At 66.8% G+C, this 115343-nt stretch carries 101 protein-coding genes, 2 tRNA genes and 1 riboswitch (1 of these 104 cut by a window edge); of the genes, 62 read left to right on the top strand and 41 right to left on the bottom strand.

Going from position 1 to position 115343, the window contains the following annotated elements; all coding sequences use genetic code 11:
* Positions 1-124 precede the first annotated feature (124 nt).
* From AC4EEV_RS04425 to AC4EEV_RS04410, 4 genes are all read left to right on the top strand, one after another.
* On the top strand, positions 125-1807 hold the full coding sequence (locus tag AC4EEV_RS04425) for a peptide ABC transporter substrate-binding protein (RefSeq protein WP_109863720.1): 1683 nt from the start codon (positions 125-127) through the stop codon (positions 1805-1807).
* 124 nt (positions 1808-1931) lie between these two features.
* A complete protein-coding gene (locus AC4EEV_RS04420) occupies positions 1932-2861 on the top strand; it encodes an ABC transporter permease (protein WP_109863721.1) in 930 nt (309 codons plus the stop codon).
* The gene (locus AC4EEV_RS04415) at positions 2851-3795 is read left to right on the top strand and encodes an ABC transporter permease (protein WP_109863722.1); all 945 of its coding nucleotides are present in this window, start codon (positions 2851-2853) and stop codon (positions 3793-3795) included. Before AC4EEV_RS04420 ends, AC4EEV_RS04415 begins: the two co-directional genes overlap by 11 nt.
* An 11-nt stretch (positions 3796-3806) precedes the next feature.
* The gene (locus tag AC4EEV_RS04410; protein WP_109863723.1) at positions 3807-5513 is read left to right on the top strand and encodes a dipeptide ABC transporter ATP-binding protein; all 1707 of its coding nucleotides are present in this window, start codon (positions 3807-3809) and stop codon (positions 5511-5513) included.
* Positions 5514-5571: 58 nt separating this feature from the next.
* Here AC4EEV_RS04410 and AC4EEV_RS04405 read toward each other — a convergent pair whose 3' ends face one another.
* Positions 5572-6456: an SGNH/GDSL hydrolase family protein gene (locus AC4EEV_RS04405; RefSeq protein WP_491330224.1), complete on the bottom strand. Its 885-nt coding sequence runs from the start codon at positions 6454-6456 to the stop codon at positions 5572-5574.
* 271 nt (positions 6457-6727) lie between these two features.
* Between AC4EEV_RS04405 and typA the strand changes: the two genes are divergently transcribed.
* On the top strand, positions 6728-8656 hold the full coding sequence (gene typA, locus AC4EEV_RS04400) for a translational GTPase TypA (protein WP_109863725.1): 1929 nt from the start codon (positions 6728-6730) through the stop codon (positions 8654-8656).
* 132 nt (positions 8657-8788) lie between these two features.
* Here the strand turns inward: typA and AC4EEV_RS04395 are convergent, their stop codons facing one another.
* A complete protein-coding gene (locus AC4EEV_RS04395; RefSeq protein ID WP_133831020.1) occupies positions 8789-9025 on the bottom strand; it encodes a putative acetyltransferase in 237 nt (78 codons plus the stop codon).
* A 136-nt stretch (positions 9026-9161) separates the two neighbouring features.
* Here AC4EEV_RS04395 and fdxA point away from each other — a divergent pair, with 136 nt between their 5' ends.
* From fdxA to AC4EEV_RS04380, 3 genes are all read left to right on the top strand, one after another.
* Positions 9162-9488 (top strand): ferredoxin, encoded by a 327-nt coding sequence (fdxA, locus tag AC4EEV_RS04390; protein WP_009356972.1) that lies wholly within the window; start codon positions 9162-9164, stop codon positions 9486-9488.
* Positions 9489-9502: 14 nt separating this feature from the next.
* Positions 9503-10654, top strand: a complete 1152-nt coding sequence (dapC, locus tag AC4EEV_RS04385) for a succinyldiaminopimelate transaminase (RefSeq protein WP_491330223.1) — start codon at positions 9503-9505, stop codon at positions 10652-10654.
* A 237-nt stretch (positions 10655-10891) separates the two neighbouring features.
* Positions 10892-12178 (top strand): citrate synthase, encoded by a 1287-nt coding sequence (locus tag AC4EEV_RS04380; RefSeq protein ID WP_018760317.1) that lies wholly within the window; start codon positions 10892-10894, stop codon positions 12176-12178.
* 76 nt (positions 12179-12254) lie between these two features.
* On the opposite strand, the gene galE is transcribed toward AC4EEV_RS04380, so the two are convergent.
* Positions 12255-13268, bottom strand: a complete 1014-nt coding sequence (gene galE, locus AC4EEV_RS04375; RefSeq protein WP_109863728.1) for a UDP-glucose 4-epimerase GalE — start codon at positions 13266-13268, stop codon at positions 12255-12257.
* 101 nt (positions 13269-13369) lie between these two features.
* On the opposite strand from galE, the gene AC4EEV_RS04370 reads away from it, so the two are divergent.
* Positions 13370-13975: a TetR/AcrR family transcriptional regulator gene (locus AC4EEV_RS04370; RefSeq protein ID WP_491330222.1), complete on the top strand. Its 606-nt coding sequence runs from the start codon at positions 13370-13372 to the stop codon at positions 13973-13975.
* A 116-nt stretch (positions 13976-14091) separates the two neighbouring features.
* Positions 14092-14703, top strand: coding sequence for a hypothetical protein (locus AC4EEV_RS04365; RefSeq protein WP_133831017.1), 612 nt, complete (start codon positions 14092-14094; stop codon positions 14701-14703).
* Positions 14704-14713: 10 nt separating this feature from the next.
* On the opposite strand, the gene AC4EEV_RS04360 is transcribed toward AC4EEV_RS04365, so the two are convergent.
* Positions 14714-15568, bottom strand: a complete 855-nt coding sequence (locus tag AC4EEV_RS04360; RefSeq protein WP_133831016.1) for a transglycosylase SLT domain-containing protein — start codon at positions 15566-15568, stop codon at positions 14714-14716.
* Positions 15569-15575: 7 nt separating this feature from the next.
* The gene (dapD, locus tag AC4EEV_RS04355; RefSeq protein WP_109863732.1) at positions 15576-16598 is read right to left on the bottom strand and encodes a 2,3,4,5-tetrahydropyridine-2,6-dicarboxylate N-succinyltransferase; all 1023 of its coding nucleotides are present in this window, start codon (positions 16596-16598) and stop codon (positions 15576-15578) included.
* A 51-nt stretch (positions 16599-16649) separates the two neighbouring features.
* On the opposite strand from dapD, the gene dapE reads away from it, so the two are divergent.
* A complete protein-coding gene (dapE, locus tag AC4EEV_RS04350) occupies positions 16650-17786 on the top strand; it encodes a succinyl-diaminopimelate desuccinylase (protein ID WP_491330221.1) in 1137 nt (378 codons plus the stop codon).
* A gap of 71 nt (positions 17787-17857) precedes the next feature.
* On the opposite strand, the gene AC4EEV_RS04345 is transcribed toward dapE, so the two are convergent.
* The 4 genes from AC4EEV_RS04345 to AC4EEV_RS04330 form a co-directional block, all read right to left on the bottom strand.
* Positions 17858-18709, bottom strand: a complete 852-nt coding sequence (locus AC4EEV_RS04345) for an amino acid ABC transporter permease (protein WP_018760310.1) — start codon at positions 18707-18709, stop codon at positions 17858-17860.
* Positions 18706-19356 carry an amino acid ABC transporter permease gene (locus tag AC4EEV_RS04340; RefSeq protein ID WP_018760309.1) on the bottom strand — a complete coding sequence of 217 codons (651 nt, stop codon included), beginning with the start codon at positions 19354-19356 and terminating at the stop codon, positions 18706-18708. Before AC4EEV_RS04340 ends, AC4EEV_RS04345 begins: the two co-directional genes overlap by 4 nt.
* An 84-nt stretch (positions 19357-19440) precedes the next feature.
* Positions 19441-20328 (bottom strand): glutamate ABC transporter substrate-binding protein, encoded by an 888-nt coding sequence (locus AC4EEV_RS04335; protein WP_018760308.1) that lies wholly within the window; start codon positions 20326-20328, stop codon positions 19441-19443.
* Between the two features lie 68 nt (positions 20329-20396).
* Positions 20397-21152 (bottom strand): amino acid ABC transporter ATP-binding protein, encoded by a 756-nt coding sequence (locus tag AC4EEV_RS04330; protein ID WP_026264268.1) that lies wholly within the window; start codon positions 21150-21152, stop codon positions 20397-20399.
* A gap of 104 nt (positions 21153-21256) precedes the next feature.
* Between AC4EEV_RS04330 and AC4EEV_RS04325 the strand changes: the two genes are divergently transcribed.
* From AC4EEV_RS04325 to AC4EEV_RS04310, 4 genes are all read left to right on the top strand, one after another.
* Positions 21257-22039 (top strand): LOG family protein, encoded by a 783-nt coding sequence (locus AC4EEV_RS04325; protein ID WP_018760306.1) that lies wholly within the window; start codon positions 21257-21259, stop codon positions 22037-22039.
* Positions 22040-22114: 75 nt separating this feature from the next.
* The gene (locus tag AC4EEV_RS04320; RefSeq protein WP_018760305.1) at positions 22115-22573 is read left to right on the top strand and encodes a DivIVA domain-containing protein; all 459 of its coding nucleotides are present in this window, start codon (positions 22115-22117) and stop codon (positions 22571-22573) included.
* Positions 22570-23826 (top strand): hypothetical protein, encoded by a 1257-nt coding sequence (locus AC4EEV_RS04315; RefSeq protein ID WP_018760304.1) that lies wholly within the window; start codon positions 22570-22572, stop codon positions 23824-23826. The genes AC4EEV_RS04320 and AC4EEV_RS04315 overlap by 4 nt, the downstream gene beginning before the upstream one ends.
* A 233-nt stretch (positions 23827-24059) precedes the next feature.
* Complete coding sequence (locus AC4EEV_RS04310; protein ID WP_009357720.1) at positions 24060-24227, top strand: DUF3117 domain-containing protein; 168 nt, start codon at positions 24060-24062, stop codon at positions 24225-24227.
* 54 nt (positions 24228-24281) lie between these two features.
* Here the strand turns inward: AC4EEV_RS04310 and AC4EEV_RS04305 are convergent, their stop codons facing one another.
* Positions 24282-24914 (bottom strand): O-methyltransferase, encoded by a 633-nt coding sequence (locus AC4EEV_RS04305; protein WP_018760302.1) that lies wholly within the window; start codon positions 24912-24914, stop codon positions 24282-24284.
* 229 nt (positions 24915-25143) lie between these two features.
* Here AC4EEV_RS04305 and sigE point away from each other — a divergent pair, with 229 nt between their 5' ends.
* The 3 genes from sigE to AC4EEV_RS04290 all read left to right on the top strand — a co-directional run bounded on the left by sigE (position 25144) and on the right by AC4EEV_RS04290 (position 27076).
* Positions 25144-25758, top strand: a complete 615-nt coding sequence (gene sigE, locus AC4EEV_RS04300) for an RNA polymerase sigma factor SigE (RefSeq protein ID WP_109863734.1) — start codon at positions 25144-25146, stop codon at positions 25756-25758.
* Positions 25759-25765: 7 nt separating this feature from the next.
* The gene (locus AC4EEV_RS04295) at positions 25766-26602 is read left to right on the top strand and encodes a hypothetical protein (protein ID WP_018760300.1); all 837 of its coding nucleotides are present in this window, start codon (positions 25766-25768) and stop codon (positions 26600-26602) included.
* Between the two features lie 69 nt (positions 26603-26671).
* Complete coding sequence (locus tag AC4EEV_RS04290) at positions 26672-27076, top strand: twin-arginine translocase TatA/TatE family subunit (RefSeq protein ID WP_018760299.1); 405 nt, start codon at positions 26672-26674, stop codon at positions 27074-27076.
* A gap of 8 nt (positions 27077-27084) precedes the next feature.
* On the opposite strand, the gene AC4EEV_RS04285 is transcribed toward AC4EEV_RS04290, so the two are convergent.
* The 3 genes from AC4EEV_RS04285 to AC4EEV_RS04275 all read right to left on the bottom strand — a co-directional run bounded on the left by AC4EEV_RS04285 (position 27085) and on the right by AC4EEV_RS04275 (position 30263).
* On the bottom strand, positions 27085-28230 hold the full coding sequence (locus AC4EEV_RS04285) for an Mrp/NBP35 family ATP-binding protein (protein WP_491330846.1): 1146 nt from the start codon (positions 28228-28230) through the stop codon (positions 27085-27087).
* Between the two features lie 67 nt (positions 28231-28297).
* Positions 28298-28996: a DUF1003 domain-containing protein gene (locus tag AC4EEV_RS04280; RefSeq protein WP_018760297.1), complete on the bottom strand. Its 699-nt coding sequence runs from the start codon at positions 28994-28996 to the stop codon at positions 28298-28300.
* Positions 28980-30263 (bottom strand): magnesium transporter MgtE N-terminal domain-containing protein, encoded by a 1284-nt coding sequence (locus AC4EEV_RS04275; protein WP_026264267.1) that lies wholly within the window; start codon positions 30261-30263, stop codon positions 28980-28982. The genes AC4EEV_RS04280 and AC4EEV_RS04275 overlap by 17 nt, the downstream gene beginning before the upstream one ends.
* 77 nt (positions 30264-30340) lie before the next feature.
* Here AC4EEV_RS04275 and AC4EEV_RS04270 point away from each other — a divergent pair, with 77 nt between their 5' ends.
* On the top strand, positions 30341-31309 hold the full coding sequence (locus AC4EEV_RS04270) for a YflT domain-containing protein (RefSeq protein ID WP_491330220.1): 969 nt from the start codon (positions 30341-30343) through the stop codon (positions 31307-31309).
* Positions 31310-31430: 121 nt separating this feature from the next.
* On the opposite strand, the gene AC4EEV_RS04265 is transcribed toward AC4EEV_RS04270, so the two are convergent.
* Positions 31431-33005 (bottom strand): aminopeptidase P family protein, encoded by a 1575-nt coding sequence (locus AC4EEV_RS04265; protein ID WP_491330219.1) that lies wholly within the window; start codon positions 33003-33005, stop codon positions 31431-31433.
* Between the two features lie 79 nt (positions 33006-33084).
* Here AC4EEV_RS04265 and AC4EEV_RS04260 point away from each other — a divergent pair, with 79 nt between their 5' ends.
* On the top strand, positions 33085-33933 hold the full coding sequence (locus AC4EEV_RS04260; RefSeq protein WP_018760293.1) for a PHP domain-containing protein: 849 nt from the start codon (positions 33085-33087) through the stop codon (positions 33931-33933).
* 13 nt (positions 33934-33946) lie between these two features.
* Here the strand turns inward: AC4EEV_RS04260 and AC4EEV_RS04255 are convergent, their stop codons facing one another.
* The 4 genes from AC4EEV_RS04255 to thiE form a co-directional block, all read right to left on the bottom strand.
* Positions 33947-34819: a DNA-methyltransferase gene (locus AC4EEV_RS04255; RefSeq protein ID WP_018760292.1), complete on the bottom strand. Its 873-nt coding sequence runs from the start codon at positions 34817-34819 to the stop codon at positions 33947-33949.
* A gap of 8 nt (positions 34820-34827) precedes the next feature.
* The gene (locus AC4EEV_RS04250; RefSeq protein ID WP_491330218.1) at positions 34828-36480 is read right to left on the bottom strand and encodes a DEAD/DEAH box helicase; all 1653 of its coding nucleotides are present in this window, start codon (positions 36478-36480) and stop codon (positions 34828-34830) included.
* 291 nt (positions 36481-36771) lie between these two features.
* Positions 36772-38283, bottom strand: coding sequence for an RNB domain-containing ribonuclease (locus tag AC4EEV_RS04245; RefSeq protein WP_491330217.1), 1512 nt, complete (start codon positions 38281-38283; stop codon positions 36772-36774).
* Between the two features lie 29 nt (positions 38284-38312).
* Entirely contained in the window at positions 38313-39005 is a 693-nt protein-coding gene (gene thiE / locus AC4EEV_RS04240; protein WP_491330216.1) for a thiamine phosphate synthase, read from the bottom strand.
* A gap of 27 nt (positions 39006-39032) precedes the next feature.
* A riboswitch (TPP riboswitch) is annotated at positions 39033-39151 on the top strand.
* Between thiE and thiO the strand changes: the two genes are divergently transcribed.
* From thiO to AC4EEV_RS04225, 3 genes are all read left to right on the top strand, one after another.
* A complete protein-coding gene (gene thiO / locus AC4EEV_RS04235) occupies positions 39147-40436 on the top strand; it encodes a glycine oxidase ThiO (protein WP_491330215.1) in 1290 nt (429 codons plus the stop codon). It overlaps the preceding riboswitch by 5 nt.
* A complete protein-coding gene (gene thiS, locus AC4EEV_RS04230) occupies positions 40433-40669 on the top strand; it encodes a sulfur carrier protein ThiS (protein WP_018760287.1) in 237 nt (78 codons plus the stop codon). The genes thiO and thiS overlap by 4 nt, the downstream gene beginning before the upstream one ends.
* A gap of 4 nt (positions 40670-40673) precedes the next feature.
* Positions 40674-41486, top strand: a complete 813-nt coding sequence (locus AC4EEV_RS04225; RefSeq protein WP_018760286.1) for a thiazole synthase — start codon at positions 40674-40676, stop codon at positions 41484-41486.
* A gap of 64 nt (positions 41487-41550) precedes the next feature.
* On the opposite strand, the gene AC4EEV_RS04220 is transcribed toward AC4EEV_RS04225, so the two are convergent.
* Genes AC4EEV_RS04220 through AC4EEV_RS04210 form a run of 3 tightly spaced genes read right to left on the bottom strand, consistent with a single transcriptional unit; the run spans position 41551 to position 42814 of the window.
* A complete protein-coding gene (locus AC4EEV_RS04220; RefSeq protein ID WP_018760285.1) occupies positions 41551-41853 on the bottom strand; it encodes a hypothetical protein in 303 nt (100 codons plus the stop codon).
* A gap of 26 nt (positions 41854-41879) precedes the next feature.
* Positions 41880-42104: a DUF3107 domain-containing protein gene (locus tag AC4EEV_RS04215; RefSeq protein ID WP_018760284.1), complete on the bottom strand. Its 225-nt coding sequence runs from the start codon at positions 42102-42104 to the stop codon at positions 41880-41882.
* Positions 42105-42148: 44 nt separating this feature from the next.
* Positions 42149-42814 carry a TetR/AcrR family transcriptional regulator gene (locus AC4EEV_RS04210; RefSeq protein ID WP_018760283.1) on the bottom strand — a complete coding sequence of 222 codons (666 nt, stop codon included), beginning with the start codon at positions 42812-42814 and terminating at the stop codon, positions 42149-42151.
* 84 nt (positions 42815-42898) lie between these two features.
* On the opposite strand from AC4EEV_RS04210, the gene moeB reads away from it, so the two are divergent.
* Positions 42899-44098, top strand: a complete 1200-nt coding sequence (gene moeB / locus AC4EEV_RS04205) for a molybdopterin-synthase adenylyltransferase MoeB (RefSeq protein ID WP_018760282.1) — start codon at positions 42899-42901, stop codon at positions 44096-44098.
* 184 nt (positions 44099-44282) lie between these two features.
* On the opposite strand, the gene AC4EEV_RS04200 is transcribed toward moeB, so the two are convergent.
* Entirely contained in the window at positions 44283-45608 is a 1326-nt protein-coding gene (locus AC4EEV_RS04200) for a glutamyl-tRNA reductase (RefSeq protein WP_109863744.1), read from the bottom strand.
* 159 nt (positions 45609-45767) lie between these two features.
* On the opposite strand from AC4EEV_RS04200, the gene hemE reads away from it, so the two are divergent.
* The 10 genes from hemE to hemL all read left to right on the top strand — a co-directional run bounded on the left by hemE (position 45768) and on the right by hemL (position 56688).
* Positions 45768-46862, top strand: a complete 1095-nt coding sequence (hemE, locus tag AC4EEV_RS04195) for a uroporphyrinogen decarboxylase (protein WP_133831002.1) — start codon at positions 45768-45770, stop codon at positions 46860-46862.
* A 3-nt stretch (positions 46863-46865) separates the two neighbouring features.
* A complete protein-coding gene (gene hemG / locus AC4EEV_RS04190; protein WP_018760279.1) occupies positions 46866-48314 on the top strand; it encodes a protoporphyrinogen oxidase in 1449 nt (482 codons plus the stop codon).
* Positions 48315-48452: 138 nt separating this feature from the next.
* Complete coding sequence (locus tag AC4EEV_RS04185) at positions 48453-49256, top strand: hypothetical protein (RefSeq protein ID WP_491330214.1); 804 nt, start codon at positions 48453-48455, stop codon at positions 49254-49256.
* A gap of 111 nt (positions 49257-49367) precedes the next feature.
* Positions 49368-50069, top strand: a complete 702-nt coding sequence (gene hemQ, locus AC4EEV_RS04180; protein WP_018760278.1) for a hydrogen peroxide-dependent heme synthase — start codon at positions 49368-49370, stop codon at positions 50067-50069.
* Positions 50066-51307 (top strand): ferrochelatase, encoded by a 1242-nt coding sequence (locus AC4EEV_RS04175; RefSeq protein WP_109863749.1) that lies wholly within the window; start codon positions 50066-50068, stop codon positions 51305-51307. The genes hemQ and AC4EEV_RS04175 overlap by 4 nt, the downstream gene beginning before the upstream one ends.
* Positions 51304-52302, top strand: coding sequence for a hydroxymethylbilane synthase (gene hemC, locus AC4EEV_RS04170; RefSeq protein ID WP_018760276.1), 999 nt, complete (start codon positions 51304-51306; stop codon positions 52300-52302). The genes AC4EEV_RS04175 and hemC overlap by 4 nt, the downstream gene beginning before the upstream one ends.
* 7 nt (positions 52303-52309) lie before the next feature.
* Positions 52310-53206 (top strand): uroporphyrinogen-III synthase, encoded by an 897-nt coding sequence (locus AC4EEV_RS04165; protein ID WP_491330213.1) that lies wholly within the window; start codon positions 52310-52312, stop codon positions 53204-53206.
* Between the two features lie 60 nt (positions 53207-53266).
* On the top strand, positions 53267-54250 hold the full coding sequence (gene hemB / locus AC4EEV_RS04160; RefSeq protein WP_133830998.1) for a porphobilinogen synthase: 984 nt from the start codon (positions 53267-53269) through the stop codon (positions 54248-54250).
* Positions 54247-55323, top strand: coding sequence for an LLM class flavin-dependent oxidoreductase (locus AC4EEV_RS04155; RefSeq protein ID WP_491330212.1), 1077 nt, complete (start codon positions 54247-54249; stop codon positions 55321-55323). Before hemB ends, AC4EEV_RS04155 begins: the two co-directional genes overlap by 4 nt.
* A gap of 33 nt (positions 55324-55356) precedes the next feature.
* Positions 55357-56688 (top strand): glutamate-1-semialdehyde 2,1-aminomutase, encoded by a 1332-nt coding sequence (gene hemL, locus AC4EEV_RS04150; protein ID WP_491330211.1) that lies wholly within the window; start codon positions 55357-55359, stop codon positions 56686-56688.
* 113 nt (positions 56689-56801) lie between these two features.
* Here hemL and AC4EEV_RS04145 read toward each other — a convergent pair whose 3' ends face one another.
* The 4 genes from AC4EEV_RS04145 to AC4EEV_RS04130 form a co-directional block, all read right to left on the bottom strand.
* A complete protein-coding gene (locus AC4EEV_RS04145; protein WP_491330210.1) occupies positions 56802-57539 on the bottom strand; it encodes an amino acid ABC transporter ATP-binding protein in 738 nt (245 codons plus the stop codon).
* Positions 57536-58300, bottom strand: coding sequence for an amino acid ABC transporter permease (locus AC4EEV_RS04140; protein WP_018760270.1), 765 nt, complete (start codon positions 58298-58300; stop codon positions 57536-57538). The genes AC4EEV_RS04145 and AC4EEV_RS04140 overlap by 4 nt, the downstream gene beginning before the upstream one ends.
* Positions 58301-58312: 12 nt before the next feature.
* Positions 58313-59260 carry an ABC transporter substrate-binding protein gene (locus AC4EEV_RS04135; protein WP_491330209.1) on the bottom strand — a complete coding sequence of 316 codons (948 nt, stop codon included), beginning with the start codon at positions 59258-59260 and terminating at the stop codon, positions 58313-58315.
* A gap of 331 nt (positions 59261-59591) precedes the next feature.
* Positions 59592-60302 (bottom strand): 3'-5' exonuclease, encoded by a 711-nt coding sequence (locus AC4EEV_RS04130; RefSeq protein WP_109863755.1) that lies wholly within the window; start codon positions 60300-60302, stop codon positions 59592-59594.
* 63 nt (positions 60303-60365) lie between these two features.
* Here AC4EEV_RS04130 and AC4EEV_RS04125 point away from each other — a divergent pair, with 63 nt between their 5' ends.
* From AC4EEV_RS04125 to AC4EEV_RS04115, 3 genes are read left to right on the top strand one after another with little or no spacing between them, the layout of a single operon-like run.
* Complete coding sequence (locus AC4EEV_RS04125) at positions 60366-60782, top strand: MGMT family protein (RefSeq protein ID WP_109863756.1); 417 nt, start codon at positions 60366-60368, stop codon at positions 60780-60782.
* Positions 60783-60808: 26 nt separating this feature from the next.
* Entirely contained in the window at positions 60809-64108 is a 3300-nt protein-coding gene (locus AC4EEV_RS04120) for an ATP-dependent helicase (protein ID WP_491330845.1), read from the top strand.
* A gap of 8 nt (positions 64109-64116) precedes the next feature.
* A complete protein-coding gene (locus AC4EEV_RS04115; RefSeq protein WP_491330844.1) occupies positions 64117-67632 on the top strand; it encodes an ATP-dependent helicase in 3516 nt (1171 codons plus the stop codon).
* A 46-nt stretch (positions 67633-67678) separates the two neighbouring features.
* On the opposite strand, the gene AC4EEV_RS04110 is transcribed toward AC4EEV_RS04115, so the two are convergent.
* Entirely contained in the window at positions 67679-68911 is a 1233-nt protein-coding gene (locus AC4EEV_RS04110; RefSeq protein WP_491330208.1) for a macrolide 2'-phosphotransferase, read from the bottom strand.
* 143 nt (positions 68912-69054) lie between these two features.
* On the opposite strand from AC4EEV_RS04110, the gene nudC reads away from it, so the two are divergent.
* The 3 genes from nudC to AC4EEV_RS04095 are packed head-to-tail and all read left to right on the top strand — an operon-like array spanning position 69055 to position 72915.
* Positions 69055-70077, top strand: coding sequence for an NAD(+) diphosphatase (gene nudC / locus AC4EEV_RS04105; RefSeq protein ID WP_109863759.1), 1023 nt, complete (start codon positions 69055-69057; stop codon positions 70075-70077).
* Positions 70078-70132: 55 nt separating this feature from the next.
* Entirely contained in the window at positions 70133-72268 is a 2136-nt protein-coding gene (locus tag AC4EEV_RS04100) for an ATP-dependent helicase (protein ID WP_491330207.1), read from the top strand.
* On the top strand, positions 72265-72915 hold the full coding sequence (locus tag AC4EEV_RS04095; RefSeq protein ID WP_491330206.1) for a M48 family metallopeptidase: 651 nt from the start codon (positions 72265-72267) through the stop codon (positions 72913-72915). The genes AC4EEV_RS04100 and AC4EEV_RS04095 overlap by 4 nt, the downstream gene beginning before the upstream one ends.
* Before the next feature lie 119 nt (positions 72916-73034).
* Here the strand turns inward: AC4EEV_RS04095 and AC4EEV_RS04090 are convergent, their stop codons facing one another.
* Complete coding sequence (locus AC4EEV_RS04090; RefSeq protein ID WP_491330205.1) at positions 73035-74477, bottom strand: zinc-dependent metalloprotease; 1443 nt, start codon at positions 74475-74477, stop codon at positions 73035-73037.
* Between the two features lie 136 nt (positions 74478-74613).
* Here AC4EEV_RS04090 and AC4EEV_RS04085 point away from each other — a divergent pair, with 136 nt between their 5' ends.
* The 5 genes from AC4EEV_RS04085 to AC4EEV_RS04065 all read left to right on the top strand — a co-directional run bounded on the left by AC4EEV_RS04085 (position 74614) and on the right by AC4EEV_RS04065 (position 80442).
* Positions 74614-75816, top strand: coding sequence for a YlbL family protein (locus AC4EEV_RS04085; protein WP_491330204.1), 1203 nt, complete (start codon positions 74614-74616; stop codon positions 75814-75816).
* Between the two features lie 165 nt (positions 75817-75981).
* A complete protein-coding gene (locus tag AC4EEV_RS04080; RefSeq protein ID WP_491330203.1) occupies positions 75982-78960 on the top strand; it encodes a UPF0182 family membrane protein in 2979 nt (992 codons plus the stop codon).
* A gap of 120 nt (positions 78961-79080) precedes the next feature.
* Positions 79081-79154 (top strand) — tRNA-Met (locus AC4EEV_RS04075).
* 145 nt (positions 79155-79299) lie between these two features.
* A tRNA-Met gene (locus AC4EEV_RS04070) sits at positions 79300-79373 on the top strand.
* 136 nt (positions 79374-79509) lie between these two features.
* Complete coding sequence (locus AC4EEV_RS04065; RefSeq protein WP_018760257.1) at positions 79510-80442, top strand: cytochrome b/b6 domain-containing protein; 933 nt, start codon at positions 79510-79512, stop codon at positions 80440-80442.
* On the opposite strand, the gene AC4EEV_RS04060 is transcribed toward AC4EEV_RS04065, so the two are convergent.
* The 3 genes from AC4EEV_RS04060 to AC4EEV_RS04050 form a co-directional block, all read right to left on the bottom strand.
* Positions 80432-81871 (bottom strand): cryptochrome/photolyase family protein, encoded by a 1440-nt coding sequence (locus tag AC4EEV_RS04060; protein ID WP_491330202.1) that lies wholly within the window; start codon positions 81869-81871, stop codon positions 80432-80434. The genes AC4EEV_RS04065 and AC4EEV_RS04060 overlap by 11 nt on opposite strands.
* Positions 81872-81959: 88 nt before the next feature.
* A complete protein-coding gene (locus tag AC4EEV_RS04055; protein WP_018760255.1) occupies positions 81960-82748 on the bottom strand; it encodes a PspA/IM30 family protein in 789 nt (262 codons plus the stop codon).
* A gap of 108 nt (positions 82749-82856) precedes the next feature.
* Complete coding sequence (locus AC4EEV_RS04050; protein ID WP_491330201.1) at positions 82857-84917, bottom strand: TPM domain-containing protein; 2061 nt, start codon at positions 84915-84917, stop codon at positions 82857-82859.
* 282 nt (positions 84918-85199) lie between these two features.
* On the opposite strand from AC4EEV_RS04050, the gene AC4EEV_RS04045 reads away from it, so the two are divergent.
* The 4 genes from AC4EEV_RS04045 (at position 85200) to AC4EEV_RS04030 (ending at position 89562) form a co-directional block, all read left to right on the top strand.
* Positions 85200-86801 (top strand): S1C family serine protease, encoded by a 1602-nt coding sequence (locus tag AC4EEV_RS04045; RefSeq protein WP_109863767.1) that lies wholly within the window; start codon positions 85200-85202, stop codon positions 86799-86801.
* A gap of 225 nt (positions 86802-87026) precedes the next feature.
* Entirely contained in the window at positions 87027-87818 is a 792-nt protein-coding gene (locus tag AC4EEV_RS04040; RefSeq protein ID WP_018760252.1) for an electron transfer flavoprotein subunit beta/FixA family protein, read from the top strand.
* Positions 87819-87830: 12 nt separating this feature from the next.
* Entirely contained in the window at positions 87831-88778 is a 948-nt protein-coding gene (locus AC4EEV_RS04035; protein ID WP_491330200.1) for an electron transfer flavoprotein subunit alpha/FixB family protein, read from the top strand.
* 4 nt (positions 88779-88782) lie between these two features.
* Positions 88783-89562 (top strand): PIG-L deacetylase family protein, encoded by a 780-nt coding sequence (locus AC4EEV_RS04030; protein ID WP_026264262.1) that lies wholly within the window; start codon positions 88783-88785, stop codon positions 89560-89562.
* A 67-nt stretch (positions 89563-89629) separates the two neighbouring features.
* Here the strand turns inward: AC4EEV_RS04030 and AC4EEV_RS04025 are convergent, their stop codons facing one another.
* From AC4EEV_RS04025 to AC4EEV_RS04010, 4 genes are all read right to left on the bottom strand, one after another.
* Positions 89630-90469 carry an anti-sigma factor gene (locus AC4EEV_RS04025; RefSeq protein WP_018760249.1) on the bottom strand — a complete coding sequence of 280 codons (840 nt, stop codon included), beginning with the start codon at positions 90467-90469 and terminating at the stop codon, positions 89630-89632.
* A gap of 10 nt (positions 90470-90479) precedes the next feature.
* On the bottom strand, positions 90480-91088 hold the full coding sequence (locus AC4EEV_RS04020) for a sigma-70 family RNA polymerase sigma factor (protein WP_109863770.1): 609 nt from the start codon (positions 91086-91088) through the stop codon (positions 90480-90482).
* Positions 91089-91296: 208 nt separating this feature from the next.
* A complete protein-coding gene (locus AC4EEV_RS04015) occupies positions 91297-91764 on the bottom strand; it encodes a tRNA (cytidine(34)-2'-O)-methyltransferase (protein WP_018760247.1) in 468 nt (155 codons plus the stop codon).
* A gap of 23 nt (positions 91765-91787) precedes the next feature.
* Positions 91788-92723 (bottom strand): J domain-containing protein, encoded by a 936-nt coding sequence (locus AC4EEV_RS04010; RefSeq protein WP_491330199.1) that lies wholly within the window; start codon positions 92721-92723, stop codon positions 91788-91790.
* A gap of 177 nt (positions 92724-92900) precedes the next feature.
* Between AC4EEV_RS04010 and AC4EEV_RS04005 the strand changes: the two genes are divergently transcribed.
* The 9 genes from AC4EEV_RS04005 to AC4EEV_RS03965 all read left to right on the top strand — a co-directional run bounded on the left by AC4EEV_RS04005 (position 92901) and on the right by AC4EEV_RS03965 (position 103633).
* Complete coding sequence (locus AC4EEV_RS04005) at positions 92901-93584, top strand: hypothetical protein (RefSeq protein ID WP_491330843.1); 684 nt, start codon at positions 92901-92903, stop codon at positions 93582-93584.
* A gap of 117 nt (positions 93585-93701) precedes the next feature.
* Entirely contained in the window at positions 93702-94931 is a 1230-nt protein-coding gene (locus tag AC4EEV_RS04000) for a cysteine desulfurase family protein (RefSeq protein WP_285319983.1), read from the top strand.
* A 162-nt stretch (positions 94932-95093) separates the two neighbouring features.
* The gene (gene mnmA, locus AC4EEV_RS03995) at positions 95094-96227 is read left to right on the top strand and encodes a tRNA 2-thiouridine(34) synthase MnmA (RefSeq protein WP_491330198.1); all 1134 of its coding nucleotides are present in this window, start codon (positions 95094-95096) and stop codon (positions 96225-96227) included.
* Positions 96228-96479: 252 nt separating this feature from the next.
* Positions 96480-98114 carry an ABC transporter substrate-binding protein gene (locus tag AC4EEV_RS03990; RefSeq protein ID WP_491330197.1) on the top strand — a complete coding sequence of 545 codons (1635 nt, stop codon included), beginning with the start codon at positions 96480-96482 and terminating at the stop codon, positions 98112-98114.
* Positions 98115-98241: 127 nt separating this feature from the next.
* Positions 98242-99333 carry an ABC transporter permease gene (locus tag AC4EEV_RS03985; RefSeq protein WP_026264261.1) on the top strand — a complete coding sequence of 364 codons (1092 nt, stop codon included), beginning with the start codon at positions 98242-98244 and terminating at the stop codon, positions 99331-99333.
* A 1-nt stretch (position 99334) separates the two neighbouring features.
* Entirely contained in the window at positions 99335-100348 is a 1014-nt protein-coding gene (locus AC4EEV_RS03980; RefSeq protein ID WP_018760240.1) for an ABC transporter permease, read from the top strand.
* The gene (locus AC4EEV_RS03975) at positions 100345-102060 is read left to right on the top strand and encodes an ABC transporter ATP-binding protein (RefSeq protein ID WP_491330196.1); all 1716 of its coding nucleotides are present in this window, start codon (positions 100345-100347) and stop codon (positions 102058-102060) included. The genes AC4EEV_RS03980 and AC4EEV_RS03975 overlap by 4 nt, the downstream gene beginning before the upstream one ends.
* Before the next feature lie 110 nt (positions 102061-102170).
* Positions 102171-102569 (top strand): chorismate mutase, encoded by a 399-nt coding sequence (locus AC4EEV_RS03970; RefSeq protein ID WP_018760238.1) that lies wholly within the window; start codon positions 102171-102173, stop codon positions 102567-102569.
* A 44-nt stretch (positions 102570-102613) separates the two neighbouring features.
* Positions 102614-103633 (top strand): uroporphyrinogen decarboxylase/cobalamine-independent methonine synthase family protein, encoded by a 1020-nt coding sequence (locus AC4EEV_RS03965; protein WP_043423675.1) that lies wholly within the window; start codon positions 102614-102616, stop codon positions 103631-103633.
* A 3-nt stretch (positions 103634-103636) separates the two neighbouring features.
* Here AC4EEV_RS03965 and AC4EEV_RS03960 read toward each other — a convergent pair whose 3' ends face one another.
* Genes AC4EEV_RS03960 through AC4EEV_RS03935 form a run of 6 tightly spaced genes read right to left on the bottom strand, consistent with a single transcriptional unit; the run spans position 103637 to position 109627 of the window.
* Entirely contained in the window at positions 103637-104350 is a 714-nt protein-coding gene (locus AC4EEV_RS03960; protein ID WP_018760236.1) for a DUF4166 domain-containing protein, read from the bottom strand.
* Between the two features lie 41 nt (positions 104351-104391).
* Entirely contained in the window at positions 104392-105684 is a 1293-nt protein-coding gene (locus AC4EEV_RS03955; RefSeq protein ID WP_018760235.1) for a DUF58 domain-containing protein, read from the bottom strand.
* Entirely contained in the window at positions 105684-106697 is a 1014-nt protein-coding gene (locus tag AC4EEV_RS03950) for an AAA family ATPase (RefSeq protein WP_285319977.1), read from the bottom strand. Before AC4EEV_RS03950 ends, AC4EEV_RS03955 begins: the two co-directional genes overlap by 1 nt.
* Entirely contained in the window at positions 106694-107905 is a 1212-nt protein-coding gene (locus AC4EEV_RS03945; RefSeq protein WP_491330195.1) for a DUF4350 domain-containing protein, read from the bottom strand. The genes AC4EEV_RS03950 and AC4EEV_RS03945 overlap by 4 nt, the downstream gene beginning before the upstream one ends.
* Positions 107902-108546 carry a DUF4129 domain-containing protein gene (locus tag AC4EEV_RS03940; RefSeq protein ID WP_491330194.1) on the bottom strand — a complete coding sequence of 215 codons (645 nt, stop codon included), beginning with the start codon at positions 108544-108546 and terminating at the stop codon, positions 107902-107904. Before AC4EEV_RS03940 ends, AC4EEV_RS03945 begins: the two co-directional genes overlap by 4 nt.
* Positions 108536-109627 (bottom strand): DUF7847 domain-containing protein, encoded by a 1092-nt coding sequence (locus AC4EEV_RS03935; RefSeq protein ID WP_491330193.1) that lies wholly within the window; start codon positions 109625-109627, stop codon positions 108536-108538. The genes AC4EEV_RS03940 and AC4EEV_RS03935 overlap by 11 nt, the downstream gene beginning before the upstream one ends.
* A 527-nt stretch (positions 109628-110154) precedes the next feature.
* Here AC4EEV_RS03935 and mtrA point away from each other — a divergent pair.
* The 4 genes from mtrA to AC4EEV_RS03915 all read left to right on the top strand — a co-directional run.
* Entirely contained in the window at positions 110155-110829 is a 675-nt protein-coding gene (mtrA, locus tag AC4EEV_RS03930; protein ID WP_018760230.1) for an MtrAB system response regulator MtrA, read from the top strand.
* A 139-nt stretch (positions 110830-110968) separates the two neighbouring features.
* Complete coding sequence (gene mtrB / locus AC4EEV_RS03925; RefSeq protein WP_196803307.1) at positions 110969-112741, top strand: MtrAB system histidine kinase MtrB; 1773 nt, start codon at positions 110969-110971, stop codon at positions 112739-112741.
* Positions 112738-114453, top strand: coding sequence for an LpqB family beta-propeller domain-containing protein (locus AC4EEV_RS03920; RefSeq protein WP_285319974.1), 1716 nt, complete (start codon positions 112738-112740; stop codon positions 114451-114453). The genes mtrB and AC4EEV_RS03920 overlap by 4 nt, the downstream gene beginning before the upstream one ends.
* 210 nt (positions 114454-114663) lie before the next feature.
* Positions 114664-115343 carry the 5' portion of a ComF family protein gene (locus tag AC4EEV_RS03915; RefSeq protein ID WP_133830975.1) on the top strand. Its footprint extends 112 nt past the window's final position, so only the first 680 of its 792 coding nucleotides appear in the window; it begins with the start codon at positions 114664-114666; the stop codon falls past the right edge of the window.

Raw genomic sequence — 115343 nt, 5'->3', positions numbered from 1 at the left:
CGGACTTCGTGCGGTTAGGCTAACCCGTATATGTAGGTTTCGTCACAGCACTCAGCTGTGTCCAGCCTGCGGGGAAGCACAAGATTTCCCCAATATCTCTCTCCCACAACTCATAGGAGGCGGAATGCGTTTTACGCGCACTTCCAAAGCACTGGGCATCGTGGCAATCGCCGCGCTTGCCCTGACCGGGTGCGGCGGCGGCGGCAGCACTGGCGGGTCCAGCACTGCTGCCGGCGATCCGAACAAGGTCATCACCGCGTACAGCAATGAGCCACAAAACCCGTTGCTGCCGGCGAACACCAATGAGGTCTACGGCGGCCGCGTCGTAAACCTGCTTTTCGAAGGCCTTCGCAGCTACGACGCCAACGGCAAGGCCGTAAACGCACTGGCCGATTCCATCGAGTCGTCCGACGCGCAGAACTGGACCATCAAGGTCAAGCAGGGCGCGAAGTTCACCAACGGGGAAGCCATCACGGCCAAGACCTTCGTTGACTCCTGGAACTTCGCCGCGAACTCCAAGAACCTGCAGAACAACGGCTTCTTCTTCGAGTCCATCGCCGGCTACGAAGACGTCTCGGCCGTGAACTCGGTGAAGGGTGCCGACGGCAAGACCACCACCACCCCGGCTCCCAAGGCCGACACGATGTCCGGACTGCAGGCAACCGATGATTCCACCATCACGGTCAAGCTCGCCCAGCCTGAGGCCGACTGGTCCCTGCGCCTTGGCTACTCCGCCTTCTACCCGCTTCCTTCCGCTGCTCTGGCTGACCCCAAGACCTTCGGTGAAAACCCGGTAGGCAACGGTCCCTACAAGTTCGAAAAGCAGGGTTCCTGGGTCCACGACCAGTCCATCACCCTGGTGAAGAACGCCGACTACAAGGGCACCCGCGAAGCCAAGAACGGCGGCGTGACCTTCAAGTTCTACACCGATCCGGGCCCCGCATACACGGACCTGCAGTCGGACAACCTGGACATCACTGACGTCCTGCCGTCCAACGCGCTGAAGACCTACGTCAACGACTTCCCGGACCGCAACGCCACCAAGGCTGTTGCCACCGACTCCACCCTGAACATCCCGGGTTACAACCCGAACTTCCAGGGTGAAGCCGGCAAGCTGCGCCGCCAGGCTCTGTCCTACGCCATCAACCGCGAGGAAATCGCCAAGGTTGTCTTCAACGGCACCCGCACCCCGGCCAAGGCCTTCGCTCCGCCGGTCATCGACGGCTTCAAGGAAGGCCTCAAGGGCAGCGAAGTCCTGAAGTTCGATCCCGCCAAGGCCAAGGACCTGTGGGCCCAGGCCGACAAGATCCAGCCGTACGACGCTTCCAAGCCGCTCCAGATTGCCTCCAACACCGACGGTGGCAACAAGGAATGGATCGACGCTGTTGCCAACGGCTTCAAGAACAACCTCGGCATCCAGGCTGAAATCCAGCCGTTCGCGAAGTTCGCCGAGGTCCTCAACCTGCGCAAGTCCCAGCAGCTGCCGGGCCTGACCCGCGCAGGCTGGCAGGGTGACTACCCGTCGCTCTACAACTTCCTGGGACCGGTATGGGCCACGGGCGCTTCCTCCAACTACGAGAAGTACTCCAACCCGGAGTTCGACAAGCTGCTGAAGGAAGGCCTGGCAGCCAAGAGCACGGACGAGGCCAACGCCAAGTTCAACCAGGCCCAGGAGGTCCTGTTCCAGGACCTGCCCGGCCTGCCGCTCTGGGACCAGGCACGCCCGATCGTGTGGAGCAACAACATTGTGAAGGCCGAGACCGGCTGGAACGGTGAAATCCTCTACTACGGCATTACCGCCAAGTAGGCCCAGATCTAACTTGCCGAAGGCTGATGGGGGTTCCGGTTACGTCCGGGCCCCCATTGGCTTGCAAGCGGCAGGAAGGCATTCATGAACGCGTTTTCCCCCCTACCGGAAGGCAGGTGATCCTGTGATCCGGTTTATCCTGCGCCGACTCCTGCAGGTGATCCCTGTGTTCCTCGGCACGACCCTCCTGGTGTACTACATGGTGTTCGCCCTGCCCGGCGACCCCATCGCCGCACTCTTCGGCGACCGCCAGCCCCCGCAGGCAGTCATTGACACCCTGCGCAGCCAGTACAACCTGGACCAGCCCTTCTGGGTCCAGTACGGCTTGTTCCTCAAGAACCTCTTCACCTTCAACCTGGGCAACGACTTCACCGGCCAGCCCATCGCGGCCAGCCTTGCCCGGGTCTTCCCCGTGACGGCCATGCTGGCCGTCGAGGCGTTGGCAATCCAGGCAATCTTTGGCGTCGCTTTCGGCGTATTCGCGGGCCTGCGCCGCGGCGGCTGGTTCGACTCCACGGTCCTGGTAGCTTCGCTGGTGGTTATCGCCGTTCCCACGTTTGTGCTGGGCTTCGTCTTCCAGCTCGTCTTTGGCGTGCAGCTCGGCTGGGCGAAACCCACTGTGGGCGCCAACGCCGACTGGGTCACCCTGCTGCTGCCGGCCGTGGTCCTGGGGCTCGTCTCCTTTGCCTACGTCCTCCGGCTGACGCGTGCGTCCGTGAGCGAAAACATGAACGCCGACTACGTGCGGACCGCCACCGCCAAGGGGCTCTCGCGCCCCCGGGTGGTCCTGGCGCACATCCTGCGCAACTCGCTCATTCCGGTGGTGACCTACCTCGGCGCCAACCTTGGCGGCCTGATGGGCGGTGCCATCGTGACCGAGGGCATCTTCAACGTTCCCGGCGTAGGCAACAAGCTCTACCAGGCAGTCCTCCGTAGCGAAGGCCCCACCATCGTCTCCATCGTCAGCGTGCTGGTGCTGGTGTTCGTGGTGGCCAACCTGCTTGTCGATCTCCTGTACGCCTGGCTTGACCCGAGGATCCGCTATGACCAGTAAAAATGACCACTTTGTGGCCCCCATCGACGAGACCCCGCTGCAGGCAACGGATGCCGTCAAGACTGACCAGGCCCCACTCAGCCTGTGGGCAGACGCCTGGCGCAAGCTCCGCCGTCGTCCGCTGTTCATCATCTCGGCATTGTTGATCCTTGCCTTGGTCGTGATTGCGCTGTTCCCCGGCCTGTTCACCTCCACGCCCCCCAACGACGGCTGCGAACTTGGCAACTCCGAAGGCGGCCCCACCGCGGGGCACCCGTTCGGCTTCACGTTCCAGGGCTGCGACGTCTACTCCAGGGTCATCCACGGCACGCAAGCCTCGCTTTCCGTGGGCCTGCTCTCGGTGCTCTGCGTCCTGGTCATCGGCGTGACCCTCGGCGCCCTCGCCGGCTACTACGGTGGCTGGATCGACGCCGTGCTGGCACGCCTGGGCGACATCTTCTTCGCCCTGCCGCTGGTCCTGGGTGCGCTGGTCATCACGCAGCTTCCCTTGTTCCGCGAGAACAAGAGCGTGTGGACCGTAGTGTTCGTCATATCGCTGCTCGCGTGGCCGCAGATGGCCCGTATTACCCGCGGCGCGGTGATTGAGGTACGCAACGCGGACTTCGTTACGGCGGCACGGGCGTTGGGTGTTTCCAAGTTCGGGGCACTGATCCGCCACGTCCTGCCGAACGCCCTTGCACCGATCATCGTCCTTGCAACGCTTGAACTGGGCGTGTTCATCGTGGCGGAAGCCACCCTGTCCTTCCTGGGCATCGGCCTGCCGCAGAGCATCATGTCCTGGGGCAACGACATTGCCGGTGCGCAGGCATCGATCAGGACCCGGCCGGAAATCATGCTGTACCCGGCCGCGGCGCTGTCCATCACGGTGCTGAGCTTCATCATGCTGGGTGACGCCGTGCGCGACGCCCTCGACCCGAAGAGCCGTCAGCGATGAGAGATAACGAGATGACAACTCCAGACGTCCGCATTGACGAGGCCGGCACCACCGGGATCAGGCCGCTGCTCGAAATCCGCGACCTCGCCATCACCTTCAAGACCGGTGGCGGCGAAGTCAAGGCCGTACGGGACGCACACCTGACCATCATGCCCGGCGAAACCGTGGCCATCGTGGGGGAGTCCGGCTCCGGCAAGTCCACCACCGCGTTGGCGGCCATTGGCCTCCTGCCCAACAACGGCAAGGTATCCGGCGGCCAGATCCTGCTCGACGGCGAGGACATTGCCCACGCCAGCGAGCAGCGCATGATCGAACTGCGCGGCAACACCATTGGCATGGTCCCGCAGGACCCCATGTCCAACCTGAACCCGGTCTGGAAGATCGGTTACCAGGTCCGGGAAACACTGCGCGCGAACGGACGGCCCAGCGGGCCGGACGACATCGCCAAGGTGCTTTCCCAGGCAGGGCTGCCGGACGCCAAGCGCCGGGCCAACCAGTACCCGCACGAGTTCTCCGGCGGCATGCGCCAGCGAGCCCTGATCGCCATCGGCCTGTCCTGCCAGCCGCGGCTGCTGATTGCCGATGAGCCGACGTCGGCCCTTGACGTGACGGTCCAGCGGCAGATCCTGGACCACCTGGAAACCATGACCAACGAACTGGGCACCTCCGTCCTGTTGATCACCCACGACCTCGGCCTGGCAGCCGAGCGCGCGGACAAGGTTGTCGTGATGTACCAGGGCCGCGTCGTTGAAGCCGGACCGTCGCTGGAACTGCTCCGCAACCCGCAGCACCCGTACACCAAGCGGCTTGTGGAGTCGGCCCCGTCCCTCGCCAGCCGCCGTATCCAGGTGGCGAAGGAACAGGGCGTGGAGACGACCGACCTGCTGGCGCCTGCTGCCGAAACGGCGAAGTCCGATACCTTCCTGCAGATCCAGGACCTGCGGAAGGTGTACAAGCTCCGCCAGGGGCTGGGCAAGGCGGCGGATTTCGCGGCCGTCGACGGCGTGAGCTTCGATGTGCGGCGCGGAACCACGACGGCGATCGTGGGGGAGTCGGGGTCCGGCAAGTCCACGGTGGCCAAGATGGTGCTCCAGCTTGAGAAGCCGACGGAGGGCCGGATCCTGTTCGACGGCGTCGACACCTCGGCGCTGAAACCGGCCGAACTGTTCAAGTTCCGCAGGCGGGTCCAGCCGATCTTCCAGGACCCGTACGGCTCGCTCGACCCGATGTACAACATCTACCGCACGATCGAAGAACCGTTGCGGGTCCATAAGATCGGGGACCAGGCAAGCCGGGAAAAGAAAGTCCGGACCCTGCTGGACCAGGTGGCGCTGCCCCAGTCCGCCATGCAGCGGTACCCGAACGAGCTCTCCGGCGGGCAGCGGCAACGTGTTGCCATCGCCCGCGCCCTGGCGCTCGATCCGGAGGTGATCATCTGTGATGAGGCCGTGTCCGCCCTCGACGTCCTGGTGCAGGCGCAGGTCCTGAACCTGCTCGCCGACCTCCAGGCCAACCTTGGGCTGACCTACCTGTTCATCACCCACGACCTCGCCGTGGTGCGGCAGATCGCCGACCACGTGTGCGTGATGGAAAAGGGCCGGCTGGTGGAAACCGGTTCGACGGACGACGTCTTCGAGTCGCCCCAGCAGGACTACACCAAGGCGCTGCTCAACGCCATTCCCGGTGCGAAGCTGATGCTGCCGCCTGAGGTGGCGTAGGGCGCAGCCCAAACAAGTGGAGCCGGGACGGTGGGTCCCGGCTTCACCTGTTTAAGCCTCAGTCCTGCAGCCCGCTGGTGCCGCCGGGGACTGCCGCCAGCGAACCCTGGCCGGCGGCCGACGTCCGATCCAGTTTCAACTCCCTGAGCCGTCGCTCAAGGATCCCGCCCAGGGCCACGCGGCCGGCGGCGTTCATGTGGACGGAATCAGCCAGGTCCTTGGCGAGTCCGTAGCGGGTCAGCCAGTCCCCGGCTGAAACAAAAGGCAGGCCGTGGGCGGCGGCCACGGACCCCACCAGGGCGTCCACTTCGCTGCGGCGACCGCCGCCGTTGTCCGCGCCGCGTGCCAAGGTGCCGATCATTGCCATCCGAGTGCCCGGGTAGCGGGTTTTGAGATCGGCGATCAGCCGCTCGGCGTTGCGGACAATCTGGGTGTTGCTCGCGCCGGTGGCCGCGTCATTGCCGCCACCTTCGATGACGATCAGCGCCGGGGTGCCTGACGGGAGCAACCAGTCCCCGCGCTCCAGGGCGTCAACGTAGTTGCCGGTGGCACCGTTTGCCGCGACGTACCCGGTGCCGCCCCGGCCGCAAAAATACACGTCGTACCCGGCAGCGGCGAGGCCCAGGCGCGGCCAGCCGTCCAGGGGTTCAGACTGGGAATCCCCGATCAGCAGGACAGTCCTGCTGATGTCCGGCACCACCGCCTCAAGCCGTCCGTTCCCGGTATTGAGCAGCCGGGACGTGGCTGCAACGTTCGTCTTCATGGCGCCGGCGGGGGCCTGTCCACCGGAGGCTGCGGCCCGCGAGAGGGAGCTGACCCCGTCGCCGGCAGGCGCCCCGCACTCGGCGAGCCCCAGGACCGCAGAGGCCGCCAGGAGGCCGGACGCCACCATGGTGGCGGCGCGGGCGGCGCCGCTGGGCGTGGTGGCCGTCGCACGGGGCATCGTGGTCTCCGACTTGCTCTGAAGGTGGGCTCTGCGTCACAGCAATCATGCCACGCTCCCGGAAGTGCCAGTGAATTTCGTCACACTTTGCGGGACTCGCCCTGCCAGGATGCACCCAGGGGGCACGTGGTCCCGCCGGATTTTAGGCCAACAAAAGGCTCACCGGCTAGAATAGATGCAGGCGCCCTGTGCCAAGGGCCTTGTCCGTCGTGCGTTCCAGTTGGAAATGTCGCGATACAACAGCTGACTCCACTGAATCGAGCAATTACGCATGTCTGAAACCACCACCAACACCGCGGTGGCCACTGCATCACGCAGTGACCTCCGCAATGTCGCGATTGTGGCCCACGTTGACCACGGCAAGACCACCCTGGTCGACGCCATGCTCAAGCAGACCAACTCCTTTGCCGAGCACAACCACCTCGAAGACCGTGTGATGGACTCCGGTGACCTGGAGCGTGAAAAGGGCATCACCATTCTGGCCAAGAACACCACGGTGGCTTACAACGGTCCGTCCTCCAACGGCGAGACCATCACCATCAATGTCATCGACACCCCGGGCCACGCCGACTTCGGTGGCGAGGTGGAGCGCGGCCTGTCCATGGTCGACGGCGTCGTGCTGCTCGTGGACGCTTCCGAAGGTCCGCTGCCGCAGACCCGCTTCGTGCTCCGCAAGGCACTCGCCGCGCACCTGCCGGTCATCCTGCTGGTCAACAAGACCGACCGCCCTGACGCGCGCATCGAAGAGGTCGTCCACGAGTCCATGGACCTGCTCTTGGGCCTCGCCTCCGACCTCGCGGACGAAGTGCCGGACTTGGACCTGGACAAGATCCTCGAAGTGCCGGTCGTCTACGCCGCAGCCAAGGTTGGCCGCGCCTCCCTCGAGCAGCCCGCCGACGGCACCGCTCCGGAGAACGAGGACCTGGAGCCGCTCTTCAAGACCATCATCGAGCACATCCCGGCCCCCACCTACAACCCGGAGGGTGTGCTGCAGGCGCACGTCACCAACCTCGACGCCTCCCCGTTCCTGGGCCGCCTCGCACTGCTGCGCATCTACAACGGCACCCTGCGCAAGGGCCAGACCGTTGCCTGGGCGCGCGCCAACGGTGAGCTCAAGAACGTCAAAATCACCGAACTGCTGGCCACCAAGGCGCTGGAGCGCGTGCCGGCCGAATCCGCCGGCCCCGGCGAAATTGTCGCCGTCGCCGGTATCGAGGAGATCACCATTGGTGAGACCCTGACGGACGCCGAGAACCCGCAGCCGCTGCCGCTGATCACGGTGGATGATCCCGCGATCTCCATGACGATCGGTATCAACACCTCGCCGCTGGCCGGCAAGGTCAAGGGTGCCAAGGTCACTGCCCGCCAGGTCAAGGACCGCCTGGATAAGGAACTGATCGGTAACGTCTCCATCAAGGTGCTCCCCACCGAGCGTCCCGACGCCTGGGAAGTCCAAGGCCGTGGCGAGCTGGCGCTGGCCATCCTGGTGGAGCAGATGCGCCGCGAAGGCTTCGAGCTGACCGTCGGCAAGCCGCAGGTTGTGACCAAGCTGGTGGACGGCAAGATCCACGAGCCGATGGAGCACATGACCATCGACGTTCCCGAGGAATACCTGGGTGCCGTGACGCAGCTCATGGCCGCCCGCAAGGGCCGGATGACCAACATGGCCAACCACGGCACCGGCTGGTGCCGCATGGAGTTCATCGTCCCGGCCCGTGGCCTGATCGGTTTCCGTACCCGGTTCCTGACCGACACCCGCGGTGCAGGCATCGCCGCTTCCATCTCCGAGGGCTACGAGCCTTGGGCCGGTCCCATCGAGTACCGTACCAACGGTTCGATGGTTGCCGACCGTGCCGGTGTTGTGACCCCGTTCGCCATGATCAACCTGCAGGAACGCGGCTCCTTCTTCGTCAAGCCCACCTCCGAGGTGTACGAGGGCATGATCGTTGGCGAGAACTCCCGCGCCGATGACATGGACGTCAACATCACCAAGGAAAAGAAGCTCACCAACATGCGTGCCGCTTCCTCCGACACCTTTGAGAACCTGACGCCGCCGCGCGACCTGACCCTCGAAGAGTCGCTTGAATTCGCTCGCGAGGACGAGTGCGTCGAGGTGACCCCGGAGGCCATCCGCATCCGCAAGGTCATCCTGGACACCAACGAGCGTGCCAAGGCCAACCGCGCCCGCGCCAAGGCATAACAGCGCCTGAACACCAAGAATGCCACCGGTACTGCACCGGTGGCATTCTGCTTTAACATCCGTTCCGCTTTAATGTCCGTGCTGCGCAGCGACCCCGAGCCTGTGGTGCGAGGGGTGGCGCGGGGGCGGCCGTCACCGTGCGGGGCGCCGCCGGGGAGCGGGCGGAACCTCCTTGGCCGCCACCACGCGTTCCAGGGGGATAACGACGTCGGCCCGGCGGGTGCGGATAGTGCAGGAACCGGCGTCGCATGCCAGTAAGTGGCCCAGGGCATCGGTCAGGCCGCCGTCGATGCGGTAACGGACCACGACGCGGGTACCCGGGGCCGCAGCGGTCAGGAACCGGGCGGGCGCGGCAGCAGGCAGACTCACCAGTTCATACTAGGGTGCCGGCTAGGTTCGCGGGAACGTGCTGGGAGATAATAGGCTCAGATGTCAAGAGTCCGGCCGTGCTGCCGGATGCAAGAACCGGCGGGTCGCCGGAACCCAACGTGGAGAGGCCAGGGACGTGACGTACGTAATCGCGCAGCCGTGTGTGGATGTTAAGGACAAGGCATGCATCGAAGAATGCCCCGTGGACTGCATCTATGAGGGCGAGCGTTCGCTGTACATCCATCCGGACGAGTGCGTCGACTGTGGCGCCTGCGAACCGGTCTGCCCGGTGGAAGCCATCTACTACGAGGATGACACTCCGGATGAGTGGGCCGACTATTACAAGGCGAACGTCGAGTTCTTCGATGACCTCGGGTCTCCGGGCGGCGCGGCCAAGATCGGCAACACGGGCAAGGACCACCCGATGATCGCCGCCCTGCCGCCGCAGAACCAAGACCACTGACCCGGACGAGCGCCGTGACAGCAGCAGTGAATTCGTTTGGCCTGGCCCTGCCCGACTACCCCTGGGAGGCTATGGCACCTTATCTGGCCAAGGCGTCCAGGCACCCCGGCGGGGCTGTCAACCTGTCGATCGGCACGCCGGTGGATCCCACCCCGGCATTGGTTCAGGACGCCTTGAAGGCTGCCGCCGATGCCCCCGGCTATCCCACCGTGCACGGCACGCCGGCGCTCCGGGACGCCATTGCCGGCTGGTTCGAACGCCGGCGCGGAGTGTCCGGCCTGGATCCCCGCAACATCATGCCCACCGTGGGTTCGAAAGAACTCGTTGCCTGGCTTCCGCTGCTGCTGGGCCTCAAGCCGGGCGACGTCGTCGTCCGTCCCAAGGTGGCGTACCCCACCTACGATATCGGCGCAACCCTTGCCGGCGTCACCTCGGTGGCGACGGATAACCTGGACGAACTCGACGACGCCATGCGCGCCCGGGTACGCCTGATCTGGGTCAATTCGCCCGGCAACCCCACCGGCAGCGTGCGGGATGCCGAGTCGCTGAGGGCGCTGGTGGTCCAGGCCCGGGAACTGGGTGCCGTGGTGGCCTCGGACGAATGCTACGCGGAGCTCGGCTGGGGGGACTGGGACGTCCAGCGCGGCGGCCGTCGCGTTCCCAGCATCCTTGATCCACGCGTGGCGGGCGGCTCGCACCAGGGCCTGCTGGCGGTCTACTCGCTGAGCAAGCAGTCCAACTTGGCCGGCTACCGGGCGGCCTTCGTGGCCGGTGACCCGGACCTGATGCCCAACCTGGTCAACAGCCGCAAGCATGCGGGCATGATCGTTCCGTACCCGGTCCAGGAGGCCATGCGGGTGGCGCTGGGCGACGACGTGCACGTTGAGGCGCAGAAGGACCTCTACCGGGGCCGGCGTGAGCGGCTGGTGCCCGCGCTGCAGGCGTTCGGCCTCGAGATCAAGGAATCCGACGCCGGACTGTACCTTTGGTCCACTGCCGGGGAGGACACCTGGGACACGGTGGACCGCCTCGCGGACCGGGGCATCGTGGTGGGACCCGGCGTCTTCTACGGTGATGCCGGCAATGGTTTTGTCCGGGTTGCCCTGACCGGCACGGACGAACGCATTGACGCAGCGGTGGCCAGGCTGTCAGGAGCAGGTTCCTAGGAGCACGTAATATTCGTGTGACTCGTCCCACATCCGGGGCATTTTAGGCTGTCTCGGCGGGCTGCGGATTAGTGACACCCGCCAAGGAGCGGTAGTTTTTAAGTGACTATCAATGGTGGCTTTCTACAAGAAGGCAGCCCGGGTGTTGGAACCTGTCTTCTCAGGATCAGTGCGCGGCTCACCTGATGTTGGATCAAGCTTTCGACAGAGGCCCAGACGCCTCATGAAGGGGACTCCATGACTGAGACCAACAATGCTGCGACCCTGCTCCATGCAGGTGGCGAGCTGAAGCTCCCGCGCATCCAGGTTGTTGAAGGGAACGAGGGTTACGACGTCTCCAAGCTGCTGAAGCAGACCGGCGCCGTGACGTTTGACCCCGGCTTCATGAACACCGCAGCAACCACCTCGGCAATCACCTACATCGATGGCGATGCGGGCATCCTGCGCTACCGCGGATACCCCATCGAGCAGCTGGCGCAGCACTCCAGCTTCCTTGAGGTGTCCTACCTGCTGATCTACGGCAACCTGCCGACGCCCACCGAGCTGGATGAGTTCGACCAGAAGATCCGGCGCCACACCCTGCTGCACGAGGAGCTCAAGGGCTTCTTCGGCGGCTTCCCGCGTGACGCGCACCCCATGCCGGTGCTTTCTTCCGCAGTATCCGCGCTGTCCACGTTCTACCAGGACTCGCTGGACCCGTTCAACGCCGAGCAGGTGGAGGTTTCCACCATCCGCCTGATGGCCAAGCTGCCGGTCATCGCCGCTTACGCGCACAAGAAGTCCATCGGCCAGCCGATGCTGTACCCGGACAACTCCATGAACCTTGTGGAGAACTTCCTGCGCCTCAGCTTCGGCCTGCCGGCAGAGCAGTACGAGCTGGACCCGGTCATCGTCAAGGCGCTGGACCTGCTCCTGATCCTGCACGCGGACCACGAGCAGAACTGCTCCACCTCCACGGTGCGCCTGGTGGGCTCATCCAACGCAAACCTTTTCGCCTCGGTTTCGGCAGGCATCAACGCCCTCTTCGGCCCCGCCCACGGTGGCGCCAACGAGGCCGTCCTGAAGATGCTCCGCCAGATCCAGGCCGAGGGCCTCAAGCCCGAGGACTACATGGAGAAGGTCAAGAACAAGGAAGACGGCGTCCGCCTGATGGGCTTCGGGCACCGGGTCTACAAGAACTACGATCCGCGCGCCAAGATCGTCAAGGCCACCGCCCACGAGATCCTCACCAAGCTCGGCGGCAACGACGAGCTGCTGGAGATCGCACTCCGCCTGGAGGAGAAGGCTCTCAACGACGACTACTTCATCCAGCGCAAGCTCTACCCGAACGTGGACTTCTACACCGGCCTGATCTACAAGGCCATGGGCTTCCCCGAGAAGATGTTCACGGTCCTGTTCGCGATCGGCCGCCTGCCCGGCTGGATCGCGCAGTGGCGTGAAATGATCAGCGACCCCAACACCAAGATCGGCCGCCCGCGCCAGCTGTACATCGGCGAGCCGGAGCGGGACTACCCGGCACGCTGAAACCGGCCATAACGACGGCGGCCGCCCACCTTTCCAAGGTGGGCGGCCGCTTCGCGTTGTGCCACATTCAAGGGGACTACGAGGCGTAGCCCTGGGGGTTGTTCTTCTGCCACCGCCAGTGGTCCTCGCACATCTGGTCCACCGTCTTGGTGGTGGACCAGCTCAGATCCGCCAGCGCGGACGTGGCGTCGGCCCAGAACGCCGGCAGGTCTCCTGCGCGGCGGCCGGTGATCTCGTAGGGGATGGGCTTGCCGACGGCCTTTTCGAAGGACCGCAGGACCTCCAGGACGGAGGACCCCTTGCCGGAGCCCAGGTTCCAGCGGAAGACTCCGGTGCGGGCGGCAATGTGGTTCAGCGCAGCGACGTGTCCTTCGGCCAGGTCGACAACGTGGATGTAGTCCCGCAGGCAGGTTCCATCCGGGGTGTCGTAGTCGCCACCGAACACCATGAGTTTTTCGCGCCGGCCCACGGCCACTTGGGCTATGAACGGAACCAGGTTGTTGGGAATGCCCTGGGGGTCTTCGCCGATCCTGCCGGAGGGGTGCGCGCCCACCGGGTTGAAGTAGCGCAGGAGTGCTATGTGCCACCGGGTGTCCGCTGCGCCAAGGTCCGAGAGGATGTCCTCGATCTGCTCCTTGGTGCGCCCGTAGGGGTTGTTGGCACCGATCTCCATCTTTTCCACGTACGGAATGGGGTTGTGCTCTCCGTAGACGGTGGCGGAGGAGCTGAACACGATGGAGCGGACGTCGTGCCGGTCCATGACGCGGATCAGGTTCAGCGTGCCCACCAGGTTGTTGTAGTAGTAGTTCAGCGGCTCCCGGACCGACTCACCGACGGCCTTGAGGCCGGCGAAGTGGATCACGGCGTCGATGGCGGCGCCCGCAAACACCTTTTCGACGGCAGCTTCGTCCACCAGGTCGACGTGGTGGAACTCGGCGGCCTTGCCGCTGAGCTCGGCAACCCGCCGCAGCGACTCTTCGCTCGAGTTGACCAGGTTGTCGATGACAACGACCTCGTGGCCGGCTTCCTGCAGGGAAAGAACAGTGTGGGAACCGATGTAGCCGGTCCCACCTGTAACCAAGATTCTCATGCCCCAACGCTATCCCACGGCAGGTGCCGGCCGCCCCTGCTTTCCGGATGGCGGGCGCGATGTGACACCCGGAAAGAAGCACAAGTGTGCTAATAAGGAGGGTGCCCAAAATTGTTGATGCAGATGCCAGGCGGCAGGACGTGGTCCAGGCGGTTCTCCGGATAATCGCCGTTGACGGGCTGGAGCGCGCCTCGCTGCGTGAAGTGGCTGACGAGGCCGGCCTGGCGGTGGGCTCCGTCCGGCACTACTTTGCGGGAAGTGAAGAACTCCTCACTTTCTCGTTCGGCGCGGTGGTGGACCGCATCGTCGGACGGCTCCAGCAACTGCTGCCCGCTGTGGACGGGGCCGTCCCGGGCAGCCCGGAGCACCGCGAGGCCGTTTTAACCCTGCTGGGCGGATTGCTGCCGCTGGACCAGGAGAGCGCGGTGGAGGCCTGCGCCTGGCTGGCCTTCAAGAACGCAGCGCGGATCAGGCCGTTCCTTGCAGGCGTGGCGGACCGCAGCCACCGGGAGGTCGCCGCCGTCGTCGGGACGGTGGTTGCCGCGCTGCTGCCGGACGAACCGCAGGACAACCTGGTACTGGAGGCGGAGCGGTTGTTGGCCACCCTGGACGGCCTGTGCATGCACGCGTTGCTGCAGCCGGGTTGGATGACTGCGCAAATGTGCCGCGATGTCCTTGACCGGCACCTGGACAGCCTTGCCCGATGACCGGTACCCGGAGCATGTCCGGCACTACCGCGGATGGCCTGCGGGAATAGACTGAAAGCCGGTACGCCGGACAGCCTCATGATGTCCGGCGGAAGGCGGCCAGGGAAGGACTTTGAATGCACCACGCAAGCGGTTCAGGATGGCAAATCACCACGGACACGTCCGGACCGATGATAATTGCGCTCTACGTCCGGGATGCGGCGGCCCTCAACGGCGTGGGCCGTCCCGTGCTGTCCCACGCGGCTCCCAAGATCAGGTCCGCCGACCACACCCACCTGACCGCGGAGGTTGGTGGACTCAGCGCACTGAAGACCGAATGGGAGGCCTGGTGGGACCAACTGCTCAAGGCGCACCCGCAGACGGTGCCCGAACTCTCTCCACCGGATTTTGAGGCGTTCGGCAACTCCCCGGCCCTGCAGCGTGTCCTGCAGGCGCACTTCGGCTCAGCCCTCACCTGGGCCAGGGAACGCAGGAGCGAGTATGCCGAACTGGAGGGGGAACGGGTCGCCAGCGGCACCGACCAACTGCTTGCGGAGATGGTGGATGACAGGCTGATGGAAATCGGGCGCGATTCGCGGGACTTCCGGCTGACCATCATCGAACTGCCGCTGGACGAGCAGCGGGCGTGGTACCTGGAACCGGACAAGATCATCATGAGCCAGGAACTGATGGGCCAGCCGGAGCTGTTCCGCAGCTACGTCCAGCCGGTGCTGGAAATCCTGGTCTGACCCCGCAGGCTCAACTGCCGCCGTCGCCCTGCCGCAGCGTGATGCGCACCTGCCCGGCTGCCGTGGTGGAATCCTGCCAGTCGCCGCCTGAACGCTGCCACGTCCGCCCGGCAACATCAACCCGGGTCACCGCCAGGTCCTTGGCGTTGGCCACTGCCCACTGGGCAATGGACCACGCCATCTCCCCGTCGGCTTCCACTACCAGGGTGGCGCCGTCTGCCTGGGAATCCACGCCACCGTAGGCCTGCTCCAGTTCGCCCGCCACCGCGGCCGCATCCCCTGTGGCGGTGGCCGAGCGCAGCGTGCACTTGACCCCCTCCGGTGTCTGGCCGGTCAGGCCGGAGGCAAACGCCCGGCCCATGTCCTCGTGCTGGGCGTAAGCGCCGGGATGGGCCGAGCGCTGAACCCGCTGAGCGGCATCGGTGATGTCGAGCGCCTCGTACCCTGGAATCTTCACCAAAGCGTCGTAGAAAGCGTTGACGGCGTAGTACGGGTCCATGATCTGCGCTTCGCTGCCCCAACCCTGGGAGGGCCGCTGCTGGAAGAGCCCCCGCGAATCCGGACCGGCTTGGTCCCCGTGCCCGATGTTGCGCAGCTTCGACTCCTGCATGGCGGTGGCGAGTGCGATGGTGGCAGCGCGGGCCGGCAATCCACGCCGCACCGCCACGGCGGTGATGAGGGCGGCGTTGGCCGCCTGGTCCGGTGCCAGCTCCCCGCTGCGGTTGCCCGCAGAGGCAGTACAGCGTTCCGAAACGAGGGTTTCGGAACGCTGCACGAAGTACACAGCGGTATAAATGCCGCCCGCTGCCAGCGCGAGGGCCAGCAGGAGGACCGCCAGGCGGCGCAGGCCGCGTCTTCGTCCCACCGGCGGATCAGTTGGCGTGCAGGGCGTCGTTCAACTCGACGGTCTGGCCGGCGCGGGGGAGCGCCTCGACGGCGCCGGTGGTGGAGTTGCGGCGGAACAGCAGGTTGGGCACGCCCGAGAGTTCAGCAGCCTTGACGATCTTGGTGGTGTCTTCGCCGACCTCGTCCTTGGGACCGGGGATGCGCACCCGGGTGCCGGCCGTGACGTAGAGGCCGGCTTCGACAACGGAGTCATCGCCGATGCTGATACCCACGCCGGAGTTGGCACCGAGCAGCACACGCTCACCGATAGTGATCTTTTCCTTGCCGCCTCCGGACAAGGTACCCATGATGGATGCGCCGCCGCCGACATCGCTGCCGTCACCGGTCACGACGCCGGCCGAAATGCGGCCTTCCACCATGGAGGTCCCCAGGGTTCCGGCGTTGAAATTGACGAAGCCCTCGTGCATGACGGTGGTGCCGGCGGCCAGGTGCGCGCCAAGGCGGACCCTGTCGGCGTCGGCAATCCGCACGCCGGTGGGCACCACGTAGTCCACCATCCTCGGGAACTTGTCGATGCCGTAGACGGTGACGGCGCCGCGCCGGCGGAGCCTGGCGCGGGTCAGTTCGAAGCCTTCGACGGCGGCGGGCCCGAAGTTGGTCCACACGACGTTGGGGAGCTTGCCGAAGATGCCGTCGAGGTTGATGGTGTTGGGCTTGACCAGACGGTGCGAGAGGAGGTGCAGGCGCAGGTAGGCGTCGGCGGTGTCCGCGGGGGCTTCATCGAGGTTGATCTGGACGAACACGACCTTCTGCTCGGTACCGCGGTCCTCGTCAGCGCCGTTCTCGGCAATGCGGGTCAGGGTTTCGTCGGCGTGCTCCACCGAGCGGAGGTTCTCGGCGGCGACACCAAGCGCCGGTGCCGGGAACCAGACGTCCAGGACGCTTGCATCCCCGGTGGCGATGGTGGCGACGCCAAAGCCGTGGGCGGAACGGTCATCGGTGTCAGGGGTGAGGGTTTCGGGCACGGCAGAGGAAGCGGTCTCAGTCATGTGCTCCAGTCTATCGAGGGGCGGGCAGCCCGTTCGAACTAGACTGGCTTCGTGACTGCTGAAACCGCCCCTGACTCGTCCCTGTCCATCCTTGACCTGCGCCAGGACGTGGCGTTGCTGACTGCCGCGGTGATGGACATCAACAGCGTGTCGGGCAATGAGAAGCAGCTCGCGGACGCCGTGGAAGCCGCTTTGCGGGGGATTCCCCAGCTGACCGTGGTCCGGGACGGGGACGCCATCGTTGCCCGCACGGAACTGGGCCGCAGCGAACGCGTCATCCTCGCCGGACACCTGGACACGGTCCCGCTGCCCCTGACGGAAGGTTCCAGGGGGACGGTCCCGTCCAGCTGGGACTCCGGCGTTCCTGGCGAAGGCATCCTCTACGGCCGCGGAGCCACGGACATGAAAGGCGGCGTGGCGGTCCAGCTGGCGCTGGCAGCAGGAATGTTCGACGGCGGCGCCCAGCCCGGACGCGACGTCACCTTCGTCTTCTATGACCACGAGGAAGTGGATGCGGTCAAGAGCGGACTGGGACGTTTGGTCCGCAACCACGGCCACCTCCTGCAGGGGGACTTCGCCATCCTGCTGGAACCCACGGACGGCACGGTGGAAGGCGGCTGTAACGGAACCAGCCGGTTCGAGGCCAGCACTTCCGGTGAAGCCGCCCATTCCGCACGCGCCTGGATGGGCAGCAACGCCATCCACGCCGCGGCCCCCATCCTGGCGCGCCTGGCCGCCTATGAACCACGTACCGTCACCGTTGACGGCCTGGATTACCGCGAAAGCCTTAACGCGGTGAAGATCAACGGCGGTACGGCCGGCAACGTCATCCCCGACCGCTGCGTGGTGGAGATCAACTACCGGTTCGCCCCGGACAAAACGTCGGACCAGGCCGAAGCCCATGTCCGGGAATTGCTGGCAGGCTTCGACCTAGTGCGCACCGATGCCGCCGCCGGCGCCCGCCCCGGCCTGCAGCACCCTGCTGCCGCCTCTTTCGTTGCCGCCGTGGGAGCCGAACCCAAACCCAAATACGGGTGGACCGACGTCGCCCGTTTCAGTGAGCTGGGCATCCCGGCGGTGAACTTCGGCCCGGGCGACCCGCTGCTGGCGCACAAGGACAACGAACACGTATCCGCCGACGCAATCCGCGCCTGCCTCCGGGCGCTGCAGGATTGGCTCGCCGGATAATACTGTTTGTATTAAAAAGAGCAGGTCCGCAACTCCCGGGAGTTGCGGACCTGCTCTTTGTTCAGGGTGTGCTAAACGGGTCCGGCGTGTCCGACCTGAAGGTCCGCCGTCGTGTTTGCAGTTGCCACGCCGCCAGCTGCCTTCCGGGAGCCGCGGCGTTCGATCCACACCGCAATCCTGGACACGGAGATGTTGATGGCAATGTAGATCGCTGCCGCCACAAAGAAGATCGGGAACAGGTACTGCGTTCCCAGGAAGTCCGCCATGACCTGCACCGCCCGCAGCAGCTCGCCGTAGGCCACGATGTAACCCAGCGAGGTGTCCTTCAGGAGGACCACCATCTGCGCTACAAGGGACGGCATCATGCGCCGGATCGCCTGCGGCAGTTCGATCAGCATCCGGGATTTGAAGCTCGTCAGGCCAATGGCCAGGCCGGCTTCGCGCTGTCCTTTGGGGAGGGACTGGATACCGGCACGGATGATTTCAGCGAACACCGCTGCGTTGTAGAGGACCAGGCCGGCAACGACAGCGATGAATGCGGACGTACCGAATCCGAGGAGGATAAAGAGCATCATCAGGACAACGGGCATACCGCGAAGGAATTCGAGGATGATGCGCATGGGTATCCGGATGACCGCCGCGTCTGAAATCCGCAGGAGGCATAGCAGCAGGCCAAGCGGAAATGCGATGACTGCTGCCAGGGCGGCTGCGGACAGGGTCGAACCAAGGCCGTTGCCGAGAAGCCGCCAAACATCGGCGCGGGTGAAAATCTGCCAGCGGCGGCCCTCGAAGATGCCTTGCTGGGCCAAGGTCATGACCACCCAGGCCAGCAGGCCAAGGATCAGGAGACCGCCGATGATTGAAGCAATGAGTGAAACCCGGCGTGCTTTGGGGCCGGGGACGTCATACAGGACGGAGCTCATCGGGCAATCGCCACCTTTCGTTCCACCGTGTTGGCGAGGATTCCCAGCGGAACGGTGAGGAGCAGATAGAAGAAAGCCGTGCCCAACAGGACTGTGATGACCGCGTCACCGTTGGCGTTGGCCAGTTGCCGGCCATAGCCGAACAGCTCCAGGACAAAGAAGGCGCCGGCAACGGATGAGTTCTTCACCAGCGCGATCAGGATGTTGATCAGCGGCGGGATCACCGTCCGCAGTGCTTGCGGAAGAATGATGAGCGAGAGTACTTGGCTGAACTTCATGCCAATGCTGCGGGCTGCTTCGGCTTGGCCCACGGGCACGCTGTTGACGCCCGACCGGACAGCTTCGGCGATGAACGCGGCCGTGTACGTACTGAGGGCGATAATTGCGGCGACCTCGAACTGCTCAAATTTGACCCCGAGGCGGGGGAGCACGACCGCCGCGAAGAAGAACGCGATGGTCAGCGGTGTGTTGCGGAGTACTTCCACGTAGACGGTGCTGAAACCGCGCAACGCCGCCACCGGGGATACCCGCGCTGCGGCCAGCAACGTTCCGAGGATCAGCGCGAAGATACCCGATACGACGGAAAGGAAAAGAGTGCGGAGAAAACCCTCCCAATACAAGGGCAGGTTTTCAATGATGACGTCCATAAGATCCTTCGGCTGTATGCGTGGACGGAGTGAAGGCGGTGGTGCCGGGGCTGCTTGGCGGCCCCGGCACCTATGGAACGCTGCTCAGTAGCGGTTGATGGCCGGCAGGCTCGGTGCAGTCTTGATGACTGAACCTGCGGTGGCTTCCCAGGCCTTCTTGTAAGAACCGTCCTTCTCGAAGGACTCAAGCTGGTCGTTGATCCAGTTACGGAACTCCGTGTCGCCCTTCTTCAGGCCGATGCCGTAAGGCTCCTTGGTAAAGGTTTCTTCTGATGCAAGCTTGAAAGCGTCCGGCTCCTTGTCAACGAACCCGGCGAGGATCACGTTGTCAGTGGTAACGGCTTCAACCTGCTTGTTGCGCAGCGGCTCCAGGCAGGCGGAGTAGGTAGCGGCAGGCACCAGTTCGGCGCCGTACTTGTCCACGATGGTCGCAGCGGGGGTGGAGCCGGTTACGGAGCACACCTTCTTGCCCTTGACGTCCTCGGGCTTCTTGATGGAGTCGTTGTCCTTGTTCACCATCAAGGCCTGGCCTGCTTCGTAGTACGGGCCGGCGAAGTCAACGACCTGCTTGCGCTTGTCGCTGATGGTGTAAGTCGCGATGACGATGTCCACCTTGCCCTGTTCGATGAAGGGCTCGCGGTTTGCGGAGACAGTTTCGGACCATTCGATCTTGTCAGCGGCGATGCCCAGCTTGGCGGCGATCAGTTTGCCGATTTCAACGTCGAAACCGACGGGCTTGCCATCCAGGCCGACCTGGCCGAACAGCGGCTGATCGAACTTGGTGCCGATCTTGATGGTGCCGGCGGAGGACAGCTTCTCCATGGTGGTTCCGGCTGCGAACGACGGCTTCTCGACGGGGCTCGGGTTGCTGGAGCCGCCTGAGTCTCCACCGCCGCAGGCGCTAAGGGACAGGGCGAGGGCGGCTGTAGCCGCCACGACGAAGGACTTTCGTCGGGACATAAATGCCTTCATGACATTCCTTTCATTGATGGCCGTTGGGTTCTCGGCCTGGATGCGAACTGAGTGTGGTTGCTTGGGGATCAGTGCGTGAGGAGCTTCGAGAGGAAGTCCTTGGCACGGTCGCTCTTCGGGTTGTTGAAGAATTCCTCCGGGGTGGCGTCCTCCACGATCTGGCCGTCTGCCATGAAGACCACGCGGTCAGCAGCCTTTCGGGCGAAGCCCATCTCGTGGGTGACCACGATCATGGTCATGCCTTCCTTGGCCAGCTGGACCATGACGTCCAGGACCTCGTTGATCATTTCGGGGTCGAGCGCGGACGTGGGTTCATCGAACAACATGACCTTCGGCTTCATTGCCAAGGCGCGCGCGATGGCGACGCGCTGCTGTTGTCCGCCGGAAAGCTGGGCGGGAAGCTTGGGCGCCTGGTGCCCTACGCCTACCCGTTCCAAGAGTGCCATGGCATCTTTCTCCGCGGCCGTCTTGGAAACGCCTTTGACCTTGATGGGCCCGAGCGTCACGTTTTCAAGGATGGTCTTGTGTGCGAAAAGGTTGAAAGACTGGAAGACCATGCCAACATCGGCGCGGAGCTGGGCCAGTTCCTTGCCTTCCTCGGGCAGGACTTTCCCGTCGATGGTGATGGTTCCACCCTCAATGGTTTCCAGGCGGTTGATGGCGCGGCAGAGGGTGGACTTACCGGAGCCCGAAGGTCCGATGACCACAACAACCTCGCCCTTGCGGACCTGCAGGTTGATGTCCTTCAGAACGTGCAGCTGGCCGTAATGCTTATTAACGGCGTTCAGGGAGACGAGGGCATCGCCGGGCACATGAGTAGTCATAGGAAAGAATCTAGCGAACAACGGTGGGTTATGACGCCAATCACCCCAAGTTCATGCCGATCGTGATTCAAGAGATACCTGGAGTCGGAGGTTAGCCTAGGGGAATGAGTACCAACGCTGATCCGGCCAAGACAACCCAGCCACGCCGCAAAGGGCCCCTTGAACTGCGCCGCAAGCAGGCCGCCGTGGAAATGTCCGACCAGCATCTGCTCGATACCAAAGGCCCCGGCCAGTTCGTCCACACCGACCCCTGGCGGGTCCTGCGGATCCAGAGCGAATTCGTCGAAGGATTCGGTGCGCTGGCGGACATTGGAAAGGCCGTCAGCGTTTTTGGTTCCGCCCGCACCAAGCCCGGCAGCAAGTACTACGAAATGGGCGTCGAGGTGGGGCGCAAGCTCGCCGAGGCCGGGGTGGCGGTTATCACCGGCGGCGGCCCCGGATCCATGGAGGCGGCCAACCGGGGGACGGTGGAAGGCAACGGCGTATCCGTGGGCCTGGGCATTGAGCTGCCCTTCGAGCAGGGCCTGAACCAGTGGGTGGACCTGGGTATCAACTTCCGCTATTTCTTCGCCCGCAAGACCATGTTCGTCAAGTACGCGCAGGGCTTTATCGTGCTGCCGGGCGGCCTGGGCACCCTGGATGAGCTGTTCGAGGCCATGGTCCTGGTCCAGACACGGAAGGTGACGTCGTTCCCGATCGTGCTCCTTGGCGTCGAATTCTGGGGGCCGATGATCGAATGGATCCGGGGCACCCTGGTGGCCGAGGGAATGGTCTCGGAGAAGGACCTGGACCTGATCCAGCTAGTTGACGATCCCGCCGAAGCGGTGGACCGTGTGCTTCACGTTGCCGTGACCCCGTCCATGAATGGTGAGCAGCGGCCGGAGTAGTACAGGGGCCACGGCCTGGCCCGGTTCCGTGCCGTGGGCCGCGGACCGGCGGGATGGATCTGGCACGATGGGACAGTGAGTTTCTTTCTGGTATTCCTCGCCGTGGTCCTGGTGGCGGCGGTCCTGTGGGCCGGCCTGGGCCGGCGCTCCCGCGGTACCGGCGGTGCCGGGCTGCCTGCACTGCTGGGTGCCGGCCTCGAGGACCCGCCCGCAAACCTCCCACCGGTCTTGCTGCCGGCACACGCCGGACCTGAGGACGTGGACCAACTACGGTTCTCGCTCGGGCTGCGCGGCTACCGGATGGACCAGGTGGACCAGGTCCTGGAGGACCTGCGGGACCAACTCGCCGCCAGGAACCGGGAAGTGGCGGAGCTCCGCAGCCGGCTGGCTGCGATGGAAGGCGACGTACCGGAACCGGATTCCGACGCCGGCCCGGCCGCCCCCGCGAACCCGGCACCGGCTGACCCGGGCACCTCCGCGGACGCGGACGAGGCCGCCCGCGGGACCGCCGTGCCGGGGACGGGCGGCCCGTGAGCACGGTGGACCGCCGCAGCCCCCTGGCATCTGCCCACACTGCCGCACTCCGGGCTGCTTCCGCCGTCCGCGGCTGGCCGTGGTGGATCCAAACCACTGTCCTGTATGCCGCCGCCCGCCTGGTCTCGGCGTGCATCTTCATGGCCGCCGCGCTCCACCAGGGCGTCAACCCCTGGTTCCCGCCGAAGCCGGACTACTGGAATTTCATCAACATCTGGGATGCCCGCTGGTACGCCACGGTCATCGCCGATGGCTACCCTTCCGTGCTCCCCACGGACGCCGCCGGAAACGTGCAGGAAAACACGTGGGCCTTCTACCCGCTTTTTCCCGCGCTGGCCGGCGGGCTCAGCCGCCTCACCGGCATGAATTCCGCCGCATCGCTGACCGTGATCGCCATGCTGGCCGGCTGGGGCGCCGCGTTGCTGGCCTACGTCCTGTTCCGGCAGCGGGCGGACCATGGCCAGGCGATGTGGGGCGTCGCGTTCTTCTCGACCTTTCCCGTTTCGGCCGTGCTGCAGGTGCCGTACGCCGAACCATTGTCCCTCCTTCTGCTTGCGTGGGCCCTCCTGCTGGTGCTGCGCCGCCAATACCTGTGGGCCATGCCGGTGGTGTTCGTGCTGTGCCTGTCGCGGCCCGTGGGCGTGCCCTTTGCGGCCATGGTGGGCCTGCTGCTGGTCTGGCGCGCCGTGGACCGTCTCCGGGGCGGCGCCGCGCCGGGAACGGAAGAAGAATCACACTCGGTGCGGGACCTCGCCGCGCTGACTGGACTCACCGCCGTCGCAGGTGTGTCCGCACTGGTCTGGCCTGCTGCCGCGTGGGCCGCCACGGGTGACCCACAGGCCTACACCAAGACCGAAACTGTGTGGCGGGGGCAGGACCTGGTGCCGTTCAAGCCCTGGTTCGATACCGGCGTCGAACTTTTCGGCCCCGTCCTTGGCCTGCTGGCGCCGTTGGTCTTTGTGGCACTGTTCGGCGTGATGCTGTTCCTTCCCCCGGTAGTGCGGCTCGGTGCCGAACTCCGGCTGTGGTGTGCCTGCTACATGGGCTACCTGCTGATGTTCCTCCACCCGCAGACCAGCACGTTCAGGATGCTGCTGCCCCTGTTTCCGCTGGCCCTGGGCGCTGCCTTCCTTTCCCGGTCCCGGGCTTACCGCGGAACCGTGGTGGCCATGTTCGTGCTGTTGCAGATCGTGTGGATCGTGTGGCTGTGGGCCTGGGCCCAGCTGCCGGGAGGCGGCGATTATCCGCCCTAGCGGGAGGGGCTTCCGTGCAGGTCAGGCCGGGAATGCCCGGCGCACGGAAATGTCCATCGATTAGCTACGTGCGGGTAAATCCGCGATAATAGTAAGTAAGCAAGGACACAAGCATCCAGAAAACGCGCAGCCTCGGCGGGGGGAGCACCACCCCGCCACAGCCGCTTGATCGACATGCGGACCCAGCCCGCCCGGGCTGATCAGTCCTGGAACAAAATGGAGGGGAATTCCTCATGGCGGCTATGAAACCACGTACCGGCGACGGCCCAATGGAAGTCACCAAGGAGGGCCGCAGCCTGATCATGCGCGTCCCGCTCGAAGGCGGCGGGCGCCTCGTGGTCGAGCTGAACGCTGCCGAAGCAGCCAACCTCAAGGAATGCCTGGTGGGCGTTACCGAATAGTCGTGCCGGACAGGGTCCGTGGCCTCGTGCCGCGGACCCTGTCCTGTTTCCGGCCTACTTCTTGACGGCGACCAGCAGGCCGTCGCCGGTGGGGAGCATCGCCGACGCCAGCCGGTCGTCGTCGCGGATGGCCCTTCCCACCTGGCGCAGCACCACCGTAGTGGCCTCGCGGCCGGCCGGGTTGGCCACCTTGTCCTTGTCCAGGGCGTCATTGATAATCAACAGGCCCGACCTCTTGAGGAGCCGGATGGCCTGCTCGACGTAGCCGGGCAGGCCGGGCTTGTCGGCGTCGATGAAGACCAGGTCATACGCGCCGTCAGTGAGGCGCGGCAGGACATCGCCGGCCCGGCCGGAAATGGTGCGCGTGCGGTTTGCCGGACTGCCGGACTCGGTGAACGCCTCGCGGGCCGCGCGCAGGTGTTCGACGTCCACGTCAATGGTGGTCAGGACAGCGTGCGGGCCAAGGCCCCGCAGCAGGCAGACGCCGGAGACACCGGCGCCGGTGCCGATCTCGACGGCGGTCTGCGCCTTCGACGCGGCAGCAAGGACCGTCAGGACCGCGCCGACACCGGGGCTGATGGCACTCACGCCCAATTCAAAGGAACGTTCCCGGGCCCGAAGCATGACCTCATCCTCAGCGGGCAGATCTTCTGCATAGGACCAGCTGCTGGACTTGTCGGCGCTCATGAATTATCGCTTTCTGGGCGTGAAGGGGGAATGTCCCCTTTAGCCTACTGTGTCCGGCCCCGCCGGCCCGGGAAGAGGCTGTTGCGCCGAAGGCTGAAGTTACCCTGCGGTCAGGAAATTCCCAGCCAAGTTTGACATGATTGGAATCCGCTCATCCAAAAGGTGACCGGCGCCGAATCAGAGATGTCAACAGTATCCGGGCGTTAGCATTCCACGAGGGGAGTGGACGATGTCATCTTCAGTTGTGGCACCTGTCCCTGCAGTCAACAATCCCGATGATGAGTGGGTCCGTCCCACCTGGGAAGAAGTGGTCACCAATCACTCCGCGAAGGTCTACCGGCTGGCCTACCGCCTGACCGGGAACAAGTTCGACGCCGAGGACCTCACCCAGGAGGTGTTCGTCCGCGTCTTCCGTTCACTGGAAAACTTCAAGCCGGGCACCCTGGACGGCTGGCTGCACCGCATCACCACCAACCTGTTCCTCGACCAGGCGCGCCGGAAGACGCGCATCCGGTTCGACGCCCTGGCGGAGGACGCCGAGTCCCGGCTGCCCGGCCGCGAACCGGGCCCCGAGCAGAGCTTCGAGCTGAACAACCTGGACCTCGATGTCCAGGCAGCGCTGGAGGAACTCCCGCCGGACTTCCGTGCCGCCGTCGTCCTCTGCGACCTCGAAGGCCTGTCCTATGACGAAGTGGCCGAGGCGCTCGGCGTCAAACTCGGCACCGTCCGTTCCCGTATCCACCGCGGCAGGACCATGCTGCGGGAAAAGCTGGCACACCGTGACCCGCGCCCGCACCAGGGACGCCGCAAGCTCTCCATGCCGCGCATAGCGGGCATCCTCTGATCGGCGCATGAGGTCCCAGTTTCCTTTCGGCGGCAAGCACCAGCGCTCCGGCAGCCACCTCGAGGCGTGCCAGGAGTGTGCCGCCACTGTCCGCCGGGAACGGCAGTACCTTGAGCGCCTCCGCCAAGCGCCGGTCCCGCCCGCCAGCGAGGACCTGACGGCACGGCTTCTGGCGCGCACCCACGAACTCGCGGCGCAGCCTGAAGCACCCGCGGGCCCCACCGGAAGCCGGATGGCCGCCCGGGCCCTGGCGTTCACCGCGGGAGGGACCATGGCCGCGGCCGGCGTGCTCGCCGTGGGGGCGTTCACCGCAGCGGGGGATCCGGTGGCGGGGGAACCGTCAGGAACGGAGGCGGCGTTTTCCCACGTTTCCTCGCAGAGCCCAACGGATGGGCGCCCGCTGGATCCCGCCCAACTGGCCTCGCTGCGTTCTGAAGGCTGGGCCTGCCCGGAACTGCAGGCCATGGGATTCCACCTCGAAGCCGCACGGGCGGTGCTGGTGGAAGGACAACCGGCGGTGGAGCTGCGCCTTACCGACGGTGCCCATCACGCCACGGTCACCGAGCAGCACCCGTCCAAACCGGGTGCCGGGACGTCGCAGGCGTGGTCCTTGACCCCGGCGTCCGCGACCTACCGGACCGCCGGCCTCACCATCACCTACCGCTCGGACCTTCCTGCGGCGCGGGCCGACGACGCCCTTCCGATCCTCAAGAACGTCGCTGATGCCGCCACCGAGGGTGTTGCGGCCTCCGTTCCAGAAGCGTCCGCAGGAAAGTCCGGGGAGCCGCTGGAGTCACGGCTGGAGCGCGGCATCAGCAAGATCGCAGCCCTGTTCACCCCGTGACGCGGACTGTTTCCACGTCAGCCGGACGGGAATCGTCACTGGCAGCCCGGAGAGGGTAATCTTCCTAAAGTGTTTGGTATCAACGGCCCGGAATTCATAATTCTGCTGATCATAGGCGTTCTCGTGATCGGCCCCCAACGGCTGCCCGAATATACCCAGAAGCTGGCAAACCTGGTCAAGGAAGTCCGCCGGATGGCCTCCGGTGCCCGTGAGCAAATCAAGGAAGAAGTAGGCATCGACATCGACGATGTCGATTGGAAGAAGTACGATCCCCGCCAGTACGACCCCCGCCGCATCATCAAGGAAGCACTTTTCGACGACGACACCAAACCCGTCAGCGCCGGAGCCCCGGCCGCGGTGGCGGCGGTTTCCGGCGCGGCTGCAGTGGCCGACGCCGCACCTTCCCGTCCTGAGCGGGTTGTGGAGCGGCTCGCCCCGGGCGAAACCGCTCCCTTCGATACCGAAGCCACCTAGGGCGCTGGTCAGCGGGGCTGGAGGCCCAGCTTCATCCCGGCAAGGCCCCGCGGTGTGGCGGCAAGCTGCGCCGCGATACCTGTCAACGCCACGCCTGCCGCGGAATCGGGCCGGCCAAGCACGATCGGAACCCCGGCGTCACCGCCCTCGCGAAGTTGGATATCCAGCGGAATCTGGCCCAGCAGCGGCACCGGAACGCCGAGCGTGGTGCTGAGCCGCCCGGTAAGGACTGTCCCGCCGCCGCTTCCGAAGAGTTCCATCCTGCCGCCGCCGGGCATGTCCAGGTACGACATGTTCTCAATGACACCGGCGATCTTCTGGCCGGTCTGGGCTGCGATCGCACCCGCGCGTTCGGCCACGTCCGCTGCCGCAGCCTGGGGCGTGGTGACCACCAGGATCTCAGCCTTGGGCAGCAACTGCGCCACCGAAATGGCGATGTCCCCGGTCCCCGGGGGAAGGTCCAGGAACAGTGCGTCCAGGTCGCCGAAGTAGACGTCCGTGAGGAATTGTTCCAGGGCCCGGTGCAGCATGGGTCCCCGCCAGGCGACAGGCTGGTTCCCGGTGACGAACATCCCGATGGAGATGACCTTCACACCGTAGGCAACCGGGGGAAGGATCATGTCATCCACCTGGGTGGGAGCCTGGGTGATGCCCATCAAGGCGGGGACGGAGAAACCGTAGACGTCCGCGTCCACGATGCCCACTCGCAGGCCCCGGGCAGCCAAGGCAGTGGCAAGGTTTACAGTCACCGAGGATTTCCCCACCCCGCCCTTGCCGCTGGCCACCGCATAGACCTTGGTCAGCGACTCGGGCTGGTTGAACGGGATGGTGCGTGCGCCGCCGGGGCCGCGCAGCTTCTCCTTGAGCGCATCCCGCTGGGCCTGGTCCATGACCTTCAGGTCGACGTCGACGGCGGTGACGCCGGGGACCGCGGACAGGGCCTTGCGGGCATCGGCTGTGATCGTGTCCCGCAGCGGGCAACCCGCAATGGTGAGCAGGACTGCGACGGTGACCCGGCCGTCGTCGGACACCTGGACGGAGTCCACCATCCCCAGTTCGGTGATCGGGCGGCGGAGCTCAGGGTCAATAACGGTTGCCAGGGCGTGGGTGACGGCCTGGAGCAGCGGGGATTTGCTGGATGGTGCCGGATCCATGGGGGCGCTCACGTGAGGGGCCTCGGCTTTCGTGCTGGTGCGGCGAAGTGCAGCCGGATGATCCGGACTAGCGTTCGTTGGTGGAATGGCCGGGCTTGACCCGGGGGATCTGCTGGGTCCGCGGGCCACGCTGCCGGTCCCTCTGCTCACGCAGTTTGTCCTTGACCTTGTCCCGCGGTGACTCATGGGAACCGGGGCCGGAGTCGTCGTGGGTCCGGAGTTCCTCCTGGGCTTCCAACATGTCCTCCAGGAGTGAGCGCAACTCCGCCCTGACGTAGTCACGGGTGGCTACTTCACGCAGCGCGATCCGCAGGGAGGCCAACTCCCGGGTGAGGTACTCGGTGTCGGACAGGTTGCGTTCGGCGCGCTGCCGGTCCTGCTGCAGCGAGACGCGGTCGCGGTCGTCCTGGCGGTTCTGCGCGAGCAGCAGCAGGGGTGCCGCGTAGGAAGCCTGCAGCGACAGCATCAGGGTCAGCAGGGTGAAGCCGAGGTCCCTCGAGTCGAACTGCCACTCGACGGGCGCCCAGGTGTTCCAGCCCAACCAGAAGATGCAGAACACCGTCATGTACACCAGGAACTGCGGCGTGCCCATAAACCGGGCAAAACCCTCGGTGGCGTGCCCGAATGCGTCCGGATCCGGCTTGAACTTGGGCAGGATCCGCTGACGGGCGCTTAGGGGTGTGTCGAGGCTGCCTTTTGCTTCCGCGTTGGCCAGGCTCCGCTGGTTGGGGTTCTTCGGGGCGCTGTTATCAGCCAATGCGGCCACCGAGCTTTCTTATCGGGGCTTCGCCATCGTGGGCGCGCCAGTCGTCCGGCAACAAGTGATCCAATACGTCATCAACAGTCACCGCCCCCACAAGCCGGCCGGCGTCGTTGACCACCGGGAGGGAGTTGAGGTTGTAGGTGGCCAGGGTCCGGGCCACCTCACTGATGTGGGCCTGGTCGGACAAAGGCTCGAGGTTCTTGTCCACCAGGTTGCCCAGTGCCTCGAACGGCGGGAAACGGAGCAGCTGCTGGATGTGCACCACGCCCAGGAAGCGGCCGGTGGGGGTCTCGAGCGGCGGCCGGGCGATGAAGATCGACGACGCCAGCGCAGGGGAGAGCTCCTCCCGCCGCACATGGGCCAGGGCTTCGGCCACCGTGGCTTCCGGCGGCAGGATCACCGGCACGGGCGTCATCAGGCCGCCGGCCGTGTCCTCGTCGTATTCGAGCAGGCGGCGGACGTCCTCGGCGCCTTCGGGCTCCATCAGCTGGAGGAGTTCCTCGGCCTGGGCGGAAGGGAGTTCGCCCAGGAGGTCGGCGGCGTCGTCGGGGTCCATTTCCTCAAGGACGTCGGCGGCGCGCTGGACATCCAGCGCGGAGAGGATTTCCACCTGATCGTCCTCGGGAAGCTCCTGGAGGACGTCGGCCAGCCGCTCGTCCTGCAGTTCGCTGGCAACTTCGAAACGGCGCTTGTCGCTCATCTCCTGCAGTGCCTCGGCAAAGTCTGCGGGCTTGAGGTCTTCGTGGTTGGCCACGAACTGCGTGGCTGCCTGCGGCTCGGTGCGTGCTCCCTGCTGGGCGTCCGCCCAGTCAATGATCAGGGTTTCATTGCGGCGCAAGCGGCTCAAAGGGGACAGCGAGTGGCCGCGCCGGACAAAGAGCTTGCTGACGAACCAGTCCCGGGACCGGTGCTGGTCGATCGCGATGTCCTCGATGGTGGCGTCGCCGCTGCCGTCGCGGAGGGTGACCCGCCGGTCGAACATCTCCGCCACCACCAGGGTTTCGGCTCCACGCTGTTCGAACCGGCGCAGGTTGACCAGGCCGGTGCAGATAATCTGCGTCTGATCGATCGAGGTGATCCGCGTCATGGGCACGAAGACGCGCTTCTTCCCCGGAACTTCCACCACGATACCCACCACATGCGGCGCACCCTGGGTCCCCCTGGACAGCACAACAACATCGCGCAGCCGGCCCAGGCGGTCACCCAAGGGGTCGAAGACATCCAGGCCCAGGAGGCGTGCCACGAAGACACGGGTAGGTGTTGTGCTCACCACTACAGGCTACCGAGTCTGCTCTCTTTTAGCTGAATTTACAGGCAGCACCCATCTTGATGGGCAAGAATGGGTGTATGTCCAACATTTTTGGTGCTCCCAAGACCGGCGGCCCCACCGGACCGGATGACGCCCGGGCCGTACCCACCGGTGACACCGTCGGGTCCTACAACTCCTACCTCGACGCCCAGAAGGCGGTTGACTATCTCGCGGACCAGCAGTTCCCGGTCCAGATGGTTTCCATCGTGGGCAACGAACTGAAGATGGTGGAGCGGGTGACGGGACGCCTGAGCTACCCCCGGGTGGCCCTTTCCGGAGCACTGAGCGGCATGTGGTTCGGCCTCTTCGTAGGCGTCATGTTGTCCTTCTTCGCGCCCTCGCCCGGCTACTTCTCGATCATGACGTCGGTGTTGATGGGTGCGGCCTTCTTCATGCTCTTCGGCATCGTCACCTACGCCATGCAGCGCGGCAAGCGGGACTTCACCTCCACCAGCCAGGTAGTGGCCACGAACTATGACGTCATCGTGGCTCCCGAGGCAGCCCATGAGGCCCGGCGCCTGCTGCAGCAGCTGCCGATGTCCCGCTCCGACGCGGCGTCCGGGCACGGCCCGTACACGCAGCATGACTACTACAACCAGCCGAACCAGCAGCAGCCGGGGCAGGAACAGCAGCCTGGCCAAGGACCGGCCAGGCCCGCCGGGTGGAACGACCCCTACGGCCAGCGGCCCACTGCAGCTCCGCCGCAGGAAGGCCACGGCTCCCCGGGCGCCGGAAGCCAGCAACAGGCCGGACAACAGTATGACGACGGGCAGCCGCCGGCACAGCCGGTCCGCACCGTGCGGTACCCCGACCTGCCGGACGGCCGGCCCCAGTACGGAGTCCGGCTTCCGCAGGGCCCCACGGCTGACGCCGCGCAGCACGGCGCAGCCGCCCCGGAACACACCAACGAACCGGCCACCCAGTCCGCAGCGGGCCACAACCCGGAGCACAACGCAGGGCAGTACGGCCAGGACGAGGACACGCACCGGGGCGGCAGCGGACAATAGGGCTGCCGGCTCCGCAGACACCCCTGCCTTCCTGCCGGCGCGCGCAGGATGACGGCGAAACGAAAAGAGCGTGGCCACCGGACCCAGTCCGGTGGCCACGCTTTTCCCGTGTGTGCCCGTGTCAGGCCTCTTCGGTCCGGTAAATGCCGGCCATCCAGGTCTCGACGTCTTCAACCTTGCGGGGCAGGGCGGCGCTGAGGTTGACGGGGCCGTCGGCGGTCATGAGGATATCGTCCTCGATCCTGACGCCGATGCCACGGTATTCCTCGGGAATCGCCAGGTCTTCCGCCTTGAAGTAGAGGCCAGGTTCAATCGTGAAAACCATGCCTTCGGTGAGGATGCCGTCCAAGTAAAGTTCCCGCTTGGCCTGGGCGCAGTCGTGCACATCCAGGCCGAGGTGGTGGCTCGTTCCGTGCGGCATCCAGCGGCGGTGCTGCTGGCCCTCGGGGCTGACCGCCTCCTCCACGCTGACCGGAAGCAGACCCCACTCGGCGAGGCGCTCGGCCAGGACCGTGGTTGCCGCGGTGTGGATGTCGCGGAATTTCGTCCCCGGCTGCGCTGCGGCGAAGCCTGCGTCCGCGGCGTCGAGCACTGCCTCGTAGACCTTGCGCTGGACAGCGGTGAAAGTGCCGTCAGCCGGAATGGTACGGGTGATGTCCGCCGTGTAGAGCGAGTCCGCCTCGACACCGGCGTCCAGGAGCAGGAGGTCGCCTGCGTGGACCCGGCCGGTGTTGCGGGTCCAGTGCAGCACGGTGGCGTTGTTGCCGGAGGCCGCGATGGTGTCGTAGCCCAGTTCGTTGCCCACCTCGCGGGCGCGGGCAAAGAACGCCCCCTCCACTACCCGTTCGCCGCGGGCATGCGTCAGCGCACGGGGGAGGGCCTTGACGACCTCCTCGAATCCCTCAACCGTTGCGGACACGGCGATCTTCATCTGCTCGATCTCCCACTCGTCCTTGAGCAGGCGCAGCTCGGAGAGTGCTTCGCTGAGCTTCTCGTCCAGGGCGTCCAGGACCTCAAGGTCCAGGTTCTCCGGGTCCTTCGCCGTGTTGTACCGGGCCGTATCCACCAGGGCGTCGATGTTTTCGTCCACCTTGCGGACCAGGCGGATGGAGATGCCGCCGATCTCGGGAGCGCCGACATCCTTGGTGATGGCCGTTTCGAGCTGATCGATGTGGGCGGTGGGCAGCCCCAGGCGGGCCTGGAACTCTTCGAGGGTGGGGCGCGCCCCGATCCAGAACTCGCCGGAGCGGGAATCGGCGTAGAACTGTTCGGTGTCCCTGCCCGCCAACGGCCGGAAGTACAACGTGGCGCGGTGGTTGCCGCCGTCGTCGCCGTTTCCTTCCTCCACCGGGTCCAGGATCAGGACAGCGTCCGGCTCGTGGTCCAGGCCGAGGCCCGTCAGGTGGGCGAAGCCGGAGTGCGGCCGGAAGCGGTAGTCGCAGTCGTTGGAGCGGACCTTGGGCGGTCCGGCGGGGATGACCAGCCGTTCGCCCTTGAACAGGGCGGAGATTGCCTTGCGCCGGGTTGCGGCGTAACCGGCGACGGCGTCGCGCTGGGGGAGTTCCTGGCTGGACGGCGCCCAGTTGCTGGCCATGAAGGCCTTGAAAGCGTTGGAACTGGGCCGCTGAGAGCGGTTGTTGACGCGCTCCTCCAGCGGCTGGGAAGCAGAGTTCTGGGTGTTATCGGCAGGGTTCACGGCACCATCGTCTCACCAGCGTCGCGGCTATGCGAACAGGCTCCGGTGCCGGAGGGGCGGGGTCCACTAGTCTGGACAAGTGAGGATTGACCTGCATGCCCACTCCAACGTCTCCGATGGGACAGAGCCCCCCGCCGACGTCATGGCCTCAGCCGCGCGTGCGGGCCTGGACGTGGTGGCCTTGACCGACCATGATTCCACCGCGGGTTGGGCCGAGGCGGCCGCGGCCGCCGTCACGCACGGCGTGGCCCTGGTTCCCGGCATGGAAGTCTCCTGCCGGACCGCGGAAGGCATCAGCGTCCACCTCCTGAGCTACCTGCACGACCCCACCCATCCAGGCCTGCTGGAGGAGATCACCAAAGCCAAGGACTCGCGCCTGACGCGGGCCGAACGGATGGTCACCATCCTGGCCGAGGACTACCCCCTGACATGGGACGACGTGATCCACCACGTGGCTCCGGGCGCCACCCTGGGCCGGCCGCACATCGCTGATGCCCTGGTGGCAGCGGGGGTGGTGGAAGACCGTTCCGAGGCGTTCGCTTCGATCCTCACTTCCCGGTCCCGCTACTTCATCCCGCACTATGCACCGGACCCGGCCACCGCCGTCGAACTTGTCCGTGCCGCGGGAGGCGTGCCGGTGTTTGCCCACCCGGTAGCGTCGGCCCGGGGCCGGATCGTGGGGGAGCGGACCTACCAAGAGATGATCGACGCCGGACTGGCGGGACTGGAGATCGACCACCGGGACAATCCGGAAGAGGGGCGGGCGTTTTTGCGCAAGCTCGCCGCCAAGCATGGCTTGCTGGTCACCGGCTCCTCCGACTACCACGGTACGGGCAAGCCGAATCTGCTCGGCGAGAACGTCACTGCCCCCGGAATGCTGGCGCGGATCGAAGAACTGGGTACCGGAGCCGCGGTCATCCGCCCCTGATCAAGGGGGCGCGTCAGGTGGGCTGGTACACGGCCAGGGTGGCGTGCGCACCGAGCCTTTTGGCCATGATGTCGATCGCGGGCTGGTTCTGGTCCACGCACACGAACTTCCGGCCAAGCTTGGCCGCCACGGCGCCCAGGGTGCCGGAGCCTGCGAAGAAGTCCAGGCACCAGTCGCCGGGGCGGGACGAGGCGGCCACAATCCGGCGGACCAGCCCTTCCGGCTTCTGGGTGGGGTACCCGGTCTTTTCCTTGCCGGTGGGGGAGACGATGGTGTGCCACCAGACGTCCGTAGGCAGCTTGCCCAGTTCGCGCTTGGCCGGCGTCACCAGCCCGGGGGCCATGTAGGGTTCACGATCCACCTCGGCGTTGTCGAAGTGGTACTTGGCCGGGTTCTTGACGTACACCAGGATGTTGTCGTGCTTGGTGGGCCACCGGTTCTTCGCCCGGGCGCCGTAGTCGTACGCCCAGATGATTTCGTTCAGGAAGCATGCCCGGCCGAAGATGGCGTCCAGCATCACCTTGGCATAGTGCACCTCGCGGTAATCCAGGTGCAGGTACAAGGTGCCGTCGTCGGCCAGCAGCCGCCACGCCTCCACCAGCCGCGGTTCCAGGAAGGACCAATAGTCGCTGAACGCGTCGTCGTAGCGGTGCAGTGCGCCCTTGATGGTGTCGTAGGAACGGCCCTTGAAACCCACCCGGTCCCCGCTGCCTTCAGCGTTGGCCACCATCCGGGTTTCCTGCCGCTGCTGCGGCCTGCCCGTGTTGAAGGGCGGATCCACGTAGATCAGCGTGAAGGCGCCGTCCGGCAGTGTTGGGAGGTACTCCGCGTTGTCCGCGTGAACCACCAGGCTGCCGCCGTCCGGCGCCCAAACAGTGTCTGTCATCGACGCAGTTAGCCCTCGGAGCTGCCGGGCTGTCCGCCCTTGTCCGCGGCGGCAACCACTTCGCCGTTGCGGCGGCGGGTGCGGGTCCGGGGACGGCGGGTGCGCGAGGGCTGGTCGCCGTCGGCCGCGGGGGCGGCTGCGTCCGCGGCAGGGGCGGAGTCGGAGGTACGACGACGGCGCTCACCGGAGCGGGCGGAGTCCCGGCCGTCGTCCTTTCCGCGTCCCCGGCCGTCGCGCTCGCGGGAACGGGAGGCGTCCCGGCCGCCGCGGCTGTTCTTCTTGCCGGTTTCGCCCAAGTCCTCAAGCACCTCGGCGTCAACGCCGGCCAAGGTCCGCTTGTCGCGCGGGAGACGTCCCTTGGTGCCCTCGGGGATGTCGAGGTCACTGTAGAGGTGCGGTGAGGAGGAGTAGGTTTCCACGGGCTCGGGGACGCTCAGGCCCAAGGCCTTGTTGATCAGCGCCCAGCGCGGCATGTCATCCCAGTCGACGAATGTGACTGCAGTGCCCTTGTTGCCGGCGCGGCCGGTGCGGCCCACCCGGTGCAGGTAGATTTTTTCGTCCTCGACGCACTGGTAGTTGATCACGTGGGTGACATCGTCCACGTCGATGCCGCGGGCGGCGACGTCCGTTGCCACCAGCACATCCACTTTGTTGTTCCGGAACGCGCGGAGCGCCTGTTCGCGTGCGCCCTGGCCCAGGTCGCCGTGGATGGCTGCGGCGGCGAAACCGCGGTCCACCAGTTCCTCGGCCACCTTGGCGGCGGTGCGCTTGGTCTTGGTGAAGATGATGGTCCGGCCACGGCCCCGGGCCTGCAGGATGCGTGCCACCACCTCGGTCTTGTCCATGCTGTGCGCACGGTAGATGAGCTGGCGGATGTCGCGCTTGGTGAGGCCTTCATCATCCGGATCGGCTGCCCTGATGTGGGTGGGCTGGGTCATGTAGCGGCGCGCCATCGCGATGACGGGGCCGGGCATGGTTGCCGAGAACAGGAGCGTCTGGCGGACAGCCGGGGTTCCGGCGATCAGGGTCTCAACGTCCGGCAGGAAGCCCAGGTCCAGCATTTCGTCGGCTTCGTCGAGGACCACGAGCTTGACGTTCTTCAGGCTCAGGTGCTTCTGCTTGTACAGGTCGATCAGGCGCCCCGGGGTACCCACTACTACTTCGACGCCCTGCTGGAGTGCTTCAACCTGGGGCTCGTAGGCGCGGCCACCGTAAATGGTGGTGATCCTGGCGTTGCGCTTGCGGGAGGCCGTTTGGAGGTCGTTGGCCACCTGCACTGCCAACTCGCGGGTGGGGACGATGACCAGGGCCTGCGGGGCGCCCGGGACGGCCAATTTGGCGTAGCCGGGGTCGTCCTGTCCGATGACCCGCTGCAGCGCCGGGATGCCGAAGCCCAGGGTCTTGCCGGTACCGGTCTTGGCCTGGCCGATGATGTCGTGGCCCGCCAAGGCCACCGGCAGGGTCATGGCCTGGATGGGGAAGGGGTGCGTGATCCCGGCGTCGGCGAGGGACTCGACAATATCCGCGCGGACGTTGTAGTCGGCAAAGGACTTCTCCGCGATCTCGTGCGGGGTCTCGTCCGAGATGATGGTCTCTTCCGGCTCGATGGTCTCGGTGCCGGACGCATCGGTCAGGAGCTGGTGGGTATGCAATTCACTCACGGGGAGTTTCCTTATTCATTTGGGCAATGGCGCTGCCTGCTCAACGGGCCGGCCAGTCCTGGCCGTTCCGGAGCACGCTCGGGCGCGCAAGCTAATCCAGTGGAAGCCGATCGCGGGCTATCTAATGCTGGCACTGGTGACCAACGGGCAAATCTCAAGATCGCGTAGGGGCGGGCTTGTTGGTTTCAAATCAAGGAAATCAACGACCGGGCATCCAGTTCTACCTTCCCAGTCTAGCCGTACAGGGGCGAAATCCCCGTGTTGCCCCTTCCTGCCGCGTCCATAGGGCCCTTATGGAACCAGTTCGAAGTGGATCTGCCGGGTGGTGATGTCGGAGGACAGCAGCCGGACGCGCACCTTGGTACCGGACGTCAGCTCGCCGGCGCAGCGGGCCGTCACCGCCGGTTCGGCGATCTGGATGATCCCGGAACTGCCGTTCCCGTTGCCGTTCCTAGTGGCTCCGTTGCCGTTTCCATTGCCGTTCTTGGCGGATCCGTTGCCGTTTCCGTTCTGGGGCTTGGACCCGGAAATCACGATCGCGTCGAATTCCTGGCCGATGTGGTTCAGCAGCAATGCCGCCTCCACCGTGTCCAGCGCCATCCGCTCCATCCGCGAAGCCAGCTGGTCGGAACCGGCCATGATTCCCGGCAGCAGCGGCAGCGCCTCCCGTGCCCAGCCCGGAACATCACCGCCGTTGCTGAGGGCTTCGCAGATCACCAGCACGAAGCGGTCCACCAGCCGGCGCAGCGGGGCGGTGGTGTGGGCGTAGGCGGCGCCGATGGCGGACTGGATGCCGTCGTCCGGGACCGTCCCGTCAAACGCCGTATAGGACGCGCCCCGGAACAGCATCCCGGCCGAATGCATGATGGCCAGCTGGCGGGGATCGGTGGGGTTAAGCGACCGCAGGTACTCGCCGTAGGTGACTTCGCCGTCCCACGGCCTGCCCAGCACTTCGGTCTGCAGCCGGAAATGCCTCAGGGACCGCTCATCCGGGGCCGGCATGGTGCGCAGGATGCCCACCTTGCCTTCCAGCATGAGCTGGGCGGCCGCCATCCCCGTCATCAGCGAAATCTGCGCGTTCCAGTCCTCCACGGGAAGCTGCGGGGCGGCGTCGATCCGGTAGCCGCCGTCGGGCAGCTGAACGATCTCCTGCTCCGGCATGTTGAGGCTGGCGCCCCCGCGCTCCCGCTCCAGCGCCACCCGTTTCAGCCCCACTTCCCGGAGCAGTTGCAGCACGGGGGGAGCGGTGCCGGCGTCGAGGGCTGCTTGTGCACCTTTGTAGCTGAGCTTGTCGCGGCTGCGGATCCGCGCCCGCCTGACGCCCACGGACGTCACTGCTGCGTCGGCGTCGAGCGTGAATTCCCAGACGAAAGCCGGACACTCCTGGCCCGGCAGCAGGCTCCCGGCCCCTTCGCTGATGACCTCCGGGTGCAGCGGGATCCGGCCGTCGGGAGCGTAGAACGTCTGCCCGCGGCGCCTGGTTTCAGCATCCAGCGGACCACCCGGCGCAACAAATGCAGGAACATCGGCGATCGCGTACAGCACCCGGTAGCCGCCCCCGTCCGGCTCGATGAACACGGCTTGGTCCAGATCCGTGGACGAGGCGGGGTCGATGGTCACGAATGCGACGGCGGTCAGGTCATAGGACGGCAGTTTCAGGGCCGCCACGGCGGCGCGGGCGTCGTCCACTGCCGCGGCCGGGTAAGGCCCCGGCAGTTCGAGTTCGGTCCGCAACGCGCCCAGTGCCTCTTCCAAGGCGTTCCGGTGGTCGCGGACATTGGGAGCCAACCGATGATGTGACACAAAAGTCAGCGTAACTCCAAGTCCTGGGTTTACGCAGGCCCGGGGCCGGCAGCGTCCAGCGCGTCGAGCAGGGAGGCCGCAGCGGCCGCGGGATCCGACGCCTCCGTGATGGCACGCACCACCACGATCCTCCGTGCTCCTGCCTCCGCCACCTGGTGCACGTTCCCGTGGTCGATGCCCCCGATGGCAAACCACGGCACCGGGTTGGGTACTTCCGCGGCAGCCTTGGCGGCGTACTTCACCAGGTCCAGCCCGACGGCGGTCCGGCCGGGTTTGGTGGGCGTGGCCCAGACGGGCCCCACGCAGAAGTAGTCCAGGTGGGAAGGCCCGGCAGCGGCGGAGAGGGCGGCATCCACCTGCTCCGGGCTGTGGCTGGACAGCCCGATGGCCGCATTGCCGTTGACCAGCGTCCGGGCCGCAGCCAACGGGAAGTCTTTTTGGCCGATGTGGAACACCGGTGCGCCGGACAGCACCGCGATGTCGGCCCGGTCGTTAACGGCCCAAAGCCGCCCGTGGCGAACCGCGGCCTCCTTCAAGACCGCCAGCAGGTCCAGTTCTTCGGCTGCCTCGATGCTCTTGTCGCGCAACTGGATGATGTCCACGCCCCCGGCGAACGCGGCATCCACGAACCGGGCAAAGTCGCCGCGGTCCCGGCGCGCATCCGTGCAGAGGTACAGTCGGGCCGCCCCAAGGGCAGGAAAGGAGGAGGGGGACATATTCATGCCTGCCAGCCTAGTTCCTCTAAACTGGGCTGGTACTGCGGGAGCCCGCGGCAGCTGTCACAAAGCGCCGGGCTGAGAGGGCGTCGGAGCCGACCGCTTGACCTGATCCGGCTAATACCGGCGTAGGGAAGGAACCACACCATGACCAGCACCAGGAACTGCCTGCCCGGACTTGGCGATGACGCCATCCGGGCCGACGTCGCCGTCATCGGCGCCGGAGTGGTGGGACACGGAATCGCCTGGGAGATCCAGCGCTCCGGCAGGTCCGTTGCCCTCATCGATGACGCGCCCGGCGCCGGCGCCAGCTGGGCCGCTGCCGGCATGCTGGCCCCCGTCAGCGAGCTGCACTACCAGGAAGAGGACCTCCTGGAACTCATGCTCGACGCATCATCCCGCTGGCCAGGCTTCGCTGCCGGCGTCGCCGCAGCAGCCGGAGCCGGGACCGGCTACCTGATGACACCCACCCTCGCTGTCGGTGTCGACGCTGCCGACCGGCGGGCGCTGATGGACCTGCGCGCAGTGCAGCAGGCCAGCGGCCTGGAGGTGGCACCGTTGACCGTGCGTGAAGCCCGCAGCCGCGAACCCCTGCTGAGCCCGGGGATCTCCTGTGCGCTGGACACCCCGGCCGACCACCAGGTGGACCCGAGGAGGCTGATAGCGTCCGTGCGCCTGGCGCTCGCCGCAACGGTACGGGAAACCCCGACGGTGGCGGTTGCCGGTGCAACGGAAGGTTTTGCCGTCCCGGAGCGGGCGGCCGGACTGCTGTGGAAGGACGGGACGGTGGCCGGCGTCCGCCTTGGGAGCGGCAGCACAGTCCTGGCGGGGGAAACTGTCGTGGCCAACGGCCTGCACGCGGCGTCCCTTGACGGCTTGCCCCACGGCCTTGACCTGCCGCTGCGGCCGGTGCACGGGGACATCCTCCGGCTTTCCGTGCCGCAGCACCTCCGCCCGTTGGTGACAGCCACGGTGCGTGGGCTGGTCCACGGGATCCCGGTGTACATCGTGCCCCGGGAGGATGGCACGGTAGTCATCGGCGCGTCCCAACGGGAGGACGCCCTCTCCGACGCCGTGAGCGCCGGGAGCGTCTACCAGCTGCTCCGGGACGCCCAGGCGCTGGTTCCCGCCGTCGCCGAATTGGAACTCCTGGAATGCACCGCCCGGGCGCGCCCCGGGACCCCCGACAATGCACCCTTGCTGGGCCGGGTTGCGGCGTCCTTGGGATCCGGGGGCCCAGCGGACGGGCACGTGCCGGGGCTGGTCATCGCGACAGGTTTCTTCCGGCACGGGGTGCTGCTCACGCCCGCCGCCGCCGCGATCTGCACGGCACTCCTGGACGGGGCCGCCGATCCCCGCTGGGCGCCGTTCAGCCCGGACCGTTTTTCCGGGTCGGCCTTGGCCGTCCCCAGCCCCCATCTGAAGGAGACAGCGTGAACATCACCCTCAACGGAAACCCGCACACGGTGGCCGACGGCGCCTCCATCACCACGCTCGTCAGCCAGGTCACCGGGCGGCCGCTGGCCCCCAACGGCCAGGCGACGGACGGCAGGAAACTGGGCGTCGCCGTCGCCCACAACGCCCAGGTGGTGCCGCGCAGCCAATGGTTCGGTACCGCGCTCGCCGACGGCGACGACATCGAACTCGTCACTGCAGTCCAAGGAGGCTGACCCCATGACCGAAACCGGCACCATCAACACCGCAAGCCAAGCCGCAGATGACACCCTGGTGATCGACGGCGTCGCCCTCGGATCCCGGCTCATCATGGGCACCGGCGGTGCACCCAGCCTGGACGGCCTGGGCGCTGCGCTCCTGGCCTCCGGCACGGCACTGACCACGGTGGCCATGCGGCGCTACTCAACCGCGGAAACCGGCTCTCTGTTCCAGTTGCTGGTGGACCACGGGATCAAAGTCCTGCCCAACACCGCTGGCTGCTTCACGGCCCGGGACGCTGTCCTCACCGCGGAACTGGCCCGGGAGGCCCTCGAAACCGACTGGGTGAAGCTGGAAGTCATCGCCGACGAGCAGACCCTGCTGCCGGACGCCGTGGAACTCGTTGACGCCACCGAGCAGCTGGTCAACCGCGGCTTCAAGGTCTTTGCCTACACCAACGACGATCCCGTGCTGGCGCTGCGGCTGGAAAATCTTGGTGCCACCGCCGTGATGCCGCTCGGCGCACCGATCGGCACCGGCCTGGGCATCCTGAACCCGCACAACATCGAACTCATCGTCTCCCGGGCCTCGGTTCCCGTGGTCCTGGACGCGGGCATCGGTACGGCCTCCGACGCCGCCCTGGCCATGGAACTGGGCTGCGACGCCGTCCTGCTGGCCACAGCCGTGACGCGGGCGCAGAACCCGGCGCTGATGGGGGAAGCGTTCAAGCACGCCGTGGTTTCCGGACGGTTGGCGAGGGCAGCCGGACGCATCCCGCGCCGGGAACACGCCCTGGCCTCATCGGCGATGGAGGGCCGGGCCGAGTTCCTCTAGCCCCCAAAAAGCCTGTGGCCACCACCCGGACGGGTGGTGGCCACAGGCTTTACTCAGGGTCGGTTCAGCCCCGCAGGACCGCGTTCAGCCGTTCGGTGTCATGGCGTGTCCGGGTGCGGCCCAGGTAGGCGACGGCGGCAATGGCCGCGGCGGTGCCGAGGACGATGGGCAGGACCCAGGGGAGCCACGTCAAACCCGGAAGGTAGCCGAAACCTGCCGTCATGAGGATGATCCACGCCATCGCCGCGACGCCCACGGCGATCCCGGCGGGCACGCCCGCGCCGTATCGGGAATGGCGTTTGTCATTGGCCCAGACGATAAACCCGGCGGCGAGCGTGGCAAGCACCACGATGGTCAGCGACAGCATGGATCTCCTTGGAACGTGCGGTCAGCCTAGAACTGGCCGAAACCTACGCGGCGGACCTCTTCAGCGCCAATTTCCACATAGGCAAGTGCGTTGCCGGGCACAATGATCAGGCGTCCCTTGTCATCCTTCAGGCGCAACTGGGTGCCGTCATTGATGGCTTCACCAACAGTCTTGGCCACCGTCTCAGCATCCTGGTCTGATTCGAGCACGATTTCGCGGCCAACGTTTTGAACGCCGATCTTAATTTCCAAGGGGGCCTCCCAGCCTGGTTCGTCGATGATGTCTTATTTGTAGTCTAGGACTCTTTGGGGAAGCGAGAGATTCCGCGCCAAGCTAAACGGTAGATGAGGTCGCTGGCCACGTTGAGGTCCAGGTTGCCGTCCGTTTCCAGCCAATACCGGGCGCTGACCTGCGCCATCCCGGCAAGGCCGCGGCCCAGGAGCTCCGCCTCCAGGTGGGGGAGCTTGGTGTCCTCGGCAATGACCCGGGCGATGGCGTCTGCGAAGGTCCGATTAAAGGTCTCCAGCCTGGAGCTGACATCGGGATCGTTGATCAGGTCCGATTCGAACACCAGGCGGTGTGCCTGGTCGTCGTTGGCGATGAAGTGGAAGTAGGCGCGCATGACGGCCTGAACGCGCTCGTCGTTGTCCGTGGTGGAGTTCAACGCCCCCAGCATCAGCTCGGTCAGTGACGTCAGGTGGCTTTCCAGCAGGGCCAGGTACAGCTCACGCTTGGACGGGAAGTGCTGGTACAGGACAGGCTTGCTCACGTGGGCAGTCTCTGCAATTTCGTCCATCGCGGCCCCGTGGTAGCCGTTCGCAACGAAAACTTCCTGGGCGGCGGCAAGCAACTGCGCGCGGCGTTCGTCCCGGGGCAGCCGGGCGGACCGTTGGCCTGCGGGGCGGGAGGGAGTTTGCGGTTCGGCCGCGGGCGGGCGGTCAGCCCGTGCTTCAGGGACCACAGTTGTCCTTCTTTCCATTGCAGTTACATTCACTTTACTGCGGGGTAATATGACCCGGCGGTATCCCGGGGCATACATTGAAGTATGGCTTCGACGTTCACCGCAAATGTTTCAACCCATTCGCTGGATCCGCTGGTGGAACCGGCAGCTGCCCTGACGTCTGCCGAGGTGGAACGCTACTCCCGGCACCTGATCATTCCCGAGATCGGCGCGCTGGGGCAGCGGCGGCTCAAGAACGCCAAAGTGCTGGTCATCGGAGCCGGCGGCCTCGGTTCACCAGCACTGCTGTACCTCGCCGCGGCTGGGGTGGGGACGCTGGGCATCATCGACGACGACGTGGTGGACCTGAGCAACCTGCAGCGCCAGGTCATCCATGGCGTGCAGGATGTGGGACGGCCCAAGATCGAGTCGGCCCGCGATGCCATCGCCGCCCTGAACCCGCTGGTGGATGTCCGGCTCCACAACGTGCGCCTGGATTCGGGCAATGCGCTTGAACTGTTCGCAGAGTACGACCTGATCCTGGACGGCGCTGACAACTTCGCCACCAGGTATCTGGTGAACGATGCCGCCGCGATCCTGGGCAAGCCTTATGTGTGGGGCTCCATCTTCCGCTTCGACGGACAGGTGAGTGTCTTCTGGGAGAAGCACGGCCCCACGTACCGGGACCTCTACCCCGAGGCCCCTCCCGCCGGTTCCGTGCCTTCCTGCGGCGAGGGCGGCGTCTTCGGTATGTTGTGCGCCGCCGTGGGCTCGCTGATGGTCACCGAGGCGGTGAAGCTGATTACCGGCGTCGGGCGCTCCCTGCTGGGCCGCGTGGCGCTGTTCGATGCCCTGGGCGGCAGCTGGCGGGAGATCCGGGTCGCCAAGGACCCGGCGGCGGAGCCCATCACTGAACTCACGGACTATGAGGCGTTTTGCGGGATTGCCCCGGCGTCCACCACGGACACGGAACACACCATCACCGCCACCCAGCTGGCCACCATGCTGGCATCGCGGAAAGCCGGGCTCAAGGACTTCGAACTGGTGGACGTCCGGGAGGCCGGCGAGTACGACATCGTCCGGATCGACGGAGCCAAGCTCATCCCGCAGGGACGGATCCTGGCGGGCGAGGCGTGGGGCGAACTCCCGCAGGACCGGGACATCGTGTTCCATTGCAAGGCCGGGACGCGCTCGGCGAACGTCCTCGCGGCGGCCCGCCAGGCAGGCTACCAGCGGGTCAGCCATCTCGACGGCGGGATCCTGGCCTGGGTGCGCGAGGTGGAGCCTGACAAGCCCGTCTACTGACGGTAACGCCCGCTCACCCTCGACACCAATTTCCCCAACGCCCGCTCACTTTCGACAGCTTCCAAATCAACGCCCGCTCACTTTCTTGAAGGAAGTGAGCGGGCGTTGGCTCAATGGGGGGTAGGAAGTGAGCGGGCGTTGGCTCAATTGGGGCAGGAAGTGAGCGGGCGTTGCTGCCGGGACGTCAGGCGGTTTCGCGGCCTGTGTGGTCCACCGGGCATTCGGCCTCCGCGGTTGCGGCCGGAGCGGCTCCGGGCTGCTCGACGGTGATGCCGTACAGGGCTTCCAAAGCGGCCACGTAGTCATCCTGCTGCCCGTTGGCGGCAAGTTCGCGGGCGCGGACGGTGGGAACGTGCAGCAGCTGCTTGACCATCCGTCGGAGCGCGAATTCGACTTCTTCCGCGGCGGCGGTGCAGCCGTGGCGGGCCCGGACCTTTTCCATCTCCGCGTCCAGCACGTTCATGGTGTGGCGGCGCAGGGCAACGATGGCGGAGTCCACCGAGCGGGCTTCGCGTTCCTGTTCGAACGCCCTGGCGGCGCCGTTGACGATGCCGCTTGCGTGCGTCAGCGATTCGGCCTGCTCCTGTGGGGCAGCGAGGCGCACCGATTCCAGGGTGAGCAGCTCGACGCCGTCCAGTTCGCCGACGGCGGGGTCGAAATCGTGGGTGAGGGCAAGGTCGATGGCGATCAACGGCTGCGTGGAATCCGCACGGACCTCGGCCAGTTCATCGGCTTCCACCCGGGTGTCCGAACCGCTGCAGCCAATCATGACGTCAGCCGCAGCAACCGCCGGTCGCAGGGACTCGGCGTCCAGCGCCGTGCCGCCGCGTGTTGCCACGAATCCTTCGGCCCGCCCTGAAGACGAGTAGACACTGATGTCCGTGCAGCCGCGTTCGCGGAGGAGGGCCATGGTGGCGCCTGCGTAGGCGCCGGTTCCGAAAAGCACTACCTTCTTCGCAGACCAGTCGGGGCTTTCGGAAAGGTCGGTGGCAAGATCCAGCGCCACCGAGACAATGGAGAGGCCGCGGGACCCCAGGGCAGTCTGGGCGCCGACGTCCTTGGCGGTCTTGGACGCGGCCTGGAAGAGCCGGACCAGTCCGGCGCTGGCGGTGCCGTCGTGCTGTGCGGTAATCAGTGCGCGCCGTACCTGCCCGGCAATTTCGCGTTCACCGACGACGGCGGAGTCAAGCCCGGCGCTCACGGCGAACAGGTGCTGGGTCACCTCGGGCCCGGTGCGGGTATTGAACGAACGCGAGACCAAGGGTTCAGCCAAGCCGCTGGCCTCGCTGATGCGGGCGACGAGGGCGGCGCGGGCAGCCTCGACGTCGGCAGCGTTGGGGGCTTCACCGTAGATTTCGAAGCGGTTGCAGGTGGCCAGGACCACGGCGCCGGCCACGGCGGGGGATTCGATGAGGGTGGACGCGGCAATCCCTGAGGAACCGTTGCTCAGCTGAGCGACGGTTTCAAGATCGATGTCGGCGTGTGTAGCCACCAATGAGAAAAGAACCACAGCAGACCAATCATAGCTTTTTCGTTGCCCGGTAGAACAACCGCCGGAAAGGATAGTCGCCACACCCTGCGGTGATCCCGGACACCTTCCCGTCGCGAGGGCCGCACGGCGACAGGTTGTCGTTATCTTTTGCGGCTCTTTTTGGGCACAATCAAAAGCATGACTCCTAGCCCTGCCGTCTCCGCTGCCGGCGCCCTCGCCGCAGACCATCCACTGATGGACGGCCGCACAGCGGACTCACCGCTGATCACGGCCTACCGCGGAGGCAAACCCTCCCGCCGTCCCGTCTGGTTCATGCGGCAGGCGGGCCGGTCGTTGCCGGAGTACCTCAAGGTCCGCGAGGGCATCGCCATGCTGGACTCCTGCCTCCGGCCCGAACTGGCCTCGGAGATCACGCTGCAGCCCGTACGACGCCACGACGTCGACGCCGGCATCTTCTTCTCCGACATCGTGATTCCGCTGAAGCTGGCCGGCGTCGGCGTCGACATCGTGCCGGGGGTGGGGCCCGTCCTGGACAAGCCCGTGCGCACGGCCGCCGACGTTGCCGCCCTCCCGCAGCTGACCTGGGAAGCGCTTGAGCCCATCCGCGAGGCCGTCCGCCTGACGGTGGCTGAACTGGGCAAGACGCCGCTCATCGGTTTCGCCGGCGCCCCCTTCACGCTGGCCGCGTACATGGTCGAAGGAAAGCCGTCGCGCGACCACCTTGGCCCGCGCACCATGATGCACGCCGACCCCGAAACCTGGCACGCCCTGGCAAATTGGGCCGCAGACGCCTCCGGCATGTTCCTCCAGGCGCAGCTGGAGGCGGGTGCCTCGGCGGCCCAGCTCTTCGACTCATGGGCCGGCTCGCTGGGCCTGGCCGACTACACCCGCTATGTCGCACCGGCCTCGGCCCGGGCCCTTGACCACGTCCGCCACCTCGGTGCTCCGCTCATCCACTTCGGCACCGGAACCTCCGAACTCCTGGTGGCCATGCGTGACGTTGGCGTGGACGTGGTGGGGGTGGACTACCGGCTCCCCCTTGATGAGGCGAACCGCCGGCTGGGCGGAACGGTTCCGCTGCAGGGCAACATCGACCCCGCGCTGCTCCCAGCTCCTTGGAACATCCTCGAAGCCCACGTCCGGGAGGTCATCGCGGCCGGTTCCGCCGCCCCCGGCCATGTCCTGAACCTGGGGCACGGCGTGCCGCCCGAAACGGATCCGGCCGTCCTGACCCGGGTGGTGGAGCTCATCCACTCCATCCCGCCGGCGTAACCCGTGGGCAGTTCTCCGGCGAAGCCCGGCACGGCGCTGGTGGTGGGCGGCGGGATTTCCGGGCTCCTGTCCGCCCGGGAGCTCGCCACAGCCGGCCTTGACGTCACCGTGCTCGAGGCCGGTGACGCTTGGGGAGGCTGCGTTGGCAGCCACACCGTGTCCGGCCTCACGCTGGACAGCGGTGCGGAATCCTTCGCCACAAGGTCCGACGCCGTAGCCCGCCTTGCCACCGAACTGGGACTGGGCGGAAGGATCGTTTCCCCACGCCCGGGCGGTGCCTGGGTCCAGCTTCCCGACGGGCCCCGCGAACTGCCCAAGACCGGCGTGCTGGGCATTCCGGCCAACCCCTGGGACCCGGAGGTCCGGCGGACCCTGGGCATCATGGGCTCGCTGCGTGCCTCGCTGGACCGGCTCCTGCCTGCCTCGGTGGGTGCCGGTACCGGCGTAACCAGCGTTGCCGCCCTCGTCCGGGCACGGATGGGCGCGCGGGTGCTGGACCGGCTGGTTTCCCCCGTCGTGGGCGGTGTCCACTCCGCGGATCCCGGCCTGCTCGACGTCGACATGGTGGCGCCGGGCCTTCGAACCGGGCTGCGGAATCACGGTTCCCTCGCTGCCGCGGTGTCTGCGCAGCGTCGGCCCGCAATCGGTGCGGGAGCCACCGATCCGGGCCGTCCCGCCAAGGCCGGGTCCGCCGTCGCCGGTCTTGACGGTGGCATGCACACGCTGGTGGATGCCCTGGTGGCCGATCTGCGGTCGCGGGGGGTGACCCTGCTGGCGGGCACGGCGGCGACAGCCGTCAGCCGCACCATTACAGGGTGGCGGGTGGACGCCGCCGGCGCGCCGTTCACCGGCGACCTGCTGGTCATGGCAGTCGACGGTCCGGCCGCCGTCGGGCTCCTGGAAGCTGCGGTCCCTGCGATCGCAGGGAAGCAGCCGGCCTCCGGGCCTGACGTCAAACTTGTCACCCTGGTGCTGGACCAGCCGGACCTGGACCGGCGGCCACGCGGAACCGGGATCCTGGTGGCCCCGCAAACCCCAGGCGTCGAGGCGAAGGCACTCACCCATGCCACCGGCAAATGGGACTGGCTCGCCGCCGCTGCAGGCCCCGGCCGCCACGTGCTGCGGCTGTCTTACGGCCGGGTGGACGGCGCCTCCGCCCAGCCGGGCGGCCCGGACTCCGATGAGGAGCTCTTCGCGGCGTCGCTTCGCGACGCATCAGCACTGCTGGGCGTTCCCGTCGCGGCCGGCGACATCCGGGACTGGGACGTAGTGCGGTGGCGCGGGTCCCTCCCCTTCGCCGCGGTGGGACACCGGGCGCGGGCGGCAGCAATCCGGGAGGCGTGCACGGCTGCCGGCGGCCTGGCCGTCGTCGGCGGCTGGATGGCCGGGAACGGCCTGGCTGCCGTTGTTGCCGATACCCGGGAACAAATTGGCCGGATGACCGGCGCCTGACCATCACTGCTGGTCAGCGCGTCGGGGCGCCTTGACGCCCCCGTCCAGAACCTGCGGCCGGGCAGTTCCCGGTTTTCAATCGGGCCGGCGTTCTGGTTAGGGTCGATGACTATGGTTCAACACAGGTCCGAGCTTCCAATGTCCCGGACCGGTATCCATGGGGGACTCCGGCGAGGCACCGCAGCAGCGGCCGTCGGAGCGGTACTGGTTCTTTCCACCGGCGTCCAGGCGTCCTTGGCCGAGGACGCAGTCCCGCCGCAGGATCCCACGGCGGAAGCGTCGCTGAGTGCCGGCACAACAGCGTCCGCCGCCGTTTCGGCGGGAGGCCCGCTGTCCGCGCTGCTTCCCGATCTTCCGCTCCCGACCACCTCCGGGACTCCTTTGTCCCCGGCCGCGCGGACCCCCATGCCGACCACCCCTGCGCCGTCGTCGACTCCTTCGCCATCCTCTTCGCCGTCGTCCGCCAGGACCGCCCCCGCCACCGCCCCGCCACCTGCCGCGTCCACGGGTGCCGGCGCGGCGTCCGGCTCCGCGGCAGGGGCGTCCCCAGCAGCGCCGGCGGCTGCCCAGGCGGCGGTCCCTCCCGCGCCCGGAGCTGTCGATCCGGGCACGGGATCCAGCGTCGCAGCAGCAACGCCCGGCACGGCCGCCGGTGACGCTGCAGCAGGCCAGGAGAGTACGGCGCCGGTTGCTGCCGGTCCGGAAACCGGCGGGGCTCCGTCGACTGGCTTGCCGTCCAGCACTGCCCTGCAGCCGGGCGCCCAGCCGTCCCCGGCAGCCCGCACCGCGCAGGCGGCCGGAGTCCCGGCAAGTCCGGGCCGCCCGGTTTCGTCCATCGAGGCCCTGCCGGGTGTCCCCGATGCCATGGTGTGGCTGGGAGTCGGGCTCGTCGGCGTGGGGACCGCCGCCGGCCTCGTGTTCCTGCGCATGCGCCGGTTGTAAACGCCGTGCAGCCTGACCCGCGGGGCGGGATAATGTGACATTAATCACTTCTACGAGTTGTAGAACTGTTCGGTTTCCACTTGGTGGCGGTGAAGGGGCAAACTGGTAACCATGAGCCACACTTCTGCCGAATCTGTCACTAAAACCGAAGAATCAGCCGAGCAGTTCTTCACCCTCTGGACGGTCTTCAAGCGGTCGGCGTCGGTGGTCCGCAGCGCAGACGCTGCCGCCGACTTCGAAGCCCTGCTGGAGCGGCTCGCCGAGGCGGGCGTGACGCACCGGGGCAGCTACGACGTCTCCGCCATGCGTGCCGACGCCGACGTGATGGTGTGGCTCCACGGGCCCAAGCCCGAGGCGCTGCAGCAGGCCATCCGCGACATCCGCCGCAGCACCCTGTTTGCCGGGACCGAGATTGTCTGGTCCGCCATGGGTGTCCACCGCGAGGCCGAATTCGCCAAGAACCACACGCCCGCCTACTCGCGCGGCGTCGCGCCGGCTGAATGGCTCTGTGTCTACCCGTTCGTCCGCTCCTACGAGTGGTACATCCTGCCGGAGGAGGAGCGCGGCGCGATGCTCCGGGAGCACGGACTCCTGGGCCGGGAGTTCCCCCAGGTAATCTCCAACACCGTTTCCTCGTTCGCGCTGGGGGACTGGGAATGGATCCTTGGACTGGAAGCGCCCGAACTCGTGGACCTGGTGGACCTGATGCGCCACCTGCGCGCCACCGAGGCACGCAACCACGTCCGTGAAGAAGTGCCCTTCTACACCGGCCGCCGGATCACCGCCGATGAGGTTGCCGAGGTCCTCGCATGAGCCCGCTGGATCCGCAGGCAGCGGTCAACCCCGTCACGGAAGCCGGACGCATGGCGCCAAAGAATTACGACGCCGTCCTGCTCGCCTCGTTCGGCGGACCGGAAGGCCAGGACGATGTCATTCCGTTCCTGCGCAACGTCACCCGCGGCCGCGGAATTCCGGACGAACGGCTTGAAGAGGTCTCCCACCATTACCGGGCCAACGGCGGCATCAGCCCCATCAACCAGCAAAACCGCGAGCTCAAGGCAGCCCTGGAGGCCGAGCTGGCGTCCCGGGGGATCGACCTTCCCGTCCTGTGGGGCAACCGCAACTGGGCGCCCTACATCCCGCAGACACTCCAGGAAGCGTACGACGCCGGCCACCGCCGCGTGCTGATGCTCACCACGAGTGCCTACTCCTGCTACTCCAGCTGCCGCCAGTACCGCGAGGACATCGGCATGGCCCTGACCGAAACCGGCCTGGACGGCAGGCTGGAAGTGGACAAGGTCCGCCAGTACTTCGACCACCCCGGTTTCGTGGAGCCGTTCGTCGAGGGCACCTCCGCAGGCCTGGCGGACGTCCTGGCCAAACTGGCGGCCGCAGGCACCCCGGAGGCTCCCGTCCACGTCCTGTTCGCCACCCACTCCATCCCCACCCGCGACGCCGAGGCTGCCGGCCGTTCCGAGGGCGAGCCGCGCGAGTTCGAGGAAGGCTCGGCGTACGTGGCCCAGCACCTGGCCAACGCCGCCGCGGTCATGGACCGGGTCAAGGCGGAGTCCGGCCTGGCCGCTCCGTGGTCCCTGGTGTACCAGTCCCGTTCCGGCGCCCCGCATGTTCCGTGGCTGGAACCGGACATCAATGACGCCATCGAGGAACTGGCAGGCCAAGGGGTCAAGGGAATCGTCATCGTGCCGCTGGGCTTCGTCAGCGACCACATGGAAGTCGTTTGGGACCTGGACACCGAAGCCATGGAAACCTGCGCCAACCTCGGACTGGCCGCCACCCGCGTCCCCACTCCCGGCACGCACCGCGCGTTCGTCGACGGCCTCGTGGACCTCATCTGCGAGCGGACCGTGGCGAACAACATCAGCGACCGCCCGGCCGTGACGGATCTCGGGCCCTGGTACGACGTGTGCCGGCCCGGCTGCTGCGCCAACTTCCGTGGCGAAAAGCCCACCATCTCCGGCGCTGACACCACAGTGGGAACCGGGCACGACCCCTATCCCGCGGGGACGGCCGGGGAAACGGCACAGCAGTGACTGTCCGGATCGGAACCCGCGCCAGCAAGCTCGCGCTGACCCAGACCCGGCAGACCGCGGACCAGCTGGCCGCCGTCGGGGGTTTCCCGGTGGAACTGGTGCACATCAGGACCGACGGTGACGTCCTCACCGGATCGTTGTCGCAAATGGGCGGCACCGGCGTCTTCGTTGCAGCATTGCGTGATGCGCTGCTGCGCGATGAGTGCGACGTCGCCGTCCACTCGCTCAAGGACCTGCCCACAGGCGCAGCCGTGGGCCTGAGCCTGGCGGCGACGCCGCGGCGGGTGGATGTGCGGGACGTCCTGTGCGCCCGCGACGGACTCAAGCTGGCCGACCTGCCGGCGGAAGCCAAGGTGGGCACCGGTTCGCCGCGGCGGGCAGCGCAGTTGCGTGCTGCCCGGCCCGACCTGGAGATCATCGATATCCGCGGCAATGTGGACACCCGGCTGGGCCGCGTGCCCGGACTGCCCGGCAACTCCACTGACCAGGTGGTGCCCGGAAAATCCTGTGACCTCGACGCGGTGGTCCTCGCCGCCGCCGGACTGGAACGCATCGGCAGGCTGGACAGCGTCAGCGAATACCTCGAAACGGACGTGATGCTCCCCGCCGCCGGGCAGGGCTCACTGGCCATCGAGTGCCGCACGGCCGATGCCCCGCCGAAACCGGGTGCCACCGAAGGGTCCCGCGAGGTGCTGGCCCAGGCGCTTGCAGCCTTGGATGACCCGGACACCCGCCTGGCGGTCACCGCCGAACGGGCCCTGCTGGCCCGGCTCGAAGCGGGCTGCGCCGCACCGGTCGGTGCGTACGCCTACCGAAAAGGCAGCATGCTCCACCTCGAAGCAGTTGTGTGCGCCGTGGACGGCACCGCCACCGTACGGGACAAACGGGCCACGGACGGGCTGACGGAAGTCGGCGCCACGTTGCTGGGCATTGAGCTGGCTGAGGTCCTCCTCGCCGCCGGAGCCGCCGACATCGCTGACCTGCAGGCGTCCTGACCTGGCGATGACGCAGCCTTCGCCGAGCCCCGGACCGGACACGCCGCGCAGCGGTGAACCGTCCGGCGGCGGACCCCTGGCCGGTGCCAGGGTGCTGGTCACCCGGAGCCCGGAACGCGCCGCCGCCCTGGTGGACGCCCTTGAAAGGGCAGGCGCCGAGACGGTTCTGCTGCCGCTGATCGACTTCGAACGGGCACCGGACCAGCACGCGGTGGACGTCGTCTGCGATGCCCTGGCCGCCGGCGCCTTTGACTGGCTGGTGCTCAGCAGCGCGACCACCGTGCACGTCCTGCTGGAAAAAGCCGCAGACCGGGGCTTCGGCCTGGCCGGACTGGTCCCTGAAGGCACGCGCATCGCGGCCATCGGTCCGGCGACGCGCAGGCTCCTGGAATCCGGTGGCCTCACCCTTTCCCTTGTTCCGGCCGGAGAGCAGTCGGCAGCGGGCCTGCTGGGCGTCTGGCCGGGAGGCGGCAGGATCCTGTTGCCGCAGGCCGACATCGCCGCTGCCACACTGGCCGATGGCCTGCGGGCGGCAGGGGGCGATGTCACGACGGTCACTGCCTACCGCACCGTGGACTACCCGGCGGCAGCAGAGCGCCGGCTCGCCGTCCAAGCGGACGACGGCGGCGCACGCCACCAGCCGCCGTCGTACTCCCTCCTCACCCCGGAAGGCGCCGCGGCGGAGATCGCCGCGGGGCGCATCGATGCGGCGATAGCCGCCTCGCCCAGCGCTGTGCGACGCCTCTCAGCCCTCGCGGGCCGCCCGGGCTGCCGGCTGGTCGTCATCGGCCGGTCGACGGCGGAGCAGGCCGTGGCGCTCGGCCTGGACGTGGCTGCGGTGGCGGACGAGCCCACCCCTGACGGGCTGGTTGCCGCCGTCGCGAAGGCCCTCAACCCGCCCTGACCGGCCCGCCCGCCTCCCCGCTCCCCAAAAGCCTGATGAACCACGCGAAGGACAGGACCCATGACTTTCCCCAACCAACGCCCCCGCCGCCTGCGCACCACCCCCGCCATGCGCCGGTTGACCGCCGAAACCCGGCTCGCGCCCGCCGAACTCATCCTCCCGGCCTTCATCCGGGAAGGCCTCACCGAACCCAACCCCATCACGTCCATGCCGGGCGTGGTCCAGCACACCACCGACACGCTCAAACGGGCCGCGGCGGAAGCGGTGGAACTCGGCCTGGGCGGCATCATGCTCTTCGGCATCCCGGAAACCCGCGACGCCGAAGGCTCGGCGTCCCTGGATCCGGACGGTGTGCTGAACAAGGCCATCCGGGACGTCCGCGCGGAAGTGGGCGACGACCTGGTGATCATGAGCGACGTCTGCCTGGACGAATTCACCGACCACGGACACTGCGGGGTGCTCGACGCCGACGGGTACGTAGACAACGACCGCACCGTGGAAATCTACGCCCGGATGGCCGTGGCGCAAGCTGAGGCCGGCGCCCACATGCTGGGCCCCTCCGGCATGATGGACGGCCAGATCGCCGCCATCCGCTCAGCCCTTGACGACGCCGGCCACCTCAACACGTCGGTGATCGCCTACTCCGCCAAGTACGCGTCGGCGTTCTACGGACCATTCCGGGAAGCCGTGGACTCCCAGCTCAAGGGAGACCGGCGGACCTACCAGATGGATGCAGGCAACCGCACCGAAGCCCTCCGCGAAGTGGAGTTGGACCTGGCTGAAGGCGCGGACATCATCATGGTCAAACCGGCCATGAGCTACCTCGACATCGTGGCCGACGTCGCCGCGATGAGCCCCGTGCCCGTGTCCGCCTACCAGATCTCCGGCGAGTACGCGATGATCGAGGCCGCAGCCGCCAACGGCTGGATCGACCGCCGCGCCGCCATCACCGAGTCCGTCCTCGGCATCCGCCGGGCCGGCGCCCACATGGTCCTCACGTACTGGGCCGCCGAACTGGCCGGCTGGCTCAAGGAATCCCGGTGACGGCCGCCCAGGCGGCGGGACCCACCGCGCCGGTGGGGGACGACCGCATCCTCCTGGGCCTGAACACCTTCGGCGACGTGGGTGAGTCCCCCGACGGCAGCCCGCAACCGCATGCCCAGGTCCTGCGCCAACTGCTGGAACAGGCTGAACTGGCGGACGCCGTCGGACTCCACGCCTTCGGTGTGGGGGAGCACCACCGCAAGGACTACGCCGTGTCCGCACCTGAAGTCTTCCTCGCCGCCGCTGCGGCACGCACCACCCGCATCCGCCTGGGCTCTGCCGTGACCGTCCTGAGCTCGGACGATCCCATCAGGGTGTTCCAGCGCTTCTCCACCGTGGACGCAATCTCCAACGGCCGGGCGGAAGTCATGCTGGGGCGCGGATCCTTCATCGAATCCTTCCCGCTGTTCGGGCTGGACCTGGCCGACTATGAGGTCCTGTTCGAAGAGAAACTCGAGCTGTTCGACAAGGTCCGCGAACAGAAACCTGTGCACTGGGAAGGCCGCACCCGCCCGGCCCTCGCCGGCCTGAGCGTCTACCCGCCGCTGGAACACCACCTCCTGCCCACCTGGATCGGCGTGGGCGGTACCCCCGAATCCGTCCTCCGGTGCGCCCAGTACGGCTACCCCATCATCTTCGCCATCATCGGCGGCCAGCCGGGCGGTTTCCGGCCCCTCGCCGACCTCTACCGCGAGGCCATGGCCAAGTACGGCCACCCGATGCAGCAGATGGCCACGCACTCGCCCGGCCATGTGGCCGACACCGATGAGCAGGCCCGCGAAGAGCTGTTCCCGCACTGGTTGAAGCTGCGCAACAAGCTCGGTGCCGAGCGCGGCTGGGGGCCGGCCGGCCGCGGCGAGTTCGATGCCCTCTGCTCGGCCGAGGGCGCCCTCTACGTCGGCTCGCCGGAGACGGTGGCCCAAAAGATCGTGCGGCTCAAACGCAACCTGGGCGTGGACCGCTTCGACCTGAAATACAGCAACGGGCCTTTGCCGCATGCGGCCATGATGCGCTCGATCGAATTGATGGGTACGGCGGTGGCGCCCCGGGTGGCCGAGCTGCTCGCCGGCTAACCGTGCTTACGGCTAACTGAGAGAATAGGAACCATGACTTCCAGCAATCCTCGCAACGAGGCACTCTTCGACCGCGCCCGCCAGTTGATGCCGGGCGGCGTCAACTCGCCGGTCCGCGCCTTCGGCTCCGTCGGCGGCACGCCTCGGTTCATGGTCTCAGCCAAAGGCCCCTACCTGACCGACGCCGACGGCAAGGAATACGTGGACCTCGTCTGCTCGTGGGGACCGGCCCTGCTGGGCCACGCCCACCCGGCCGTGCTGGATGCCGTCCACGCCGCCGTCGACCGTGGCCTTTCCTTCGGTGCGTCCACGCCTGATGAGGCAAACCTGGCGGCCATCGTCCAGGAACGCGTGCCCGCCGTCGAACGCCTGCGGATGGTGTCCACCGGCACCGAGGCCACCATGACGGCGGTCCGGCTGGCCCGCGGCTTCACCGGCCGCAACCTGATCATCAAGTTCGCCGGCTGCTACCACGGCCACCTTGACGGACTGCTGGCCGCCGCCGGCTCCGGCGTGGCGACGCTCGCCCTGCCCGGGTCCGCCGGCGTCACGGAAGCCACCGCAGCCGAAACCCTGGTGCTGCCCTATAACGACCTCCAGGCCGTCGAGGAAGCCTTCGCCGCGCACGGACAGAACATCGCAGCTGTCATCACCGAGGCCGCGCCGGCCAACATGGGCGTTGTCACACCCGCCGAGGGCTTCAACCTGGGCCTTTCCCGGATCACCCGGGAGCACGGCGCGCTCCTCATTGTCGATGAGGTCCTGACCGGCTTCCGCACCGGCTACTCCGGCTACTGGGGCCTCACCGGCGGCGCCCCCGACGCCGAGCAACCCTGGACCCCGGACCTGCTCACCTTCGGCAAGGTCATCGGCGGCGGAATGCCGACGGCGGCCCTGGGCGGCCGTGCCGATGTCATGGACTACCTAGCGCCCACCGGCCCCGTGTACCAGGCCGGTACGCTGTCCGGAAACCCGGTGGCGATGGCCGCCGGCGTCGCCACCCTGACCCACGCCACGCGGGATGTCTACTCCTTCATCGACGTCCGCTCGCTGGAACTGTCGTCTGCGGTTTCCACCGCCCTGGATGCGGCCGGGGTGGACCACTCCATCCAGTTCGCCGGGAACCTCTTCTCGGTGGCCTTCGGAACCTCCGCCCATGGTGTCCATAACTATGCCGACGCCCAGGCGCAGGAAACATTCCGCTACGCCCCGTTCTTCCACTCCATGCTGGAATCCGGGGTCTACCTGCCGCCCTCGGTCTTCGAGGCATGGTTCCTCTCGGCCGCGCACGACGACGACGCCATGAACCGGATCTACGACGCCCTCCCATCCGCAGCCAAGGCGGCCGCAGCCGCCCAGGCCTAGGACCGCCGTCGGCCGTTAAACGGACAATCCCCGCCTCCCGGACTTTTCCCCCCTGCGTACGAGGGGGAAAAGTCCGGAAGGCGGGGTTTTTTGGTCCGTGCCTGCCGGGCTGCCTACAGGACGTCGGCGAGGAACCCCTTCAGCCGGTCCGTCCGTGGCTCGGTGAAGACCTGCTCAGGAGGGCCGGACTCCACCACCACGCCGGCGTCCATGAACGTCACGGCGTCGGACACGTTGCGGGAGAAACCCATCTCGTGGGTGACAACCACCATGGTCATGCCGCCCTTGGCGAGGTCCGCCATCAGGGCCAGCACGCCCTTGACCAGCTCAGGGTCCAGCGCGGAGGTCGCCTCGTCAAAGAACATCACCTCCGGCTTCATGGCCAGCGCGCGGGCAATGGCGACGCGCTGCTGCTGCCCGCCGGACAGGTTGGCGGGCCGGGAATCAGCCTTGTGCTTCAACCCGACAAGGTCCAACTGCTCCAGGGCCTCGGCGCGCGCTTCCTCCTTGGAGAGCTTGCGCAGCTTCCGCAGGGCAAGCGAGACGTTCTCCACCACCGTCTTGTGCGGGAACAGGTTGAACTGCTGGAACACCATCCCGATCCGGCGCCGGAGTTCATCCGGGTTGTCCTTCAGGACCGAACGGCCGTCCAGCAGGATGTCCCCCTGGTCCGGTTCAATCAGCCGGTTCATGACCCGCAACAGGGTGGACTTGCCCGACCCCGAAGGGCCAATGACGGAAGCCGTGGTGCCCTGCGGAACGTGCAGGTCAATGCCCCGCACCACGTGGTTGCTGCCGAAGGACAGGTGGATATTCTTTGCGCTCAGTGTTCCGGACGTGAACTCGCTCATGCCTGGGCTCCCTTCCCGACGACCGCTGCAGCTTCGTCCGGTTCTTTCTTTTCCGGCCGTCCGGTGCGGAGGCGCCTGTCGATCCAGTTCACGAAGTGCGTCAACGGAACGGTGAGCACCAGGTAAAAGACAGCCGCAGCGACGTAGGGCGACAGGTTGCCGCTGGTGGACGCCGCGTCCTTGCCGATCTGGAAGATTTCCCGCTCGCTGGCCAGCAGCCCGAGCATGAAGACCAGGGAGGACTCCTTGATCAGCGCGATGAACTGGTTGACCAGGGCCGGAAGCACCCGCCGTACACCCTGGGGCACGACCACCAGGCGCATGGCCGGGCCGTAGCCGAACCCCAGGGCACGGGTGGCTTCGAGCTGTCCCTTGTCCACGCTCTGGATGCCGGAGCGGAAGATCTCGCCGATGTAGGCGGCCGACATCAGGGACAGCGCGGCGATTGCCATCGGGTAGGGGCTGGTGGACCCGGTCCACTGCCGGACGATCGGCCCGAAGCCCAGCCCGATCACCAGGATGGTGAGGATGGGCGGCAGCCCGCGGAGCACGTCCGTGTAGATACGCGCGACCCAGCGGGCCCCGGCGTTCCGGGAGATCCCCATCAGGGCAAGCAGCATGCCGAGCACTGTTCCGATGACGCCGGAAGAGACGGCCAAAACGAGCGTATTCGGAAGCCCGACGGCGAACATTTTGGGCAGGACGGCGCCGATGGCATTCCAGTCAAGGAAGGTATCGGAGAGTAGTTTGAGGATATCCATGGAACGCCCGGGTTACTTCGCGGGAACCTGGACGGCTTTGCTGCCCGGCTTCCAGCCTTGCGGGGTCTGCTCGGCAGCCGTGGGACGGTCCGTGTACCACTGGGCCGTGAGCTTGGTCCACGTGCCGTCAGCGATAACGGCGTCGAGTCCCGCGTTGAGGGCGTCGATCAGTGGCTTGTTGTCCTTGTTCACTGCGTACGCGGTGAAGTTCTGGGTGTTGACCACCTTCTCGGCAATCTTGGTGTTGTCGCCGTCCTTGACCTGCCCGGTGGCCTGCTGCGAGGGTGCCACCCAGGCGTCAACCTGGCCGGACTTCACATTGGCGTAGACAGTGTTGTAGTCCGGGAACCGGACCGGCTCAAGACCCAGGGTGTTCGTGACATAGTCGTCCTGCACCGTGCCCTGGACCACGCCGATGCGCACGCCGTCCTTGAGGTCGGCGAAGCCCTTGACCTTGGAATCGTTCTTGGTGACGACGGCCATGTAGCCGAAGTCGTAGCCGTTGGTGAAACCGACCGTCTCACGGCGCTTGTCCGTGGTGGAAATCGAGGAGGATCCGACGTCGAACTGCTTGTTGGCCACCTGGGACAGCAGGGCCGAGAAATCGGTGGAGGCGAACTCGACCTTCAGGCCCAGCTTGTCACCGATGGCGCGCAGGAGTTCGTTGTCGTAGCCGGTGAACTTGCCTGAAGGGTCAATGAAGATGTTCGGCGGGGCATCGGAGAGGGTGCCGACGCGCAGGGTGCCCTCGGTGATGAGGCCGAGCTTGGTCTTGTCGATCTTGTCGATCGCCGTGACGTCCGCGGTGGTGTACTTGTCCAGCGTCTGCTGGTCGCTGCCCTTCAGGGCGTCGGTGGGGGTGCCGCTCGGCTGGGAGGAGCCACCGCACGCCGCGAGCGAAACCGCAAGGGCGAGGGCAACAGGAGCGGTTGTGAGCCACTTCATCGCTTTGATTTTCATCAGGTTGTCACTTTCATTGAGTCCTAAGTCGACCGGGCCGCAGGGCTGCGCTGTGGCGCCTGGTACCTGCTCCCGGCGCTGGTCCAGCCGGGCTGGGCAGGCGGTGACCGCAAAACTTTATTGTCTCACCAGCGCGATTAGGGGCAGTGGGATGAAGAAAGTGCTGCTCCATGACTTTTTGGCCGAATAATGATCAGCCGTGGAAGGATTCATGGAGTGATCAAAGCGCCAGGCGGCCACGCGAACGAAGGATCAGCCGACCTGAGGGGGAACTTTCATTAAGCAACGTGACTGTGACATGCCTCCCAATCCGGCAGGCGGCAGGAGCGGCCTAGAAGCCTCCGGCCGTAGCATCCTGTGGCGGCAGGACAGGCCAGTCTCCCTCGATCACGGCCGCAGGCTTGGTCTTGCGGAGGTAGTTCTGGAAGTCCGCGGCCTGGGCCGTAGCCCATTCGATCTGGAGCTGGTGCAGGTTGCCCGCCGGCATCTGAAGTTTGGGGAACTTCCCGGCCATCGCATCGAGCACGCGCAGGGTGGCGAGAGCGTCGGCGGCGGAGGTGTGAGCATTGTCCAGGTTCACACCGTATTCCTCGCAGAGGGCGGTGAGCGTCCGCTTGCCCTTGCGGTACCGGTCCACCTGCTTGTTCATGATGTATGGGTCCAGGATGGGGAAGCGGTGGAGTTGCGGCACCCCGTACCGCGCCGACTCCGCAGCGAGGACCGTAAAGTCGTAGCTGGCATTGAACGCGATGACCGGGATTTCCGAGTCAAAGAGTTCCTGCAGGACGGCGGCGACCTCCCGCGTCACCTCATGGGCCGGCCGGCCGTCCCGCCTCGCCTGCTCGGTGGTGATGCCGTGGACATCACTGGCCTCCGTGGGAATCTCCACACCCGGGTCCGCCAGCCACTCGTGCTCCTTGATGACCCCGCCTTCTTGGTCCACCACGGTGATCGACGCCGTGACGATCCTGGCCGCACGCGAATTACGGCCGGTGGTTTCAAGGTCAAATGCTGCGCGGGGGAGGGTATGCCAGGAGCTCATGGTTCAACGCTAAGGGGACCCGCCGACAATTTAGTGGAACGCCACTGCCGCTACATTGGATCAATGCGGAAAGAGTATGTCCAGGCGGTCCTTGCCGTTGTCAGGCTGGTTTCGCCGGGATCCGCAGTGTCGTACGGGGATGTCGCCGAGCTCCTGGGGTCCGGTGGGCCCCGGCAGGTGGGCTCGGTGATGAGCCACTTCGGAAGCGGTGTGCCCTGGTGGCGCGTCCTGAAAGCGAGCGGGCATGCCCCCGAAGGCCACGAAGCCGAGGCTTTGTACCGCTACCTCGAGGAGGGAACCCCGCTGAAGGGAGACCATGCGGCGTACCTCCGGACAGGGGAAGGACGGTGGCGCGTGGATTTGGCTGCGGCACGTTGGGCCCCCACCGACGAGGATTTTGAGCGGATCGATGCCGCCGCCGGGGAGTTGGAGCGCAGGCTCCGGAGATTGTCGGTGGCTGATGATGGAATGAGTTTGTGACAGTAACAATCCCCTTGAACGGCCCCTTGGCCCCGCGGCAGGAAAGGCAGGAGGCCCAAGAGGGTGCATTTTCCGGTACCCCTGCTCTTCGGCTGCTCCCGCCCCGCCGGGCGCATGCGGAAGCAATCCAGCTCACGCCGGACCAGCAGGCAGCGGTGGATGTTGCGCAGGGTTCAGGGCCAGTCCTGGTACCCGGTGCACCGGGCACGGGAAAGACCACCGTCCTGGTGGAGGCAGCCGTCCAGCGCGTCTTCCGCGACGGGGTGGATCCGGAACGCATGCTGATCCTGGCGCCCACCCGCCTTGCCGCAGACTTCCTGCGGGACCGCTTCACCGCCCGCCTGGACCGTAGCCTCAGCACCACTCCCGCCAGGACCTGGGCGTCCTATGCATTCGACCTCATCCGGCGGGCCAAGGCCGAGGGCGTCATCCAGCTCTCGAGGCCACCCCGGCTCCTGTCCGGTCCGGAGCAGGACCTGATTATCAAGGAGCTCCTGGAAGGACACAGGATCCCCGGCCTTGAGCTGCCGTGGCCGGCCGATCTCGACCGGGCACTGGAAACCCGCGGTTTCCGCCAGGAGGTGCGGCAACTCTTTGACCGCGTCATTGAATCCGGCCGCACGGCCGAGGACCTCTCCCGGTTGGCGGACCAGTGCGGTCGTCCGGACTGGAAAGCGGCTGCAGCGCTCTACGCGGAGTACCGGGACGTCCTGGACCTGCGAATGCCGGAAGCGTTCGACCCCGCCGGTATCATCACAGCCGCCCGCCAGATCTTCCAGGACGCCCCCGATTTCCTCGCGGCCGAGCGTGACCGCCTGCAGGTGGTCCTGGTGGACGATATCCAGGAGGCCAACCCCGCAATCTTTGAACTGTTGGCCGATATCGGGGCCGGCAGCGACTGCTACGTGACGTCGTCTCCGGACACCGTAGTCCAGGGATTCCGTGGCGCCAGGCCGGACCTCGTTGCTGAACTGCCGCGGCTCCTGGCCGCCCAGGATCCCGTCCTGGAACGTCCGCTCCGTTACGCGCACGGCCTGGCCCCCGCCGTCGCCGAGTCGTGGCTCAGTGTTGCCGGCCGCATCTCGCAACGTGCCGGCGGCCAGTTGGCGCGGCGGCTGGAGCCAATCGGCCGGACGGCCCGGAACGATGGCCCGGCGCACGACGAAGACAACGTCCCGGCCGGCCGTGTCGAGGCCCACCTGGTCCCCACACCAGTCCATGAACTGCGCTATGTTGCCCAGAGAATCCTTGACCAGCACATCAACCACAACCGCGGACTTGGCGACATGGCGGTGATTGTCCGCAACGGCGGCCAGGTCAGCGAGCTGCAGCGGTACCTGTCCGGGCAGGGCATCCCGGTCCGGGTCCCCGTGGCTGAATCCGCGGTCCGGGACGAGGTAGCGGTCCGGCCGCTCCTGGATGCCTTCGCCATTGCCTTGGATCCGGACCTCCTGACGCCGGAAGCCGCCGTGGCCCTCCTGACGTCGCGGATCGGAGGGGCCACATCCATCGAGCTCCGCCGGCTCCGGCAATCGCTCCGCCGGGAGGAACTCCTCGGTGGCGGCGGGCGAGCCAGCGATGTCCTCCTGGTCGAGGCACTGCTCGAGCCCGGGGCGCTCGGCGCCTTGGGCCTTGAAGGCCGGGCAGCGCGGCGAACCGCGAGGATGATCCAGGCCGGCCGCGCGGCAGCCGCCCTGCCCGGCGCCAATGCCGAATCAGTGTTGTGGGCTCTGTGGAACTCCACCAGCCTCGCCCCCGCTTGGACGTCAACTGCCTTGTCGGGCGGTCCGCACGGGGCCCGGGCGGACCGCGACCTCGACGCGATGATGGCCCTCTTCCACACCGCTGAGCGGTATGTGGACCAGATGCCCGGCGCGGGCCCTGAGCAGTTCCTGGAATACCTGCTGAACCAGGAGCTTCCCATGGACACCCTCGCTGCCCGCGCCCAGCTGGATGACGCCGTTGAACTGATGACGCCGGCCAGCGCCGCGGGCCGCGAATGGCCGGTCGTCATCATTGCGGGCCTGCAGGAGGGTGTGTGGCCCAATACCAGGCTCCGCGGCGAACTGCTCGGCAGCACCCTGTACGCCGACGCCGTGGAACACGGACCGGAGTATGCGCTCCAACGGGATCCGTTGAGCCGGTTGAGGGATATCCGCTATGACGAACTGCGCAGTTTCTCCACGGCGGTATCGCGGGCACGCGAACTCCTGGTGTGCACCGCCGTCTCATCGGAAGACGACCAACCGTCATCCTTCCTGGACTTCGTCGCACCACTGGAACCGGGGCAGGAGGGGCGCGTTTTCACCCAGGTCGAGCGGCCCATGACCCTGCGTGCCCTGGTCGCCGAACTCCGGCAATATGCCCAATCCGATGCTGCGGATCCCGCGCACAGGGAGGAGGCGGCCAAAGTGCTGGCACGCCTGGCCGCCGCCGAACCTGCGGTCGCCGGTGCCCACCCGGACACCTGGTGGGGGCTGGCTCCGCTGAGCTCCTCCGAGGCCGTGGTGCCGCCGGGGTCCACCGTGTTCGTGTCCCCGTCCAAGGTGGAGACCGTGCAGAAGTCGCCCCTGGACTGGTTCGTCCAGGCGGCGGGCGGCGAGGCGGCCACCGACTTTGCCCGCAGCCTTGGCACCCTTGTGCACGCGATCGCCCAGGACATGCCGGAAGCGTCCGGCTCCGAGTACGTTGCGGAGCTGGTGCGCCGTTGGCCGGCGCTGGGGATGAAGGATAACTGGGAAGGGCGGCTGGATTTTCAGCGCGCCGAGTCCATGGTGCGGAAGTTGGCGCAGTATGTGGTGGCCATGAGGGCTGAAGGCCGCAGCCTGCTGGGCGTGGAAAAGGACTTCGATGTCGCCCTTGGGGACGTGGTGGTGGACGCAGCGGCGCCGCGCGATGCAGTGCTCCGCGGGCAGGTTGACCGGCTGGAGGTCGACGGCGAGGGCCGCCTGGTGGTGGTGGACCTCAAGACCGGCAAGAGGCAGCCCGGCAAGGGTGAGCTCTCCAGCCATCCACAGCTTGGTGCATACCAGGCAGCGGTGGTCGCCGGGGGTTTCGAGGCCGGCCCGCAGGGGAACGGCTTGTCCGGCGGTGCCATCCTGGCGCAGCTCGGCACCGGGGCCAAGAACCCGTCCATCCAGCAGCAGGAGCCTCTGGACCCGCAGGAAAACTGGGCGTTGGACATGGTCAAGGATGCGGCCGCCGTGATGGGTGGCAGCGAATTCGTCGCACGGCACGATCCGGCCAAGGGCAGCCACGGCGGCCATGGCTGCCGGCTTCCCGAAGTATGTCCGCTGTGTGCCCGTGGAAGGCAGGTCACCGAATGAGCCACCCGATGGAGGTCCTGACTGCAGGGGAGGCCGCCACATCCCGTTTCAGTCCCGAAGAGCTGTCCGTGCTGCTCGGCGAAAAGAACATCCCGACGCCGGAGCAGTCGGCAATCATCTCTTCCCCCCTGTCGCCCCGGCTGGTGATCGCAGGGGCGGGTTCGGGAAAGACCGCCACCATGGCGGACAGGGTGGTATGGCTGGTGGCCAACGGCTGGGTGACGCCCGAGGAAGTCCTGGGGGTGACGTTCACCCGGAAGGCTGCCGGCGAGCTCGCCAGCCGGATCCGGTCGAAGCTGCTGGCCCTGCAGCGGCTTGCCGCAAAGGACGCCGGCGGCGGGATGTTTCCGGAGGGCCTGCTCAGCAGCGACGCACTGGAACCCAAGGTGTCCACGTACCATTCCTTCGCCAGCGGCATCGTCTCGGACTACGGCCTCCGGCTGGGTGTGGAACGCGATGTGGTATTGCTTGGCGGCGCGCAGGCATGGCAGTTGGCAAGTGAGGTGGTTGAGGCCTACGACGGCGAATACGCCCACTTCCGGGCGGCGAAGTCCACCCTGGTGAAGGCCGTGATCCAACTGGCGGGGGAGTGCGCCGAACACCTCCAGGAACCCGAGGACGTCGAAGCCTGGTTGATGGCGCGCCTCTCGGAATTCGAGTCCCTGCCGTATCTGGCAGACAAGAAGAAGAACCCGCCGCAGGCAGCGGCGGAGCTTGCCGGAATGCTGCGGACCAGGGCGAGCGTCGCTGATATGGTGGGCCGCTACGCTGCGGCGAAACGTGCCCGCGGCGCCCTCGATTTCGGGGACCTCGTGGCTCTCGCCGCGAAAGTGGCGCAGGAGGTTCCCCTGGCGGCCGCGATGGAGCGGCAGCGGTACAAGGTTGTCCTGCTCGACGAGTTCCAGGACACGTCGTACGCGCAACTGGTACTTTTTTCCCGCCTTTTCGGCGGCGGCCATGCGGTCACGGCAGTCGGCGACCCCAACCAGTCGATTTACGGGTTCCGCGGCGCTTCCGCCGGGCAGTTGTTCCACTTCGTCCGTGAATTTCCCGTCCGGACCGCTGAAACCGGCACGGGGTCGGGCTGGGCGCCCGCCCCAACCTCTTACTTGACCACAGCCTGGCGGAACGGCCGCTCCATCCTCGCTGCCGCAAACGTCATGTCCCAGTCCCTTGGCCTGTCGGCCGCCAGGCGCGGGCCGGCAGGAGCGACGGCGGCCGTGGCCGAAGTGCCCCCGCTGCAACCCAGCCCCCACGCTGTCGATGGAGCAGTGGTGCTGGGACGCTTCGCCAGCGACGTCGAGGAGGCCGCCGCGCTGGCCGAGGACGTCCTGAGGTACAAGGTCACAGACTTCGAAGCCACGGCGGACGGAACCGCCGTTGCCCCTGCCTTGGCCGTGCTGTGCCGCAGGCGCGCCCAGATGGAAACCATCCGCCGGCAATTCGAGGCCCGTGGCATCGCCTACGAAATCGTGGGCCTTGGCGGGCTCCTGGACACCCCCGAGATCGTAGACCTCGTCGCCACCCTGCGAGTCCTTGCGGACCCGGGCCGTTCCGATGCCCTCATGCGGCTCCTGGCCGGTGCACGGTGGCGCATAGGTCCCGCGGACCTGATGGCGCTGCGGGACTGGTCCAGCCAACTGGCGCGAAACCGGGGCAAAGCCTCCGCCGGGCTCAACCTCGAGGACACCGACACCGACACCGTCACCGGCAACGAAGGCGACGCCGGTGAGGGGCCGGTCCTGGAAAGTGACCTCACGGACGGCGCCAGCCTCGTGGAAGCCCTGGACTTCCTGCCGCGCGACGGATGGACGTCGTCGAACGGACGGACCCTTGGTGCGCCGGCCCGCACGCGTCTTGCCCGGTTGTCGGCGGAACTGCGCCAATTGCGCGGTTACCTTGGCGATGACCTCACCACCCTCCTGGGTGAAGTGGAACGGGCCATGCTCCTGGATATCGAGGTGGCGGCACGGCCCGGGATCAGCATCCATCAGGCGCGGCGTAACCTCGACGCCTTCCAGGACGCCGCGGCGGGATTCCTCCGAACCTCCCAACGGGTGGATATCCTCGCCTTCCTGTCATGGCTGGAGGCTGCCTCCGCTGAGGAGAACGGCCTGGAAGCACCTGCCAGCGACGTGAACCGGGAAGCAGTCCAGCTGTTGACCGTCCATGCGTCCAAGGGCCTGGAATGGGACGTTGTCTTCGTGCCCGGGCTGAACGCGGGAGCCTTCCCGAGCGACAGGGATTCCCGCTGGAGCAGCGGGTCGGCTGCCCTTCCCTGGCCTTTGCGCGGAGACCGGGCGGACCTTCCCCAGTGGGACGTGGAACAACCGGACCAAAAGGGGTGGCTGGATGCTGAGAAAGATTTCAAGGCGGCGGTGCAGGCCCACGGGGAAGAAGAAGAACGACGGCTTGCCTACGTTGCCTACACAAGGGCCAAGCATGTGCTGTGGGTATCGAGCGCCGCCTGGGTGGGTTCTCGCGCCGGCCGGGCCGAGATGTCCCCCTTCCTGGCGGAGCTTGCACCACTGACCCAGCCGGCCGGCAACGAACTTCAGGCTGCCGCTGTGATCCATCGGTTGTCCTTGGAAGAGGCTGCCCTTCCGGAAGAAAGCCCGCTGACGCTGGAGACAGAAGAAGCGGTGTGGCCCTATGACCCGCTGGAGGGTCCGACGGACGCGCGGACCGGTGCGCGGCTCCGCATGTCACGTGGCCGCAGGGCAGCCATGGAAGCTGCGGCCGGGCGGGTGTTGGGCCTGCTGGAGGCCGGCGTGGAGCTGCCGGAGGCGTCCGGGAAATCCAGCGGAGCGGGCGTGCCCCGGAACGGCGGGGGGCCGCTGCTCACGGGAGCGGCCGCCGGCTGGGCGAGGGAAGCTGCGCTGTTGCTGGAACGCAGGGCCAGAAGGTCAGGCGGCCAGGAGGTTCACCTGCCTACCCACATCTCCGCCTCCACCCTCGTGGACCTCGGGGAGGACCCTGAAGCAGTGGTAGGGCGGCTGCGCAGGCCGGTTCCCCGCGAACCGGGCATGTCGGCGCGAAAGGGCACGGCCTTCCATGCCTGGGTGGAGGAGTACTTCGGAACCGCGGGGATGCTTGACCTCGGCGAGGCGCCGGGGTCGGACGATCACATCGATGCTGCGTACGACCTTGACGACATGGTGGCCACGTTCAAGGCATCCCCATGGGCCGACAGGTCCCCGGCCTTCGTTGAGGTGCCGGTCGAAACAAGGGTGGGTGACGTAGTTGTCCGGGGACGGGTCGACGCCGTCTTCCAGGACGCCGACGGCCGCTGGGACCTGGTGGACTGGAAGACCGGCCGCCGCCCGTCAGCCGGGCAGCTGAAGACCCGTTCGATCCAGCTTGCCGTGTACCGGCTTGCCTGGGCACGCCTGAAAGGCGTTCCGCTGGAAGACGTGCGGGCTGCGTTCTTCTATGTGGCGGACAACGCCGTGGTGCGGCCGCACGACCTCGGGTCGGCCGCCGAGCTGGAAGGAATAGTGTCGCGCGCCCTCGCCCGGACGTGAGGCGCGGGTTTACTTTGCGCGCAGCCGGCGTGCGTCCCGGTGCGGCTCAGCCCTGTTTGACGTTTATGACCGAGATGGCGGCGGTGGAGGTGTCATCAGGTCCTTGGGTCGTCGACGCCCCGTCCTCGGCGTCGGGTGCCTCCTCCACCGGGATGGGAGTCACATGCACGGCGGGCTGTGCGGGCGCTGCCGGTTTTGCCGGTTCTGCCGGGACCGGAACAACCGTGACGGCGGGGGAGGACCCGGAATGTGCCGGGGTGGGCACGGCGGTCGACGCGGTACTCTCCGAGGACGCCGGTGCAGCCGCTTCCGCATTGTCCCGGCTTGCGGGGTCCGGAAGGGGTTCGACGCTTATTGGCTGCCCACCAAACTCGGCGATGTCGCCGGCCAGGCTCTCCAACATGCCTTCTGCCTCGCTGACCATGGCCTCATCACCAGCTGCAAGCCCCTTGACCAGGTATTGTGCCAGCGCAAACTCCGCTGACAATGCAGCCCGGCGAAGGAGGTGCTGGTCCGGGGCGTCGCGGCGGCCGGAGGTGTAGGACTTCAGAACTGCATCAACGAAGTCCTGCTCATTCGAAGCCACCAGCCAGGCGAAGTCGTCCGCGGGGTCACCGATCCTCAGGTCTGTCCAGCCGGTGACCGCCGTGACCCGCCCTGACTCGATAAGCAGGTTGTCTTCGTGCAGGTCGCCGTGGACCACGCAGGGGTTGAACCGCCACAGGGACACGTCCTCCATTGCGTGTTCCCAGCGGCGCAGGAGCGCGGCCGGAATCTTACCCGTGGTCGCTGCTTGGTCCAGCTCGTTCAGCCTCCGTTGGCGGAACTCGTTGGGGGTGTAGCTGGGGAGATCGGCGTTGCTCACCAAAGACCGGGGCAGGTCGTGGATGGCAGCCAGGGCGGTACCGATTTCGCGGGCGACGCTGCCCGGACCGGACGTCAATTCCTCAACGCTGCGCGTGGTGCCCGATAGGTGCGAGTACACGAAGGTGCTTAAGGTTCCCAGCCGTACGCTGCCGGCTACCGTGGGCATGAGGAAGGGCAGTTCGGCCCGCACGGCCGGAGCGAAGGCCCGCAGCACCAGGAACTCCGTTTCCAGCCGGGCGCTGGCCTCCGCGTGCCGCGGCGACCTGACCCGCCAGCGCTTGCCTTCTGAATCCAGGAGCAGGGCCGAGTCGAAGTCCGCGGGATCATCCGGTGCAGAACTAACGGCCGTCGGCGTCAGTCCGGGGACTGCCGCGGTTGCAATGGCCGCCAGCTCAATCGGTTTTCTTCTCACCGTTCCACGGTAGATTGCCAGCTGTCCCAGACTGAGGTCTGCCGGCGGCGAGTCTTGAGATTGCTTGAATTCAGGGGGCGTTACCTACCGGCAAACCGCACCATGAAATGTGAAATGTCCGGGGCAGTCAGTACGGTGGACTCATGAGCCATACGGAGTCTGTCCTGCCCGTTCACCAGGCTGCGCCGGCAGGGTTGCCCGCGAACCACCTGGCGGACACCCTGCTCCCGGTGCGGCCGGCCCTGGTGGACCGGGGATCTGCTGCCCGCATCAGGCCCGGCATGATCGATGACCTGCTGGCCGGTCCGGATGCGCTGGCCGTCGTCCTGTCGGGCCGGCAGGGCCTGGTGCAGGAAAGCACCATGGTGCTCGCCCCCGCCAGGGAACTTTTGGCGGAGCTTGAAAGGGCCGGGGCAACCCCGCACCTCGTGGTGTACCTTGGCTCCGCACTGCCCGGTTCGGACCTCCCGGAGGGCACGGAGCTGTTGCTGTTCGTCCTGCCTGAACCGCCCGAACCCGGTACGGCCGGCATCCCCGCGGATGCGGCCTGGGCGGGGTTCAGGGACGTCGCGGCAGGCCTGACCGCCACCTCCACGGCGTTGTTCGTGGAGTCCAGCGCCATCGCCAACTGGCACGCCGGCCACACACACTGCCCGCGCTGCGGCACGCCTACAGTCGTGGAAGCCGGCGGCTGGGTCCGCCGTTGCCCAGCGGACAACTCGGAACACTATCCCCGGACCGATCCTGCGATCATCGTCACTGTCGTCGGCGCGGACGGGCGGCTGCTGCTCGGTGGCGGGGGTCCCGTGGATGCCATTAATTACTCCACCCTTGCCGGCTTTGTTGAGCCGGGCGAATCGCTGGAGCAGGCCGTCGTCCGCGAGATCCAGGAGGAAGTCGGGGTCCGGGTTTCGGCCTGCCAGTATCTGGGCTCCCAGTCGTGGCCGTTCCCTGCCTCCCTTATGCTTGGATTTACCGCCGTTACCGAAGACACCCAGGCAACGCCCGACGGCGTCGAGGTCACCAGGGCCCGCTGGTTCAGCCGCGAGGAACTCCAGGAAGCCGTGCTCAGTGGCGAAATCACCATTTCCAGCAGGCTCTCGATTGCCCGCTCACTGATTGAGCACTGGTACGGCGGCCGGATCCGGGACCTGACCGGAGCCTAAGTAATTCCATCCACCAGACTCCAGCACGCGGTAGTCGAGAAACAAAGCAGCAGAAGTGACTACAGAGAATTTTGACGGCGCAGCCTCCCTGGAGGACCGGATCCTCGGGGGGCTGGACGCCGAACAGCGTGAAGTGGCCAGCACCCTCAACGGTCCGCTGTGCGTCCTGGCGGGAGCGGGCACGGGCAAGACCCGCGCCATCACGCACCGCATCGCCTACGGCGTCCATTCGGGGGTCTACACGCCCCAGCGACTGCTGGCGGTGACCTTCACCGCCCGGGCCGCGGCCGAGATGCGCAGCCGCCTGCGGGACCTGGGAGCGGGCAATGTCCAGGCAAGGACCTTCCACGCCGCCGCGCTGCGCCAACTGCAGTTTTTTTGGCCGCAAGCGGTGGGCGGCACCCTGCCGAACCTGCTGGATCACAAGGCCCAGATCCTCGCCGAGGCCGCCCGGCGGCTGAGGCTGAGCACCGACCGCGCGTCCATCCGCGACCTCGCCTCGGAGATTGAATGGGCCAAGGTGTCCATGCTGACGCCTGCCAATTACCTGGAGCACGCGCAGGGACGCGGTGCACCCGGGGGATTCGACCTCACGGCGGTGGCCCGCGTTTTCCAGTCCTACGAGGACGTCAAGACGGACCGCAACGTGATCGACTTCGAAGATGTGCTGCTGATTACGGTGGGCATCCTGCAGGAGGACGAGAAGGTGGCGGCCACGGTCCGGGAGCAGTACCGGCACTTCGTGGTGGACGAATACCAGGACGTTTCCCCGCTGCAGCAGCGGCTCCTCGAACTCTGGCTTGGCGGCCGCGACGAACTCTGCGTGGTGGGCGACGCCAGCCAGACCATCTACTCCTTTACCGGAGCATCCCCCCGTCACCTGCTGGACTTCAAGACCCGCTACCCGCAGGCCAACGTGGTCAAGCTCATCCGGGACTACCGTTCCACACCCCAGGTTGTGAAGCTGGCCAACGACCTGCTGGCGGGCCGGCGCAGCGGCGGCCCTGCCGCAGACGCCGCCTGGGCCACGCCCCTGCAACTCGTGGCCCAGCGTCCCGCCGGCCCCGTGCCCCAGTTCACCGAATGCACGGACGACGAAGCCGAAGCCGCCACCGTGGCGCTGAAGATCAAGGCACTGCTCGACGCCGGGACACCGGCGAGCGAGGTCGCGGTCCTTTTCCGCACCAACGGCCAGTCCGAGGCCTACGAACAGGCGCTGGCGGGTGCGGGAATCGGCTACCAGCTGCGGGGCGGCGAACGCTTCTTCGCGCGCAAGGAGGTGCGGGACGCCATTCTCCAGCTTCGCGCCGCCACCAGGGCCGTCAGCGAAGCGGATTCCCCGGAACCACTGGGCCAAGTGGTCCGGGACATTGTTTCCTCCCTCGGCTACACGGATTCCGCCCCGCACAGTGGTGGCGCCCTCCGCGAGCGGTGGGAGTCATTGGCGGCGCTGGTGGCACTGGCCGATGAACTGGCGCAGAACCGCGGTCCGGAATTCGGGCTCGGCGACTTCGTCAACGAACTCCAGGAGCGGTCCCTCGCCCAGCATGCCCCCACCGTGCAAGGCGTGACGCTCGCCTCCCTGCACGCAGCCAAGGGATTGGAATGGGATGCCGTGTTCCTGGTGGGGCTCAGCGAAGGCCTGATGCCCATTTCCTTCGCAGATTCGCCTGAATCGGTCGATGAGGAGCGCCGGTTGCTCTACGTCGGGATCACCCGCGCCCGTGAACACCTCTCGCTGTCGTGGAGCACGGCGCGGACTCCCGGCGGCCGGGCCAACCGCAAGCCGTCCCGTTTCCTCGATGGGCTGCGGCCCGACTCCGTTGCCAGCTCCAGCGCCCGCGGCAAGGGACCGGTTCCGCGCCGCAAGGCGGCCGCTCCGGCAGTCTGCCGGGTTTGTGGCAGCATGTTGTCCACCGGGGCGGAGCGCAAGGTGGGACGCTGCAACGCGTGTCCGCCCAGCTACGAGGAACAGACCTTTGACGCCCTCCGGAACTGGCGGCGCGACGTCGCCCAGTCCGCTGACGTTCCCGCGTTCGTCGTCTTCACCGACGCCACCCTCACTGCGATAGCGGAGGCGCGGCCTGCGTCCCTCGAAGAACTTGCCGGACTTGCCGGCATCGGTCCCGCCAAGCTTGAACGCTATGGGGAGGACGTCCTGAAGGTCCTTGCCGAAAGCAGCGTGCTGTGAGGCGCGGCAGCCCGCCAGACAGCCACGGCCAGTCCGCCGTCCTGACCACCACCGGTGGATCCCCCGTGGAGGTGCGGCGGTCGGCGCGCCGCACCCGGACCGTCGCGGCATTCTGGGAAGACGGCACCGCCGTGGTCGCCATTCCGGCCCGGTTCACCGCGGCCCAGGAACGTGAGTGGGTCCACCGGATGCTGGCAAAGCTGCACAAGCAGGGGGAGCGGCGCGCCGCTTCCGGCCGGCGGCGTCCCGCCACCGACGAAGCCCTGGCCGCCCATGCCGCCCAGTTGTCTGAAACATACCTTGGCGGCCGGGCAACGCCCACATCGGTACGCTGGGTCGGCAACCAGAACTCGCGGTGGGGTTCCGCGACCCCCGCCGACGGGACCATCCGCTTGTCGGACAAACTGCGCCCAATGCCCCAATGGGTGATCGACTACGTCCTGCTGCACGAATTGGCGCACCTGCTGGTGGCTTCGCACAACGCGGCGTTCTGGCGGTTGCTCGAGGCCTATCCCCACACCGGGCGCGCGAAGGCGTTCCTCGAAGGTGTCTCCTACGCCACCGCACGGGGCCTGGACAAAGACGCTGCCGCCCCGGACCGTGTGCCCAACACTGCCGGGAACCCCTGGCCGGGCGACGCCGACTAGGACCACCCACCGCTCAACGTCCGGCGCCAACCGCGCGCAGGCGGACTCAGCGCACTGGCCCATCACCCCGGTTTAACGGACCGGCGCGGCCGGGAAACCCCCGGCCGCGCCAACCAACCTCAGCTCTTCGGCTGGTCCGGACCGTCGTCGTCCGTGTCCTGGCCGCCGTCATTTGTGTCCGTGCCGGCGGCGGTGTCACCGTCAGCGGCGGGCGCCTCGTCAAAACCGCCGCTAAGCAACTTCTGCAGGGCGTCGTCGACCTCGCTGTCGCTCGCTTCGGCGAGCTTCCGGCGGGAGCTGAAACCCTTCGGGTCATCGAGGTCTTCCGCGGTGGGCAGCAGGTCGGGGTGGTGCCAGATGGCGTCGCGGCCTTCGATGCCGCGCTCATCTTTCAGCGTTGCCCACAGCGTCGCGGCGTCGCGCAGGCGCCGGGGCCGCAGCTCCAGCCCCACCAGGGAGGCAAATGCGTGTTCGGCCGGACCGCCGGTGGCCCTGCGGCGCCGCACCGTTTCCCGGAGGGCGCCGGCGGAGGGCAGCAGGTTCTCGGTGGCGGCGGCGGTGAGTTCGTCCACCCAGCCCTCCACCAGGGCCAACGCTGTCTCGAGCTTCTCCAGTGCCTGCTCCTGGGCGGGGGTCCGCTGCGGCATGAACACGCCCTGGGAGAGGGCCTCCTGGATGCCTTCCGGGTTGCTCGGGTCGATGTCCCGGGCGAGCTCCTCGATGCGGGAGGTGTCGATATGGATGCCACGGGCGTAGGCCTCGATGGCGCCCAGCAGGTGGCCACGCAACCACGGCACCTGCACGAACAGGCGCGCGTGTGCGGCCTCCCGCACGGCAAGGAACAGCCGGATGTCGTTCTCGGGCAGCGACAGGCCTTCGCCGAATGCCGCGACGTTGGCAGGCAGGAGCGCCATTTCAAGGTCGGCGAGCGGGACGCCAATGTCGGTGGAGCTGACAACATCCTTGGACAGGGCCCCGATGGCCTGGCCCAGCTGCATGCCGAAGATGGCCCCGCCCATGTTCTGCAGCATCGAGGAGGCACCGCCCATCATGGACTTCATCTCCTCGGGCATCTGCTCCGTCATGGCCGAGGACAGGGCGTTGGCGATGCTGTTGGCCACCGGTTCGGTCAGCCGCTTCCAGGTGCCAAGGGTTGCTTCCACCCACTCGGCACGGGACCAGGCTTTGCCGATCAGCCCGGTGGCGGGCAGGTCCGTTACCGGGTCCAACCACAGTTCGGCCAGGCGGAGTGCTTCGTCGACGTCCCGGGACTGCTGCGCGGTGACGGAGGGATCTGAACTGCCGGCGGCGACGCGCCGGGCGTTGTCGTGCGCCAGAGTCCAGTTGACGGGTCCTTCGGACGGCGCACTCATCATCGCCTGCACCTGGGAGAACATCTGGGCCAGCAGGTTGGGGTCGTCAGGCAGGCCGGCAGCCTTGGCGAGCTCGGCGGGGTCGAAGTTTTCCATCCCCTTGCCGCCCATCAGGTTCTGCAGCATCTCGGTCAACGGATCCTTGGGATTGTCGTCGCCGTTGGACGGATTGAGTGGGTTGGAGGTCATGGTCCCGCCGATCGATGGTGTGACTGTTGATCAGTCTTCACGGTACCCCGGTGGGGCGTGGCTGTCTGCCGCCCGCCGCCGTCGTTCGCTCTAGGCAAAGCGCCCCGGGACATCTTCACCGCGTACTGTTGGTGGGGTGACTACAACCCGTGGCGGCCATTCCTCCGAGGACCACGTTCCCGAGCTTCGCCCCTTCTCCGGTCCGGAACCAACGGGAGGCAACGGCCCCCTTGACGGCGAGGACGGCAGCGGCTCAGCAGGGGGCATGGTTGCGGACGACGGCGGGCGGCCGGGCAGGCGCCTGTCCACCATGATGGTTGCCGGGCTGGCGGCGCTGGGGCTGGGCATTGCTGTTGGGACCCTGCCGGTGCCGTATGTCATCGAGTCCCCCGGGCCCACCTACAACACGCTGGGGGAGAGCCAAGGGCATCCGGTCATCAGTGTCAGCGGCCATGAAACCTATCCTGCGGCCGGAAGCCTGGACCTGACCACGGTCTACGTTGACGGCGGGCCCACCGGCTCCGTCAGCATCCTCAGCGCTTTCTCCGCGTGGCTGGACAGTTCCAAAGCCGTGTACCCGGAAGAATTGATCTACCCCACGGGTACCACCAAGGAAGAGGCCCAGGAGCAAAGCGCCGTGGCCATGACCACGTCGCAGGAAAACGCCGTCGCGTCGGCTCTGAATGACCTCAAGATTCCTTTCAGCCAGCAGCTCCAGGCCGCGGACCTGTCAAAGGATTCCGCTTCCGCCGGGAAGATCCAGCAAGGCGACGTCCTGAAGACCATCAACGGCAAGGACATCACGTCCCTGTCCGTCATCCAGGATGAGCTGGCGGCAGGCAAGGGTGCACCGGCCACGGTAACGGTGGAGCGCGGAGGCCAGCCCGTTACCTTGGACATCACGCCCAAGGACAACGGCCAAGGCCGCTACATTCTTGGCGTCATGCTCAAGTACCTGTTCAAGTTCCCCTTCCAAGTCCAGATTTCCCTGGACAAGGTGGGCGGACCGAGCGCAGGACTCATGTTTTCGCTGGGCATTATCGATACCGTGACGCCGGGTGACCTCACGGGCGGCAAGCACATCGCGGGCACGGGCACCATCGCCCCGGACGGCACGGTGGGCCCGATCGGAGGGATCGCACAGAAGATGCGCGGTGCCCGCGCATCCGGCGCCACGCTCTTCCTGGCGCCGGCCGGAAACTGCGACGAGGTGGCCGGCCATGTTCCGGACGGACTCCAGGTGGTCCGGGTGGAAAACTTGTCCCAGGCCCGGCACGCGGTGGAAGCCGCAGGCAGCGGACAGGACACGTCCGGCCTGCCGACCTGCGCAAACAACTAGACTGGGCGCATCTAGAACCGACAGGAACTAAGCTCCACCGCCACTCGTGGCACAGATGACGGACCAAACCAGCCGTTTTTGGCCGGTAGGGTGCGTCGCTCGCATGCTTCGAATATTCTGACGACCAGCTATGAGGTACCCAGTTTGTCCCGTCCCGCCAGCACCATGCCCACAGGCAGACCCCCTTCACGTCGCGGCGCCTTGACGCCCACCCTGATCGTTGTCGCCCTGGTGGTTGTGGGCTTCATTTTCTTCGCCAACGTTTGGACCGACGTCCTCTGGTACCGGCAGCTGGGCTTCATCGAGGTCTTCATCACGGAGAACCTGGCCAAGATTGCCACGTTCGTGGCCGGCTTCGCCCTCATGTTCGCGGCTGTGTTCTTCGCGATCCGGATCGCCTATAACGCCCGGCCGGTCTACGCGCCGGATTCGGAGGTGCGGGACAACCTCAACAGGTACCAGGCCCAGCTTGAGCCGGTCCGCCGGATTGTCATGGTGGGGCTTCCCATCCTGTTCGGCCTGTTTGCGGGCAGCGCCGCGGCGAGCCAGTGGCAGAAGGTGCTGCTCTTCTTCAACCAGGTGGGCTTCGGGCAAAACGACCCGCAGTTCAACATGGACATCAGCTTCTACCTGATGACCCTGCCCTTCCTGGGGTTCGTGACCGGGTTCCTCATCAGCGTGGTGGTCATTGCCGGCATCGCGGGGATCCTCACCCACTACCTGTACGGCAGCATCCGGCTCATGGAGCGCGGCGTCTTCACTAGCCGCGCAGCACAAATCCATATAGCGGTCACGGGTGCGGCCTTCCTGGTGCTCCTGGGAGTCAACTTCTGGCTGGACCGCTTCTCGTCCGTGCAGAACAACGGCGGCCGCTGGGCCGGTGCCCTGTACACCGATGTCAACGCCGTCATCCCCACCAAGGCCATCCTCGCCGTCGCGGCCGCCCTGGTGGCAGTCCTGTTCATCGTCGCTGCCGTCATCGGCCGCTGGCGACTGCCGGTGATCGGCACGGCAATGCTGATTATTACGTCCATCCTGGCCGGCGGCGTCTACCCGTGGGTGATCCAGCAGTTCCAGGTGCGTCCGTCCGAACAGACGCTGGAAAGCCAGTACATCCAGCGCAATATCGACAACACCCGCAGGGCGTACGGCCTGGACGGCATCCAGGAAACCCGCTACGACGCCACGAACACGGCCAGCACCGGTGCGCTGGCACCTGATGCGCAGACCACGGCCAATATCCGGCTCCTGGACCCCAACCTGATCTCGGACGCCTTCGCGCAGCTGGAACAGTACCGCCCGTACTACCAGTTCCCCAAGGCCCTGAACGTGGACCGCTACGAGGTGGACGGCAAGATCCAGGACACCGTGATCGCGGTGCGCGAGCTGAACCCCACCAACGTGCAGACCAACCAGCAGGGCTGGCTCAACCAGCACGTGGTGTACACGCACGGCTATGGCGTCGTGGCCGCCAAGGGCAACAAGTTCACGGTGGACGGCAAACCTGAGTTCCTGCAGTCCGGCATCCCTTCCACCGGCGTCCTCGGCAGTGATTCCACCTACGAGCCGCGGATCTACTTCGGCGAGTCCTCGCCGGAATACTCGATCGTGGGAGCTCCGGACGGCGCCACCCCGCGCGAACAGGACCGCCCGTCCGGCAAGGAAGGCGAAGGCGAAACCCAGTACACCTTCAAGGGCAACGGCGGCCCGAACGTCGGCTCTTTCTTCAACAAGATCCTGTACGCCATCAAATTTCAGTCCTCGGACCTGCTGCTCTCGGACGGGGTGAACTCCGAATCGCAAATCCTGTACGACCGGAACCCCCGCGAACGCGTCCAGAAGGTGGCCCCGTACCTGACGGTGGACGGCGGATCCTACCCCGCCCTGGTGGACGGCCGGGTCAAGTGGATCGTGGATGCCTACACCACCAGCCAGTACTACCCCTACTCGCAGCAGAAGCAGCTCTCCGATGCGACGGCTGATTCCCAGACCAGTTCCGGCCGCGCCGTGGCGCTGCCCAACAGCACGGTGAACTACATCCGGAACTCGGTCAAGGCCACGGTGGACGCCTACGACGGCTCGGTCACCCTGTACGCCTGGGACGATACCGACCCCGTCCTCAAGGCCTGGCAGAAGGTCTTCCCGTCCTCGCTGAAGCCGTACTCCGAGATGTCCGGTGCGCTCATGAGCCACGTGCGCTACCCGGAGGATCTCTTCAAGGTCCAGCGGGAGCTCCTGGGGCAGTACCACGTGACGGATCCCATCAGCTTCTACAAGAACAACGACGTGTGGAGCACTCCGGCTGATCCCACTGTGGACACGGACGTCAAGCAGCCGCCGTTCTACATGTCCTTGCAGATGCCCGACCAGCAGAAGCCGGCGTTCCAGCTGACGTCGTCGTTCATTCCGCAAATTGTCAACGGAAACGCACGGAACGTCCTGTATGGCTTTCTGGCCGCCGACTCGGACGCCGGCAACCAGGCGGGGGTGAAGGCTGACGGCTACGGCAAGCTGCGGCTGCTGCAGATTCCGCCGGAGACCCAGGTCCCCGGTCCCGGGCAGGCGCAGAATAAGTTCAACTCGGACCCCACCGTATCGCAGGCCCTTAACCTGTTGCGGCAGGGCGCATCGGATGTGCTGAACGGCAACCTGCTCACCCTGCCCGTGGGCGGCGGCATCCTCTATGTCCAGCCCGTCTACCTCAAGTCGACGGGCGAGACCTCCTACCCGACCCTGCAGCGGGTGCTGGTGGCATTCGGTGACAAGGTGGGCTTCGCGCCCACCCTGGACGCAGCCCTGAAGCAGCTCTTCGGAGGCGATTCGGGGGCAGCAGCCGGAGACTCGGCCAATAACGGGCAAACGCCCGCCGGGCCGGCAGCGCCTTCGACGCCTGCGGCAGCCGACGCCAAGGCCCAGCTGAAGGCGGCTTTGGATGACGCCAACTCGGCCATCCAGGCCGGCCAGACAGCCCTTGCGGCGGGCGACTTCGCCGCCTACGGCGAGGCCCAGAAGAAGGTCGCGGCCGCACTGCAGAAGGCCATGGAGGCCGAAGCCAAGATTCCGGTCACGGCTCCGGAGGCGACGCCGGCACCGGCCGCCTCCGGTTCACCTTCGGCGACGGCGTCCCCGTCAGCGAGCCGCTAGTCCGACGACGGCGGCCCGGCATCCCAGCCTTCACGGGCGCGGGTGCCGGGCCGGCGTAACGGACGTCACGCCCCGCCGATTTGGCCTCCGGTTCACCTCCCGGTAAAGTAGTTCTTGCGACGCGGGGTGGAGCAGTTCGGTAGCTCGCTGGGCTCATAACCCAGAGGTCACAGGTTCAAATCCTGTCCCCGCAACGGGAAGAAGGCCCGAACATTGGGAACAATGTTCGGGCCTTTTGCTTTGCCCGCGCGACAGCGCAGAGCCTTTCGGGAGGCGTGCCCCGGTGGTGCTCAGGGTGGTCGGGACCGCCGCAAAAGTAGGGTAGTGTTGATCAAGCGACGCGGGGTGGAGCAGTTCGGTAGCTCGCTGGGCTCATAACCCAGAGGTCACAGGTTCAAATCCTGTCCCCGCAACTTATGAAGGTCCCGCCGGCAGTTACGCCGGCGGGGCCTTCTTTTTGCCTGGATGCGCATAGTTCCTAGTATTCTCTTTCGAGGACCCCACGATCCGTGGGCAGCCATACGCCATTCTTGAGAGGTATGTTGTTCGATGGCCACACCCACGAAGAAGCCCGGCGCCGCGACGGGTAAGCGGTCCCGGCTCTATTGGGCGGTTCCCGCCGTCCTCGTGGCACTGGTCCTGGCAGTGCTGGCCGCCAGGCTGCTGATGGGACTGCCGGCCGTTGCATCGTTCGTGGCCGATTACCCGGGCCAATCTGAACTGCCGGCCTCCGCCCCTGTTGGGTTCCCGGCGTGGCTCGCCTGGCAGCATTTCCTGAACGGTTTCTTCCTGCTCCTGATCATCCGCACCGGATGGCAGGTGCGGACCACCACCCGTCCCAGCGGGCATTGGACCCGCAACAACAAGGGCTTGATCCGTACCAGGAATGCGCCCACCAAGATCAGCCTGGAGCTCTGGTTCCACCTGACCCTTGATGCCTTGTGGATCCTGAACGGGCTGGTCTTCGCTGTCCTGCTGTTTGCCACCGGCCAGTGGATGCGCATTGTCCCCACGAGCTGGGATGTCGTTCCCAATGCCCTCTCTGCCGCGCTGCAATACGCGTCGCTGGACTGGCCCACGGAGGATGGCTGGATCAACTACAACGCGCTGCAGCTCCTGGCCTACTTCGTCACTGTTTTCATTGCGGCGCCGCTGGCATTCATCACCGGCCTGCGGATGTCCTCCGCGTGGCCAAAGAAGGCAGCCAGGCTCAACAAGGCCTACCCGATTGAATGGGCGCGTGCCGTCCACTTCCCTGTGATGATCTACTTCGTCGCCTTCATCGTGGTCCACGTCTTCCTGGTGCTCACCACGGGCGCGCTGCGGAACCTGAACCACATGTACGGTGTCAGCGACGACGACGGCTGGTTCGGCTTCTGGGTCTTCCTTGCCTCGGTCGCGGTCATGGCGGCCGCCTGGTTCCTGGCGCGTCCGATCTTCCTGCGCCCCATCGCGTCCCTTATGGGCAAGGTCAGCCGCTAGCCTCAAAGTCCTTGAGCTGCTGGTAAGTGTTCAGCGCCCGCTCCCGCGATTCCGGCAAGTCCACGAGCGGTTCCGGGTAGCCCTGGACCCCTGACTTCCAGGGTTCATGGATGGCTTTGCCGTCCAGCTCCGAAAGTTCGGGGATGAACTCGCGCAGGTACCTTCCGTTGGCGTCGAATTTCTTGCTCTGCGTGACGGGATTAAAGATCCGGTAGTACGGTGAGGCATCGGCGCCGGAACCCGCCACCCACTGCCAGTTGGCCGGGTTGTTCGCGGCGTCCGCGTCCACCAGGGTGTCCCAGAACCATTCCTCGCCGATCCGCCAATCTGTCAGGAGGTTCTTGACCAGGAAGGATGCGGCCGCCATCCGGACGCGGTTGTGCATCCAGCCCGTCTGCCAGAGCTGCCGCATGCCGGCGTCCACCAGGGGATAGCCCGTGTTTCCGTGCTTCCACGCCGCAAGTTCCCGTTTGCCTGGCGACCCCCACTGAAACTTGTCGAACGCCGGCCGGAAGTTTTGGGTGGCCAGGTCCGGATTGTGGTACAGCAGATGCCAGTTGAACTCGCGCCAGCCCAGTTCCGAGCGGAATGTTCCGACGTCGGCAGGGATTTTGCGGGGGTGGCGGCGGCGGATCTCGCGCCACACGCGGAACGGGCTGATCTCGCCGAACCGCAGGTATGGTGACAGCCTGCTGGTGCCATCGGTGCCGGGAAGGTTCCTGCCCGTGCCGTACTCCTCGATGGGGCCGTCCAGGAACTCCTCCAGGCGGTGTGCTGCGCCCTTTTCGCCCGGCTCCCAGGCCTCGGCCAGGCCGCCGCTCCAGTCGGGGGAAGTGGGCAGGAGGGCCCAGCTGCTGAGCGTGTCTGAGGCGGGCAGTCCGCGGCCGGACGGAGCAGGCCCCGGCAAGGTCCCAGGTGCCTCCAGGGGGTCGCGGATGTCCGCCGCGGCCAGGCAGGCCCGCCAGAAGGGGGAGTAGACCTTGTACGGGCCGCCCGCGCCCGTGGTAATGGTCCAAGGCTCGAAGAGGAGGTTGGCCTGGAAGCTGGCGGCTTCGATGCCGTTGCTTCCGGCCCAGTCCTTGAGCCCGGCATCAATGGTCCGCTCGGGCTGGCCGTACCGCCGGTTCCACAAAAGATGCGTCGCCTTGGTCCGGGTAGCCAGGTCCTGGATGATGCCCGCCGCGGCACCGCGGCGCAGTACCAGCCGGGAACCTTTGCCTTCCAGGTCCGCTGCCAGCGCCACCAGGGAATGGTGCAGCCACCAGCGGGCAGCACCACCCAGCGGGCGTATTCCTTCGGACTCCTCGTCGAGGATATAGACCACCGTCATGGGACCGCCCAGGCGGGCCGCGGCGTCCAGCGCCGGGTTGTCGTCCAGGCGCAGGTCGTCGCGCAGCCATACCAGGGACGTTTGTTCAGTGGATGCCATACCACCACGCTACACACTGGAGGCAAGACAATGGCCGGGACACCGGTCCCGGCCATTGTCTTGTTCCATGCAGCGGATATCCCGCAGGTCAGAGCTTGTCGAAGTCGGCTTCGTCCACCGTGGATCCGGACGTTGACGCCTGGCTCCCTGCGCCGAGGGCAGGCTTGCCCCCGGCCTTCAGCGCTGCCAGCCTGGCTTCGATCTCCGTCTGCTCTCCCAGGTCTTCCAGCTGGTTGAACTGTGCATCGAGGCTGGACGCGGCAAGTTCCTCCTGTCCGCGGACCTTGGCCTCCTCGCGGCGGATCTTCTCTTCGAAGCGGCCGACTTCGCTGGTGGGGTCCATGATGTCGATGCTCTTAATGGCGTCGTGCACCTGCGACTGGGCAGCGGCGGTCTTGGACCTGGCGACGAGTTCGTTGCGCTTGCTGGTCAGCTGGTTGAGCTTGTTCTTCATCTGGTCCAAGCCCACCTTGAGCTTGTCCACGATTTCGCGCTGGGAGGCGATGCTCGGCTCAGCGCCCTTGGCTTCACTCTCGGCCGCCATCTGGCGCTGCAGGGCAACCTTGGCCAGGTTGTCGAACTTCTCGGCGTCGGCCACATCGCCGGCGGCGCGGAATTCGTCAGCCTTGCGGGAGGCGGCGAGGGCTTTGTTGCCCCAGTCCTGGGCGTTCTTGATGTCCTCGTTGTAGTCGTCCTCGAGCATCCGGAGGTTGCCGATGGTCTGGGCCACGGCGGATTCGGCCTCTGCGATGTTGTTCGTGTAGTCGCGGACCATCTGGTCCAGCATCTTCTGCGGATCTTCGGCGTTGTCCAGCAAAGAGTTGATATTCGCCTTTGCCAGCTGTGCGATCCGGCCGAAAATGGACTGCTTAACCATGGTGTTTGCCTTTCGTCCTGCTCTGTGTTGACCCACTGGAACCGGTGCACAGTGGTGTACTGCTGTTGTCCGCCGGCCGGATTGCTCCGGTCTGGGCCGGCGGAGGGTCTAGAAGCTGCCGGAGTCGCCGCCGCCGAAGTCTCCGCCGCCGAAGCCGCCGGAGTCTCCGCCCCAGCCGCCACCTCCGCCGGAGTCTCCGCCCCAGCCGCCACCGCCGCCACCGCCGCCCCAGCCGCCGTGGCCGCCGTTCAGGATGGAGTTGATCAGGATGCCACCAAGGATGGCACCGCCCAGGCCGCCGCCACCGCCGCCGCCGAACATGCCGCCACGGCCGAAGCCCTGGTTGGCGTAGCCGTCAAAGTGGTCAACGTCTGCCTGGGCCAGTTGTGCTGCCTGCGCCGCCAGGGCGTGGGCCTGCTGTGCATAGGTCAGGGCCGTGACCGGATCTGTCCGTGCGATGGAGAGGGCGTAGTCGAGGTTGCGCTGGGATTCGGCCAGTCGGGTCCGCGCCTCGGTGCCAACGCCGCCGCGCCGCGCTGTGATGTAGTCGGAGGTTGCGCTGATTTGGGCTTGCGCGGACATGATGGTTTGCTGCAGGGATGCCTGGGCGCGCCGCGCCTGCTCCTGCTGGTCCCGGATGCCGGTCAAGGCCTGGTCCAGGGTCTGGTGCGCGCTTTCGACACGTTGCAGGGTGGCGACAGGATCGATCTTCCCGCCCTGGATTTCGCTCTTTACCTGGGCAAGGGCCGCTTCCACCGCAGCCACGGGGCCCGCCAGCTCGGCGTGGGTTCCGGACTGGATCATGGCCTTTGCCTGCGCCAGGTCCTGCGCCGTGTCCACCACCGCCGTTTCGACGCTGTTCCGGGCTTCATCGAGGCTCCCGGACAGCTTGGAGATGGCGTCCAGCAGGACGTTGGTTTGGTGCAGGCTCTCCTCGGCTGCGCGGACTGCCACGGCGGCGAGGCTTTGCTCGCCCCCGTCCAGTTTCTGCTGCGCGGTTGCCGAGGCGTTCTGCACGAAGGCCAGCCGCTCCTTGGCTTGGACGATGTTGTCAGAAACCTGTGTCAGCGCGCTGTCCGCGTACTTGGACCGCATTTCGGCAAGCGACTGCTCGGCCGTGGAAATCTTGGCGTCCGCTTCCCGGGCTCCGGCATTGACGGCCGCGAGGGCCTGGGGCGCGTTCTTTTCCAGTTCACGCAGTGAGTCGAAGTCCGCTTTCTGCTCCTGCAGGGAGGCCAGGGCGGCCTCGGACCGGCGGATAATCTCGCCCAGCCAGGTGCGTTGCTGTTCTTCGGTGTCCGGAATGTGGTCATCAAGCTGCTGCTGCAATTTGAAGGACTCGCCCATGTGGGCTTTGGCTTCCTCCAGCGCTTTGGTGAAGTTCCCCACGGCGGAGTCGCCGTACTGCGCCTGGGCGAAGCCGAGTTCCTGTTCGCTGGACTTGATGGCGTCATCAGCTTCGATCAGGAGGGAGCCACTCTTGCGGCGGAGTTCGTCCACGCTCAGCGAAGCCAATGGGTCCAGCTCGGCACCTTGGGGGCCGTAGCTGCCCGTGGAGGCCTGGGCTGCGGCCTTCTTCCGGCGGTTGCGGTAGTACAGGTAGGCGCCGCCGCCTGCCACGACGACGCCGGCTCCAACCAGAACCGCGGCGCCCGCACCGTCACCGGAAGACACACTGCCGCTTCCGCCATTGGCGGCGTCGCCGATTGCTGAGGCGGTGTCGATGGCAGCCTGCGCATAGTCCTTCTTGCCCCCGGCCAGGTTGGCGGTGACTGCGTTTTGGCTGATGTTGGCCTGCTTGGACCGGATGGGGCTGCTCGAATTCGTGACGAAGTTGAACTTGCCGTCATCAACAGCAATTGCCAGGACGGCGTCAGCCCTGCCCATGGTCCTCAGCTCAGCTACTTTCTGGGTCCACTGGGCCGGATCGGTCGGGTTGGTGAAGGTCTTCACCGTGACCACGTACAGGTTGTACTTGTGGTCTTTCAGTAGCTTCTGGATGGCGTCCTGGACTTCGCCCTTCCGGCTGCCCAGGACGTTGGCATTATCAACAATGTTCGTTCCGGAGGGAATGGTCACCGGGTCTTCGGCCCAGGCCGCGCCGGCGGGAATCGTGAGCAGCCCGGCAAGGCCGATCACGGCGAGGAAACGTTTGAACTTTGACCGCATGTGCAACCCTTCAGCACGCCTGACACCGACTCGGGACGAATCAGTCGTCGAATCCAGCAGCGCCCCCACGCTTGGTGTGAAGCCGCAGGTCGCTGTGGCAATTCATCTTGATTCTATGGTGCACCCCACAGCCAGTCCATGCGGCCGAATATGCCGCCAGCGAAACACATTGCGGGGTTCTATGGGAACGCCACGACGTTCAGGAAGCTTTCAGCAAACATCCGAGCTTGTTCCAGCGGGACGGGTCATAGTTAATGGCAGACAAGGATGAAAGGAAGTCCCATGACTGAGAATCACACGCCAGGACCGGTCCCGGAGGGCAGCGCGGGCAGCCGGAACCCCTGGCAGCAGCAGGACCCGCAGCAGCCCGGAGCCGGCCCGGCGGACACTCAGTCCGGGGGCGGGGGCAATGCCGGCCACGAGCAGGGACAGTACGGTGCCGCTGACCAGCAGCACGACCCCACGGAACGGCTGGACCAGCCGCAGGCAGCACGCCAGGACCACACCCAGGAGCTCCCCGGCGCTCCCAGGCCCGTTTACCCGCAGCGCCAGCCTTTCTACGGCCAGTCCGGCTACTACGGCCAGCAGCAGAACGGCCAGCCAGGCCAGGGCGCGGGGCCCGGTATGCAGCATTCAAGTGTCGGCCTGGCGCCCAATCCCAAGGATGCTCCGCGCCGGAAGGCGACCTTCGGCATCGGCACCCTCATCGCCAGCATCCTCGCCGCTGGGCTTGTGGGCGGCGGCGTGGCAACGGTGGGCGCAGGTGAACTGTTTGGAAACGCCGGCTCCGGCACCTCGGCGGTGGGTGGCAGCAACCAGCCGGGAACGGTCATCGTGAATAACAAGGATGACGTCAACGCCATTACAGCCGCCGCGGTGAAGGCTTCCCCCAGTGTCGTTACCATCAGTGCCACCAGCGGCAGCTCCGGTGGCACCGGTTCGGGCATCGTCCTTGACGACCAGGGACACATTCTCACCAACACCCACGTGGTCACGCTGGACGGCCAGACGGCCAACGCCACCCTTGAAATCCGCACCAGCGACGGCAAGGTCCTTCCCGCGAAGCTCGTAGGCACGGACCCCTTGTCCGACCTCGCGGTGATCAAGGTGGACGACACCTCAAGCCTCACTCCTGCAACCCTGGGGGATTCCTCCAAACTCAACGTGGGTGACACCGCCATCGCCATCGGTTCACCGCTTGGGCTGACCGGGACGGTGACGGATGGCATCGTGTCCACGCTGAACCGGACCATCAGCGTGGCATCGTCGGCAGCCCCGCAGGGCGGTGACAACAGCCAGGGCGGTGACCAGGGCTTCCAGTTTGCGCCTCCGGGCGGCGGACAAAGCCAGCAAAGCTCGAGCCAGGGATCCATCGCCATCAACGTCATCCAGACCGATGCGGCGATCAATCCCGGCAACTCCGGCGGCGCCCTCGTCAACAGCAAGGGTGAGATCATCGGCGTGAATGTGGCCATCGCGTCCGCAGGCTCCGGCACCTCGACGTCCCAGAGCGGCAACATCGGCGTCGGGTTCAGCATCCCGATCAACAACGCCAAGCGCGTGGCGCAGGAGATCATCGACAACGGCAAGGCCTCCCATGGCCAGCTCGGTGTCAGCGTCAAGGCGAAGAGTACCTCCGGTGCGTCCTCGGAATTCTCGGTAGGCGCCGACGTAGCCACGGTTGACGCCAGTTCGCCGGCAGGGAAGGCCGGGATCAAGGTCGGCGACGTCATCACCAAGTTCAACGACCTCAGCATCGGTGAACCGAACCAGCTGACCGCGGCGGTCCGCGAGCAGCCGGCAGGTTCCACGGTCAAGATCACGGTCCAGCGCGGCGGCAAGGAGCAGACGTTCGACGTCACGCTCGGCGCGGCAGCCAGCTGACACGCCCAAGCCATCACGACGGCGGCGTCCCCACCCAGGGGGCGCCGCCGTCGGCATGTCCGGCGCAACGGAAAACCTGACACAGGCGTTAACGGAAGAGGGCGCCCGGACGCGCCGATATGGTTAGCTAGGAGCTACCCGCCTGCCGGGCATTCCGCGGCCATGACCCACCCGGCTGGCTGTCCACAAGCATGGAAGGCTGCTGTAAACACAGTGGAAGAGACATTGAAGATCGTAGTCCTGGTCAAACATGTACCGGACGCCCAGTTCGACCGACACCTGGGTGGCGAGGGCAACACCGCGGACCGCGACGAGAGCATCCTGTCCGAGCTCGACGAATACGCCCTGGAAGCTGCCCTGCAGCTTGCCGAGGCCCGAGGCGGAAGCAAAGCCGGCAACCAGGTCATTGCCCTGAGCATGGGCCCTGCCGGGGCCGTCAACGCCGTAAAGAAATCGCTGCAGATGGGCGCCACCGAAGGTGTCCACCTCACGGACGACGCGCTCGCCGGCTCGGACGCGGCTGCCACCTCGCTGGCACTCGCGGCGGCGGTCCGGCACCTGGGCGGCGTGGACCTGGTCCTGACCGGGATGGCGTCCACCGATGGTGAGACCTCGCTGGTCCCGGCCCAGCTGGCGGAGCGGCTCGGGCTGCCGCAGGTGACCTTCGCATCCTCGCTGGAGGTCGACGGCGGCCGGCTCACTGCCCGGCGCGACGCCGACACGTCATCGGAGACCGTGGAAGCAGCACTGCCCGCGGTCGTGTCCGTCACGGACCAGATCAACGAACCCCGGTACCCCAACTTCAAGGGCATCATCGCGGCCAAGCGCAAGAGCATCACCACGCTCTCCCTCGCAGACATCGGCGTGGACCCTGCCCAGGTTGGCTTTGCAGGGTCGTGGACCACCGTCACCAGCGCCGAGCAGCGGCCGCCGAGGACTGCCGGCACCATCATCACCGACGAGGGCGACGCCGGCATCAAGCTGGTTGATTTCCTGGCCGCCCAGAAGCTGCTCTAAGGGGACAACGACATGGCAAAAGTACTGGTATTCATCGACAACCCCGGAGCTTCGCTCAAGAAGAGCAGCCTGGAGCTGCTGACCCTGGCTCGTTCCCTGGGGGAGAGCGCCGTCGCGGTCAACGGAGACCTTTCCGACGACGTCGCCGCCACCTTGGCGGAATACGGTGTGGGCACCGTCCTGCACCCGTCGGCCGAGGACCTGGGTGACTTCCTCGTAGCGCCCAAGGCAGCCTACCTGGCCGCAGCGGCAGAGGCAGCCGGAGCCGGGATCGTGCTGCTGGACAACTCTCCGGAAGGCAAAGAGATCGCGGCGCGGCTGGGCATCCGGCTCAACGCCGGCGTCATCACCGACGTCGTCGCCGTGGACCCGGACGGTACCGCGCACAAGTCGGTCCTGGCCGGCTCGTACAACACCTCCTGCAAGGCCACGACGGCCGTTTCCGTGCTCACGCTCAAGGCCAACAACGTGGTTCCGGAACCCGCACCCGCACCCACCACGCCCGAAACGGCAACCGTGGAGGTGCCCGCCGTCGCCAACGCTGCCCGCATCACTGCCCGCGAGCAGAAGGTGGCCAGCGGCCGCCCGGACCTCACCGACGCCCGGATCGTCGTTGCCGGCGGCCGCGGCATGGACGGCGACTTCGGTCCCGTCGAGGAGCTGGCCGATGCCCTTGGTGCCGCCGTAGGAGCTTCCCGCGCAGCCACCGACGCCGGATGGATCAGCCACGACGCACAGGTGGGGCAGACCGGCAAGACCGTTTCCCCGCAGCTGTATATCTCGGCAGGCATCTCCGGTGCCATCCAGCAAAAAGCCGGCATGCAGACGTCCAAGGTCATCGTCGCCGTGAACAAGGATGCCGAATCGCCGGTCTTCGAGATCGCCGACTTCGGCATCATCGGGGACGTCTTCGATGTCCTGCCCCAGGCCGCAGCCGAGATCAAGAAGCGCAAAGGCTGATCCGTTGACTGCTTCCAGCGAGCAGGCAGGGAGCCCGTTCAACCCGGAATTACACCGGGTTGGGCGGGTGCTCTGTTTTGCGGCCCACCCCGACGACATCGACTTCGGCGCAGCGGGCACCATCGCCGCGTGGACGGCTGCGGGGGTGGAGGTGAGCTACTGCATCATGACCGACGGCGATGCCGGCGGCTTCGATCCTGCCCACCGCGCGGACATCATCGCCATGCGGGACGCCGAACAGCGCCGGGCAGCGGAGCTGGTGGGCGTCACTGACATCCACTACCTCCATCAGCGTGACGGCTACCTTGAGGCCTCCCACGAGGTGATGAAAGGCGTGGTGCGGCTGATCCGCGAAGTCCGCCCCGACGTCGTGCTCGCCATGCACCCTGAACGGAACTGGCAGCGGATCCAGAAGAGCCACCCGGACCACCTGGCAGTGGGGGAGGCGGTGACCCGGGCCGTGTACCCGGCACTGGAGAACCCCTTCGCCTATCCCGAGCTGGCGGAGGCCGGGCTGGAAGCCTACAAGCTGCCGTGGCTCTGGCTTTATGCGGGACCGGGTGAACGGGAAAACCACTTCGTCGATGTCACCGACCAGGTTGACGCGAAACTCGCCGCCATCCATGTCCACGTCAGCCAGCACCCCGACGTGGAGGCCATGGAAGCCACCGTGCGCCAGGGCATGCGCACCAACGCCGCGCGGGCAGGAATGCCGCGCGGGCGCAGTGCCGAGGCCTTCCACGTGGTGGCGGTCAACGGGCCGGACACCATCGCCGGCTTCTAGGAAGCAAGAAGCCCCCCGTTCCGATCATGGGAACGGGGGGCTTTTGGCGTTGGTCGCCGGTGCCGGGTCAGGCGCCGAGCGGTGCCGCCGCAACCGTCGGCAGCGTGGGCGCCTTCGAACCGCCGGACGGTTCAACGGTGATGCCCAGCGAAGCAGCCGAATGGATACCTTGGACCACGGCAGGTTTGGAGAGTGCCTGTTCGTCCATCAGGCCCTGCGACACCGGGGCGGAGCCGTCCTTGGGAATGAGCCACATCTGGTAGACCTTGCCCGCCGGTGGAGCGGGCACGCCGCTCATTTTCACCACGGCGGCATCCTCTGACGCGGAGATCAGCACCGTCGCCTTGCCGCCGCCTTGAACGTTGACGGACGCCTCGCGCAGGTCCCCGGCACGCACGACCTGGTTGACGGGATCATTCTGGTCGGCCAGGTAGGCGCCCACTCCCACGCCGCCCAGCGCAATCGCTGCCGCGGCTGCCACGCCCACCAGCCAGCGCCTGGTGCCGGACGGACGGCGCTCCGCCCTGCGCTTGCGGGCCTCGGCGAGTTCGTCGGTTGGTTCTGGCGGTTTTACCGCGCCTACGGCCGGGGGCGCGGCGTCAGCACTGGTACGGCCGCTGCCCGCGGGAAGCTGGGCCACAATCCGTTCGAACAGGTCCGACGGCGGCTCCTCCTCCGCGCGGAAGGTGCGGGCCAGCGTCTCCCGGGACTGGCGGACACGCTCCAGGAAGACGAGGCGCTCCGTTTCCGGTGCGGTGGACATGTAGTGGTCAATCGCGTCGCGTTCGTGCTCCGTGACCGCGTCAAGGGCGTAGAGTTCGGCGAGGTCGATGGCACGGCCTGCGGCAAGGTCCATGGCGACGGTGTCGCCAAAGGCACGCGAACGGTCGTTGCGGCTGTTGTCCATTTCGTTCAATTCAACTCACCCCCAGACAGGTCTTCAATCGGATCAGTCCATCGCGGATGCGGGACTTGATGGTGGGAACAGCGGCATTCAGCCGTTCGGCGACTTCCCGATAGGTCAGGCCGCCGTAGTAGGCCAGGCGCACGGATTCCTGTTGTGTTTCGGTCAGCGTCTCCAGGCAGCGGACCACCGCCTCGGCCTCAAGCCGGCTTCCGACTTCGTCGGAGACGCTGTCGTGGTCGATGTCCTGGGTGCTGGCGCCGTATTTCGCTTCACGGTCCGTGGAGGATTGCGAGGACCGGACCTTGTCCACCGCCCGCCGGTGGGAGATGGTCATGAGCCACGACAGCGGGCTCCCGGCCTGCGGATCGAACTTGGCCGCGTTCTGCCAGACCTGCAGGAAGACTTCCTGCGTTGTGTCTTCACTGAGTTCGGGGTCGATCAGGACCCGGCGTGCCATGCCAAAAACCCGGCGGGACGTGAGTTGGTAGAACTCGGCAAACGCGGCCTGGTCCCCGCGGGCGACAGCGGCGAGCAGCGTCGACAGCCGCTGGCTGATGTCGGCTGGGGGATCGGTCACCGCGGCGGAGCCTTCGGGATTCGGCGCGTTGGGAGTTTCCATCACTTCCAAGCATAAGTCTCCGGCGGGAGATTCCCGGGCAGTGCCGCGGCTGTTGCGGTGTTCGCGCCTGGAATGCGCCTCGAGTAATGTCACCTGCCGCTCCTTGCTCCGCTTGAATGTGTTTCAAAAGGCATTCGGAGCCGTGCGGCAGCCGGATGGGATCGACGAAAAAAGAGTTCAGTCCCGGTTGTCCCCGCCGGGCGGGGTGCTAGAGCTTGGCCCCGGCGAAGCCCTGCTGGCGCCACGCTTCGTAGACGGCAATGGAGGCGGCGTTGGCGAGGTTGAGGGAGCGGAGCGCCGGGAGCATGGGCAGGCGCACTGTTGCGGTCACGTGGGGGTCGGTCTTCAGCTCCGCAGGCAGGCCCACGGATTCGCGGCCGAACATCAGGACGTCCCCTGGCTGGTACGGGATGTCGGTGTAACTGGTTGTACCGTCCGAGGTGAAGGCGTAGACCCGCTCCGGCTTGAGCTGTTCCCAGGCGTCTTCGATGCTCCGGTGGACTGTCACCACCGCGAGGTCGTGGTAGTCCAGGCCTGCACGGCGCAGTTTGGCATCGGAGAAGTCGAAGCCCAGGGGTTCCACGAGGTGCAGTTCGGCGCCGGTGATGGCGGCAAGGCGGATGGCATTGCCGGTATTTCCGGGTATTTCTGGGGCATGGAAGAGGATGCGGAACACGTCCCCATCCTAGCCAACCGCCGTCAGTGCATGCCGCGCAGCAGCCGGGCCAGGACCGGCACGTTCACGGTGTTGGGTGCCGGTCCTGCGGCAAGGAACTCCTTCAGGCCGCGCACCAGGCCGGCCGCGTTGACGATTTGGACCGTTTCCATGGGCCCTGCCGGGCGGCGGTGATGGTCGATCACCGGCTCATGGAGGTTGCCATCCGGGCTGAACACCACGGTCCACCCCGTGACGTTCAGTTCCGGAAAGATGTCCTGCATCGCCCACACCACCCGGGCAAGCTGCGGGGGCGCCACGGCACGCCCCCCGTGATTGAGGGTGCGGCCGTCCCAGGCATAGGCGCCCTTGGGCAGGAGCATCGAGTTGACCAAGGCGAGGCGGTAGCCGGACAGGACGGCGTGGTCGATGTGGCTGTTGTCCGCCGGCGACTGCAGGCCGTTGATGAGCCGGGCCGCGGGGATGGCCGTCAGCACCTGGCGGGAGAGGAGCTGCACCGTGCGCATTTCACGCTGGATCCGGGCCTCGGCGCCGAAGATTCCCCTCTTCCGGGGCATCCCGTGGACCTGCTGGCCGGCCTGCTCCAACGGAATCAGCGGGATCTCGCCGCTCCCTTCGTAAGGCGGAACGTAAACCGGAGGGTCCCCGGCCGTGTTCCGCCCGCCGCCCGGTCTGCGGACTGTGGCGGACGCCCGGCTGCCTGCCGCGGGGGCATCGAAGTGGGCGCCGGCGTCGGCCGGCGCGGCGCCCGCCCCGTAGGACCGGTCGTAGGCCTTGCGGCGCTGCGGATCGATCAGCGTCTCGTACGCAGCGGTGACCCGGCGGAACGTTGCGGCATCACCCCCGTGGTCCGGGTGGGCAGACCTGGCTGCGCGCCGGTACGCCACTTTGATCTCTTTTTCAGTGGCTGTGACGGCCACACGGAGGACCTGGTAGTGGGAGCTGCTGCTCTCGGTCAAGCAATCGTCCTGTTCTTCAAGCGCCACGGGGAAAGCGAAGTGCCCGCCCAGTCTAGCCAGCCCGGATGGTCGGCCTGCATTGTCAACGAGCGCCCGGGGTGCCGGGGTTCCCCGCGGCCGGAGTTTAGACTCGTGGATGCACAGCCGAACACCGGCTGCAGGGGATGCGGGGTGGAAATGGGTTTTCCGACGACGGCCGTGCCGGCGGGCCGGGGATGGCGCCGGGGGGTGCCGCTGGCAATGGCAGTGCTGCTGGCCGGCTGCAGCGTGGGTGTCCGGGACCCTGCTGCCCCGGAAACGCCGCCAAGCACGCCGGCCCTGTCCACCCCAACGATCACCCCCGGCCACGACGCCGCGGCAGTGGCAGCCCGGGACCTGCCCTTTGCGGCCGGGGGCACCCTGGCCCCGGGCGTTCCGGTGGGCATCTCTGACGAGCTGCAGCGTGCACCGGGGTGGAAGCCGGTCACGAAGGACGTAGCCGGTGCAAGCCAATACGCCAAGGCTGACGGTTGCGTGGTCGCGGCCCGGGTCAGCACCGGGCAGGGCCCGCTGGTCCGTGGGGACGACCGGGAGTCCACCGTGGCCCTGTTCCAGTACCTGGACGCCACCATCCAGCCCTCGTATTTGACGACGGAGACGTTGCAGTGGGGCGGCAGCGTCGAAGAGCCCGGCAAGAGCGTCGAGGTCCTCGTGCTGGAACCTGCCGCGCACGGCGGAAAGCCGACCGCGGTTCTTGCCAGGGTCTTCGGCACTGCGGGCTCGTCGGCCTACATCTCCGTTTCCTGCCCGGATCCGGGGTCGCTCGCCGCCGCCCGCAAGGATGTGGCGCGCTACATGCCCCTGGTGCCGCCGTCGGCCTGAGCCGAAGCGGGGGCGGACCGCAACTATGACCTGGCCGGTGAACTGATGGCTGCCGCCATCGGGGCGTCCGAGGTTGGTGCCCGGGGCTGCCGCGGCAGCGGGCGCTAGAATTGGACGGTGCCCGCCTACCTCGACCACGCCGCCACCACGCCGCTCAACGGTGCGGCCCTCACCGCACTGACGCGTGAGCTGGCACGTACCGGAAACCCGTCATCACTGCACGGTTCCGGCCGCCGGGCCCGCCGCGCCGTGGAAGACGCGCGCGAGACCATTGCCGCGGCCGTCGGGGCACACCCGTCAGAAGTGATCTTCACCTCCGGCGGCACCGAATCGGACAACCTCGCCGTGAAGGGCTTGTACTGGTCCCGCGTGGCAGAAGACCCCAGGCGGCGCCGCATCCTCTGCTCCGCCGTCGAGCATCACGCGGTGCTGGACACCGTCGAATGGCTTGAGCGCCACGAGGGCGCGGCTGTTACCTGGCTGCCCGTGGACCGCGAGGGTGTGGTGGATCTGGTTACCTTGGAGGCGGAGCTGGCACGCGACCCCGGCAGTGTCGCCCTGGTGACCGTGATGTGGGCCAACAACGAAGTAGGCACCATCCAGCCCGTCCGCCGCATCGTGGAGCTGGCCCACGCGGCCGGCGTGCCCGTCCACTCCGACGCCGTCCAGGCATTCGGTTCCTTGTCCGTGGATTTCAAGGAATCCGGCCTCGACGCAATGTCAGTTTCCGGCCACAAGATCGGCGGCCCTGTCGGAGTGGGTGCGCTCCTGCTGGGCCGCTCGGTCACATTGACGCCGGTGCAGCACGGCGGCGGCCAGGAACGCGACGTCCGCTCCGGGACGCTGGACACTGCGTCCATCGCGGCCTTCGCCGCCGCTGCGGAATCCGTTGCAGCTGCGTTGCCCGCCGAGGCGGCGCGGATCGCTGCCCTGCGTGACCGCCTTGTGGACGGCATCCGCGAACGGGTTCCCGAAGCCGTACTCCGTGGTGCGCCCGGTGACGGTCGGCTGCCCGGCAACGCGCATTTCACTTTCCCTGGCTGCGAAGGGGATTCGCTGCTGTTCCTCCTGGACTTGGCGGGCATCGAATCGTCCACCGGCTCTGCCTGCACCGCGGGCGTCCCGCGGCCCTCCCACGTGCTGCTGGCCATGGGCCTGGACGAGGACACCGCGCGGGGAGCCCAGCGGTTCAGCCTGGGACACACTTCCACCGAGGCCGACGTCGATGCCCTGCTTGCGGCACTGCCCGAGGCTTATGCACGTGCACGCCAGGCCGGAATGGCCGGCCACGAGTCCACCATCCAAACCGCAGGTACCGTGGCACGGCAGGCACTGCACGGCAGCTGATTCCGCAGGGCGCTGGTGCCCTGGGCGGGTTTGCCGGGTCAGGTCCCGGCGGCCAGGGGCGATTTGCGCGGGTCCGTAGAATGGATAGGCGAAGATCGTTTCGCCCGCCCGGCCTTGCCGCCCGGGCCCCGGTGAGCAAGCGTCCCCCAACAGAAAGCCAGCATGCGAGTACTAGCAGCCATGAGCGGCGGAGTTGATTCCGCCGTTGCCGCCGCCCGCGCGGTCGAGGCCGGGCACGACGTCGTCGGCGTCCACCTTGCCCTGTCCCGCATGCCCGGAACCCTCCGCACCGGCAGCCGGGGCTGTTGCACCATCGAAGACTCCCGGGACGCTTGGCGTGCCTGCGACGTCCTCGGCATTCCCTACTACGTCTGGGATTTCTCCGAGCGCTTCAAGGAAGACGTCGTCCAGGACTTTATCGACGAATACGCCGCCGGCCGCACCCCCAACCCGTGCATGCGGTGCAACGAACGGATCAAGTTCGCCGCCCTGTTGGAGAAAGCCATTGCCCTGGGCTTCGACGCCGTCTGCACCGGCCACTACGCCAAAGTGATCGAGGATGCCGACGGCAACCGGGAACTCCACCGCGCAGCCGACTGGGCGAAGGACCAGAGCTACGTCCTTGGGGTCCTGACCCACGAACAGCTCAAGCACTCGATGTTCCCCCTGGCCGACACCCCGTCCAAGGCCGAGGTCCGTGCCGAAGCGGAGCGGCGGGGCCTCTCCGTCGCCAACAAGCCGGACAGCCACGACATCTGCTTCATTCCGGACGGCGACACCGCCGGCTGGCTCGCCGAGAAAATCGAGATGACCACAGGCGACATCGTGGACGAGTCCGGCGCCAAGGTGGGGGAGCACCCGGGAGCCAACGCCTTCACGGTGGGCCAGCGGCGCGGACTCAAACTGGGTACCCCCTCCGCCGACGGCAAGCCCCGCTTCGTCCTGGAAATCCGGCCCAAGGAGAACAAAGTGGTCGTGGGTCCCGAAGCCCTGCTGGCCATCGACGAGATCCGCGGCATCAAGGTCTCCTGGGCGGGCCTTCCCATTTCCGAGGTGGACTCGGGGGCGGAATTCAACTGCCACGCCCAGGTCCGTGCGCACGGGGATCCCGTACCCGCCACAGCCTGGATGGAGCCGGCCCGGGACGGCGCTGCCGGCAGCCAGCTGATGGTCCGGCTGGAGGCTCCGTTGCGCGGTGTGGCCCCGGGCCAAACCGTGGTGCTGTACCAGGGCAGCCGCGTGCTGGGCCAGGCCACCATCGACGCCGCACGGTCCCTCCAGCGGGCCGCGCTGTAACCCTGCCGTTCCCTGGACCGCCGCGGTTCCACCGTGGCGGTCCTTTGCTGTGCCCAGGGCCGGCCGCCTGCACGATTCCGCATCGCACTGCCGGGTAACTATTGAGAAAATATTGTGTTTCAACTCACAGAAATGGCCGTCTCGAGGGCTGACTCTCTGATTGAATCAAGGGATCAGCACTGCACGCCGGCGTCTGGGGCTATCAACCTGTGACCGCGGGCGTGCGCGTACTCATCGGAAAGAAGTTCACAGATGATCAAGAGCACAACGGCCCTGCACCGCGCCATCGCGCTGGCAGGCATCTCCGCCCTGGCCCTGACAGCATGCACGGGGCCCTCTGGCGGCGGGGGAACGTCCACCGGCAGTGCCGGCGGCGGTGCCATTACCTTTGGAACCACGGACAAGGTCGTAACCCTCGATCCCGCCGGTTCCTACGACGCAGGCTCATTCCTGGTGATGAACCAGGTCTACCCCTTCCTGATGAACTCGAAGCCCGGTTCGGCCGAGGTCAGCCCGGACATCGCGGAGTCCGCGTCCTTCACGTCACCCACCGAGTTCACCGTGAAGCTCAAGCCCAACCTGAAGTTCGCCAACGGCCACGCGCTGACGGCCTCGGACGTGAAGTTCTCCTACGACCGCGTCCTCAAGATCAACGATCCCAACGGCCCGGCGTCACTGCTGTCCAACCTCAAGTCCGTCGACGTCAAGGACGACACCACTGTTGTGTTCACCCTGAACGCCGCCAACGACCAAGTCTTCCCGAGCGTCCTTGGCACCAACACCGGTCCGATCGTGGATGAGGAAGTTTTCCCCGCCGATAAGGTGATGAGCGACGAAGACATCGTGGCGGCCAAGCCGTTCGCCGGCCAGTACACCATCGATTCCTACAAGAAGAACGAACTCGTCAGCCTCGAGAGCAACCCCGACTACAACGGACTGCTCGGCAAGCCGGCCAACGACAGCGCCGTGATCAAGTACTACGCCGACTCCAACAACCTGAAGCTGGACGTCCAGGGCGGCAACATCGACGTTGCCGGCCGAAGCCTCACCGCCACGGACGCCGCCGACCTCGGCAAGGACTCCAAGGTCAAGGTCTACAAGGGCCCGGGTGGCGAGCTGCGCTACATCGTCTTCAACTTCGACACCATGCCGTTCGGCGCCAAGACGCCTGAAGCCAACCCTGCCAAGGCACTGGCCGTGCGCCAGGCCATGGCGGACATTGTTGACCGGCAAGCCATCTCGGACCAGGTGTACAAGGGAACCTACGTTCCCGCCTACTCCGTGGTGGCGGATGGGCTGCCCGGCGCAATCCAGCCCATGAAGGACCTGTACGGGGACGGCAGCGGCAAGCCGAGCCTGGACAAAGCCAAGAAGGTCCTCAGCGACGCAGGGATCACCGGTCCGGTGACCGTGAAGCTGCAGTACAACCCGGACCACTACGGCAAGTCTTCGGGCGATGAATACGCCATGGTCAAGGAACAGTTGGAGAAGTCCGGCCTCTTCACCGTGGACCTGCAGTCCACCGAATGGGTGACGTACTCCAAGGCACGCACCTCTGACGCGTACCCCGTGTACCAGCTCGGCTGGTTCCCGGACTACTCGGATGCGGACAACTACCTCACGCCCTTCTTCATCCCGGGCAACTTCCTCAAGAACCACTACGAGAACCCGACTGTCACGGACCTGATCCAGAAGCAGCTGGTCACTCCGGACAAGACCGAACGCCAGAAGCTGATCGGCGATGCCCAGACGGCAGTGGCGAAGGACCTCTCCACCCTGCCGCTCCTGCAGGGCTCGCAGCTCCTGGTGGCGGGAGCTGACGTCAAGGGTGTCGAGAAGACCCTCGACCCCTCGTTCAAGACACGCCTTGGCGTGCTGTCCAAGTAAGCAGTCAACCCCCATCGGGCTCTGACGGGCCGGAGGCGGGACGCCGCAATGGTGTCCCGCCTTTTGCCGGTCATCAGTCAGCAACGAGGGGAATGCTGGCTCCCGGTCACCACGAATCCAGGTACCGATGACATCTTTGATTGACGCGCCGCCAAGTGATGCGGACGCGCTCCTTCCGACCAAGAAAAAAGCGGCAGGGGGAGGGCTCGCCCAGTACATCCTGGTCCGCTTCCTGCTGATCTTCCCTACCATCCTCATCCTCGTCACGTTGGTGTTCTTCCTCATGCGGATCACCGGCGACCCCATTACCGCCGCCATGGGCGGCCGGCTCCCGCCGGAACAGCTGCAAGAACGCATCCACACCGCCGGCTACGACCGGCCACTGCTTCTGCAGTACTTCGAATACCTGGGGCAGCTGGTCACGGGCAACTTCGGCACCACCCTCTCGGACAACCGCAAGGTCACCGAGATGCTGACCACTTATGGCTCCGCCACCCTGGAGCTCGCCATCAACGCCATCATCGTCGCGCTGGTGGTGGGCATACCGCTCGGGATGATCGCCGCGCACCGTCGTGATCACCTGCCGGACGCCGTGCTCCGGATCCTGGCCATCCTGTTCTACGCAACCCCGGTGTTCTTCGCCGGCATGCTGCTCAAGTTGGTGTTCTCCGTGTGGCTGGGCTGGCTGCCGGTCGCCGGCCGCGCCGGGACGAGGACCGAACTGTCCCTCACAGCCCTGGAAGCCCCCACCGGCATCTACTGGCTGGATGCCCTGCGCAGCGGAAACATGGCTGCGCTCAGCGACGTGATGTCCCACGCCGTCCTTCCGGCTCTGGCCCTTGGCCTCCTGACGGCCGGGGTCTTCCTGCGCCTGGTTCGGACCAATGTCATCGGCACGCTCGGCAAGGACTACATTGAGGCGGGCCGCTCACGTGGCGTCAGCGAATACCGGCTGGTCACCAAACACGCCTACAAGCCGGCGCTGATCCCCATCATCACGGTCATGGGCCTGCAGATCGCAGTGCTGCTCGGCGGGGCCGTGCTCACCGAAACAACCTTTGAGTGGAAAGGCCTCGGATTCCAGCTGGCCAACTACCTCACGGCGCGCGACTTCGTCGCCGTCCAGGGCATCGTGGTGCTGCTGGCCGTCATCGTCGCCGTCACCAACTTCATCGTGGACATCATCGCCGCGCTGATCGACCCCCGCGTGAGGTACTGACATGACTGCCGAGACCACCCTGGAACCCGTGGCCAACCCGCGGGCATCCTTCTTCCGGCGGCTGCCGGTTGTTTCCCACTTCAACAAGAGCGTCGGGCTGCAACGCTTCATGCTGGTCGTGGGGCTCGTCCTCACAGGCATCTTCCTGCTCACAGCCTTGGCAGCTCCGCTGCTGGCGCCCTACGGCTTCGCGCAGCTTTCGGATGCCGACGGCAACTTCCCCACCCAGCAGGCCCCCGGCGGCAAGCACCTCCTGGGCACCACCGTTGGCGGTTATGACGTCCTGTCACGGGTAATCTGGGGCACCCAGACCGCCCTGCTGGTCATCATCGTCGCCGTCATCCTCTCCATCTTCGCCGGCGTCATCCTCGGCCTGGTGAGCGGCTACATCGGCGGCTGGCTGGACCGCATCCTGGTGGTCGTCGCCGATGCCATCTACGCCTTTCCGTCCCTGCTGGTCGCGATCGTCATGGCCATTGTCATCAGCGGGGGCCAGTCCAGCCTGCTGGGCGGAATCCTGGCTGCCGCCATCTCCATCACAGTCGTGTTCATCCCGCAGTACTTCAGGGTGATCCGGGCCGAAACGATCAGGCTCAAGGCAGAGCCTTTCGTCGAATCGGCCAAGGTGGTGGGCGCCTCGAACATCCGGATCATGACCCGGCACATCTACCGCAACGCCACCCGCACCCTGCCGCTGATCTTCACCCTCAACGCCTCCGAATCAATCCTGACCCTCGCAGGGTTGGGCTTCCTGGGCTTTGGCATCGAACCGAGCTCAGCCGCGGAATGGGGCTTCGACCTGAACAAGGCGCTCGCCGACACCACGTCCGGCATTTGGTGGACGGGGCTGTTCCCCGGCCTGGCCATCGTCTGGACCGTGCTGGGGCTGACGCTCGTGGGCGAAAGCATCAACGACCTCAACGATCCGCGCCTGCGCGGGCGGAAGCGGATCAGCCGCAAAGCACCTGCCGCATCAGCTGGACCCGGCACCGAAACAGAATTGAGCAACCCGTGAGCGAAAACCTTGGGTCCGTTTCGGACCACACGGAACAGGACCGTAAAACGGTGCTGGAGATCGACCACTTGCAGGTCACCTTCGCCACCGACGGCGGCGACGTCCATGCCGTCAAGGACGTCAACCTTGAAGTCAGGGCCGGAGAAGTGCTGGCCATCGTGGGCGAATCCGGCTCCGGCAAGACCGTCACCGCCAAAACCATCCTGGGGCTGCTGCCTGAAACAGCGATGAGTTCCGGCGCCGTGCTGATCAACGGCACCAATGTCATCAGCCTGAGCCCCGGCCGGCTCCGCCAGATCCGTGGACGCGACGTGGCCATGGTGTTCCAGGAACCCTCCACCGCCCTCAACCCGGTATTCACGGTGGGATGGCAGATCGCCGAAGGGATCCGGGCCCATGCCGGGGCAGACGGCAGCGGGCGCGTATCAGCGAAGGAAGCCAAGGAACGGGCCATCGAAGCCCTGCGCAAAGTGGGAATCCCGGACCCCGAGCACCGCGTCAGCTACTACCCGCACCAATTCTCCGGCGGCCAGAAACAGCGTGTGGTGATCGCGGCAGCACTGGCCCTGAATCCCGGCCTCATTGTCGCCGACGAACCCACCACGGCCCTGGATGTCACGGTACAGGCGGAAATCCTCGAACTTCTCCGGGACCTGAGGGACAAGTACGGCACCTCGATCGTCCTGATCACCCACAACATGGGAGTGGTGGCCGACCTCGCCGACCGGGTAGTGGTGATGTACCGGGGCGACATCGTCGAGGAGGCCACCTCGAAGACGTTGTTCGCTGAACCCCGCCAGGACTACACCCGCAAGCTCCTCGCTGCCGTGCCGCACCTGGGCCGCAACTCGGCGTCGGCCGGCCTCACCGAACGTCCGCACCAGGACGGGGAAGTGCTGGTGTCCGCCGACAACCTGGTGATCGAATACCCGGGACGACTGGGGACACCCGCCTTCAAGGCAGTGGACGGCGTCAGCTTCACCTTGTCCAGGGGCGAGGTGTTCGGCCTCGTGGGGGAATCTGGATCCGGCAAGACGACCATCGGACGGGCCATCGCCGGGCTGAACCGGACCACCGGAGGCAGCCTGAAGGTCCTGGGCTACGAAATGCTGAACTTGCGCGAACGCACGTTCAAACCACTCCGCAAGGACATCGGCTTCGTCTTCCAGGATCCGGCCGCCTCGTTCAACCCGCAGCTCACCATCGGTGATTGCATCGCGGAGCCCATGCTGATCCATACCCGGCCAAGCGAGGCCCAGGCGCGCAAGCGCGTCGGCGAGCTGTTGGAATCGGTGCAGCTGCCGGCGTCGTATGCGGGCAGGTACCCGCACGAGCTCTCCGGCGGCCAGCGGCAGCGGGCATCGCTGGCGCGGGCACTTAGCCTGAATCCGCGGCTGCTGATTGCGGATGAGCCGACGTCGGCCCTGGACGTTTCGGTCCAGGCGAAGGTCCTGGAACTGTTCAAGGACATCCAGGAGGAGTTTGGCTTCGGCTGCCTGTTCATCAGCCATGACCTTGCCGTTGTGGACATCCTGTCCTCCTGGGTGGGCGTGCTGTACAAGGGCAAGCTGGTGGAGCAGGGGATCGGCAGCCAGGTCATGGGCAACCCGCGCCATGACTACACACGCCGCCTGATCGCCTCGCTGCCAGTGCCGGACCCGGCCGAACAGGCTAAACGCCGGGAGGAACACCGGGCACTCCTGGGCATCTGAGCCTGGCTGTGGCTCCCGCAGGCAGGAGCCAGTGGCGCCGGTGCCCGCCGTCAGCCGGCACCGGCGCTTCATACCCGCGTCGATTTCATCGGCTCCCATAGACTGGAACCATGACGCAGCACAACCCGGGCCCAGACGATTTTGATCCATCCGCCAGTTCACTGGCAGGCCACGTGGATAATTCGGTGATGGCTGAACTGCTGTCCATCCGTTCCAGCATCGACAATATCGACGCCACACTGGTGTACCTGCTCGCCGAGCGTTTCAAGGCCACGCAAAAGGTGGGCTTCCTGAAGGCCGCACACCGGTTGCCCGCCGGCGACCCCGGGCGCGAAGCTGCCCAGATCGCTCGGCTGCGGCGACTCGCCGAGGACGCCCACCTCGATCCCGCGTTCGCGGAAAAGTTCCTGAACTTCATCATCGGCGAGGTTATCCGCCACCATGAGGCCATCGCCGAGGACCATCAGGCGTCCGCCGAAGCCAACCCCCACAGCTCAGCACTGGCGTGAGCCGGGAACAGCACCAACCCGGACCCGGCCAGCAGCCGGCCGTTATTGCTGCGCAGGAAGTGACGGCCACTGGCCTGGGCCCGTGGCCCGGTGAGGATCCGCTCGAAGCCGCCCGGATCATCCGCGGTGAACTTGGCAGCCCGCATTTACCTTTCCTCGCCGAACTGCCGGAACGTGGCGTTGGATCCGATGCCTTGGGCCGCACCGCATCGTTCCTTGAGGAACTGGCCGTTGATGTCCAGCCCCACGGGTGGCGGCTTGTTGACCGCCCGGGCAAGGACATGCGGCGGGCAGCTTCGGCCCTGTCCACCGACCTGAATGTCCTCGCGGACGTCGCCGGCGCCGAGGACGTCTCAGCCCGGGAACTGAAGGTCCAGCTGGTGGGGCCGCTCACCCTCGCTGCCGGCCTGTACCTGCACAACGGTGAACGCGCCTTGCTGGACCACGGCGCCCGCCGGGACCTCGCAGCCTCCCTGGCCGCCGGGGTGGGCGGCTACCTTGGCCGGGTTGCCGCAGCAGTACCAGGGACCCGCCTGGTGGTCCAGGTGGACGAGCCGGCCATCACAGCAGTGCTGGCAGGCACCATACCCACGGCCAGCGGGTATCGGACCCTGCGGGCGATCGCCGTCTCCGAAGCGCGGGAGGCCTGGCGCCTGGTCCTGGACGCCCTCCGCGCAGCCGGAGCCGCCGAGGTGGTCGTGTCCCTCCCGGACATCGAAGCGCCGATCGAGCTGGCCCTGTCCGCGGGGGCCGACGGCGTTGCGTTGCCGTTGAAGGCCCTGACCAACCGGCAATGGGAACAGCTCGCCGGGGCAGTCGAGGCAGGCAAGCATTTCTGGGCCGGTGCATTGGAAGTCTCCGGGGGGACACTCCCGCAGGTGGCCGAGGGCGTGGAATCGCTATGGCGTCCTTGGCGGCAGCTGGGCCTGCCCGCCCAACTGCTCAGCGCGGTGCGGGTGACGCCCTCCGCAGGACTGGCGGGACTCACTCCTGCACAGGCCACGGCGGTCCTCGGCAGGCTGACCCAGGTGGCGGACGGGCTCAACCAGCGGGTGCTGGGATAAGACTCAAACCCTGTTCTCCCAGCGGTCCGGCTGGGCGTAACGGGGGAGGTAGCTCTGGGCGGAGCTGCCGCCGGAGTAGGGGCGGAGCCGGTAGTCGAAGGCCCCCGCGTACACCAGGACCAGGCCAATCTGGGGCTGGATCACTTTCACCTGGATACGGTGCCGCCCGTGAGGGCCTTCGGAGGGGTCCCACCACTGTTCCGCGTAGGCTTTCGCATCCAGTGCCCGAGGGAGGGGCAACCGGAGCGGTCCGAGGAAAAGCCGCGAAACTTCGGATACGCCGCGCAGCCTTCCTTCCGGGGTGACGCCCAGGTTCAGGTCCGTGACGAGGCGCCGGTACCGGCCGACGTAGTCCACCAGCTGCGTGCCGCCGCCGCGCGTGGTGGCGCTGGTGGTGTCCTGGAAAAGCCGGGTGCGCCCGGGGAAGCGGATTTCCCGGCGTGCGGTCAGGCTGGATCGGCCAAACGGATCCTGATGCGCATGGTTCTCGATCCGGAACGGGACGTTTTCGCCGTACTCCGGGAAAAATGCTTCTTCGCCGCTGGTGAGCCGCAGTAATGGGCGCAGCCACCGCTGGCGGCAGCCCACGACGTCGAACGTTCCTTCACCCACGCCGTACTGCCCTGATCCAGGGGCGAGTGAGAAGTACTCCTGCAATTCGGGCTGCAGGCGGGAAAACTCTGCGCCCAAGGCCTGCTGGTAGATCGGGACGCTCATGGTGACCTCCTGTTGCCGGTGACGGACAGCTGCCGCCGGTTTTACAATCTACCGGCAGCCTTGAGCCGGATGTACATGTCCGCGAGCCGGGGCGGCAACTCATGGGGTTCGGCGTCCACCACTTCCACACCATAGCGCCGCAACTCCGCGGTCAGGGCTGCCCGCTGCAGAAGGGCGCGTTCCGCGGCTGCCGCCCGGAACACTCCGGTGGCATCGCTGCGATCGCGGAGCATCGTGCCCAGTTGCGGGTCGCGGACGGCGGCCACCACCACGACGTGCTGGCTGGCCAAGCGTTCGGCGGCCGGGAGCAGGCCTTCTTCCGGTGCACCACCGTCCAGCGACGTCAGCAGGACCACCAGGGAACGATGCGCGGAGAGGGCCCTGACCTGCGCCGGGACCGCCGGCCAGTCCATCTCGATCAGCTCCGCCTCCAGCGGGGCCATGGCCTGCACCAGCCTCCCCAGGATGTTTCCCTGCCCGGCGGACGCGGCACGGGCCCTGGTCCGCCGGTCAAACGCAACGAAGTCCACCCGGTCGCCGCCGCGCTCCGCCAATACGCCCAACAGGAGCGCCGCCTCCATTCCGGTGTCCAGGCGGGTTTCGTCGCCGATCCTTGCGGCGGAGGTCCGGGAAGTATCAAGGACCATCACCACGCGCCGGTCCCGCTCCGGGCGCCACGTGCGGACCACCACCGCGGAACGGCGGGCGGTGGCGCGCCAGTCGATCGAGCGCACGTCATCGCCCCTGACGTAATCGCGCAGGGAGTCGAATTCTGTGCCGGCACCACGGATCTGCACGGCAGCCTTGCCGTCGAGTTCGCGCAGCTTCCTCAACTTTGAGGGCAAGTGCCGCCGGGAATGGAAGGGCGGCAGGACCCGCACCGAGCCCGGGCACCCGATGGTGCGCTGGCGGGCGGCGAGGCGAAGCGGGCCGAAGGAACGGATGGTCACATGCTGCGTTGTGAGGTCCCCGCGCCGGACCGGTTGAAGCCGTACGGTGTAGCGGCGGCTTTCGCCCGCCGGCACGTCGATGTCCTGCACCGGGTTCCGGGCGCCGGCCGAAGGTTGCCAACCGTCCCTGGCCGTGCCCCGCAGCGCCCGGTTGCCGTCGTTGCGGACCGTGAACACCGCGTCCGTTTGGCCGTTCAGCGTCACATTTTCCGGCGCCGGGCGCACCACGCTGATCTGCCGCAGCGACCCGGCGAACACCAGTTCGGCACACGCCAGGGCCGTCAGCACTGACACGGTGGCCAGGACGGTCAGCCAGCCGGGGAGGAGCAGTACCGGGACAACGCCAAGCAGCACCAGTGCAACGAAGCGACCCGAGATGGCCATCAGCGGGGAACGGGAACGGACGCCAGGATGCTGCCCAGGACATCGTCCACCCGTACGCCGTCCATCTGCGCCTCAGGTTGCAGGGCCACGCGGTGGCGCAGGCAGGGCAGCGCCAGCGCCTTGACGTCGTCAGGGGTGACGAAGGGGCGGCCGGAGAGCCAGGCCCAGGACCGTGAGGTGTTGAGGAGGGCGGTGGCACCGCGCGGGGAGACCCCGAGCTGGAATGAGGGGGCGCTCCGTGTGGCCCTAACCAGGTCCACGATGTAGCCGATGATTTCCGGTTCGACAGCCACCCTTGTTACTGCCTCACGCGCCCGTTCCAGATCCGCCGCACCGGCTACTGCCTGCACTCCCGCGGCAGCAAGGTCGCGGGGATCAAACCCGGCGGCATGGCGCCGGATGACCTCGATTTCCTCCTGGCGCTGCGGCAGCGGCATGCTGAGCTTGAGCAGGAACCGGTCCAGCTGTGCCTCGGGAAGCGGGTAGGTCCCCTCGTACTCCACCGGATTCTGCGTGGCGGCCACCAGGAACGGTGAAGGCAGCCTCCGGGCCCGGCCGTCCACGGACACCTGCCGCTCCTCCATTGCCTCCAGGAGTGAGGCCTGCGTCTTCGGCGGGGTCCTGTTGATCTCGTCTGCGAGCAGGAGGTTGGTGAACACCGGTCCCTCCCGGAAGCTGAACTCGGAGGTATGGGCGTCGTAGACCAGCGAGCCGGTGACGTCGCCCGGCATCAGGTCCGGGGTGAACTGCACCCGCTTGGTGTCCAGGCTCAAGGCCGAGGACAGCGCCCTGACCAGCAGGGTCTTGGCCACGCCCGGGACGCCCTCCAGCAGCACATGCCCCTGCGCAAGCAGGGCGATCAGGAGGCCCGTAACCGTTGCGTCCTGGCCCACCACCGCTTTTGCCACTTCGCGGCGGACGGCAAGGAGCGACTGCCTCGCAGCGTCGTCGTCTGCTGTATTGCCGCCGCCCACCGAATTAAGGACCTGCGGGCCGCTGCTGTGTTCGCTCATTGGGTCATGACCTCTTTCTCGAGTTTGTCCATGGCCTGTGACCAGGCCACCAGGCGGGCTTCGGTTGCCGGTCGTTCATTCACCAGCACGCGCACGGCAGCCGGATCCCTGCCCAGGAGCCGGGCCGCTGCGGCAATGATGTCCTCGGCCCCCGCGCCGGGGCCAAGCCGGACCTTCCCTGAAATGCGCGCCAGCATGCCGGCCCGCAGGTTGTCCCGGGCCTGGTCCAGGGCACGTGAGTCCTGGTACAGCCTGGCGCGTCCTTCCGCGGTTTCAACCGCCTTGACCACCACGGGCAGGGGCTCGAAGACCAAGGGCCCGTGCCGCCGGCCCCGCCACACGATTGCCGCCACCGCCACCAGGAGCAGCCAAGGCCCCAGGAAGCGTGCCCAACCCGGTGCCAGGTCATCGAGGGTCTTCCCGTGGCCGGTCACCGTCACGTCTTCCAGCGAGGGCAGGTACCAGACAAGGTCAGGCGATGCTCCGAGCAGCCTGACCGCCAGGGCTGCGTTGCCCAGGTCGTCGAGCTTGTCGTTCCCCAGGACGGCCGTGCTTCCCAGCACTGCCGTGCGCCGGTCGCCGCTGGTGGCGAGCATCCCGGCGGTTCCCGCCGTCCGGTAACAGGTGGTGCCGCCGTCGTACACGAATCCTCCCTGGCCCGTGACCTGGCCTGCGGCGTTGGCGTCCGCCTGGCTGCACCTCGGGTCCAGGACCGGGACGGTGTCAGGCACGACGCCGGCCTGGTGGATGCCGACGTCGAGGGCGGTGAGGGTGTCCAGCCTGGGGGAGATGACCACCACGCGGTCCGCCGCCGCGGCCAGGGCCGCAAGCTGGGGTTTGCCAAGGATGCCGTTCCGGTCGTAGAGCAGCAGCGTGGGTGAGGAGCTGGACCGGAGGTCGGCCAGCGCTGCATCGAAGCGGTTCGGGGTGTGGACGTCCACGCCGTGGCGGCCGAGGATCTGCGCAAGCGCCCTGGCGCCGTTGGGTCCGGCATTGTGGACGGACAGGGGAACGGTGTCGCCCTTGGGGGCCAATTGCGTTCCGATGACGAGTGCCAGCGCCGCAACGGCAAGCACAACCGAGGCCGCCAGGCCACGGTGGTTGCGGATCCACCCGATCGGCCCGCGGCCTCGCGGCGCCTGCCCGGCGGCCGCCCCGGAGCTTGGTGTGTTGCTGTAGCCGGTGTTCGCTGGTGGAAGCCCGGTCATGGCACCGGCACCGTGCCTGCGGAGCCGGCGGATGCGGGCTTCATGGCCTCCAGCCTGGTATCGAGTCCCACCATTTCACGGTATTGCCCGCTGCCCGCAGGCCTGTTTCCGTAGCGGATTCCATCAAAGGTTTCCGCCGCCCACCGCAAAGGCTCGGCTTCGGCAGCGAACTGGACGGACAACGCTTGTGCCACTTCGTCTGCGGTCCTGCCGGGCTGGGGGTCCAGTATCGTCCGGTGTTCGGCGGTGCGGACCATGGCGCGGAAGCGGTCGACGACGGCCTCCCCCCAGTTCTCTGCCGCGGCGGCGGCTTCCGCGCGGGCGCGGTAGTCCGCGGCCGCCAGGGAGTTGCCGAGCTCAAAAACGTCCTTGGGCTGCCGGGTTCGGGCATTGAGGCGGGGCCGCGCCAGGATGACGGCGGCCGCGATGATCCCGGCAATGACAAGGGCGATGGCAACGCCGGGGACCGATGGCGCATCCCCCCGGGAGCCGTCCAGGGATTGCAGCCAATCCAGGAAGTTCCGCCACAGGGTGTCAAGCCAGGATGGGGCGGCCTCCCGGTACTCCGGTTTGGCCAGTTCCTCCGCCGCCCAGCGCCGTGCCTCTTCGGCGCCCGGAAGCACCGGAGGCTCAGCGGCCATAGGGCCAGGCTCCCGGCGCCGCACCCTGCCCTGGGTACGGAGTGTTGGTGCCCGGGCGGGGGCCCCGGCCCGGGATGCCGTCCGGATCCGCCCCGGTCTCCGCCTGGCGCAGCAAGGTGATGTCAAGGCCGTCCTTGCGCATCCGCAAGTCCATGTAGAGCAGGGCCATGACGGAGGTCTGAAAGGCGAACCCCACCCCGCCGACCAAGGCGCCGACCAGGGCGGTGACGATGCCCAGGACCACTGCCAGGGTGGCGTCCTGTCCGCTGCCGCCGTGCGGCGAGACGACGCCGGCCAGGACCACGGGCAGGAAGCTCACCGGGATCAGGACCACCTGGCTGATCACGCCCACCAGGATGGATACCACCAACGTGATGCCCAGGATCCGCCACCAGTTGGCCCGGGTCAGCTCCCACGACCGCCGAAGCCCGGCGAAGGCCCCAAGTTCTTCGATAACGACGGCGGCCGGCGCCACCATGAGCTTGATGCCCACCCAGGCGAAGAGGGCAACGACGCCCAGGACCAGGGGGAAAGCGAAGAGGGACGCGGTGCCCCGGACGTTGGTGAAGAAGAGCGCCAGGATGACGGCGAGCAGCCCCATGGCCGCAATTCCCGCCGCGACCAGCAGCGCAGCCAATCCGACGAGGGCGCCGATCCGGGGCCGCGCCAGGGACATCATCCGCCGGAAGCCGGTGGGGCGGTTGAGGACCGACCGGGCCACGGGCACCACCATGGCGCCCTGGAGGACGGCGGAGAGGAACACGGACAGGACAGTCACCGCGGCGGCGCCTGCCATCAGTCCGATGGCCATGGACGCCATATCGCCCCGGGTGGCAGTGCGCGCCCACCCTTCGAGCGATACAGCCGAGGATGCACTCACGGCCGTGACTACCGCGGTGATGACGGCGGCCAGGGCCTGGGTCAGCAGGCCCGCGCCCACCATGGCCTTTGCGTTGCGGCGCATCGCTTGGAAAGAACCATCCAGGATCTCGCCGAACATCAGCGGCCGCAAGGGAATGATGCCGGGTTTGGGGGGCGCGACGTAGCGCGGCTGACCGTAGGGCGGGGTGCCGTAGGGCATGCCGGGGTAGGGGGACCCGTTATTCGGCTGGCCGCCGTATCCGGGGGGCCCATACGGTTGGCCGGCGTACGGTGGTTGGCCCGGGTAAGGGCTGCTGGGGTTCGGCGGTCCCGGCTGTTGCCACTGGGGTTGCTGCCACTGGGGCGGCTGGTGCCATGACGGCTCTTGCTCCCAGCCGGGCGGCTGTTGCCCTGCTGGCGGTTGCGCGCCCGCAGGTGATTCCCACGGCTGCTGCCAACCCGGCGGTACGGGGCCGCTGGCGCTCCCGGCGCCCGATCCGCCGTCGTCTGCTCCGTTGCCCGGCCGCCCCTGCCGGGGCTCGCCGGGTTCCGACTCCTGTGGTGACACTGATTTCCTCCCCCAATACCACTGCGCCTGATACCGCGCGCTGCCCTCTCCAAAGGTGCCCGCCGGCAGCGCAGGGCTTGACCCCAAGACTATAGTTCCGGCGTCGGACCGCCTAGTGTCCCGCCATGCCGGAAGGCGCTGAACAGGACAAAGCCATCCCGATAAGGGAATATATAACTATGAAGGCACGCATTCTGGTTGTAGATGATGACGAAGCGCTGGCCGAGATGATTGGAATTGTCCTCCGTAATGACGGCTTCGAACCCGTCTTTTGCGCCGACGGCGCCCAGGCGCTGGACGTCTTCCGGTCTTCGCGGCCGGATCTGGTCCTGCTTGACCTCATGCTTCCCGGCATGGACGGTATTGAAGTCTGCCGCCAGGTCCGTGCCGAATCGGATGTGCCCATCGTCATGCTGACCGCCAAGTCTGATACCTCCGACGTCGTCCGAGGGCTCGAATCCGGTGCTGACGACTATGTGCCCAAACCCTTCAAACCGGCCGAACTGGTGGCACGCGTGCGCGCCCGGCTCCGCCCCGGAGACCAAAAGGCGCCCGAGACGCTCCGGATCGCGGACATCACCATCGACGTCGCGGGCCACACTGTCAGCAGGGGCAGCGACCGGATCTCCCTGACGCCGCTGGAATTCGACCTCCTCGTGGCACTGGCCCGCAAGCCGTGGCAGGTCTTCACCCGGGAACTCCTCCTGGAGCAGGTTTGGGGCTACCGGCACGCCGCCGATACCCGCCTGGTCAACGTCCATGTCCAGCGGCTGCGGTCCAAGATCGAGCAGGACCCGGAAGCCCCGGAAGTTGTATTGACGGTGCGTGGTGTCGGCTACAAAGCAGGGGTCTGACCCCGCCGCGCAGGACGGGGGACCTGATCGGAGCCTTGCGGCTTCCGGGGAGGCGCCGGAAGCCGGCGCCCCGCTGAACGGCAGCGACGAAGAGCGCGGGCCGGGGCTTGCCGAGTCCACACCCCCGGGCATGCCGCGCATGGTGTTCCGCGCAAGGATCTGGCAGCGGCGCGCCCTTATCGTCGCCTTGCGCGTCGTCCGGTTGGTGCGGACGGGTGTGGTGCGGTTCCTGCCCGGCCTGCGTTACCTCGGCAGGGCCCTGCAAAAACGTTGGCGCCGCTCCTTGCAGTTCCGGACGGTCCTGACCACACTGATGCTGGCCATGACCTCCTTTGCGGTGGTTGGCGCCTACCTGTCCAACCAGATTGCCAACAACCTCTTCCAGGAGCGGTTGACCCAGGCGGAGTCGGAGACCCGCTACAACGTCAAGCAGGTTCAGGACACGTTCGACGGCGCCCAGGTCACCGACCAGTCCAGCGTCATCACCTTGGTTTCGGACACGCTCAGCGCGGTCGAGGGCAGGGGATCGGTCATCCAGCGGCGCTACGTTTTTGAAGCGATGCCCAACCAGACCAAACCCCGCAACCGCTGGGTGGAGTCCCGCGCCTCTGACCAGCTCACTGTCAGCGTCATCCCGCCGGACCTGCGCAAGGCTGTACAGGAATCGGGCAAGGAACAGTTCTGGGCGTCCACCGTTATTCCGGTGGGCACCGAAGACCGGCCGGGAATCGCCGTCGGAAACAAAGTGACCTTTAACGGCACCGTCTATGAGCTCTACCTTATTTACGACCTGAACACGGCACAGCAGACGCTCAATGAGATCCAAAGCGTCCTTTGGGCAGGCGGCGCCGTCCTGGTGCTCCTGATCGGCGCGGTCGCCTGGTACGTCACCCGCAATGTGGTCAGCCCGGTCAGCCACGCCGCGATGGTGTCGGAAAAGCTGGCCGCCGGGCAACTGCAGGAACGCATGGTGGTCCGGGGCGAGGACGAGGTGGCCCGCCTGGGCGCCTCCTTCAACCACATGGCCGCCAGCCTGCAGGAACAAATCACCCAGCTAGCCACCCTTTCACAGATGCAGCAGCGCTTTGTTTCGGACGTCTCGCACGAACTGCGGACACCCCTGACCACCGTGCGCATGGCGGCCGAAGTCCTGTACGACGCGCGCGACGACTTCGACCCCATCAACAAGCGCTCGGCCGAGCTGCTCTACAACCAGGTGGAGCGTTTCCAGTCCCTTCTCTCGGACCTGCTTGAGATCAGCCGCTTCGATGCAGGCGTCGCGGTGCTGGACGCTGAACCCGAGGACCTGCTCCATGTGATTTCGCACGTCATCGAAGGTGCGGCCCCCGTGGCTGCCGAGTACGGCTCGGACATCGTCTTCGCGGCCCCGGAAGGCTCGATGGTGGTGGAAATGGATGCCCGCCGGATCGACAGGATCCTGCGGAACCTGATCCTGAACGCCGTGGAGCATGGCGAAGGAAAACCGGTGACGGTGACGGTCGCGGCCAACGAGACGGCTGTTGGCGTTTCCGTGCGGGACCACGGTATCGGGATGGACCCGGCTGAAGCTGCCCGCGTCTTCGACAGGTTCTGGCGGGCGGACCCCGCCCGCGCCCGGACGACGGGAGGCAGCGGACTGGGCCTGTCCATCGCCATGGAGGACACCAAGCTGCACCACGGCTGGCTGCAGGCCTGGGGCCGGAAAGGCAGCGGGGCGAACTTCCGCCTGACCCTGCCGTTGCGCCAGGATGGCGCGATCACCGAGTCACCCGTGCAGCTCGAACCCAGGGACGTCACCATCCCGGGCGCGCCAGGGAACATCCCCGCAGAACAGGACAACAAGAACATGCTGGTGCTGCAGACAGATGCCGCCAAGCCCGCTCCGTCCCGGGGCCCCGAGGAGACACCATGACCCGGCACGGACGGCACGCACAGTACGCTGCGGCTTTCCTGGTTCTGCTGATCGTCCTCCTGTCCGGGTGTGCCCGGATCCCGACGTCCGGGCCGGTGGGAAAAAGCAGCGAAAGCAGCGCCGGAAATGTCAGTGCCCCGGTGTTCCTTCCTGCAGCGCCGCAACCGGGCGCCACACCGGAGACGATCATCGACTACTTCTACCGGGCGGGCAGCGGCTACGAGGACGACTACGCAGTGGCCCGGCAGTACCTCACCCAGGCATCGGCGGTGTCCTGGAAACCCGACAAGCGGGCGCTGGTTTACCGGGAAGCGCGGGTGGTACCGACCGGCACGGAAAACGTCTACAACTATGAGCTCGATGTCGCCTACACCGTGGACGCCGACGGTATTGCCACCCAGTCACCGCCGGGAACGGTGGAACGGATTCCCGTCACCGTGACACAGGTTGACAGCGAGTGGCGGATTTCCGCGATACCGGATGGGACCGCCATCGCCGAGGAAACCTTCAAGGTGATCTACGGCGCCTACCCGATCTACTTCTACGACCCGACGTTCACCTATGCCGTACCGGACGTGCGGTGGTTCCTGAAGAACAAGACGGTCAAAGCCATGACCAGTGCCCTGCTGGCCGGGCCCGCTCCCTACCTTCGCGGCGCCGTCGTCAGTGCCTTTCCTTCCGGGATCAAACTGGCCCGTGAATCGGTGCCGGTGGTGTCTGGAGCAGCCCAGGTTGATTTGACGGCAAAAGAGCTCACGGAAACATCAGCCGAAGACCGGCTCCGCATGCAAATGCAGTTGACGTTGACGTTCCGGACCCAGCCTGATGTGGTCAACGTGGAGCTTCGTGCCAACCAGGACCTGGTGCGCGTGGAGGACAACGGTTCGGTTCTTCCCCCGGTGCTGGATAAGACGGTGCCGTCCCGCCAGATTGCCATCAGCGGCGGCGAACTGGTGCGGTACGAAAACAACCGGGTTTCCCCGTTGCCCGACATGCAGTCCGTCTCGGCCCTCAACCCGCGGTTCCCCGCGGAATCACCCGTGTCCCAGGCTGCCGCGTTCCTGAACGAAGGACGCACCACGCTGTACAGCATCAGCCCGGGCCAGCCCGCCCGCGCCCTGACCACACGGAGCACCCTCAGCCGTCCGTCCTTCAGCCTCAATGACTGGGTGTGGACGGCGGGCCCCGGCGCCACCGGGGCAACCGAAGTGGTGGCGTTCCGTCCCGGTGGAGTGGCTGAAGGTGCACCCGTCCCCTCCGTGACGTTGGCGCCGTCGTGGCTTGCCGGCCGTACGGTGAAGGAATTCCGGATCTCGCGTGACGGTGTCCGTGCCCTGGTGATCTCCGAACAGAACGGAAAATCCAAAGTGCAGGTGACGGGCGTGATCCGCGGCGGCGACGGCACCCCGCGCGAACTGACGGCGCCCATCACGCTGGTCACCGCCACCGATCCCGACCAGGGGGTCTGGGTCAACAGCACCTCGGTCGCCGTGATGAAAGCGGCAGCTGGCTCCAACGTTACGCCGGAGCTGCTGTCCCTGACCTCGGGCCAGCCGCAGCAGCTTGCCCCCTGGCCAGGGGTGGTGTCCATCAGCGCAGGCAACGGTGCCGATGACATTTACGTGCAGTCCGGCGAAGGGATTTTCCAGCGCCTGGGCAATGGCTGGTCACCGCAAATCAAGGGCCCGGTGGATCCCTCGTTCCCCGGCTGAGGGCGGGCGGACCTGGCCCACCTGGTATCCACATAGGTGGGCCCGGTCCTTCCCCATGCGGAACCGACCGGTGATGGTGGAAAGGTGAACGGCACCAGACGACCCGCCGGAACATCGAGGTCCCCTGACAGGGAACCTGCGCGTGACCCGGACCTTCATCCGCCGCCGCGGTGGGCTGCAAAGCACCGCGCGAATCAAGCGAGTGCCCTTTTGCGGCTTGTCGACTGGGTGGCGGGGGCCGGAGGTGAACTCCTGGCCTTGGCCGTCCCGGTGGACTGTGTGTGCTGCGGTGCGGAGGACAGTGCCCTCTGCCCAGCCTGCACCAGCCGTATCCGGCACCTGGCCAGGGAGCCGTTCCGGGCTGAGGGCGGCGCCCCCGCGCTGATGGATGTATCCGGGACCATCCTGCTCCCCGTCGTGGCGGCCGCTGTTTACCGGGACGAGGTGGCGCAGGGCCTGCTCTCGTTCAAACGGCACGGCCAGCACCAGCTTGGTGCAAGCCTGGCCCGGGCTTTGGCCGGGGCCGTCCGGGCGGCAACAGCGGACGCTGACGGGTTCGTGCTGGTGCCCGTCCCCACCAGCACGGCGGCCTACGTCAACCGGGGCTTCAGCCCGGTCCACCTGCTCCTCAAGAAGGCGGCCGGGCACCTGCCGGGCGTTGCCGTCGTCGATGCCCTGCGAAAGGTCCGGCCGTCGGGGGCCCAAGCGCTCAGGTGGACAGGACTGTCCGGCGGCCAGAAGGGGCTGGGCAGGGGCGCCCGCTCCCAGCGGGTCAGGGGGTCCATGCGGGTCGGCGTCCGGTCCCGTCCAGCGGTTGCGGGGAGGCCGTGCATCATCGTCGACGACGTCCTGACGACGGGTGCCACGATCGGGGAAGCAGCCCGTGCCTT

Source organism: Pseudarthrobacter sp. MOO14, from assembly GCF_058267675.1.
This window is presented reverse-complemented; position numbering and strand designations above follow the sequence as displayed.

Bases quoted from the DNA above. Each gene is read 5' to 3' on its own strand.
- AC4EEV_RS04115 (WP_491330844.1), top strand. From the start codon at position 64,117: ATGGAGGTCCTGACTGCAGGGGAGGCCGCCACATCCCGTTTCAGTCCC.
- thiE (WP_491330216.1), bottom strand. From the start codon at position 39,005: ATGAATATGTCCCCCTCCTCCTTTCCTGCCCTTGGGGCGGCCCGACTG.
- sigE (WP_109863734.1), top strand. From the start codon at position 25,144: ATGTCATCTTCAGTTGTGGCACCTGTCCCTGCAGTCAACAATCCCGAT.
- AC4EEV_RS03980 (WP_018760240.1), top strand. From the start codon at position 99,335: ATGACTGCCGAGACCACCCTGGAACCCGTGGCCAACCCGCGGGCATCC.
- AC4EEV_RS04025 (WP_018760249.1), bottom strand. From the start codon at position 90,469: ATGGACAACAGCCGCAACGACCGTTCGCGTGCCTTTGGCGACACCGTC.
- AC4EEV_RS04065 (WP_018760257.1), top strand. From the start codon at position 79,510: ATGGCCACACCCACGAAGAAGCCCGGCGCCGCGACGGGTAAGCGGTCC.
- AC4EEV_RS04220 (WP_018760285.1), bottom strand. From the start codon at position 41,853: ATGCTGTCGCTGACCATCGTGGTGCTTGCCACGCTCGCCGCCGGGTTT.
- AC4EEV_RS04090 (WP_491330205.1), bottom strand. From the start codon at position 74,477: ATGACCTCCAACCCACTCAATCCGTCCAACGGCGACGACAATCCCAAG.
- AC4EEV_RS04045 (WP_109863767.1), top strand. From the start codon at position 85,200: ATGACTGAGAATCACACGCCAGGACCGGTCCCGGAGGGCAGCGCGGGC.
- AC4EEV_RS04410 (WP_109863723.1), top strand. From the start codon at position 3,807: ATGACAACTCCAGACGTCCGCATTGACGAGGCCGGCACCACCGGGATC.
- AC4EEV_RS04020 (WP_109863770.1), bottom strand. From the start codon at position 91,088: ATGGAAACTCCCAACGCGCCGAATCCCGAAGGCTCCGCCGCGGTGACC.
- hemB (WP_133830998.1), top strand. From the start codon at position 53,267: ATGACTTTCCCCAACCAACGCCCCCGCCGCCTGCGCACCACCCCCGCC.
- AC4EEV_RS03920 (WP_285319974.1), top strand. From the start codon at position 112,738: ATGACCCGGCACGGACGGCACGCACAGTACGCTGCGGCTTTCCTGGTT.
- AC4EEV_RS04035 (WP_491330200.1), top strand. From the start codon at position 87,831: ATGGCAAAAGTACTGGTATTCATCGACAACCCCGGAGCTTCGCTCAAG.
- AC4EEV_RS04415 (WP_109863722.1), top strand. From the start codon at position 2,851: ATGACCAGTAAAAATGACCACTTTGTGGCCCCCATCGACGAGACCCCG.
- nudC (WP_109863759.1), top strand. From the start codon at position 69,055: ATGAGCCATACGGAGTCTGTCCTGCCCGTTCACCAGGCTGCGCCGGCA.
- AC4EEV_RS03970 (WP_018760238.1), top strand. From the start codon at position 102,171: ATGACGCAGCACAACCCGGGCCCAGACGATTTTGATCCATCCGCCAGT.
- AC4EEV_RS04135 (WP_491330209.1), bottom strand. From the start codon at position 59,260: ATGAAAATCAAAGCGATGAAGTGGCTCACAACCGCTCCTGTTGCCCTC.
- AC4EEV_RS04425 (WP_109863720.1), top strand. From the start codon at position 125: ATGCGTTTTACGCGCACTTCCAAAGCACTGGGCATCGTGGCAATCGCC.
- AC4EEV_RS04285 (WP_491330846.1), bottom strand. From the start codon at position 28,230: ATGGATCCGGCACCATCCAGCAAATCCCCGCTGCTCCAGGCCGTCACC.
- AC4EEV_RS03955 (WP_018760235.1), bottom strand. From the start codon at position 105,684: ATGGCCATCTCGGGTCGCTTCGTTGCACTGGTGCTGCTTGGCGTTGTC.
- AC4EEV_RS03950 (WP_285319977.1), bottom strand. From the start codon at position 106,697: ATGAGCGAACACAGCAGCGGCCCGCAGGTCCTTAATTCGGTGGGCGGC.
- AC4EEV_RS04270 (WP_491330220.1), top strand. From the start codon at position 30,341: ATGTCCAACATTTTTGGTGCTCCCAAGACCGGCGGCCCCACCGGACCG.
- AC4EEV_RS04050 (WP_491330201.1), bottom strand. From the start codon at position 84,917: ATGCGGTCAAAGTTCAAACGTTTCCTCGCCGTGATCGGCCTTGCCGGG.
- moeB (WP_018760282.1), top strand. From the start codon at position 42,899: ATGGCTTCGACGTTCACCGCAAATGTTTCAACCCATTCGCTGGATCCG.
- AC4EEV_RS04365 (WP_133831017.1), top strand. From the start codon at position 14,092: ATGCACCACGCAAGCGGTTCAGGATGGCAAATCACCACGGACACGTCC.
- AC4EEV_RS04310 (WP_009357720.1), top strand. From the start codon at position 24,060: ATGGCGGCTATGAAACCACGTACCGGCGACGGCCCAATGGAAGTCACC.
- AC4EEV_RS04335 (WP_018760308.1), bottom strand. From the start codon at position 20,328: ATGAAGGCATTTATGTCCCGACGAAAGTCCTTCGTCGTGGCGGCTACA.
- dapD (WP_109863732.1), bottom strand. From the start codon at position 16,598: ATGACTGAGACCGCTTCCTCTGCCGTGCCCGAAACCCTCACCCCTGAC.
- AC4EEV_RS04225 (WP_018760286.1), top strand. From the start codon at position 40,674: ATGACCGAAACCGGCACCATCAACACCGCAAGCCAAGCCGCAGATGAC.
- AC4EEV_RS04305 (WP_018760302.1), bottom strand. From the start codon at position 24,914: ATGAGCGCCGACAAGTCCAGCAGCTGGTCCTATGCAGAAGATCTGCCC.
- AC4EEV_RS03945 (WP_491330195.1), bottom strand. From the start codon at position 107,905: ATGACCGGGCTTCCACCAGCGAACACCGGCTACAGCAACACACCAAGC.
- AC4EEV_RS04060 (WP_491330202.1), bottom strand. From the start codon at position 81,871: ATGGCATCCACTGAACAAACGTCCCTGGTATGGCTGCGCGACGACCTG.
- hemL (WP_491330211.1), top strand. From the start codon at position 55,357: ATGACTTCCAGCAATCCTCGCAACGAGGCACTCTTCGACCGCGCCCGC.
- AC4EEV_RS04130 (WP_109863755.1), bottom strand. From the start codon at position 60,302: ATGAGCTCCTGGCATACCCTCCCCCGCGCAGCATTTGACCTTGAAACC.
- AC4EEV_RS04295 (WP_018760300.1), top strand. From the start codon at position 25,766: ATGAGGTCCCAGTTTCCTTTCGGCGGCAAGCACCAGCGCTCCGGCAGC.
- AC4EEV_RS04145 (WP_491330210.1), bottom strand. From the start codon at position 57,539: ATGAGCGAGTTCACGTCCGGAACACTGAGCGCAAAGAATATCCACCTG.
- mtrA (WP_018760230.1), top strand. From the start codon at position 110,155: ATGAAGGCACGCATTCTGGTTGTAGATGATGACGAAGCGCTGGCCGAG.
- galE (WP_109863728.1), bottom strand. From the start codon at position 13,268: ATGAGAATCTTGGTTACAGGTGGGACCGGCTACATCGGTTCCCACACT.
- AC4EEV_RS03960 (WP_018760236.1), bottom strand. From the start codon at position 104,350: ATGAGCGTCCCGATCTACCAGCAGGCCTTGGGCGCAGAGTTTTCCCGC.
- AC4EEV_RS04055 (WP_018760255.1), bottom strand. From the start codon at position 82,748: ATGGTTAAGCAGTCCATTTTCGGCCGGATCGCACAGCTGGCAAAGGCG.
- AC4EEV_RS04340 (WP_018760309.1), bottom strand. From the start codon at position 19,356: ATGGACGTCATCATTGAAAACCTGCCCTTGTATTGGGAGGGTTTTCTC.
- AC4EEV_RS04325 (WP_018760306.1), top strand. From the start codon at position 21,257: ATGAGTACCAACGCTGATCCGGCCAAGACAACCCAGCCACGCCGCAAA.
- AC4EEV_RS04125 (WP_109863756.1), top strand. From the start codon at position 60,366: ATGCGGAAAGAGTATGTCCAGGCGGTCCTTGCCGTTGTCAGGCTGGTT.
- typA (WP_109863725.1), top strand. From the start codon at position 6,728: ATGTCTGAAACCACCACCAACACCGCGGTGGCCACTGCATCACGCAGT.
- AC4EEV_RS03985 (WP_026264261.1), top strand. From the start codon at position 98,242: ATGACATCTTTGATTGACGCGCCGCCAAGTGATGCGGACGCGCTCCTT.
- AC4EEV_RS04165 (WP_491330213.1), top strand. From the start codon at position 52,310: ATGACGCAGCCTTCGCCGAGCCCCGGACCGGACACGCCGCGCAGCGGT.
- AC4EEV_RS04140 (WP_018760270.1), bottom strand. From the start codon at position 58,300: ATGGATATCCTCAAACTACTCTCCGATACCTTCCTTGACTGGAATGCC.
- AC4EEV_RS03935 (WP_491330193.1), bottom strand. From the start codon at position 109,627: ATGCCCTACGGCACCCCGCCCTACGGTCAGCCGCGCTACGTCGCGCCC.
- AC4EEV_RS04080 (WP_491330203.1), top strand. From the start codon at position 75,982: ATGCCCACAGGCAGACCCCCTTCACGTCGCGGCGCCTTGACGCCCACC.
- AC4EEV_RS04185 (WP_491330214.1), top strand. From the start codon at position 48,453: ATGTCCCGGACCGGTATCCATGGGGGACTCCGGCGAGGCACCGCAGCA.
- AC4EEV_RS04380 (WP_018760317.1), top strand. From the start codon at position 10,892: ATGACTGAGACCAACAATGCTGCGACCCTGCTCCATGCAGGTGGCGAG.
- AC4EEV_RS04330 (WP_026264268.1), bottom strand. From the start codon at position 21,152: ATGACTACTCATGTGCCCGGCGATGCCCTCGTCTCCCTGAACGCCGTT.
- AC4EEV_RS04005 (WP_491330843.1), top strand. From the start codon at position 92,901: ATGGGTTTTCCGACGACGGCCGTGCCGGCGGGCCGGGGATGGCGCCGG.
- mtrB (WP_196803307.1), top strand. From the start codon at position 110,969: ATGGTGTTCCGCGCAAGGATCTGGCAGCGGCGCGCCCTTATCGTCGCC.
- hemE (WP_133831002.1), top strand. From the start codon at position 45,768: ATGACTCCTAGCCCTGCCGTCTCCGCTGCCGGCGCCCTCGCCGCAGAC.
- hemQ (WP_018760278.1), top strand. From the start codon at position 49,368: ATGAGCCACACTTCTGCCGAATCTGTCACTAAAACCGAAGAATCAGCC.
- thiO (WP_491330215.1), top strand. From the start codon at position 39,147: ATGACCAGCACCAGGAACTGCCTGCCCGGACTTGGCGATGACGCCATC.
- AC4EEV_RS04255 (WP_018760292.1), bottom strand. From the start codon at position 34,819: ATGACAGACACTGTTTGGGCGCCGGACGGCGGCAGCCTGGTGGTTCAC.
- AC4EEV_RS03990 (WP_491330197.1), top strand. From the start codon at position 96,480: ATGATCAAGAGCACAACGGCCCTGCACCGCGCCATCGCGCTGGCAGGC.
- AC4EEV_RS04405 (WP_491330224.1), bottom strand. From the start codon at position 6,456: ATGCCCCGTGCGACGGCCACCACGCCCAGCGGCGCCGCCCGCGCCGCC.
- AC4EEV_RS04175 (WP_109863749.1), top strand. From the start codon at position 50,066: ATGAGCCCGCTGGATCCGCAGGCAGCGGTCAACCCCGTCACGGAAGCC.
- AC4EEV_RS04345 (WP_018760310.1), bottom strand. From the start codon at position 18,709: ATGAGCTCCGTCCTGTATGACGTCCCCGGCCCCAAAGCACGCCGGGTT.
- AC4EEV_RS03940 (WP_491330194.1), bottom strand. From the start codon at position 108,546: ATGGCCGCTGAGCCTCCGGTGCTTCCGGGCGCCGAAGAGGCACGGCGC.
- mnmA (WP_491330198.1), top strand. From the start codon at position 95,094: ATGCGAGTACTAGCAGCCATGAGCGGCGGAGTTGATTCCGCCGTTGCC.